Source organism: Allobosea sp. LjRoot9, from assembly GCF_964252745.1.
GTDB lineage: Bacteria > Pseudomonadota > Alphaproteobacteria > Rhizobiales > Beijerinckiaceae > Allobosea.
This window is the reverse complement of record NZ_CAXUPC020000004.1, coordinates 390887-501762: the sequence shown is the minus strand read 5'-3', so window position 1 is coordinate 501762 and position 110876 is coordinate 390887. Positions and strand designations below refer to the sequence as shown.

The window sequence follows — 110876 nt, the reverse complement described above, 5'->3', positions numbered from 1 at the left end:
GCTTGGGCAGCTCATCAACGACCTCGCCGAGCGCTACGACCTGCCCGGCATGTTCGCGACCATCATTTTCGTGGTGCTCGTCAGCGTGGGGATCTTCGTGGTGCTCGAGCGAATGGAGCGATGGTTCCGTCCGGCTCGATAGATCGCGATGAAGTATCCCTTTTGTCGTACGATTCGATATCTAAACCTTGCTGTGTGCCCGGCGGCACAGCATTATCGCACTCAATGAAAAAGGCGCCCGGGAGGCTGCGATCAATCTCCGGCAACTTCGCTATTTCGCCAAGATCGCCGAAGTCGGCAATATCACCCGGGCGGCGGAACAGCTAAACGTCGCGCAGCCCGCTCTCGGTCTCCAGATCCGTCAGCTCGAACAGGAGCTCGGCACGGAATTGCTTCTGCGCCACTCCCGTGGCGTCGTGCTGACGACGGCTGGTCGCCTCTTGCTGGATCGGGCGCACCGTATCCTGCAGGATGTCGAGGATACGAAGCGTGACATCCGGGCGATGTCCGGGTCCGATCAAGAGATCCTGTCTCTGGGTCTTACACCCAGCATCATGCTCCAGATCGGTCCTGACCTGCTGCTCGACGCGAAGACCTTCATACCGAGCGTCTCACTCAGCCTTGTCGAGGAGCTGAGCAATGGTCTCGTCCTGGCGCTTGAGCGGGGCGAGGTGCATGCCGCTTTTGCGTATGGCGTCGACGAACCGCGCCCAGGCATAGATCGGCAGGCGCTCTTCGAGGAAGAGCTGCTTTTCGTCAGGCCAGTGGCGGAAGAAGAGCTCCCAGCCACGATCACCTTGGCGGAGGCTCTCAGCCACGATCTCGTGCAGGCAGGCGAGCGGGATATGGTTCAAAAGCTTTTGAAAACCGCGGCGGAGAAGTTTTCGATGCCATTGCGCGTTGTTTATGAAGCGCAGTCGATCCCTGCCATGCGAACGCTGGTCGTTCGTGGTGCTGCCGCGAGTTTTATGCCGTACGGCACGGCAATTGAAGCGCTTCAAGCCGGGGAGTTGGTCTCTCAGAGGATCTCGGATTTGCCGCTGAAGCGCACCCTCTATCTCATAAAGCCAAGCAATTTTCCTGCGTTTAGGCAGCAGGATGCGATCGACCGGTTTCTCGCTACGGTGACAGAGCGCCTCCTTGAATCGCTGGGGTCACTCGCGCACCGCATCGGCTCATGAGCGCGTCGCCATACAGCTCCTGTCTCACTCTCATTTCGTGGAAGTCTTTGTCCTAGCAGTCAGAGGGCGTCATCATTCCGGAAAATCGCATGGCGCTCATCGTCGCCAGCCGGGAGGATCGATTGTCCAATCTGCGCCTTTCCATCGCCATCGGCGACTATGATCGCAATCGACCGCTCATCGACGGTACCGTCCAGATCGACGGCGTTGATCCGGTCTTCATGAAGCTTGTCCCGGAAGAGATTTTCTTCCGGGCCTTCCGTCATGCCGAATTCGACGTCTGCGAAGCGTCACTGTCGAGCTTCACCGTCAAGACGGCGCAAGGCACGAACCCCTATGTCGGCGTTCCAGCGTTCTTGTCGCGCGCTTTCCGGCACACCGGCATCTTCATCCGCAACGACCGCGGTATCGCACGGCCGGAGGATTTGAAGGGCAAGCGCATCGGCTGCCCCGAGTACCAGCTCACGGCCTGCGTCTGGATCCGTGCGATGCTCGAGGACGATTACGGCGTGAAGCCCTCAGACGTGACCTGGGTGCGGGGCGGCATCGAGCAAGCTGGACGCGCCGAGAAGATCAGCGTGGCGCTCCCGGCGGAGATTCGCGTGGAGCAGGCGCCAGCCGATCGCTCACTCAATCAGATGCTGGCCGATGGCGACATCGATGGCTTTATCGGGCCCCGCTCCCCGTCCTCGTTCGACGCCGGGCACCCAAAAGTCGCGAGACTGTTCCCGGAGCCCACAGCCGCTGCATCGGACTACTATCAGCGCACCAAAATTTTCCCGATCATGCACGTGCTCGGTGTTCGTCAGTCCATTGTCGAACAGCAGCCTTGGCTGCCGGCGGCTTTGCTGAAGGCATTTGAGCAGTCGAAGGCGTTGGCTCTCGCCAAGCTCGGCGATACCTCGGCGACCAAGGTTACGCTTCCCTTCATAGAAGAGCAGCTTCAAGCGGCTCGCGCGTTGATGGGCTCCGACTTCTGGTCTTATGGCGTGGGGCCCAATCGGCATGTGCTCGACGCGTTCTTGAAGGCTCACCACCGCCAGGGCCTGTCCTCGCGGCAGCTCAAGGTCGAGGAGCTGTTCCACTCGTCGACACTGGAGGCGTTCAAGATTTAGCTTCCAGAGAAAGACATGGAGTCGCCGGAAGAAGCGAGCCAGCCGCCACAATAAGAACCCGCCTGAACGGCGCGCTACGGGAGGACACGATGACAAAATCGAGGACTATTGGATTGGCCTTGGTGGCAGTGGGCCTCGCCCTGACCCTGGCGCAGGCAGCGCTGGCGCAAGACAAGCTCAAGCTGGCCGTCGGGCAGCGAGGAAACTGGGATACGTCGGTAGCGGAAATCGGCACCCGTCTTGGCATCTTCAAGAAGCACAATCTCGAACTCGAGATGCTCTACACCCAGGGCGGCGGCGAGACGCAACAGGCCGTCCTCTCCAATAGCGTCGACATCGGCGTTGCCGGCGGCATCATGGGCGCGATGTCGGCGTTCTCGAAAGGCGCGCCCGTTCGCATCATGGGCGCGGAGACGACCGGCGGTCAGGACCTCTTCTGGTACGTGAAGGCGGAATCGCCGATTAAAGCGCTGAAGGATTTTGACGGCAAAACGGTGGCATATTCGACGAACGGCTCCTCGACCCATGGCGTTGTCAACGCCTTCGTCAAGGAGAACGGCTTGAAGGCGAAGCTCACTGCGACCGGAGGCCCGGCGCAAACATTGACGCAGGTGATGTCCGGTCAGATCGATGTAGGCTGGGCCGCGCCGCCATTCGGGCTTGATCAACTCGATCGCAATGAGATTCGCATCATCGCCACGGGCAATGACACGCAGGCGTTCAAGAGTCAGACCGTTCGCCTCTTGATCACGAACACCAGCGTTCTTCAGAACAAGAAGCCTCTGATCGAGCGCTTCATGCAGGCATACCGCGAAACCGTCGATGCGATGTATTCCAGCGACGAGGCGATCAAAGCCTATGCGTCATTCGTCGGGATTTCCGAGAGAATCGCGAGGCGGACACGGGACGACTTCTTCCCGAAGGCAGCACTGGATCCAGATAAGGTTGTCGGCTTGGAGACGATCGTCCCGGACGCCGTGACCTTGAAATATACCGCGCAGCCTCTGACCAAAGAACAGCTCGCTGAACTGATCCAGATCCCGCCGCGCAAATGAGCGCGATAAGCTGAACCGGTTTCGTTGGTGTCTTAACCCATCGACGCGCGATTGATCGACGGGTCGGATGGAAGCGGTTCGCAATTCCATCCGAAGGCATCCGTGCCGAGCAGGAGTGTTGTTTCGATGACGACGACCGCCGTAGCGGGTCGGGCGCGAGTTCGCCCTGCCAAGAAGGATGAAGATCGCGCTGTGCTACTGACGCGGCTCGGGATCATTGCAGCAATCCTGCTGTGCTGGGAACTGCTGGCCCGCTCGGGGCTGCTCTACCGGGACGTCGTTCCATCCCTTGTGCTGATTGTCGGCGAACTCGGCCACCTTCTGGTCGACCGGACTTTCTATGCCAATCTCGGCGTTACGGCCGGCGAAGTGCTCCTGGCAATCGCGATCGGCGGCGGGGCGGGCATCGGCGTCGGGATCATTCTGGGCCGCAACAAGTTCCTGCAACGCGCCTATGAGCCGCTGCTGCACTATCTCGGGCCGACGCCGAAGATCATTTTCTTCCCGATCATGATCATGTGGTTCGGAGTGGGGCCCGGCTCGAAGGTCGCGATGGGAGCGCTGTCGTCGTTTTTCCCGGTGGCCATCAGCATCGCTGCGGCGATGCGCGAGATCGACACCGTGCTGATCCGGGTCGGCTTGAGCTTCCGCCTGAACAACGCCCAGATGATCCGCAAGATCTACCTGCCGGCGATGCGGGCACCCGTCATCAATGGGATCCGGATCGGGCTCGGGGTCGCTATCATCGGCACGCTGCTCGCCGAGACCAAACTCGCCAATCAGGGTCTGGGCTATGCGGTGATCCAGACTTACGCGACCTTCAATATGCCTCGCATGTATGCCCTGTTAACGGTCGTCTTTCTACTCGCCGTCGGTGTCAACACGGTCCTGGGTCGCTATACGGAATTGCGCGCCACCCGCGCTTTCCGATAGACGATAGGCTTCAGAGCATGGCGGGCTCAGGATTTCGGCCGGATGCTCCGCCAGAGCAGTCTACGTCCTAGGCCCGAAACCGGCGCCGCACCCGCTGGTAAACGATCTCGCACGGTGGCAGGTCGTTCGGCATCCAGCGCCCGGGAGCGCTCGTCTTCGCCACATAGCACAGGCTGTTGATCACCTCGTGTAGCGAAGGGCTCCGCTGCGCGTGTTCTCCGGCAACAACGCCGGACACGGCGCGACCAGAGCCCATTCTTCATCCGAAACATCAGACGGATATGATTGGCGACGGCTTCATCGCACGAACCTCGGAAAACGGCCTCCAGGGTCGTCCTGTATTGCAAAGGACTGCGCCGCCGACCCTGCTCGAGACGGTCTGACACGATCGTGAAAGGCGAGACCTTCGAACTCTTCCAAAAAAGTGATTATCACCATTATCCCGCCTTGCGGGTTTGTTGCTCTCAAGCTGCGGCTGTGGGGCGGCAGACTGAAGACTGTGACAGGAGTCTCGCTTGGGTCGGGACGGGATAAAGCTGCGTCATGCGCAAAGCCCTACGGGTTTCGCCCTGCTGGGAGCCCTCGGCCTGCTTTTCGCAGTGGCGCCGGTCCAGGCGGCCGGGGATCGAGCATTGGGCGAATACCTCGCCTCTGAATGCACCTCGTGCCACCAGCTCTCGGGCCGCAGTCCCGGCGGCATTCCGCCGATCGTCGGCTGGCCGGAGGAGCAGTTCGTCGCCGTGCTCAACTCCTATGCTCGCAAGGAGCGGGACAACCAGACGATGCAGGCCATTGCAGCGCGCCTGAGCCGCGACGACGTGACAGCGCTTGCTACCTATTTCGCCTCGCTGACGCCCAAGCCCTGACCCTGCGGAGGATGCGCTGATGAAACTCACGCGACGTCATGTAACTGCCGGCCCGTTCGCGCTGCTGGCCGCGAGCTCGATCGGAGCACCCGCAGTCCTTGGTCAGGCCAAGGCGCGCGTCGTCGTTGTCGGTGGCGGTCCGGGAGGCGCCACGGCGGCAAAATACCTCGCCAGGGACAGCAACGGCGCGATCGCGGTGACGTTGGTCGAGGAGAACGAGACCTACCAGACCTGTTTCCACTCCAACCTCTATATCGGCGGTTTCAAGAGCTATGACGCGATCGTTCATCGCTACGACGCGTTGGCCTCGGCCTATGGCATCGCGCTCGCCCGCAGCCGCGCCATGCAGATCGACCGGAACCGCAAGGAGGTGGTGCTCGCCGATGGCCGGCAGCTTGCCTACGACCGGCTGGTGCTCTCGCCCGGTATCGACCTGAAATACGATTCCGTGCCCGGCTGGTCGAAGGCGGCCGAGGAGGTCATGCCACATGGCTGGAAGCCCGGCCGGCAGACGCAGTTGATCCGCGAGAGGCTCGACGCTGTACCCGACGGCGGCACCATCGTGATGATCGCACCGCCGAACCCTTATCGTTGCCCGCCCGGCCCCTATGAGCGCGCCTCGATGTTCGCGCATGTGCTGATGGGGACAGGCCGCAGCAAGGCCCGTATCGTCATCCTCGATCCCAAGGAGAGCTTCTCCAAGCAGGGCGTCTTCATGCCCGACTGGGAGAAACGCTATGGCGCAATGATCGAGTGGCTCGGGCCCAAGGTGCATGACGGCATCAAATCGGTCGACCCGAAGACCGGAACCGTCGTCACCGGCTTCGAGACCTACGAGAACTGCGCCTTCGTCAACGTCATTCCGGCCCAGATGGCCGGCGCGATCGCGCGCGATGCCGGGCTCGCCCCGGCTGGCGGCTATTGCGCCATCGATCCCGCGACGATGAAGTCCGTGGCGGACAGCGACATCGTCGTGCTCGGCGATGCCTGCAATGCCGGCGACATGCCGAAATCGGCCTTCTCCGCCAACAACCAGGCCAAGGTTGCGGCGATGATCCTGCGCGGCGAACTCGTTGGCGCCCCGACCTTTCCGGCGCGCTATCTCAACACCTGCTGGAGCCTCGTCGACACCGACGACGCCATCAAGGTCGGGGGCCGCTACGAGCCCAAGGACGGCCGCATCGCCGCGGTCGAGACCTTCATCTCGCAGCCGGGCGAAAGTACCGAGATCCGCCGGCAGACCCAGGCCGAGAACATCGCCTGGTACGACGCCATCTGCGCGGACATGTTCACGTGACGGCCGCCCTGCGAGGCCGGGCCCCCGCATTCAAAGCCGATCGACTGCCACGTCGCTTTTTGCGGCTCCATACCGCCGACAAGGAACAGATAATGAAAGCCATGCTTGCCAACGCCTCGATCCTTGCCGCAGCGCTGCTGCTCGTGACCTCCGCCCATGCCCAGGACGTCTCTGCCGGTGAGCGCTCGTTCAACAAGTGTCGCGCCTGCCACCAGCTCGGCGAAACCGCGAAGAACACGATCGGCCCGGTGCTGAATGGGTTGTTCGGCCGGCCTTCCGGCTCGGTCGAGGGCTACAGCTATTCCCCGGCCAATAAGGCGGCCGGCCTGACCTGGGACGATGCGGTCTTCGCCGACTACATCAAGGACCCGAAGGCGAAGATGCCCGGCACCAAGATGATCTTCGCCGGCATCAAGAACGAGCAGGAGATCAAGGACCTCGCCGCCTATCTCAAGCAGTTCGACAAGGACGGCAAGAAGCTCTGAGCTTCGGCTCATGCTCGCAATGACGGAAGACCAGATCGATTGTGGGTGGGATGGTCTTTAGCGCCGCATGCCCGGCGTCTCCACGGGCAGGCCCTTGGCCCGTCCGGCCAGGTAAAGCTCCAGCGCAAGGTATTCCGGCGAACCGTAGTCGAACTGCGTCGCGCGGACGCCGAGCGAGCAGGCGCGCAGGCGCCGGTGCAGCGAGCCGACATCGTTCCATTCGAGGCGATAGGCCGGGTAGCCCGTGCCCGCGCCATGGCTGACGGTGTCGCCGCGCAGCTTCTGGCCGACAAGGCCGTCATGGCATTGCTGGCAGGACAGGTTGAGCTGGCCCTGCCGGCGCTCGAAGAAAGCCTTGCCCGCCTCGTAATAGGGCTTGGCCGCGCCATCGGTCTTCACCTCGACCGGCAGGCCGCGTGAAAGCGAGCCGAGATAGGCGGTCATCGCCAGAAGTTCGGGGCTCTCGTAGCCGAAGGCCGGCTGCCCCTGCCGCTCGACGCGGCATTGCTCGATCCGGCCTTCGAGGTTGAGCAGCTTGGCCGTCGCCGCATCGACCTGCGGATAATGCGTCGCGGCGCCGCGCAGGCTCTGCTGCGGGTTGGCATGGCAGGAGACGCAGGCCTGGCCGTCGGGCGTCGGCTTGCGGCTGAACAGCTCGCGGCCCTGCTCGACCCAGAAGAAGGCCGGATTGCGGGTCTCGTCCGCCTGCTGCCGGCGCATGTCGGGCGAGAGGAACTCCGTGCCGGACTTGATCTCCGACAGGGCCGGGACGGCGGCAAACGCGGCCAGCACGAGCGTTACGGCTCCTTGGGTCAACCGTCGTCGCCCACTCACGTCACGGTCAGCTTTGCGGTTCGCGTGTAGGTCGCGCCGCCGTCCTCGCGCCATTCGAAGACGATGTCGCCGGTCGCGACCGCCCGTGTCGTGAAGGAGACGAAGGGATTGGCGGCGACGCCCGTATGCATGTCGAACCGGAAGATCGGCTCGCCGGCATAGGTCGCGGTCAGGCGGTTCAGGATCTTGCGCGGCACCGTGCCGCCCCGGCCGTCGGACTGGCCGCCGCGATCCATCGGATGGCGTGTCAGCACCCTGATCTCGACGATCTCGCCGACGCTGGCCGTGGGGGGCAAGGTGATGCGGGCGTTGAAGGTCATCTTGCTCTCCTCAGCCGCCGTCGATGCAGGCGCTCAGCGTCACGACGATGTCGGCATCCGCCAGGACGAAGCCGCCGCCGCTTAGTGCCGCGACCGCCGTGACCTTCTGCGATTGCGCGAGCCGCAAGGTGGTCGCGACCTCGGCGCGGCCGGCGCGAGGTCCGAGATGGAACCGCGCCATGTCGGGAAACGGGTTCTTTTCGGCGATCAGGTGGATCCAGCGGACATGCTCGGCGTCCGTCATCGGGCTTTCGACCACGATCCGCGTATCGACCGAATTGCCGTTCTCGACCAGAGCGGGGATGTCGAGCGTGATGCGGCCACGCTCGGGCACGATGCCCTCGGTGACGCGCGCGATCAGTTGCGCGAGCTCGGGCGAGATTTCCGCGGCCGCGCGGCCCGGCAAGGCCGCGAGCAGGAGGCCGGCCGCCGCGCCCGCGACGACACGGCGGCGGTCGAGGCCGGACTCAGAACGTCTTGAGCGAGGCGAGATAGCTGACGACATCCTCGATCTCCTGGGCCGAGAGGGCCGGCTTGCCCCGGTATTGCTGGGCGACATCATGCAGATTTTCCGTCCTGAAATAGGGCGGCATCACGGTCTGCGGGTTGAGCGTCGAGGCATCGACCAGCCGCAGACGAATCTGGCCCGCGTCGAGGCGCGCGCCCACACCGGCCAGCGGCGGGCCGATCGTACCCTGGAAGGGCTCGGAGGCGTCCGTGCCCTGGTGGCAGATCAGGCAGTTGCCGCGTTCGCGATCGCGCACCAGCGCCGCGCCGCGCGTCGCGTTCCCGGTAAGGCCGCCAAGCGGATGCGGGATCGCGTCGCCGACGACCGTATAAGGCTCGAGTGCCGCCACCGGCGTCACGCCGCCGGCGCCCAGAATGGCCCCGACAAGCGCCATGCGCCACAGCATTTCGGCTGCCTCACGCCTTCTTGAGATCGGCGTTCTTCAACGGCAGGTTACGGATGCGCTTGCCGGTGGCGGCGAAGATCGCGTTCAGCACGGCCGGCGCCGCAACCGCGATCGTCGGTTCGCCGACACCGCCCCAGAAGCCGCCGGACGGCACGATCACGGTCTCGACCGCCGGCATCGCCTCCAGCCGCATCACCTCATAGGTGTCGAAGTTCTCCTGCTCGACACGGCCGTCCTTGATGGTGATCTCGCCATAGAGCGAGGCCGACAGGCCATAGACGAAGGAGCCCTCGACCTGGCGCTCGATCTGCGCCGGGTTGACCGCATGGCCGGGGTCGGTCGCGGCGACGATGCGGTGGATCTTGAGCTGGCCAGCCGGGCTGACCGAAACCTCGGCGACCGCCGCGACATAGGAGCCGAAGCCCATGGTCTGGCAGATGCCGCGGAAGACGCCATCCGGCAAGGGCTTGCCCCAGCCGGCCTTCTCCGCGACGGCATTGAGCACCGCGAGGTGCTTGGGGTGGTTCTTCATCAGGCCGCGGCGGAACTCCAACGGGTCCTTGCCGACCGAATGGGCGAGCTCGTCCATGAAGGATTCGAGGTAGATCGTGTTCTGGTTCAGGTTGACGCCGCGCCAGAAGCCCGGCGGCACATGCGGATTGCGCATGGCGTGGTCGATCAGCAGGTTGGGCACGCCATAGCCGATCGAGGCCTCGGGACCGGGCGCGTTCAAGCCCTGGAAGACCGCCGGATCGCGGCCGTTCTGGATCGTCCCGGGAAACAGCCCGGCTACGATCGACTGGCCGGAGATGCGCATGTGCAATCCGGTCAGGTTGTTGTCCTTGTCGAAGGCTCCGACCATCTTGCACTGCGTGACCGGGTGGTAGCGGCCATGCGTCATATCCTCCTCGCGCGACCAGATCAGCTTTACCGGCGTGCCAGGAATCTGCTTGGCGATGGCCACGACCTGACGGACCCAGTCCTGCGAAGCTCCGCGCCGGCCAAAGCCGCCGCCCAGGTCGATCTTGTAGGCCTCGCATTTCGCCAATGGCAGGCCGGCGGCCTCCGCCGTGGCCGCCAGCGCTGCCTCGCCGTTCTGCGTCGGCGTCCAGACCTCACATTTCTCCGGCGTCCAGAGCGCCGTGGCGTTCATCGTCTCCATGGTGGCGTGGTTCTGGTAGGGGTAGCTGTAGACCGCCTCGACCGTCTTGGCGGCGGCTGCGATCGCAGCCTTCGCGTCGCCGTTCTGGTTGCCGACCACGGCGGTCGGCGCGTCGAGCCCTTCCTTGAGCCAAGCGGCGATGCTCGCGCTGGAGACCTTGGCGTTCTCGCCCTCGTCCCAGACGATCGGCAGCGCGTCGAGCGCCGACTTGGCCTGCCACCATGTGTCGGCCACGACGGAGACGGCGCTGTCGCCGACGGGGAGCACATGCCGGACACCGGGCATGGCCTTGATCGCAGCCGCGTCGAAACTCTTCACCTTGCCACCGAAGACCGGGCAGTCCTTGATCGCGGCGTTGAGCATGCCCGGCATCTTCAGATCCATGCCGTAGATCTTCTTGCCGTTGGTCTTGTCGACGGTGTCGAGCCGGGGCAACGGTTTGCCGGCTATGATCCAGTCCTTGGGATCCTTCAACGCGACGTCCTTGGGCGCTTCGAGCTTGGCGGCCGCTGCCGCCACCTGACCGTAGCGGATCGACTTGCCCGAGGCCTTGTGCGTGATCACGCTCTTTTCGGCACTACATTCGCCGGCCGGCACCTTCCACTCATTGGCGGCGGCTTGGATCAGCATCATGCGCGCCGCGGCGCCGCCCTTGCGGACATATTCGTTGGATTCGCGGATGCCGCGGCTGCCGCCGGTCGAGAAATTGCCCCAGACCCGGTTGCGCGCCACGCTCTGACCGGGTGTCGGATATTCGGTCGTGACCTTCGTCCAGTCGCAGTTCAGTTCCTCGGCGACGAGCTGGGCGAGCCCGGTCAGCGTGCCCTGGCCCATCTCCGACCGGACGATGCGGATCACCACCTTGTCATCGGGATGGATCACGACCCAGGCGTTGATCTCAGGCGTAGCGCCTTGCGCCTGAGCCTCGCTCCCGAACGGGATCGCGAAGCCGAAGCTGAAGGCGCCGGCCGCGGCGGCCGAGCCCGCGAGCAGGCCGCGACGGGACAGGCCAGTCTTCGACGAAGGGGTCTTGGAAGAAGCGGTTGAGGCGGATGTCATGTCGTCCTCCGAATCTGCATGGGCGCGAGGGATGCGGCAGCCCTTGGTGACCTGCCGCGTTCGACCCCGCGCTGGGGAATACGAAATTGGCGAAGGCTCAGCCGCGGCCGAGCGTGCCGCCGGCGACGACGTCGAGGATCGCGGTCTTGACCCGCGCATAGGTGCCGCAGCGGCAGATATTGGTGATCTCGCTGGCGATGTCGGCTTCGGTCGCCTTGGGGTTGGCCTGCAGCAGGGCTGCTGTCGCCATGATCATGCCGCTCTGGCAGAAGCCGCATTGCGGCACGTCGTGCTTGATCCAGGCCTGCTGGACCGGATGCGTGCCATCGGGCGAGAGGCCCTCGATCGTGACGATCTTCTGTTCCGCCGTCACCGCGCTGATTGGCATCGAGCAGCTGCGTGTCGCGACGCCATCGATATGGACGGTGCAGGCGCCGCATTGGGCGACGCCGCAGCCATATTTCGTGCCGGTCAGGCCGATCTGCTCGCGGATGACCCAGAGCAGCGGCGTATCGCCGGCCGCTTCGACATCGAGCATCTTGCCGTTCACATTAAGCTTCGCCACCGTAAACCTCCCGGTTTCGATCAAGAAGGACGGCGAGAGGGCCAACGCGCCTCGCCGCAAGGCCGGCACGCCGCGCGGCGTGCCGGTCAGAGTTGAATTGGAACTGATTGAAACTCAGTTGTGCCGATGAGCCAATGCCCGATGATCGGCTGATCACGCCGCGTGATGGGCCGCCGGGGACGAGGTTTCCTAGGCCAGAACAGCCGATTTGGCCGCCCAGCCGCTGTGTTCGAGCGCAGCGGTCCCCGATCATAGCGAGACGAGATGCAGGAAGGCTATCACGGCAACGTGATAAAACCTTGGCCGGAGCGACCCTTTCGGCTGCTTTTTGATGGCCGATGCCTTCGCTTGCCGGATCCTCTGCAACATTGCAGACAATCTCTCACGGCATCTCGACGAAGGCACCTCAATGAGGGCTTTGGTTTAACAGCCCTGGTTCCACTGCTGTGAGGGTTTCGGATGCCGGTCGGGACGCGCGGGTTCGGACGGGGCCGAAGGTCGGCTTTCGAAAACCTCCGGCGGAGGAAACCACGGCACCAGGGCCGTGCTACGGGAGGGCGCTTTCGGGCTAGCAGCCGATGACCGGATCCACGGTCCCCGCACAGGCTCCTTGCGCATCGCGCTGAGTTGGCTGCGGCCTATGAATCTGGTGCATTCTTGAGCGAAGTGGACACCAGTTCGCTCGAAAATGCTCTAAGGGTTGCACGATGAGCGATGCGAGCTTCACCCCGCTTCCGGCCGAGAGCTTCCGGCGCACGCCCTGGAAGAATGGCGGCGGTGTCACCATCGACATCGCCGACGCCTATCGCGAGGGTGCCGCGCCGGGCAGCTGGGAGGGCATGATCTGGCGCTTCGGCCGCACCGGCATCGTCGCGCCCGGGCCGTTCTCCGATCTCACCGGCTATGAGCGCCTGCAACTCGTCATCGCCGGGAGCGGCCTCGTCCTCGAAACCCCGGCAGGCGAGATCGACCTGCGCAGACCATTCCAGCCCGTCCGCTACGATGGCGGCACACCGATCGTCAGCCGCCTCGAGAACGGCCCGGTCGAAGTGGTGAACCTGATCGCCGACAGGGCGCTCTGCGAGATCGACCTCATCGTTGCAACGACGGGTCAGAACGCCGTGCTAAGCGCGGGAAACCATGTCATCTACGCGCCGGAAAATGCCTTCACGGGCTCCTGCGACGGAAAGCCTGTCCGGATCGAGCCAGGGCACGCAATCCTGATCGAAGCCAGGATTGCCGTATCGCTCAAGGCCGCGACAGGGCTCGCCGTCGTTGCGACCATCGCCCTACGATCTCCCGCGGCCTGACGACGCCTCAATGCGCGCGCTTCTTCGCGCCAGGCTTGGTCGCGGTCTGCGACGCGACGGGATCGCTCGCCGGGAATGTCCCCTTCAGCGCCTCGTGCAGCTCGGCATCCCGGCCCTTGCCGCGACTGGCCTGCCGCTGCTCCTGCTGTTCCTTGCGCAGGCTTTCCTTGGCCCGATTGACAGTCGCCATGTGAAATCTCCTCTTCTGAGGAGTGAACGCGCGGAACCTATGCACGTTCCGCGGCAGGCCGGCTCACCAGTGCCGTGGCCAGGCGATCCGCGCCACGAGCCCGCCGCCCGGCCGCTCGGACAGCGTCAGCCCACCGCGATGCGCCTCGGCGATGGCGCGCACGATGGCGAGCCCCAGACCGAAACCGCTGCTCTCGCGCAGGGTGCGGGCGAGATCGGCCCGGTAGAACGGCTCGAACACCTTCTCGCGATGCTCCGGGGCAATGCCCGGCCCATCATCCTCGACCACGATGGCGATAGTCTCGGCCTCACCATCCTCGAGCCGCACCACCGCCTTGCCGCCGAACTTGATCGCATTGTCGACGAGGTTGGTGACGGCGCGCGTCATCTGGTCGGCATCACACAAGGCCGAGGCGCGGATCGGCCCTTCATAGACGACGATATGCCCGAGATCGGCAAAATCATCGCAAACCGTCTGAAGCAAGGCCGGAACATCGGTCGCGACCATGCTGCCCGAGGCGCGTCCCTCGCGCAGATAGGACAAGGCCCCGCTAACCATACGCTCCATCAACGCCAGATCGGCAAGGATGGCGCGGCGCTTGCCGTCATCGCCGATCTCCTCGGCGCGCAAGCGCAGCCGCGTGATTGGCGTGCGCAGATCATGGCTGACGGCTGCCAGCATCCGCGTCCGCTCATCGACGAGCCGTCGGATACGCGCCGCCATCGCCCCGAAGGCGGCGGCGAGCCGCTTGACCTCGACAGGGCCATGCTCGAGCGAGACCGCCTCATCGCGATCGGGATCAAAGCGGTCGGCGGCCGTCGCCAATTGCGACAGCGGCGACACCACCGCCCGCGTCGCCCAGAGCGACAAAAGCCCGATCAGCATGGCAAGCGAAGCCAGCGTCGTGATCAGGTAAAAAATGAAGGCCGTGCCGCGCGGTGGCGGCGTCATGGCGGGCGGCTCGACCATCAACCCGGTTCCGTCGGTAAAGCGCAAGGCTGCGGCGGGCGGCAGCTCCCGCCTGGACTGCGCATCGGTCTCAAGCAGTTGCGCCTGCCCGAGGCCGGAAAGGTCCTGTTCGAGCAGCTCCAGCAAGGCCTCGTCATGCCTGTTCGGGTTGCGCAGGGGCGTGCCCTGCCCCGGCTTCAGCCGCGACAGTCGCGGATTTGCCCTGGTGGCGGCCTCGATGATGGCGGCCTTCAATTCCGGCGTCGTCGCCGCATTGTGCAATTGAGCCAGCGACACCAGCTCGGTCACATAGGAGAAGCGCGGAACCCGACGCAGCTCCGCGGGCAGAAGCGTCAGCAGCACGGCCACCGTGACGAGATTGGCGAGGATCAGCGAACCGACGACGATGACCGCGATCTGCGCGGCGGCCCGGGCCGGCAGTAGGCGCAGCAGGAAACGCTTCATCCCGCCTCGATCTCCGGCGAGAACATGTAACCGCCCGACCGGATGGTCTGGATCATCTCCGGTTCGCGCGGATTGCTCTCCATCTTCTGTCTGAGGCGGCTGACGAGCACGTCGATCGAGCGCTCGAACGGCGCAGCCGCGCGGCCTTGCGTGAGGTCGAGCAGCTGGTCGCGCGACAGCACCCGGCGCGGCCGCTCGCAGAAGGCGAGCAGCAGATCAAGCTCTGCTCCGGTCAGCGCCACGCGCTCCCCGGCGGGGTTGAACAGCCGCCGGACCGCCTTGTCGAGCTTCCAGCCGGCAAAGCTGAGGAAGACGCTCTCGCCGATCTCGGGTTGCCCCTGGGCAGAGGCCCGCCTGAGCACGGCGCGGATGCGGGCGAGCAATTCGCGCGGGTTGAACGGCTTCACGAGATAGTCGTCGGCCCCCATTTCGAGGCCGAGGATGCGGTCGATCTCCTCGGCCTTGGCCGTGAGCATGATGATCGGCATCGCGCCGTCCGACCGCAGCCGCCGGCACAGGCTCAGCCCGTCTTCGCCCGGGAGCATCAGGTCGAGCACGATCAGGTCGAAACGGCCGTCGCGTAGTGCGACATCCATCTCGCGCCCGTTCGCCACGGTCTTGACGCGGAAGTCATTGTTACGAAGGAAGCGCGAGACGAGCGTCGCGATCTCGCGGTCGTCCTCGACGATCAGGATATGTGCGGTTCGGTTCATCGGGCGGCCTTAAACCCAGCACGCGGCGCGGTCGCGACGGAATTGTTTCCAATTGTTTCTATACGAGCTCTTGGAAAAGCACCGATACCAGATACCCGAATCCCGGACGTCATTTCGCAAAATACAGCGCCGACACTCCGGCGCGAATGATGACCTCGACCCAAATCATATCAAATCCTGTCGGCGCTGACATCCTCCCCGGCAAGGTCCTGCCCGGCAAGATCCTGCCCGGCAAGATCCTGCCCGGCAAGCCGCATCAATGGCTTTGGCACGCCGCCATCCAGCTGCTGCTGCTCGCCGGCGTCTCGCTCTGGCTGACGATGCTGCCAGCCCTCATGGCCTATGACGGCTTGTCCTCGGGCGAGAACGGCTGCGGTCGGCGCGGCTTTCGCGATCCAGTGACCGGCCGACCGGTGCGGCTCTCCTCCGCACCGGCGGGGCCGGCCGATGCCGATGGCTGCCCGCTGCCGCCACGGGGACGCGCCCGATGATCCTTCGCCGCCTGTTGGACGGCGCCTTGCGTTCGCCACCCGTGCTCGAACGTCTCGGCAAGATCGTGCTGCGCCATCCCGTCACATTGGCGCTCATCGTCCTGCCCCTCGCCTTGCTGCTCGGCTCGCTCGCGGGCTACGGGTTCGGTCGTGCCGGCTCAGCGCCGCCCTATCGCGCCACCCGGCTTCAGGCCGTCACTGCCGATCTCGGCCGGATCGAGGGCGATTACCTGCTGGCCGCCGGCGATTCCCATATCGAGCGCTGGCCCACGCGCACGCTGTGCGGCCTGCCGCTCGTCAATGCCGGGGTTTCCGGAGCGACCGCCGGCGCCTATGCCGATTTCCTTGCGGGACTGCCGCTGCCGCATCCGCCGCGCGCCGTGATCCTGACCATCGGCACCAATGACGCCAACGCCAAGCGTTTCAGCAATGAATACGAGGCGGCGATGCGTTTCGAGGCGAGCTTCGAGCCGCTGCTCGGGACCTTGCAACGCGCATCCCACATCGTGCTCGTCACCGGCGTCCCGCCCATCGACACAGCCAGGGCCGAGGGCTTCTCGGCGGAGGCGGCCGAGCGCATCGGGTCGCTGGCGGAAAGCACCTGCAAGGCGACGAGCGGTTGCCTGGTCGCCAACCCCTTCACACCCGGCCTGCCCATGGTCGACGGCGTTCACTACAGGGATTACGCCGCCGTCTATCGCCGGATCGGCCCTGCGCTCTGCGCCGCGCTCGAACGGGAGCATGCCGTCGCAGCCAGCTCGAGATGAGCCGAGGCGGCGGGATCACAAAGACGGCGCGGTCGGCCACCGCGCCATGAAGCTGACGCAGACGCGTCATGACACGCAACGTCACGCATTGGATTGCCTGGCCGCCACACCCATCTGCATGGTCCTTTCAGGATTCGCGCCTCGGCCTGCGGCACAGCCATGGTTTCCCGCCGACGCGCCAGAGCAGAGGCCGCCATGGTCGCCATTTCCGTTCTCGACCTCGTTCCCGTCATCGAAGGCCAGGAGCCGGGTGACGCGCTCCGGAACTCGATCGAGCTCATCCGCCATGCCGAAGCCCTGGGCTATCGGCGCTACTGGGTCGCCGAGCACCACAACATGACCGGCATCGCCAGCGCTGCGACCGCCGTGGTGATCGGCGCGCTCGCCGGAGCGACCAGCACGATCCGCGTCGGGGCCGGTGGCGTGATGCTGCCCAACCACGCCCCGCTGGTCATCGCCGAACAGTTCGGCACGCTGGAAGCGCTCTTTCCCGGCCGCATCGATCTCGGCCTCGGCCGCGCGCCGGGGACCGATCAGCGTACATTGCGTGCGCTGCGGCGCGACCCGATGGCCTCGGACCAGTTTCCGCAGGATGTGCTCGAGGTGCAGGCCTTTTTCGAGCCGGCCGGGCCGAACCAGGCGGTCCAGGCCGTGCCGGGCGCGGGCCTGCGCGTGCCGCTCTGGATCCTCGGATCGAGCCTGTTCGGCGCGCAGCTCGCAGCAGAACTCGGCCTGCCCTACGCCTTCGCCTCGCATTTCGCTCCGGATGCGCTGATCCAGGCCCTGGCGATCTATCGCGAACGCTTCAAGCCGTCGGAGCAGGCGGCAAAGCCCTATGCCATGCCCGGCATCAACGTCGTCGCCGCCGAGACCGACGCCGAGGCGCGCTATCTCGCGACCTCCCTGCAGCAGCGCTTCGTCGGCATGGTCCGCGGCGCGCGCGGCAAGCTCCAGCCGCCGATCGCCGATATCGAGCAATACTGGTCGCCGGCCGAGAAGGCGCATGTCTCGCAGATGCTGCGCTACGCCTTCATCGGCTCGCCCGAGACGATCAAGCGGGAGCTCGGCGCCTTCATCGCAGCGACATCCGCCGATGAGATCATGGTCACCGCGCCGATTCACGACCAAGCGGCGCGCAAGCGGTCCTACGAGATCCTGGCGCAGATCGCGCCAGAGATCGGTCTGGCACGCTCGGCAGCCTGACGCCGCATCGGAACTTCAATCCCGGGGCGGCGTTTGACCGTCGCGTTCTCACACGCATGTCCCGGGGAATTTCATGAAGCTCTCGATCGCGGCGACGCTGACCTATGGTTTTGGCGGCGCGACACAAATCATCGCCGCGCTCGAAGCCGCCCGCTCGCCCGACCAGGTGATCCTTTCGGAAGAGCTCAGCGTCACGCCGGGAGCCGCATTGATCCGCGACGAGGACCCCACGACCGGCGAGAGGCGCTTTCGCGGGGCGCTCTCCGGCCAGGTCGAGATCCGGTACAACGCCATCGTCGATAACGGCTTGCGGGCGCCGCTCGCATCCAGTGCCCGCCAGCACGACTGGTCGGAACTGCCCCGCGACGTGTTGCCTTACCTGCTGCCCAGCCGCTTTTGCCCCTCCGACGAATTCATGCGCTTCGCCCAGCGCGAGTTCCGCATGGTCCAGGGTGGTGGTGCGCGCGTTCTCAGCGTCCTCGACTGGCTGCATACCCATCTCGACTATGTCCATGGCGTCAGCCACGCACTGACCACCGCCGAGCAGACCTTCATCGACCGGGCCGGCGTCTGCCGCGACTTCACCCATCTCGGCATCGCTTTGACGCGGGCCCTGAACATCCCGGCGCGCGCGGTCAGCGCCTATGCGCTCGACCTCGATCCACCGGATTTCCACGCCGTCTACGAGGTGTTTCTCGGCGGGCGCTGGTGGCTTGTCGACCCGACCCGGCTTGCTCCCGTCGAAGGGCTGGTCAGGATCGCGAGCGGGCGCGACGCCGCCGACATCGCTTTCCTGACCAGCGAGTACAACTGCCAATGCCTGAACCAGAGCATCACGGTGGTGCGCCTGCTGGACGAGGCCGACCAGCAGGCTGCATGACGGATCAGCCCGGTTGCTGAACCGCGCTCGCCCGCCGCGAGGCGCGCATCAGATTACCGGCGAGCGCCATCAGGAAGAACCCGGCCTGCACCACCACGATGCAAGGGCCGGTGGCGGCATCGAGGTGGAAGCTCAGGATGGTGCCGAATACGCTCGACAGCGTCGCAACGCCGACAGCGACCAGCAGCATCCGGTCGAACTGCCGTGTCGTCAGATAGCCGATGGCGCCGGGCGCGACCAACATCGCCACCACCAGGATGATACCGACCGCCTTCAACGCCGCGACGATGGTCAGCGCCAGCAGCATCAGCAGGCCGAAATGCAGCACCCGGACATTCAGGCCGATAGCGCGGGCGTGAGCCGGATCGAAGGCATGCAGCAGGAAATCTCGGCGCTTGGCCAGCATGATCGCGATGGTCGGAACCGCGATGAGGGCGGTCTCGGCGATGTCGGCCCAGCGTACGCCCAGCATGTTGCCGAACAGGATATGCATCAGGTGCTGGTCGCTATCGACCTTGACGAAGAGTACGAGACCGAGCGCGAACATGCCGGAGAACACGATGCCCATCACCGTGTCCTCCTTCACCCGGCTGTTCTCCTTGAGATAGCCGATGCCGAGCGCGCAGCTCAGGCCGGCGGCGAAAGCTCCCAGCGCCAATGGCAGCCCCGTCATAGCGGCGAGCACGATGCCGGGCAGCACCGCGTGCGAGACGGCGTCGCCCATCAGCGACCAGCCCTTCAGCACCAGGAAGCAGGACAGGACGGCGCAGACCACGCCGACGAGCGCCGCCACGATGAACCCGCGCAGCATGAACTCATGCGACAGGGGCGTGACCAGCCAGATGTCGATCAGACTCATGCCACCGGCTCCACGACACTGCGCGCGGCCCGGCGCGCCGCGAGCCGGCCATGCTTGGGCGCGAACAGGAAGGCAGCCAGGAACAGGATGGTCTGGAAGACGACGATCAGGCCGCCGGTCGAGCCGTCGAGGAAATAGCTCGCATAGGCTCCGACCGCGCTCGTCGTCACCCCCATCGCGACCGCGATGATGATGAGCCGCCCGAAACGATCGGTTAGAAGATAGGCGGTCGCGCCCGGGGTCACCACCATGGCGATGACGAGACAGGCGCCGACCGTCTGCAGCGCCGCGACCGTGCAGGCGCTGAGCAGGACGAAGAACAGGATCTTCAACCGCGTCGGCGAGAGACCGACGGCGCGCGCCTGATTCTCGTCGAAGAAGACCAGCATCAGATCCTTCCAGCGCGCGATCAGGATGGCGAGCGAGATCGCGGCGATGATCGCGACCTGGAGCACGTCCTCATCCGAGATGCCAAGGATGTTGCCGAGCACGATCGACTGGACATTGACCGAGGTCGGGTTGATCGAGACGATCAGCAGGCCCACCGCGAAGAAGGTGGTGAAGACGATGCCGATGACCGCGTCCTCGCGCAATTGCGTGCGCACCCTGACCAGCGCCATGGCCAGCGCGGCCAGGAGGCCCGAGAAGAAGGCGCCGGCCGCGTAGGGAACTTTCAGCAGATAGGCGAAGGCGACGCCCGGCACGATCGCATGCGCCAGCGCATCCCCCATCAGCGACCAGCCCTTCAGCATCAGATAACAGGACAGGAAGGCGCAGACGCCGCCCACGAGAGCCGAGACCCAGATGGCCTTGACCATGTATTGGTAGCCGAAGGGCTCCAGAAGCAATTCGATCACGACGAACGCCCCTCCTTGCCGGTCGCCCTCTCGCCGTTCTCCTTGCCGCGCGTGGTCTGGCCGCGAGTGGCCTTGCCGCCATCGGCCAGCTTCTCATGGTCGCGCTCGCCATAGAGCACGAGCGGCCGCTCATCGTCGCTGATGACGGTGACGCAGCGCGCATCCGCATCCTCATGCAAGGCGTGCCCTTCCAACCGGAAATGCCTGAGCGCACCACCGAAGGCCCGCTGCAGATTGGCATGGGTGAAGGTCGTGTCGGTCGGCCCGGCGGCCAGCACCGTCTTGTTGACCAGCACGACCTGATCGCAGAAATCGGGGATCGAACCGAGATTATGCGTCGAGACCAGCATGAGCCGGCCCTCAGCGCGCAACTCCCGCATCAGGTCGACGATCTGGTCCTCGGTCTTGACGTCGACGCCGGTGAAGGGCTCGTCGAGCAGGATGATCCGCCCGCCCTGCGCCAGGGCGCGAGCCAGGAAGACGCGCTTGCGCTGGCCGCCGCTGAGCTCGCCGATCTGCCTGCGGCGAAACTCCAGCATGTTGACCCGCGCCAGGGCGTCGTCGACGGCATCACGGTCGGCTTTACCGGCGATGCGCAGGAACCCCATATGCCCGTAGCGCCCCATCATCACGACATCGTCGACCAGTACGGGGAAGCTCCAATCGACCTCTTCCGCCTGCGGCACATAGGCGACGAGACCGCGCTTCAGCGCCTGGCGAACCTCCATTCCGGCGATCGAGACCATGCCCTTTGCCGGCTTTAGAAATCCCATCAAGGTCTTGAAGAGCGTCGATTTACCGGAGCCGTTGATGCCGACGAGTGCGCAGATCGTGCCCGGCCCGAGCGCGAACGAGGCGTCGTGCACCGCGGTGACGCCATTGCCGTAGCGAACCGTGACTCCGGCGACGACGATCGACGGGGTCGGGCCGGCGGCCATGCTCGAATTGATCGCGGAGGCCTTCACTGGCCGAACCCCTTGGCGATCGTCTCCACGGTCACCTCCAGCAATTTGGCGAAGGTCGGCACCGGCCCGTTTGCGGCAGAGAGCGAGTCGACATAGAGCACCCCGCCATATTTCGCGCCGGTCTCGCGCGCGACCTGCTTGGCCGGCTTGTCCGAGATCGTGCTTTCGCTGAACACGGCCGGAATCTTGCTCTTGCGCACGAGGTCGATCAGCTTGCGGACCTGCTGCGGCGTGCCCTGCTCGTCGGCGTTAATCGGCCAGAGATAGGCTTCGCGCCAGCCATAATCGCGGGTGAGATAGCTGAAGGCCCCCTCGCTGGAGACGAGCCAGCGCCTGTCCGCCGGCACCTTGTCGAGCCGGGCCCGCAAGGGCGCGTCCATCGCCTTGATCTCGTCGGCATAGGCGGCGGCATTCTTGGCGTAGGTCGCGGCGTTGGCGGGATCGGCCTTGGCCAGCGCCTTCCTGATGTTCTCGATATAGATCAGCGCGTTTTTGGTCGACATCCAGGCATGCGGATTCGGCTTGTCCTGATAGGGGCCTTCCTTGATGCCCATCGGCTCGATGCCGTCGGTCAGCACCGCGCTCGGCACATTCTTGACGTTCTCGAAGAATTTTTCGAACCAGCGCTCGAGGTTGAGCCCGTTCCACAGCACGAGATCGGCCGATTGCGCCTTCACCACGTCGAGCGGCGTCGGCTGGTAGTCATGGATCTCGGCGCCGGGCTTGGTGATCGACTCGACGATCGCGACATTGCCGGCGACGTTCTGCGCCATGTCCTGAATGATGGTGAAGGTCGTGACCACCCGCAGCGGCTTGCCCGGCGCCGGCTGTGCCAGCGCCGGGCAAGCCGCGGCGCAAAGGCCACCCATGACAGCAAGGGCCGACCACAGGCCCAAGAAATACAGACCCATGAAATGACGACGCGAACGCATGCTCTCTCCTGCTGGCTATCCAATCCCTTCAATAGCTATTGCAAACGAATTGCATCTGTCAATGCAATTGCAAATGATTTGCATTATCTCTGTTTTGCAAATGCGTCGCAGCCTTGCTATCTGCGAACAATGATCGGAACCGAGCAGCGCGTGGCCATTTTCGAGGGCCAGTTGAAGCAGGCGGGCTTGCGGATGACGCAGCAGCGCCGGCTGATCCTGCGCATTCTCGCCGAGGCCCATGACCACCCCGACGCCAAGGGCATCTTCACCCGCGCCTTTGAGCACGATCCGACCTTGTCGCTCTCGACGGTCTACCGGACCATGAAGCTGCTGGAATCGCAGGGCGCGATCGAGCGCCACGCCTTCGAGGACGGTGTCTCGCGCTACGAGCATGCCGACCAGCAGCATCACGACCATCTGATCGATGTCGAGACCGGGCAGGTGGTGGAGTTCTCATCGCCGGAGATCGAGGCGCTGCAGGCGAAGATCGCAGCCGAGCTGGGCTACGAAATCGTCCGCCACCGGCTCGAACTCTATGCGCGCAAGCTGCCCAAGGCCGGGCGAAAGCGCGTCAAAAAAGACGTTTGACGCGCGCCGCCATGGTCGCCCTTGTGGCGACCATCCACGTCTTCCTCAATGCGAGGCGGTGTCCAAGACGTGGATGCTCGGGACAAGCTCGAGCATGACGTCGAACCGTCCTTCTTGTCTCAGCCCGCCTTGCGCTTGTTCTGCCGGTTGGCGATCAGGTCGTCGACCACCGCCGGGTCGGCCAGGGTCGAGGTGTCGCCGAGCGCGCCGAACTCGTCCTCGGCGATCTTGCGCAGGATGCGGCGCATGATCTTGCCCGAGCGGGTCTTGGGCAGGCCGGGCGAGAACTGGATCAGGTCAGGCGAGGCGATCGGCCCGATCTCCTTGCGCACATAGGACACCAGGTCCTTGCGCAACTCCTCGCTCGGCGTCTCGCCGGCCATCAGCGTGACATAGGCGTAGATGCCCTGCCCCTTGATGTCGTGGGGATAGCCGACGACGGCGGCTTCCGAGACCTTGGGATGCGCCACCAGCGCCGATTCGACCTCGGCGGTGCCCATGCGGTGCCCGGAGACGTTGATCACGTCGTCGACACGCCCGGTAATCCAGTAATAGCCGTCGGCATCGCGCCGGCAGCCATCGCCGGTGAAATACTTGTTCGGATAGGTGGCGAAATAGGTTTCCTCGAAGCGCTTATGGTCGCCATAGACCGTACGCATCTGGCCGGGCCAGCTCTCGGCGATGACGAGGTTGCCCTCGCAGGCGCCTTCCAGGATCTTGCCTTCGGCATCGACGATCTCGGGCTTGACGCCGAAGAAGGGGCGCGTCGCCGAGCCGGGCTTGAGCTTGGTCGCGCCCGGCAGCGGCGTGATCAGGATGCCGCCGGTCTCGGTCTGCCACCAGGTATCGACGATCGGGCAACGGCGGTCGCCGACGACGCGGTGATACCACTCCCAGGCCTCCGGATTGATCGGCTCGCCGACCGAGCCGAGCAGACGCAGCGATTTGCGCTTGGTCTTCTTCACCGGTTCCTCGCCCGCCCCCATCAGCGAGCGGATCGCGGTCGGCGCGGTGTAGAAGGTGTTGACCTTGTGCTTGTCGATCACGTCCCAGAAGCGCGAGATCGTCGGATAGGTCGGGATACCCTCGAACATCAGCGTCGTCGCGCCGTTGGCGAGCGGGCCATAGAGGATGTAGCTGTGCCCGGTGACCCAGCCGACATCGGCCGTGCACCAGTAGATGTCGCCGTCATGGTAGTCGAAGACGTATTGATGCGTCATCGACGTATAGACGAGATAGCCTGCCGTCGTGTGCAGGACGCCCTTGGGCTTGCCGGTCGACCCGGAGGTGTAGAGCAGGAAGAGCGGGTCCTCCGCCTTCATTTCAACGGGCGGGCAATGGCCCGAAACCTTGGCGGCCTCGTCATGGTACCAAACGTCGCGGCCGTCGACCATATGAGCGTTGCCGCCGGTGCGCTTGACCACGATGACCTTGCCGATGCCGCCCTTGACCTTGGGGTCGGCAGCATCGACGTTCTTCTTGAGCGGCACGGGGCGGCCCCCGCGCAAACCCTCATCGGCCGTGATCACGATCTTGGAATCGCTGTCCTCGATCCGGCTCGCCAGTGAATCGGGCGAGAAGCCTCCGAACACCACGGAATGGATCGCGCCGATACGTGCGCAGGCGAGCATCGCATAGGCCGCCTCGGGGATCATCGGCAGGTAGATGGTGACGCGATCGCCCTTCTTGACCCCGTTGGCCTTCAGCACGTTCGCGAACTTGCAGACCTCGGTATAGAGCTGGCCGTAGCTGATCTTCTTGGATTCCGAAGGGTCATCGCCCTCCCAGATGATCGCGGTCTGCTTGGCCCGCGTCGCCAGATGCCGGTCGACGCAATTATAGGCGACATTGGTGGTGCCGTCCTCGTACCACTTGATCGAGACCTTGCCGGGCTTGTAGCTGGCGTTGCGGACTTTGCCGTAGGGCTTGAACCAGTCGATCCGCTGACCTTGCTCGCCCCAGAACTTGTCCGGATCCTTGATCGAAGCCGCATACATCCTCTTGTATTTGGCGTCGTTCAGATGCGCCTTCTTGGCCCAGGCGACGGGCACATCATAGATAGTCTCGGACATTATAGGCGTCTCCCCAGACCTGGGCCGTCTGAATTGCGGCTTCGGGGGCGCATCGCGGGATTCGCCTCGTCCGCTTGGTTTGAATGCGCTGCATCATAGTCCCGGCAGCCAAGGCGGCAAGCTGGGCGACCTCGCACTTTCGTTTCAAAGACTTTCGGCTGCTGCGCCGGAGTTCAAAGACCGCCCATCTTGCAGACCAGCGCCCATTCCTCGTCGGTCACCGGCTGCACCGAGAGGCGGAAAGAGGTGACGAGCGACATCTTGGCGAGCTTCGGCTCCGCCTTGACCTGCGCCAGCGTCACGGGCTTCGGCAATGGCTTTACCGCCTTGAAATCGACCAGCACCCAGGGCTCGCCCGGAATCCAGATATAGGCCTCCTTGATCACCTCGACGATGCCGACGACCTCGAGCCCCTCATTGGAGTGGTAGAAGAAGACCTGATCGCCCTGCTTCATCGCCATCAGGTTGAGCTTGGCGGTATGGTTCTTGACGCCGTCCCAATGCGTGCCCTTGGCGCCGGCCGCGACCTGCTGTTCCCAGGACCACTTCACCGGTTCGGATTTGATCAGCCAATGTGCCATCAGGCCTCTTCCTCTTTCATCGGGCTCGGCGGTTTCGAGGCCGCTTGCCCCTGCTCGTTCCAGAACCGCACCATCTCGCGCGTCAGGGCGGCATAATCCTGCGGATCGAGCTCGACCCGGACCTCACCCTCGCCAAAAGGCAGGATCAGCACGAAGCGATGCGTATCCTCGGCGCGGCGGCGGCGATGCTGGATCACCGGGCCGGCCGGCACACGGCCCGCCAATGCCACCGGCAGGCTCTCGGCGACAAGCTCGGAGCCCGTCGTCTTGCGGACTTCGGCGATGCCGCGCGCCACGCGCTTCGTCAGGTCGGACCAGTCATTGGCCATTGCCGCCTCCTTCGTCCCGACGCCTCATGGCCGGATCTCCACGCGCGCCCCGTCCGGAACACGCGACCAAATCTCGCGAATCTCGGCATTGGTGACCGCAATGCAGCCATCCGTCCAGTCGCGGTTGCGATGCAGCCCGGCGAGCCAACCGAGGCCATTGCGGATACCATGGATCATGATGTCGCCGCCGGGCGAAACGCCGGCCCGCAGCGCTGTCTCGCGCGCCTGCTGATCCGGATAAGAGATGCGCAAGGCCAGGTGATAGCGGCTGCGCGGATGCTTGAAGTCGACGGCATAGACACCTTCCGGAGTCCGGCCGTCACCTTCCCTCTGCTTTTGGCCAATGGGATCGGAGCCCAGCGCCACCGCATAGCGCGCCAGTACTTGGCCATCCCGCTCCAAGGTTAGCTGCCGCGCGCCCTTCTCGATCAGGATGCGCGTCGCCTGCTCGTTTTGAGCTGCAAGCACCGGGGTCGTCCGCAGGAGTTGAGAGAACTCCAAGCCCAAGGCAAGGACGAGCCCGGCCGAGAGCAAGATCGCAGCTCGCTTCAGCACGCTCCGGCCCGCCTCAATTCTCGGCGCGGATCGGTCGTGCCAGGAGCCCGGCCACCGCCTCGCGCACGCCGATCTCGCCTGCGATGATCGCCGCGACCGCATCCGCGATCGGCATCTCGAGCTTGTGCTCACGCGCGATCCGCGCCAGCACCGAAGCGGTGAACGCTCCCTCCGCCAGCTTGCCGCCCGAAGCCTCCGCAATCGGCCGCCCCTGCCCCAGCGCCAGGCCGAAGGCGAAGTTGCGCGATTGCGGCGAGGCACAGCTCAGCACGACATCGCCCAGCCCCGACAGCCCCATCAGCGTCTCGCCTTGCGCGCCGAAAACCTCCCCGAAGCGGCGTAATTCGGAGAAACCGCGCGCCACCAGCGCCGCCCGAGCGCTCTCGCCATAGCCGAGGCCAATTGTGATCCCTGCTGCGATGGCGAGCACGTTCTTGGCCGCCCCGCCGATCTCGACGCCGCGCGGATCGGCACTGTGATAGATGCGAAAGGCCGATGAACTCAGCGCCTCCGCCAGGGTCCGCGCCAGATTCGCGTCCTGCGCGGCCAGCGTCACCGCCGTGGGCAGGCCGCGTCCGATATCGGCGGCGAAGCTCGGTCCCGACAGGATCGCAGCCGGCGAGCCGGGCCAGGCCTGCGCGATCACTTGCGTGGTGAACAGGCCGGTCGCCTGCTCGATGCCCTTGGCAGCCGAGATCACCGGACGTCCGGCCGGCAGCGCCCGCGCCAGTCCCTCGCAGACCTGCCTCAGGCTCTGCGTCGGCACCGCGACCACGAAGGCGCCAACGCCGCTCAACGCCGCGAGCGATGATGTCGCGGAGATCGCCTCCGGCAGCATCACGCCCGGTAGGTGCGGCGTCTGGCGGGTCTCCCGGATCGCCGTGATTGTCGCCGCGTCGCGAGCCCAGAACAGGACCTCGCGCCCGGCGCGCGCCGCGGCCAGCGCCAAGGCCGTGCCATAGGCGCCGCCGCCGACAATGCCAATGACCGAAGAGGCCGTGAGCCCGCTCATTCCCCGGCCTTGAGGTCTTGCGGCGCAAGATCTCGCGGCCTGAGCTCGTCCAGCGGCCAGCGTGGACGGGCGACCGCGCTCATGTCGTCGATCAGCCCCAGGCGCAGCCGCTCCAACCCGGCCCAGGCGATCATCGCGCCATTATCCCCGCAGAGCGCGACCGGCGGCGCCACCATCGGGAGGCCGGCCTCGGTCGCAAGCCGCGTCAGCCCGCGCCGGATCGGCTGATTGGCGGCGACGCCGCCCGCCACGACCAACGCCGACGGCGTGATGTCGGCGGCGCGGCAGGCGCGCAAGCCAGCCCGTGTCCGGTCGACCATCACATCGACGACCGCCGCCTGGAAGGAGGCGCATAGATCGGCGACATCGCGATCCGACAAGGGCGCGATCCGCTCGGCGACGAGGCGCACTGCCGTCTTGAGGCCAGACAGTGAGAAATCCGGATTCGGCCGGCCGCTCATCGGGCGGGGAAAGTCGAAGCGCTCGGGATCGCCCTTCTCCGCCTCGCGCTCCACCGAAGGGCCGCCCGGATAGGCCAGGCCCAGCATCTTGGCGATCTTGTCGAAGGCCTCGCCGACAGCATCGTCGATCGTACCGCCAAGCTTGAGATAGTCGCCGACGCCGCGCACGGCGAGCAATTGCGTGTGCCCGCCCGAAACGAGCAGCAGCAGATAGGGAAAGGCGAGATCGTCGGTCAGTCGCGCCGTCAGCGCATGGGCCTCGAGATGGTTGATCGCGATGAAGGGTTTGCCCGTCACCAGCGCAATGGCTTTTCCCGTGGTCAGCCCGACCATGACGCCGCCGACCAGCCCTGGACCAGCGGCGGCCGCGACCGCATCGATATCGGCAGGCTTGAGCCCCGCTCTCTCGAAGGCGCTGCCGACGATGCGGTCGATCGCCTCGACATGGGCACGCGCCGCGATCTCCGGCACGACGCCGCCAAAGGCCGCATGTGCGGCGATCTGGCTCAGCACCTCGTTCGACAGGATTTTTGCCTCGCCGGAGCGCGTGACCTCGACGATTGCGGCCGCGGTCTCGTCACAAGTCGTCTCTATGCCCAAAACTCGCATGATCGGCCGGTTGGTCTCGCAGCAGCTGTGACGGAATAGGCGGGCGCAGGAATTCAGTCGTGAAGAACCGGCAGTTTCGCGCCGGGAATTCCCCCGTATAGTGCGCGAGCGAGCATAAGGCCAAGGGGCCGTTATGCGGCCGGGATGCCAAGCTTGGAATACCAAGTCTGGGATGCCGGTCTGGGACGACACATCCGGAGCCGCCGGCAGAGCGGCCATTTGAGGGGGGACCTAGGGCATGGCCGGAATCGCAACCCCGCTCCGCGACAAAACCCCGAGCTGCATCGTCATCAGTCCGAATGGCGGCCCAGCCGCGATCGCTAACCAATTCGACGGCGAAGGCGGGCGCGGACTGCGCGTTCATGCTTCAGATGGGAGTCCGGCCTGATGATACCCGGCGCGAGAGGAGACCGTATGCGCATACTCGTCCTGAGGCCGCAGGCCGATGCCGAGCGCAGCGCCCGCGCGGTTGCCGCGCGCGGCTGCGAGCCGTTGATCGCGCCGCTATTCACGGTCGTGCGCCTGCCTGAGCCGGCGCCGGCCGGAGATTTCTCCGCGCTCGTCCTGACCAGCGGCAATGCGGTAAGCGCGCTCACTGATGCGCCCCTGGGCTGGCGCGACCTGCCCGTCTTCAGCGTCGGCGCACGCACCGCCGGCAAGGCGCGTGAGGCCGGCTATGCCGATGCCCGCAGCGCCGACGGCAATCGCCATGACCTGATCGATCTGATCAGCCGCAATCTGCCGCCGCCGTCGCGGCTGCTCCTGATCGCCGGCCGGGACAACCATGAGGATGTGCCGCAGCGCTTGCGGGACGCCGGTTACGACGTGACGATCTGGACTGCCTATGCAGCCGAGGCCGTGGCCGCGCTCCCGGCGAATGCAACTGAAGCCCTGCGTGACGGCAAGGTCGATGCCGCCCTGCATTATTCCCCGCGCGGCGCCCGAACCTTCCTGGCGCTGGCGCGGCAGGCCGGCCTCGCCGAGCCTGCTTTGGCGCTGACCCATGTCGCGCTCTCGGCAGACGTCGCGGCGCCATTGATCACGGCCGGAGCCAGCACGGTGCTGGTCGCCGAACATCCGGAAGAGGCCGGTCTGCTCGCCGCCCTCGATCAAGTGTCCGCTCGCAATCGTCTGCGCGACGATGTTAGAGACGAACCGGCTGCGACGACAGGCGTCGAGACGGAGACAGGCCCGATGAGCGAGCCCGACGCTGAAGCGATGAAGCGTGGCCGCGCCCGCCGCACGCCGCCGACCATCGATCTGAAGGCACAGGACACGTCAAAGGCACAGGACACGTCAAAGGCGCAAAACACGTCAAAGGCGCAAGACGCCCAGCCATCCGTAGACACGGCGTCCGCAAGCGCAGCCGCGTCTGAGGCCGTGCTGCCGACCGAGGCGCTGCCCCAGGAATTCGTCGCGCCCGATTTCGCAGCGCCCGAGACCAAGCCCTCGGCCGCGCATGCCGGCTCGCACGATGAAGGATCGCACCGCGCGGGTGCTGCCGAAACATCGTCTCTCCCGGAGACGAAATCGCGCCTGCCCTGGCCGGCCCTGGCGCTCGCCGGCATCGTCGGCGGCGTGGTCGGCACCGGGCTCACCATGCTCGCCTGGAGCCGCGCGACGCCTGCCGTCGACGTTACGCAGATCGCCGAGCTCCGCGCCCGGCTCGACAGCCTGCAAGGCGCCACCACCGCGCTCGACCGCAAGGCTGATGCCGCCGTCAAGGCCGGGACGGAAGCGCAGGCCACCGCGACCCGGCTCGTTGAGCAGGCGAAGGCGCAAGGCCCCCAGAGCGCCGATGCCGGTGCCATCGCAAGTTTGACTGCCCAGGCCCAGCGCGCCGAAGCCGCCGCCAACGCGCTCGGCCAGCGGCTCGGCACAGTCGAAACCCTCGCCAAGACAGCCTCCGCCCCCAGCCCGCAGGCCCTTGCCGCCGCACGCATCGTCCTGGCCGAGCGCATCCAGAGCGCCATCGCCTCGGGCCAGCCCTTCGCCAGCGATGTCGCCGCGCTCGTCAAGGGCGGCGGCGCGCCCGAGCAGATCGCGGCGCTGAGCGCGGTCGCGACGACCGGCGCCCCGACCCGTGACACGCTGCTTACGCAATTCCGCACGCATCGAGCGATGTTCGCCAGGGAAATGACGCCGGCGACCGCCAACTGGCAGGACCGCCTGCTCGGGCTCGCCAGCCGCATCGTCACGATCCGGCCTGTGGGCGACACCGGCTCCAATGATCCCGCCACATTGCTGATCCGGCTGGAGAACGCGCTGGCGAGCGGGAATATCGTTGTGGCGGCCGGCCTCTGGAACCAGCTGCCCGAGCCGGCGCGGCGCGGCAGCGCCGATTTCGGCACGGCTTTGCAAAAACGGGCCCAGGCAGATGCCGCGATTGCAAAAATCGCACAGGATGCCGTCGCCGCGCTCGGCGCGGCGGGCTGACGGAGGATAGAGTTCATGGTTCGGGTTCTGCTCTATCTCCTCGTCTTCGCCTGCCTCGCGGTCGGCGCCGTCTGGCTCGCCGATCGTCCCGGCGAGGTTTCGATTCTGTGGCAGGGCTACCGCATCGAGACCAGCGTCGCGATCGCCGCCATCGGCGTCGTCGTGCTGGCGATGCTGGCGATGCTGGCCTGGGCGCTTGCGCGCTTCGTGCTCGGCCTGCCCTCGGCCTTCAGCTTCGCCTCGCGGGCCCGCCGCCGCGCTCGCGGCTTTGAAGCCGTCTCGCGCGGCATGGTCGCGATCGGCGCAGGCGACCCCATCGCCGCCGGCCGCCACGCCGTCGATGCCCGCCGCTTCTCCGGCAACGAGCCCCTGACCCTGCTGCTGGAGGCGCAGGCCGCCCAGCTCTCCGGCGATCGCGGCCGGGCCGAGGCCGCCTTCAAGACCATGCTCGACAAGCCCGAGACCCGCGTGCTCGGCCTGCGCGGCCTCTTCGTCGAGGCCAGGCGTCGCGGCGACATGACCGCCGCGCGCGCCTTCGCCGACGACGCCGTGCGCCGTTCGCCCTCGCTCGCCTGGGCCAATGACGCTTTGCTCGACTTCCACACCAGCGCCGGCGACTGGCAGGCGGCGCGCACCGCCGTCGAGCGCCGCGCCGCCCTGAGGCTGGCCGAGAAGGCCGAGGCCAAGCGCCAGCGCGCCGTGCTACTCGCAGCCGAGGCCCTGCAGGCCCGCGACGGAGAGCCGGAAAAGGCGCTCGCCGCCGCGCTGGAGGCGACCAAGCTCGCGCCCAGCCTGACGCCGGCCGCGGTGCTGGCCGGCCGCATGCTGGCCGAGCGCGGCGACATCCGCAAAGCCTCCAAGATCCTGGAGGCCGCCTGGAAGGAGGTCTCCCATCCCGACATCGCCGCCGCCTATCTCGATGTCCGCTCCGGCGACAGCGCCCAGGACCGGCTCAACCGCGCCACCACGCTGGCGAAGCTGCGCCCGGCCGATCCCGAAGGCGTGCTGGCGCTCGCCGGCGCCGCCATCCACGCCCGCGATTTCGCCAAGGCCCGCACGGCCTTGAAGCCGCTGCTCGCCGGCGGCGCCTCGGTGCGCGCCTGCCTGCTGATGGCGGAGCTCGAGGAAGCCGAGCACGGCGCGGCCGGCAAGGTGCGCGAATGGCTCGCGCGGGCAACGCGCGCACCGCGTGACGCCGCCTGGGTCGCCGACGGGCTAGTCTCCGATCAATGGCTGCCGGTTTCGCCGATCTCGGGGCGGCTCGACGCCTTCGTCTGGACGGTACCGCCCGCCACGCTCGGCAGCCATGCCCCGGCGCTCGACGATGTCCTGGCCGATCTCGACGATTCCACGCCTCTGATCGAGGCCCGCGCCGAAACCGTGACGACCGCGCCCGCAAGCATCCCGGCCATGCCGCCGCCGGCAACCATCGTCGAGCCTGCGCCCAAGCCGCCCGAGGAGGCCAAATCTGCCGCGGAGCCAAAGCCTGTCGCGGAGCCCAAACCTGCCGTGGAACCAGCGCCGGCCGCAGCCAAACCTGAGGCCGCGCCAGCGAAGGGCGACGCCCGCGCCACGCCCGTGATCTTCCCCGTCTCGCATGCGCCCGACGATCCGGGACCGGAAGAGGCCCAGATCGTCGAGGAGAAGAAGGCGAAGTTCCGCATCTTTGGCTGAGGCAAGATTTTGGGCTGAGGCAAGATTTTGGGCTGAGGCAAGATCTCCGGCTGAGGCAAGATCGGTCGCAAGCGAGGCAGGCGCGTGCGAAAAGAAGTGCGGCTTTCGGCCCGGGCGCTTATAGCGTCGGTCATGACATCACAGCCAAGCCAATTTGAGACCGCGCCGCCTGCGGGCGTGACCTTGCATGTGACGGCCGAACAGGCCGGCGCGCGCCTCGACAAGGCGCTCGCTTTGTTGGCCGGCGAGATCTCGCGCGCCCGTCTGCAGCAGATCGTCAAGGATGGCGGCGTCAGCCTGAACGGCACGGTCACGACCGATGGCAGCCGCAAGGTCGTCGAGGGCGACGCATTGACGCTGATCATGCCCGAGGCCAAGCCCCCGGCCCCGGCGGGGCAGGACATCCCGCTCACCGTGGTGTTCGAGGACGAGCACCTGATCGTCATCGACAAGCCCGCCGGCCTCGTCGTCCATCCTGCCGGCGGCCATGAGGACGGCACGCTGGTCAACGCCCTGATCGCCCATTGCGGCGAAAGCCTCTCGGGCATTGGCGGCGTCAGGCGACCGGGCATCGTGCACCGGCTCGACAAGGACACCAGCGGGCTGCTCGTCGTCGCCAAGAACGACAAGGCGCATCAGGGCCTGGCAAAGCAGTTCGCCGACCATGGCCGCACCGGCCCCCTCCAACGCGCCTATCTCGCCATTGTCTGGGGCTTTCCACGCCGGGCGCACGGCACCATCGAGGCCAATATCGAGCGCTCGAACAAGAACCGCGAAAAGATGATGGTCGTGGGCGAGGAGCGCGGACGCGAGGCCATCACCCATTTCACGGTCATGGAACGCTACCCCGCTTTGCTCAAGGGCAGGGAGGAGACCGAGGCGCTCGCCAGCCTGGTCGAGTGCCGGCTCGAGACCGGGCGCACCCATCAGATCCGCGTCCATATGAGCCATCTCGGCCATCCGCTGCTCGGCGACCAGCTCTACGGCTCCGGATTCGCGACCAAGGCGAGCCGCCTGCCCGAGCCCGCCCGTCTGGCGCTGGCGCAATTGGGGCGGCAGGCGCTGCACGCGGCACTGCTGGGTTTCGCTCATCCCGCCACGGGCGAAGAGCTGTTTTTCGAATCCGAGCCGCCGCCTGAGTTTGCAAAATTGCAAGAAGAACTCGCGAGGCTGTGAGGCAATCTCGCCATCCTGCCCATTTTCCGCCAAGCTGTCTTGGCATAGAGTGGGTGTTGGATGCGGATGGCTAAGGGGCGCCGCACGTGGCTTGAAACAGCGCCGAACCGTTAGTCGGTTCCGGCGTTATATCTTTCACGACATCCAAAGCCTGCGCGAAGGTTGATCGCGCGGTTGGTTTGCCGCGAAGCGGGGGCCAAGAAGGAGAACGAGCATGGCGATTGCGTCGCTGCCCGTCATGTCCGCGGAAGGCGGACTGTCACGTTACCTCGACGAGATTCGTAAGTTCCCGATGCTGGAACCGAACGAGGAATTCATGCTGGCGAAACGCTGGCGCGAGCATGGCGACCGCGATGCGGCGCACCGGCTCGTCACATCCCATCTGCGGCTCGTGGCCAAGATCGCCATGGGTTATCGCGGCTATGGCCTGCCGATCGGCGAGGTCGTGTCCGAGGGCAATGTCGGCCTGATGCAGGCGGTCAAGCGCTTCGAGCCCGATAAGGGCTTCCGGCTCGCGACCTATGCAATGTGGTGGATCAAGGCCTCGATCCAGGAATACATCCTGCGTTCCTGGTCGTTGGTGAAGATGGGCACCACCGCCAACCAGAAGAAACTGTTCTTCAATCTGCGCAAGGCCAAGAGCAAGATCTCGGCGCTTGGCGAGGGCGATCTGCGTCCCGAGCAGGTCAAGACCATCGCTACCAAGCTCGGCGTCAACGAGCAGGACGTCATCGACATGAACCGCCGCCTCGGCGGCGACGCGTCGCTGAACACGCCGCTGCGCGAGGATGGTGACGGTGAATGGCAGGACTGGCTGGTCGACGACAGCGAGAGCCAGGAACGCCGCTATGCGGACTCGCAGGAAAGTGACAACCGCCACTCGGCCCTGCGCGAAGCGCTCGATGTCCTGAACCCGCGCGAGCGGCGCATCTTCGAGGCGCGCCGGCTGGCCGAGGACCCGATCACGCTGGAGGAGCTCTCCGAGGAGTTCAACGTCTCGCGCGAACGCGTCCGGCAGATCGAGGTGCGCGCTTTCGAGAAGGTGCAGGATGCGGTCAAGAAGGCCCTGACCCGCATCGAGGCGCCGCGCGCGGCGCTGCCGGCGACGTGATCTGCGGCCGTTCATGAGCAAGAGCAGGATGCGAGAAAGTGGGCACCGGTTTTTCGCAGCGATCCTGCTCTCACTTTTAGATGAGAGACGGATTCAGATTTCAGACGGGATCACTCTGTGACCCCGTCTGAAGTCATCCGGCTCTAGGAAAAGGGGCGCGTCGCGCCCCTTTTTCATGTGGCATCAGTACAAGGGCAGGATCAGTACAAGGGTAGGAGCGGCTGAACCGGCAGGCGGATCGGCCCGAGATAGACGCGGCCCTCGCGCAGCACCACCGGCGGCAACGCCGTCAGGCCGGGCGCCGCACCCGGCGCCTGCGCGCTGGCCCGGCCGCCGAGCAGGCCCCCAAGGCCACCGAGCACCCCCCCGACCGGAACGCCGGCGATCTGCTTGATGCCCGCGAGCGAGGCCTGGATCTGCCCGGAAACGCGATGCGTCTGGTCGAGCAGCAGCAGGCCGCTCGCCTCGATGCGGGCGGGGCCCTTGACCGAGACCAGCTTCGTCAACTCGATTTGCCCGCCAGCGCTGCGCCAGCGCTCCAGCGCATCGGGATTGAAGCCGAGCTTGAAGGCCTCGGCCTGCGTCAGGGTCGCCTGGATGTCGACATCGCCGGCCTCGCTCGTGCCGAGCAGAGCATCGAGCGCAGGCAGGACGGAGCCCTTGGCGCTGATGGCGAGATCGGTGGCCTGATCGCTTGCCGGGCGCGTCGGATTGCGGCGCAGATGGACCTCCAGGCTGGCCGCGCGCCAGCCTTCATTGGCCTGGCCCGGCGTGGCGAGGGTCGCATTCGGCTCGGTCATGACCAGCGAAACCTGCTGCGCCGCCGTGCCGTTATGCGTCAGGCTGGCCTCGAGCCGAGCCCAGGCCAGATCGAGCTTGCGGCCCTCGGGCAGGCTGGCCTGCAGCGGGCCGGTAATCTGCACGATGACGAGCCCGGGCGAATAGATCTGCCCGAGCGCGAGGCTTGGCCCGGTCTGCAGCTTCACCGCATCGCCCCAGCGCGTCGAGGTCAATTCCAGCGACGCGCAACGCAGTTCGACGCGAAACGGAAAACCGCTGATCGAGCGGTCCAGGCAGGTCCAGCTGCGGCCGAGCCCGGCCTCGCGCGCCAGCGCCGTATCGACCGCATCGGCGACGCGCCCGCGGACCACGAACCAGAAGCCGCTCCAGGCGGCGGCCAACAATGCGAGCAGTACGAAGGGCGCATAGAGCCAGAACCGGCTGCGGCGACGCGTGGGAGTAAGATCGGTCATACGGCAGCAGTCCATTGCGAAAAAGCGAGCGGATTGTTAGCTGCCGCCGAGCAAGGACGCCAGTGCGCCCATCAAGCAGGCGGCCACGGCTAAATTATGGGATGACGATGACAGCTGATCTCAGTCCGAGCGATCTCTGGGTCTTCGGCTATGGCTCGCTGATCTGGCGGCCGGGCTTTCCCTTTGAGGAAAGCGTCGTCGCGCGGCTACACGGCTACCACCGCTCGCTTTGCATCTTCTCGCATGTCCATCGCGGCACGCCCGAACGTCCCGGCCTCGTGCTGGGGCTCGATCGCGGCGGCATCTGCCGCGGCCTTGCCTTCCGGGTCGCAGCCGGCGAGGCGGCCGAGACCGTGACCTATCTGCGCGCCCGCGAACAGGCGACTTCGGTCTATCTCGAGCGCCACATGCCGGTGCGGCTTGATGACGGGCGCAACGTCAAGGCGCTGGTCTATGTCGCCGACCGCAAGCACCTGCAATATGCCGGGCGGCTGCCGCCGGACAAGGTGCTGGAGCTGGTGCGCAACGGGCGCGGCGGCTCGGGCGAGAACCCGGACTATGTGCTGCAGACCCATGAGCATCTGCGCAAGATGGGCGTCTTCGATCCTGTCCTCGCCGATCTCGCGCAAAAACTCGCCCCCGGCCTCGGCCAGCCGCGCCCGCCGCTCTAGAGCAGGATGCGAAAAAGTGGGAACCGGTTTTTCGCATTGATCCTGCTCTAACTTTTGATGAGAGACGGATTCAGATTTCAGATGGGATCACTTGGTGATCCCATCTGAAATCATCCGGCTCTGGAGCGTTTTCGAGCGAAGTGGATACCGGTTCCCTCGCGACAAACGCGAAGCGTTTGCGCGGAGAAAACGCGCCAAAACAAAATGCTCTGATATCGGCTCAGACCTCCGGCATCAGGTCGAGCAGCGCCGCGCGGCGGCTCATGCCGTCCTCCGCAAGCAGATGGACATGGATTTCACGCGCGCCGGCTTGCGTCACCGCCTGCCGCCAGCGCGTCAGCGCCGCCTCGACCCCGAACGGCCCGCTGTCGCGCGCGGCGAGGATCTCGCGATCCGGCGAGACCGCCAGCAGCACCGCATCGGTGAAGCCGAGCGCATGATCGTCCGAGACCGTGAAAACCGAGGCCACGTAGCGTCGGCCCGAACGTCCGCGCCAGGCGGTGAAGCGACGCTCGGACAGGCCCGCCGTGCTGCGCAGCGGCATTTCGCGCGCCGAGACCACAGGCTCGTCAGCGAAAAGATCGGCGTGGGAATAGGCGAGAGCGGCCATCCGTTCCTCCTTTTGTTCAAGAACAAAATGAGAACGAACAAGCTATCTGTCAAGGGCCGCAGGCCCGGTCGGCCGGCCTTGCTGACAGTTGCTGTCAGGAGTGTTTCGCCAGCGGGTCGAGACCGAGCTTGGCCAGTTCGCTACGCCCCAGCGCCAGCAGCCGGTCGCTTTCCGTCTCGATCCTGTCTTGCAGCAGCGTCTGGAACTCCGTCTTGCTCAACCCCGGCGGGATCGCCGGCAGGAATGTCAGGCGGATCGTGCCCGGCGGGCGCAGGAACTTGCGGCGCGGCCAGTACAGACCTGAATTCAGCGCGACCGGCACGCAAGGCACCTTGAGATCGGCATAGAGATGCGCGACGCCGTATTTGTAGTCCGGCGGAGCCCCGGCCGGCCGGCGCGTGCCTTCCGGGAAGATCAGGAGCTGGCGCCCGTTCTCGCGCATCTCGATCCGCGAGCGCCGTGTGACCTGGGCCAGGGCCCGCGCCCGCCCACCGCGATCCACCGGGATCATCCTGAGCTTCAGCAGGCACCAGCCGAAGAACGGAATCCAGGTCAGTTCGCGCTTCAGGATGAAGACCGGATCGGGAAACAGCCCGATCAGGACAAAGGTCTCCCAGAGAGACTGGTGCTTTGACGCAACGATCAGCCCGCCGCTCGGGACGTTCTCGAGCCCCTTGATCTCAAAGCCCGTGCCCGACGTCACCCGCATCAGGAAGAGCGCGCTGCGGGACCAGCCGCCAGCAACCTTCATCAGGTAGCGTCGGGGCAGCAGCAAAGCGGGAAATGCCGCGAACACCAGCCAGAGCGACAGGTTGACGTAGAACACGACATTGGCGAGCAGGGAGCGCAGGATGAGCATGGCGCGCAAAGACCTCGTCAGCTCGCCGCCGTCAAGCGTGCGAACGCGGATCAGGCGTTGTTGCGATGGTCATGCAGGCGCGTGCGCTTCTCATAATCTGGCCCGAGCAACCCTGCAGGCTTCGGCGAAACCGGCTTGCGGCCGCCGATGATGACCGAGAGGCGCGACGTCTCGGGATCCCCCTCGAAGGCGCTGCGCAGGCGCGCTACAAGATATTTGCCGTATTCGGGCCCGAGCAGCCGGACTGCGTTCCAACTCCGCCACCAGCCGGTGGTGTCGATCTGGTCGGTCACGACCGGATGCGGCACGAGGCGCACGCCCGGCATCGCATGGGCGAATTCGGCCAGCACGCGCGGCATGTGGTAGTTCGAGGTCACGACCAAAAGCGAGTGGAACTCATGCTGGCGTACCCAGCGGCGGGTCTCGATGGCGTTGCCGATGGTGTTGCGGGCGCGATAGTCGAGATCGACGCAGCAGGCGAGAAGCTCGCGCGCCGAGGGGTTGAGCTTGGCCAGCTCCTCGCGACTCGTCTTCTCGTTGACGCCGCTGATCAGCAGGCGCGAACCGCGCTCGGCGCCGAGCAGGCCGATGGCGTCGCCGATACGCTGCGAGCCACCGGTGACGACGACGATCGCGTCCGTACGCGGCACGGCGACAGGCTCCCGCGGCTCGATTCCGGAGGCGAATTCGGCATAGCCCAGCCCGAGCGCCACGGAGGCGGCAACCAGCATGCAGCCTAGGAGCCATCCCAGACGCCTTGGCCAGCTCCAGCCGGCCGCATGCATGCGAGGCTGCCCGGGCGTCATGGATCGCTCGTTTCGTCCTGCCAGCAGATGCTCGTGACTGCTTCCGATCATCACCATGTCTTGGTTAGGTTAAACCGCCAATCGGGCATAACGGCGGCAGGTTCGGCATTCCTGTCGCCACAAGGGTTAAGCGTTTTTAAGCTAACGCGCGTAAATAATGTCGCACCGTGAAGCGTGAGACGAGCCCCGCGATCGCCGCCACCACCGCGGCCACCATGATCACCGCGACATAACCCGACCAGCCGATCTCGAAAGCCCCGAATAAAGCCTGCAATTGTTCTGCCTCGGGCGCCGCGCCCAAGCGCGATGCCACGAAACCGAGCAGGGCGATCACGACAATCGCGCCCGCTCCACCGATCGCGCCGCCCCTCAGGCCCAGCCTGACGAAGCGGCTCTGGAATTCACGCGCGATGAAGGCGTCGTCGGCTCCCACGAGATGCAGCACCTCGACGCTGTCGCGGCTGCCGGCCATGGCACCGCGCGTGGCGAAGGCGACGGCGAGCGCAGCCGCCGTCAGCACCAGCAGCACGACGGCGGCACCCGACAGGATGATGGTGCTCGCCATGGTCGAAAGCCGGCGCACCCAGAGGCGGTGATCGTCGAGGATCGCGCTCGGGACCTCGTGGCGCAAAGCAGCGCTGAAAGCCGAGAGATCCGGCCCGACATTCGATCTCAGCTTGATCACGATCAATCGGGGCACCGGCAATTCGACGAGATCGAGCCCCGTGCCGAGCCAGGGCTCGAGCAGCTTGTCCGATTCCGCCTTCGGCACCACGCGAACCGTCTCGATGCTGGCGACGCCCGCCGCCATCGCCACCGCACGCGAAAGATCAGCCTCCATGTCGCGGCGCGAATCCGGCCTGATCTGGATCGTCATCTCATTGGCTACCGCGCCGCGCCATTGCTCCGAGGCGCGCGCCGCCAGCACGGCGGCGCCGGCGCTCAACGCCGCCAGGAAGGTGAGGATAGCGATGACCGCCATCAGCGCCCGCCCCGCCACCGAATCGAGCGGCACCAGAGGTTGGTCACGCCGCAGGTTCGGCGGCAAGGCTAGCCCCTCATGCTCGGCTTCATCGCTGTCGGCTTCATGCATCGACATGCAGATGCCCGTCGACGAGGACAAGACGCGGCGCGTCGTAGAGCTCCATCAGCGCAAGATCATGCGTCGCGATCACCACCGCCGTGCCCAGCGACTGCAATTCCATGAACAGCCGGAGCAGGCGCCGGCCCAGGCCGGGATCAACATTGCCCGTGGGCTCGTCGGCCAGCAGCAATTCAGGCCGGCTGATCAGCGCGCGAGCGATCGCAGCGCGCTGCTTCTCGCCGCCCGACAGGACCGGCGGCACCGCATGCATGCGCTCGCCCAGCCCAACCCAGCGGAGCAGTTCGACGACCTCGGCGCGGTAGCTCGTCTCTTCCTTGCCAAGCACCCGCAGGGGCAACGCCACATTCTCATAAAGCGTGAGATGATCGAGCAGGCGGAAATCCTGGAACACCACGCCCATGCGGCGGCGAAAACCGGTCAGCGTCGTCGCGTCCAGGCGCGAGACGTCCTGCCCGAACAGGTTGACCAGCCCCCGCGTCGGCTTCAGCGCCATCAGGACGAGACGGATCAGCGTGGTCTTGCCGGCGCCCGAAGGGCCGGTGAGATACTGGAACGAACGCGGCGCGATGCTGAAGTTGATGTCCTTCAGCACCTCCGGGCCCATGCCATATCGCAGGCCGACATTCTCGAACCGAACCAAACCGCCATCCCTTCGAGCCGCATTGCGAATCTCGCTTGCGATCCTACACCTCAAGCGCGCCGCCCCGGAATGCGACGTGAGCGACAGGCACCTTGGCGCACAGGTTCTTCACGAGGCGTTAACCATAAATCAGCCCAATGGAGAGGGTGGCCCGCAATCGCGGGCAACGGAGCTTGAACCGCGATGACGCAGGGTGAAGGCTCCCTGGCGACGCCGGCCACGATTGTTCAACCGAGGCAAGGAGCCGAGCCTGGCAAGCCCATGCTGATCGTCTGTCCATCCTGCTCCAGCCGGTATGAGCTCGACGCGGCCAAGCTCGGCCCGACGGGACGCAAGGTCCGCTGCGCCTCCTGCCAGACCTTGTGGCATGTCGACCCGGCGCAGGATTTTCCGGAGCCTCCCAGCGCTGTGGAGACGCAGGCCCTCCTGAACGAGGAGCTCGAGCGCGCAAGCGAAATCGACGCGCAGATCAGCGCCGTCGCCTCCGAACCCACGGACACGGCCGAGGCCATCCCAGCGCAATCGCGCAAGCGCGGCAAAGGCAAGCGCTCCCCGGCGAAGGATGCCGAGACCGGCCAACTCCGCCCGCGCCACGCTGCGGCCTTCGTCGCGCTCGGCCTTGGCGGCGCAGCGCTGCTCGGCCTCCTCGTCTGGCAACGCAATCTCGCCCTGCGCGGCGCGCCGCAGCTCGCCATCGTCTTCGAGAAGCTCGGCCTTCCCATCAATGTCCGCGGCCTCAGCTTGAGCGCCGTCGAAAGCGGGCTGGTCGAAGACGGGCAGAATCGCTTCCTCGTCGTCGAGGGCGACGTGACCAATATCAGCAAAGGCAGAGCGCCGATGCCGCCGATCGAGGTCGCGGTCAAGGATGCCGCCGGCCAGACGCTCTACACATGGACGACGGAGCCGCCGCGGCCGAACCTGGAGCCCGCCGAACTCGTCCGCTTCCGCGCCAGGCTCGCCTCCCCGCCCGAGACCGGGAAATCCGTACTGGTGCGCTTCACCTCAGCCAAGGCGACAGGCCTCGCCAACGCGCATTAAAGCACTGCTCCTGAAAGCACTGCTCTTGCGAAAAACCGGCGCCCACTTTTCTTATGCAGTTCGCCAGGCGAATAGAGCCTCTGGCCGATCCAGGTGGATGCTATAAACCTGCCTGAAAGACCAAGCGCGCGACATTCTGCGCCGAAAGGCTGGCCGGTTCCCGGCCAGCCGCGAAAGGACGACGAGACGATGACTGAAGCCCGGCGCATCAGGGTGCTCTACGATGAAGGCGAGATCGCGCATCGCAATGAGGAAATGGCGCGGATGATCGCGGCGAACTCGCCGCCGGATCTGCTCGTGGTGGCGGTGCTGAAGGGCAGCTTCATGTTCGTCGCCGACCTGATCCGTGCCATGCATCGCGCCGGCATGACCCCGCAGGTCGAATTCGTGCATCTCTCCAGCTATCGCAACGCCGCGATCTCGTCCGGCCAGGTCGAGATCCTGCGCGACGTTCAAAGCGACGTGCGCGGCCGCGAGGTGCTGCTGGTCGACGATATTCTTGAATCCGGGCGCACGCTCGCCTTCGCCAAGGATCTGTTGTCGGCGCGCGGAGCCGCCAAGGTCTCGAGCGCCGTATTGCTGGAAAAGCCGGGCAAGCGCGCCGTCAACATCAAGGCGGATTATATCGGCTTCGAATGCCCGGACTATTTCGTCGTCGGCTATGGCATGGACGTTGCTCACGCCTATCGGCAATTGCCCTATGTCGGCGTCATCGAGACGGCCGATCAGGCTGGCCTGCCCGGGATCTGAACGATGTCGAGAATTCTGGTCGTCGATGACGAGGAACCCCTGCGCACGCTCGTGGCGCGCGGCCTCACCATGGATGGGCACACCTGCCTGATGGCGGCAGACGGCGCCGAGGCGCTCGATATCCTGATCGCCGAGAAGGGCCGCTTCGACCTGCTGCTCACCGATATCCGCATGCCGCTGATGGACGGGATCGCGCTTGCCCTCGCCGCGAAGCAGGAATTCCCCGAACTGACCATCATGCTGATGACGGGGTATGCCGAGCAGCGCGAGCGGGCGAAGAGCCTGGAGGCGATTATCTCCGAGGTCATGGTAAAGCCGTTCACCATCGCCGATCTGCGCGCGACCGTGATGAAGGTCATCGAGCGCTCGATCGGCTAAAACCTATTTGTTTAGCCACCAGATCGAGACGTTGAGCAGCGTCGCGAACGAAACCCAGGCCGCATAGGGCCAGAGCAGATCGGCCGAAAATCGGTCGAGCGGCCGGAATTGCGCGATCGTCGTCAGGATCAGCGCCAGCAGTGGCAGGATCACCAGAATTCCGCCGACCGGGCTATTGAGCCCAAAGAAAACGCAGGACCACAGCAGGTTCAGCGCGAGCTGGGCATGATAGACGGCGAGCGCCCGCGCCTTGCCCGGCGTCACCGCCGGCAGACGCAGGATGCGATAGACGGCATAGGCCATCATCGCAAAGAGCAGGGTCCAGACCGGCCCGAACATCCAGTTCGGTGGATTGAAGACCGGTTTAGCGAGGCCCGCATACCAACCGGGGATCTGCGGCACGGTCACTGCGCTGCCGACAATCGAGGCGAGGACGACAGGGACGATCGCGATCAGCGCATTGCGCCAGAACGGGCCGGAGGTGTGGGTGCGGGGTGCGGATGGGGCGCTCATGCGTACGAGATGGGGCAGGCGCGCAGCCCCGGCAAGGCCGCGCACTTGCGTCACCTGCCTGCCCTGCTCCAGATGGCCATTCTCGTCACTCATGGAACCATTCGGGATCGCCTCATGTCCAAGCGCTCGCTCCATCCCCGCTCTCTCGCCGCGCAGGCCATGGGCAAGATCGACCCGCTGACCAAGGGCGTGGTCACCCCGATCCATATCGCCACGACCTATATCCGCGACGAGGACAACGCTTATTCCTCGGGCTTCGTCTATGGTCGCCCCGACAACGAGACGATCCGCGAGGCCGAGAGCGTGCTCGCCATGCTGGAGGAAGCCAAGGCCGGCGCGCTGCTGTTCGGCTCCGGCATGGCGGCGGCAACTGCCGTCTTCCAGGCACTCTCGCCGGGCGATCATGTCATCGCCTCCAAGGTGATGTACTGGGCGCTGCGCGCCTGGCTGCAGACCGAGGCGACGCGCTGGGGGCTGGTCATCGACTTCGTCGAGACGGACGATCTCGCCGCCCTGCAGGCGGCCGTGAAGCCCGGCGTCACCAAGCTGATCTGGGCCGAGACGCCCTCGAACCCGCTCTGGACCATTACCGACATTGCCGGCGTGGCCGAGATCGCGCGCAAGGCCGGCGCCAAGCTCGCGGTCGATTCGACTTGCGCCTCGCCGGTGCATACGCGGCCGCTGACGCTAGGCGCCGACATCGTCATGCATGCCGCCACCAAGGTGCTGAACGGCCATTCCGACGTCGTGGCCGGTGCGCTCTGCGCCCGACAGGATGACGAATTCTGGAATCGCATCAAGACCGTACGCAAGGGGCAAGGCGGGATTCTGGGCCCCTTCGAGGCCTATCTGCTGATGCGCGGCCTGCGCACGCTGCATGTTCGGCAGGAGCGCCAGAGCGCTTCCGCCATGGCACTGGCGCAAAGGCTCTCAGCCCATCCGCTCGTGGCCCGCGTGCTCTATCCCGGCCTGCCGCAGCACCCCGGCCACGACATCGCCGCCCGCCAGATGGAAGGCGGCTTCGGCTTCATGCTCTCGGTGCAGGTGACGGGCGGCGAGGCTGCGGCGATCAAGGCTGCGGCGCATGTCGAGCTCTACAAGCGCGCCACCTCGCTCGGCGGCGTCGAGAGCCTGATCGAGCATCGCGCCTCGATCGAGGGCGCGGGCTCGCCCTGCCCCACCGACCTGCTCAGATTGTCGACCGGCATCGAGGATGTCGAGGACCTCTACGCCGATATCGATCAGGCCCTGAAGGCCGGGCACGGCTGAGCACGACGCCTCGTTCTTGATCGCGGATCTTCCCCGAAGGCGCGAGGCACTGCTGTTTCGCGGCCAGCCGGCCGGTCGATGTCGCCGCTGCGGCAACCACTTCGCGTGTACCTATCTCATCGACGATATTGGCTCCCCTACGGACAAGGGAGCCAATGTCGTCATGTGAACAGGGGGGCAGGGATAACCTGCCCTCCCCGCAGAGTCAGAACTTGTAGGTGATGCCGGCGCCGAACAGCCAGGGATCGATCTTGACCTTGCCGGTCACGAGACCGGCATTCACCTTGACCTTCGGCTCGAGGAAGATCTTCTTCACGTCGAGATTCAGACCCCAATGCTGGTCCAGCATGATGTCGATACCGCCCTGCAGGGCGAGGCCGAACGTGTCTTGCAGGTTAAAGCTGGTGAAGCCGCCTTTGGCCTTCTCGTTGAAGAACACGGTGTAGTTCACGCCGACGCCGACATAAGGTTTGAACGCGCCGAAATCAGTGAAATGATACTGCAGCATCAGCGTCGGCGGCAGCAGCCAGGCCGAACCGATGCGAGCCCCCGCAAGCGCACCGGCGCCCTTCACATTATGTGGGGTGACGCCGAGGACCAGCTCGACGGCGATGTTCTTCGTGAAGAAATAGCTGATGTCGAGTTCCGGCACGACCGAAGTCGAGATGCTGACATCGGCTCCGGGCACCCTGACGCCGCCGATGCTGAGCTTTGCGCTTTCCTGCGGCATGACCACAAGAGCCCGCCCGCGGATCATCCAGGGGTTCCACATCGTCATAGTCGGAGCCAGCGGTGCGCTCTTGGCGGACGGCAGATCGGAGGCTTGAACGCCACAGATCGCGCTGGAGCCAAGCAGGAATGCAGACAGGCAAGTGCGTAACACGACAGACTTCATGACGGGCCCCCAGGCGAGACGGCCCGCGATCGCAAGGAGTTCGTCGCCAGGCACATGACCCATCAGCGCCAAATCGCTCCTGCGGGAATTGATCCGGATCAAAATCAAGCCGCGCCTACAGCCGATCGAACCTCGCTGTTGCATGTCGGGCACACGCCCATGTGGCGGCGGGGCCCGCGCCAGACCTCGGAGCACCGTCACAGGCCTGAAACAGGACAGCGCTAGCCCAGCCCGAACATCGCAAGGAGATCGACCATGTCGGGCCAGAAGCTTGAAACCAGCCGCCGCGCGCTCTTGCTGAGCCTGGGGGCCGCAGCCCTGGCCCTGCCGGCCACCGCTCGCAACCTGCCGGCACTTCCCGCAAGCGATCTCGGCAGCGACGCCGGCTACTGGAGCGCGGTGCGCGGCCTCTACAGCGTCACCCCCGACATGGTGAACCTCGAGAACGGCTATTGGGGCATCATGGCCGAGCCGGTGAAGACCGAGTACAAACGCCTGACCGACTTCGTGAATTTCGAGAACACGGTCTATGCCCGCACCAAGATCGGGCAGGATCTCGACGATGTCCGCGCGCCGCTCTCCGCCTTCCTGGGCGTCGCGCGGGACGAAATCGCTCTGACGCGCGGCGCGACCGAAGCGCTCCAGGCGCTGATCTCGGGCTACAACAAGCTGAAACCCGGCGACACCGTGCTTTATGCCGATCTCGACTATGATTCGATGCAATACGCCATGAACTGGCTGAAGGACCGGCGCGGGGTCGCGGTCGCCAAATTCGACATCCCCGAGCCCGCCACCCGTCAGGCCGTGCTCGACGCCTATGACGCCGCGCTGAAGGCCAATCCGAAGACCAGGCTGCTCCTGCTGACCCATATCAGCCACCGCACCGGGCTGATGATGCCGGTCAAGGAACTCGCCGCCATGGCCAAGGCGCGTGGCGTCGACGTCATCCTCGACGCCGCCCATAGCTGGGGCCAGATCGACTTCCAGGCCAAGGATCTCGGCATCGATTTCATCGGCTTCAACCTGCATAAATGGATCGGCGCGCCGCTCGGCGTCGGCATGCTCTACATCGCCCGAGACCGGCTGGCCGATATCGATCCCTATATGGCCGATGAGGACTTCAAGGCCGACGATGTCCGCTCGCGCGTCCACACCGGCACGCCGAACTTCGCCGCCCAGCTCACCGTCCCCACCGCGCTGGCCTTGCATCGCGAGATCGACCCCCAGGCCAAGGAGGCGCGCTATCGCCACCTGCGCAATTACTGGGTCAACAAGGCGCGCGAGCTGAAGGGTGTCGAGATCCAGACGCCCGACGATTCCACCATGGTCGCCGGCATCACCTCCTTCGCGCTGACCGGCAAGCGCTCGCCGGCCGAGACGAACGCGATCGTCGCGGCGCTGCGCGACCAGCACAAGGTGATGACGGTGCGGCGCGGCGGCGTCGCCAAGGGCAACACCATCCGGATCTCGCCGGCTCCCTACATCATGGAAGCCGATCTCGACCGCTTCGTTGCGGCGCTGGCGGTGGTCTCGGGCAATCGCGCCGGCTGAGACGCCGCGACTGCCAGGCTCGCCGTCGGGTGCGCTCAGCCGCCGACGGCGGTGTATTCGGTCTCGATTGAGGAGGCGTGGGCCTCGTGATCGAAGCCGTAGATGTGGATCGAGATGACGTCGCCAGCGCCGAGATTGCGCATGCGGTGGATATTGGGACCCGAGGGCAGCATGCAGCCGACATAACCAGCCTGGCGCTCCTGCTCCTCGGTCGGCACGGCACGGGCCGCGTCGATGGCGCGATACCAAGTCTCGGTGATCGTACCGGCGACGACGCCAAAGCAGCAGGAGCAGTGATGGTCGTGGATGCAGGTGGTCGCGCCTTGCGCCCAAACGATCGCCCAGACGCTGACCGCTTCGTTGCCGGCCAGCAGGTTTCGGGTGTAGCCACCGGCTTTGCGTTCGAGCGGCAGGCGCTGGACAAGATCGGGCATCGCGACGAGTTCGCGCAGGACAGTGCGGGCGGCGGCGAGATAGTCGCGCGAGAGCGTGCCTTCGTCCGTCCGCAGGCTGCGCAAGACGGCGCCGCGCCGCTCCTCGTTCAGAAACCCCTGCATGCCGCGAATCCCCTCGACCAATCTCCAGACAAGGATAGCGGAGCGGCGTGAAACGGGTTTGCAAACTTGCGGCGAGACCGGCGATTCGTGAAAATCGTTGCCAAGTCTAGCGATAAAGTTAGAAAATTATCGCGCTCGTATGATTCCGGGCGATCTTTATATTCCGTATCGCATTGGGAGTTCCATGGCCAAGTTGGACGCCTTCGACCTTCGCATCCTGGCGCGGCTGCAGGAGGATGCGAGCCTGCCGCTGGCGGAACTCGCGGAAGCAGTCGGGTTGTCGTCGACGCCATGCTGGCGGCGCGTGCAGAAGCTGGAAGCGGCGGGCTATATCCGCAAGCGGGTGGCGTTGCTCGACCGGGCCAAGCTCCAGGCCGGCGTGACCGTCTTCATCGCGGTCAAGACGGCACGTCACTCGATGGAATGGCTGGAGCGCTTCCACGCCGCCGTGCTCGATTTGCCCGAGATCGTCGATTTCTACCGGATGAGCGGCGAGATCGACTATCTGCTCAAGGCCTGTGTGTCGGACATCGCCGCCTATGACGCGCTCTACAAGAAGCTGATCTCGCGGATCGATCTCAACGACGTGACCTCGATGTTCGCTATGGAGGAGCTCAAGTCAACGACCGCGATTCCGCTGGGATTTGTGGAGCGGGCGTCGTGAGCACGGCTAGTCGCGGAATGTCCGCAATAGGAAAGCAGCTCCTCATTTATGAGTTTGCTACCTAGCCCTTCGCCACCTTCTGATAGTCCTTCACATCGGAAAAGCTCACCTCCGGGGCGCGCTCGGCGTCGTATTTCAAGGTGAACTGGCTGGAGGCCATGAAGACCGGGTCTCCGTCGAGATCGTCGGCCATCGAGGACGGCTTCAGCGCGACGAATTTCTGCAGCGCCGCCTTGTCGTCGGACGAGACCCAGCGCGCGATCGAGAACTGGCAGGGCTCGAAATCGACCGGCAGTGAATATTCGACATCCATGCGCTCCTTGAGCACGTCGAGCTGCAATGCGCCGACCACGCCGACGATCGCCGGCGCGCCATCATGCGGCAGGAAGAGCTGGACGACGCCTTCTTCGGCCATCTGCTGCAGCGCCTCGCGCAGCTTCTTGGCCTTCATCGCGTCCTTCAGCTTGACGCGGCGCAGGATTTCCGGCGCGAAGCTCGGCACGCCCTTGAAGACGATGTCCTCGCCCTCGGTCAGCGTGTCGCCGATGCGCAAGGTGCCGTGATTGGGCAGGCCGACGATGTCACCGGCATAGGCTTCCTCCGCGATCGAACGGTCGCGGGCGAAGAAGAATTGCGGCGCGTTCAGCGGCATCGGCTTGGCGGTGCGCACCAGCTTCGCCTTCATGCCACGTGAGAGCTTGCCCGAGCAGACGCGCATGAAAGCGATGCGGTCGCGGTGGTTGGGATCCATGTTCGCCTGGATCTTGAAGACGAAGCCGGTCATCTTCGGCTCGTCTGCCTCGATCGCGCGCTTGTCGGCGATCTGCGCGCGCGGGCTCGGCGCATAGGCCCCCAGCGCATCGATCAGGTCGCGCACGCCGTAGTCGCGCAGCGCCGCGCCGAAATAGACCGGCGTCAGATGGCCCTCGCGGAACGACTCCAGATCGAACGGCTTGAGCCCCTCTGCAGCGAGGAAGACCTCTTCGCGCCAGATCTCGGCCGCGCCGTTGGGCAGCAAGGTGTCGAAAAGCGGATCGTCGGGACCCGAGACCGCCAGGTCCTGCGTGGTCTCGTCGCCCTTCTGGTTGCGGCGGAAGGTATTGGCCTTGAGATCATAGGTGCCGACGAATTCGCGCCCGCGCCCGACCGGCCAGGTCATCGGCGCGACATCGAGCGCCAAAGTGGTCTCGATCTCTGCGATCAGATCGAACAGGTCGCGGGTCTCGCGATCGACCTTGTTGATGAAGGTGACGATCGGGATGTCGCGCAGCCGGCAGACCTCGAACAGCTTCTTGGTGCGCGCCTCGATGCCCTTGGCCGCGTCGATCACCATCACCGCGGAATCGACCGCGGTCAGGGTGCGGTAGGTGTCCTCGGAGAAGTCCTCGTGGCCCGGCGTGTCGAGCAGGTTGAAGACATGCCCGCCATATTCGAACGTCATCACCGAGGTCACGACCGAGATGCCGCGCTGGCGCTCGATCTTCATCCAATCGGAGGAGGTCTGGCGGCGGCCGGCCTTGGCGCGCACCTCGCCGGCGAGTTGGATCGCGCCGCCGAAATAGAGCAGCTTTTCGGTCAGCGTGGTCTTGCCCGCGTCCGGATGCGAGATGATGGCGAAGGTGCGCCGGCGCGCATGAGGGGCGGTCGTCGCGGCCGCCTCGATGGTCTGAATGTCGGTCATGGCCGTGTGAGAACAGGATGAGGCCGGGGAAGTCAATCAGCCGGGCTCAAAGCGGCCGGCAATTACGTCGGCTTAGAGCCCCCTCCAGGTTCTGTTAGAGGCTCTTAATCATTCCTCGTCACTATGTGAGGCTCCCGGGTCAGGCTTTGCGCACCGGCCCGATGAACGGGAGACAGCGCCTATGGATGGTCGCCTTGCGCAAGATCGCCAACCAGATTTTCGCAAGCGTGGCCTTGCTGGCGCTGGCGGCGGCGCTCACCATCTTCATCGGCGTCCAAACGCTCAGCCGCTATGCCGCGATGACGGACGAGATGCAGGCGGCCTCGCTCAGGGTCCTGATGGCCGAACGCATGAACGGTCTCGTCAATGCCGTCGTCATGGAAACGCGCGGCATCATCATGAGCCGCGACGCGCAGGACGCCGAGCAATTCGCGCAACCCCTCCTAGCCGAGCTCGCCGATATCCGCCGACTGCTCGCGGACTGGCGCCAGCAGGTGAAACCGGAGGACGAGGCCGCCTTCCGCGAGGTCGCGGTCCAGGTCGAGGCCTTCGTGCTCTTCCGTGAGGAAGCCGTGCGACGGGGCCGCGCATCCGGCCCGGCCGCGGTCAACGAACTCACCAACAACGAAAGCAACCGGGCCAATCGACAGGCCTTGAACGCCGCTCTCAAGCGCCTCGCGGCGCTCAGCGGCGCCGACAGCGCCGCAATCGACAGCAAACTAAACGAGCTCCAGAAGGGCAGCATCCGCACCCAGATCCTGATCGGTACGCTCGTCATCTCGCTTGGCCTTGCCCTCACCCTCATCGTCGTGCGCTGGCGGGTGGCAAAACCGCTGCGCCTCCTCGCCAAGACGATGCAGCGCCTGGCCTGGTCCGAACCCGTCGACACCATTCCCTCGACCGCGCGGCCCGACGAGATCGGCAGCATGGCGCGCGCCGTCGTCGTGTTTCGCGATAATGCCCTGGCGCGAGGTTCGCTCGAAGCCGATGCACGCGCCTCCGAGGCCGCCAGAGCGGGCCGGCAAGCCAGGCGCGAGCAATTGATCGCCGATTTCGACGTCAGGATCGAAGCCGTGCTCGACACGGTGCGCGCCAGCTCCCGTGAGATGGAGGCGACGGCGCGCACGCTCTCGACGGTCGCCACGGACGCAACCGCACAAGCCGGCGGCGCCCGCAGCGCCTCGCTCGATGCTTCCGACAGCGTCCGCGCCGTCGCCGCGGCCTCAGAGGAGCTCTCGGCCTCGATCGCGGAAATCGCCGAGCGCGTCGGCAAGGCCAACAGCGTCGTTACCAACGCGGCGCAGGACGCTGAAGCCGCGAGCACCAATGTCGCCAATTTGGCGCAGGCAGCGAGCAACATCGCCAAGGTGGTCGGGCTGATCCGCGACATCGCCGCCCAGACCAATCTGCTCGCACTCAACGCCACCATCGAGGCCGCCCGCGCCGGCGAAGCGGGACGCGGCTTCAGCGTCGTGGCCGGAGAGGTCAAGCTGCTGGCGAGCCGGACCGCGCAGGCGACGGATGAGATCGCGGCCCAGATCGGCGCCTTCGAGCGCGAGACGCAGGACGCTGTCGTCAGCATCGAGACGATCGCGGCCGTCATGAGCGAAGTCGCGCAGCATACCATCGCCATCGCCGGCGCCACCGCCCAGCAGCGGATCGCGACCTCCGAGATCGCCAATAGCGCCCAGGCCACGGCCGGCAGTACGGCGAACGTCGCCAACCAGATGGAGCATGTCACCGCGGCGTCCGAATCGGCGACGGCTTCGGCGAGCCAGGTTCTGGTCACGGCCGAGAAGCTGGCTCGCGAGGCGCAGGATCTGCGCGGCGCGGTCGAGACCTTCTTCAGGGATGTGCGGGCGGCCTGATGCTGGAGAGGCCTCAGTTCTTCAGGCGATAGCCGGTGCGGAAGATCCAGCCGACGACGGCGATACAGGCCGCGAGGAAGACCAGCGTCATCCCCAGGCTGACGCCGAGGCCGACATCGGCAACGCCATAGAAGCTCCAGCGGAAGCCGCTGATCAGGTAGACGACCGGGTTGAACAGCGCGACCGTGCGCCAGAAGCCCGGCAGCATGTCGATCGAATAGAACGAGCCGCCGAGGAATGTCAGCGGCGTCACGATCAGAAGCGGCACCACCTGCAAGCGTTCGAAACCATCGGCCCAGATGCCGATGATGAAGCCGAACAGGCTGAAAGTGGTCGCAGTCAGCGCCAGGAAAAGCAGCATGAAGAACGGATGCTCAATCCTGATCTCGGGCACGAAGAAAGAGGCCGTCAGCAGGATGATCAGCCCGAGCAGGATCGACTTCGTCGCGGCTGCTCCGACATAGGCGATCACGGCTTCCCACCAGGCGACCGGGGCCGAGAGCAGTTCGTAGATCGTGCCGGTGAATTTCGGGAAATAGATCGCGAAAGAGGCGTTGGCGATGCTCTGCGTCAGCAGCGAGAGCATGATCAGCCCAGGCACGATGAAGGCGCCGTAAGGCACGCCGCCGATCACCGGCATATGCGAGCCGATCGCTCCACCGAAGACGATGAAATAGAGCGAGGTCGAGATCACCGGCGAGACGATGCTCTGCAGCGGCGTGCGCCAGGTCCGCGCCATCTCGAACAGATAGATCGCGCGGATGGCATGCCAGTTGACGATTGCCGCGGTCATCGACGGTCCCTCACCAGGCTGACGAAGATGTCTTCGAGCGAACTCTGGCTGGTGCGCAGGTCCTTGAAGCGGATGCTCGCCTGGCTGAGGTCCTGCAGCAGCGCTGTGATTCCCGTGCGCTCGGCCTTGGTGTCGTAGGTGTAGACGAGCTCGTTGCCCTCAGCCTCCAGCGCCAGGTCGTAGCTCGCCAGCGCAGGCGGCACGGCAGCCAGCGGCTCCTGTAGGGACAGGGTCAATTGCTTGCGCCCGAGCTTGCGCATCAGCTCGGCTTTTTCCTCGACGAGGATGATCTCGCCCTTGCTGATGACGCCGATCCGGTCGGCCATCTCCTCGGCCTCTTCGATGTAATGCGTCGTCAGGATGATGGTGACGCCGCGCTCCTGGAGCCCGCGCACGAGCTTCCACATATCCTGGCGCAGCTCGACATCGACGCCCGCCGTCGGTTCGTCCAAGAACAGGATCTGCGGCTCATGCGCGAGCGCCTTGGCGATCAGCACGCGCCGCTTCATCCCGCCTGACAGCATCCGGATCTGCGTGTCGCGCTTGTCCCAGAGCGTGAGGTCCTTCAGCACCTGCTCGACCAAAGCCGGATCCCTGCGCTTGCCGAACAGGCCCCGGCTGAAGTTGACTGTGCTCCAGACGGTCTCGAAAGCGTCCGTCGTCAGCTCCTGCGGCACGAGGCCGATCTTGGCGCGCGCGGCGCGATAATCGGTGACGATGTCGTGCCCGTCGGCCAGCACCTGCCCGCTGCTGGGGTTGACCAGCCCGCAGATGATGCTGATCAGCGTGGTCTTGCCGGCGCCGTTGGGCCCGAGCAACGCGAAGATCTCGCCGCGCCGGATCGACAGGTCGACGCCCTTGAGCGCGCTGAAGCCCGATTTGTAGGTCTTCGACAGGTTGGTAACGGAAATGATCGGCTGCATGGGCGGCATATAAGCGAGATCACGGCATGTTGCGATGCTGCGGGCATGCGCGCCGCGCGTAACCGGGAAAGCATGTGCGCCTGACGGGCTCTGTCAGCAGCCCGGCATGGCAATGGCCGGAACGAGGCCCGGCCATTGCCAATGTTAAGCGAAGCGGTCTCGCGCCTCAGCGCATGAAGAACCAGAGCAGGATGATCAGCGGAATCGGCACCCCAAGGAGCCACAAAGCAATCGAACGCATTGAAAAACCTCATTCGAACAAACCATGCTGGGGCAACGCCCCCATGGCGCGAAAGGTTCCTCAATCGCGGGAAAGGCCCTCGGAAGGGTCCGCTATTTGAAGCTGATGCCCTCGATCAGCTTCGACATGGCAGCGTCATGGGTCTTGTCGCCTTCCGGTGAGGCCCAATAGGTCATCAGGATGATCTTGCCGCTCGCCACATTCGGATTGATCGCGACATAGCGGATGATCGAGGGGCCGTCCTTGTTGGTTGCAGCGAGTTCGCTAAAGGACCACGCTCGGCCGTTGATCTCGGACTTCTTGGTCTCGGACGCGCCGGTGACCGTGACGCCCTCCTTCTGGAAATAGCGGTCATGCTCCTTTTGAACGCTGTCCATCTCGCCGGGTGCGATCAGCTCGAACCAGAGATAGACCTCCTCGTCGGGCGTCTTGATCTCGAGCCCGCGCGCGATCGTCTTGCCCGACCATTCCTCGGGGATCGTCACGGTCGCGACGGGGTCGGCCGCGGTAAGGGTGAGCTGACCCGCCAGGGCCGGCATGGCGGCCATCACAGCGGCCACGGTGAAAGCCCGGATCATGTTCAACAACATCGCTATCTCCCCAGCGCCTAGAGCCGGCCGATCTTGGCAGGCTGAAATCGGCAAGCCGTTCAGGCTCGGCCACGGCACGTTGCCCTTGGGACAGGAGACTGGCAATCGGCCTGACACAGTTTCAGGCGAACGCAGTGACGCTGGGATGCCAGCTCGGTTGATAGCCGTTCATCAGCGCGCTCAGCGTCGCAGGCGGCGTCAAGACAGAGACCGCGCCAGTTGGACGAGGCCAGCGCGCGATATAGCCCGCCGGTGACCAGAGCAGTCCGGCATCGCCTCGGAGAGCCAGAAATCCCGCTTCACTCGCGAGCATTGCACCATCGGGTAATGCGCCTGCCTCCAGCTGGTGCAGGCGCTTCACACGGCCGATGCGCCGCTCCGCATCGAGCCTGCGGTCGATAGCCGGAAAGAGCGGCGTTTCGCTCAAGCCGAGCCCGCTCACCAATGCCGCGCGATAGTGCAGCGCATCCGCGCGACGGCATTCCATGCAGGGCCGATGGCCGGCGGCGAGCGCCGTCACCTCGTCGCAGAAGAACAGCTCGGTATAGCCCTGCCCCCAGACCTTCCGGCTGCGGCCCTTGAAGGAGAGTACGCAGCAGAGCCATTGGCGGTTGGCATAAAGCCGCGTCGGCACGGCGTACGACCGCGGGTCATGGAAACGCCCGCCGCGATTGCCATAAAACAGGCCACGCGCCGGATCGGCGAAGAGGCTGCCATCGGGGCTGACGCGATTGGGGAGAGGCATGCTGCGCACCAGGCTCGGGTTCGGTGCGAGCTTAGGCGCCTCAATGTCAGATCGCGACAGCAGCGTATGGGCAAACCAGCTCAGTCTCGCAAACCGGCGACCGCCGGAGCGCGATAGGACATCAGCGCCGGCACCAGCGTGATCGCGCTGCCGACGAGAAGCAGCGCCGCGACGAAGGCGATCTCCTGGCTCTCGATCGCGAAGACGAGCCGCAGCCCGGTCTGCCCGGCGATGACGCCCGACAGCGCTGTCGTCAGCACCGCGCCGGCCAGCAGGCCCGCGACGCAGCCCGCGCCGATCAGCCCGGCCATGCCCAGCCAGACGACCAGCAGGACATAGCCGCGCGGCGCCCCCAGCGCCCTCAGGATCGCATAGCGCCGCCGCCGCAGGCCCGCGACCGCGACCAGCAACAGCAGGACCGCCGCCAGGATCAGCAGCGCATTGAGGAAGGAGGCGGCGACCAGGACGCTGCGGACATCACCGAGCGCGCGGTAGAGCGTGACCAGCACCTCGGCGGGAAAGAACGCCATCGTGCCGCCCTGGCGATATTGCGCCCGCAAGGCATAGGCGCCGGCGACGCTGCGCGGCTTGACGACAAGGGCCGGCACGCCGGGGATCCGCGGCCCGTCGAAGGGCAGCCCGATCCGCCCGTCATCCACGGCGTGGCCATTGGCAAGGCCGTGGATCTCCCAGACGCTCTCGACCGGCACCAGGATCGCCCTGTCCCAGGGCGAGCCGAGGCGCGGCAAGCGCCCGACCGCGACATAGTCATGACCGGCATGGCGATGCCCGGCCTCGTCCTCATGCGCCACGCCCGGACGCGCGGTTGCGCCGAAGACGCCATGCGACGGCGCGATCCTGTCGCCGAGGCCATAGCTGACATCGGCCCCCAGCACCGCCTCGCCCTCCCTCGCGAAGAGCCGGCCCTGCGACGGCGCGAGCCGCCCCCAGCGGCCGGCAAAGGCCGCCGTGGTGCCCACGATCACATAGCCCTTGCTGACGTCACCGAAGGCGATGGGCGCGACGGCGGCGACACGCTCATCCTGTGCCAGCGCGTTGAGCAAGCGCCCGTCCATCAGCGGCACCGCGTCCGGCTGGAGATAGACCGCCGACATCAGCAATTGCGTCTGGCTACCCGGCGCGCCGATCAGCAGGTCGAAATCCTCGGCCGCGGCAGCCGAACTGCGTCGCAAGGCCCGCTCCTGCGCCCCGATCGCCACCCCGACAGCGACCGCAAGCGCCACCAGAACGATGATCGCCAGCGCCGTCCAGCGCAGGGCCCGGATATCGGCCCAGACCATCGGAAACGGGTTCATGCCGCGCTCTCGACCGGCACGATGGGCGCTGCCGCAAGCTCGATGCACCGGTCCATCCGCGCCAGCAGCGCCGTGTCATGCGAGGCGCAGATCAGGGTGGCGCCGGTTTCGGTCGCGACCTCAACCAGGAGCGCTCCGACCTCGGCGGCATGGGCAGCGTCGAGGCTGGCCGTTGGCTCGTCAGCGAGGATCAACGCGGGCTGCAGCAAAACCGCGCGCGCGATCGCCACGCGCTGCTGTTCGCCGCGCGACAGCACGCCCGCCTTGCGCCGAAGATCGGTCAGCCCCATCCGGGCGGCGAGCATCGCTGCCCGCTCATGCTCGGCCGGTCCGATCCGCCACTGCGAGAAGGTCAGTGGCAAGGTGATGTTCGCCGCGACGTCGAGCTCGGGGATCAGGTGAAAATCCTGGAAGACGAAGCCCAGCGTCGCCTGGCGCCAACGGTCGCGGGCGCCGACCGGCAGGTCCGAGACGACCATATCGCCCCAGCTGACCGAACCGGCATCGGGCCGGATCAGCCCGGCAACGAGATGCAGGAGCGAGGTCTTGCCCGAGCCCGAGGCGCCGCGCAGCCCCACCCGCGCGCCGGCTGGAATCGTCAGACCCGCGAGATCGAGCACTCGGAACGGCCGGCCATCGCCGCCGCGATGGTCGAGTCTGACCCCGGTCAGCTGCAGCACCCGCGCCGCAGCCGCGGGCCGCCGGTCAAGCGACGTGAAAGCTGGCATCGACGAGCCTGATCTGGCTGACGAAGCCGGTCTCGGCATCGATCGCGGAACCGATTTCGAGACGGCCGGAAACCGCGACCTTCTGCCCGGCGCTGACCATCGGCGTCACCGCCTTCATGAAGACCACGACGATATCGACCGGCCAGTCGGCATCGGACTGGCAGAACGGGCAGATCGCCAGGGGCTCCCGCGTCAGCACGAAGAAATGGCTTTCGGGCTTCAGCGGCGGCGCCATGTAACCGAGCATGCGCACCTCCTGCCCGCGCAGGCTCGTGGCGCGATCCGAGAACTGGAAGCCGAGCACGCCGAAGGATTTGTAGAGCCCGTCGAAGCTGATCGTCGCCGCCGCGTCCGCGAAAGCGGCTTCGCAAAACGCGAGCGCCGCGAGCCCCTGCAGGAGCCCGCGACGGGATAGTCTTGCGAGGAGGATCGGTTGCTGCACGGACCATTCGCCTCGGATCAGGACAGGTTCACTCGCCGCCCAGCGCCAGCGCCTCCGCCATCACGCGGAAGACATAGGTGTTGGGCTTGTGGCCGCGGAATTTCTCGGCGCCCGGGCCCATCGCGGTCAAGATGCCGTCATCGCCCGAATGCACGCCCGAATTCGCGTCGAAGGGCAGGTTGCCGGCTTTGCGCGTCGCCAGCGGTCCGGTGCAATCGGCTTCGTTGGCGACATTGGTCTTGCCGTCGGCGCTCTTCACCGCCGGAACGCGCTCGCCATCCATGAAGGGGCGACCGGTATCGCAGGTGTCGGGATAGGTGCCGAAGACCACAGCGAGACGGCGCGAGGTGTTGACGTTGGTCGGATAGCCATCGGCGTCGAGCGGACCGTAATTCGGCGCCTTGGAGTCGGCATAGGTGCCAAGCTTGTCGCGCAGGAGCTGTCCCGGACGCTCGTCGTCATAGGTGCCGACGAGCGAGACCGCATGGGTATGATCCGGCACGACGATGATCAGCGTGTCGTTGCGCTCACCGGCAAAATCCTTGGCGATCTTGACGGCATTATCGAGCATGATCGTGTCGAACACGGCCCGCTCCCAATCCAGCGAGTGGCTGTACTTGTCGATGCGGCCGGACTCGACCATCAGGAAGAAGCCGTCCTCATTGCCCTTCAGCATGTCGATCGCGGCCTTGGTCTGCTCGGCGACGTCGGGCTGGTCGGGGAACTTGGCGGTGCTGCCCTTCTTGGCGAGGCGCAGATCGAAGGCGCCGTCGACATTGCTGGTGTTGTAGAGGCCGAGCAGCTTCTTGGTGCCGGCAGCGGCTGCCGCATTCATCTCGGTCTTGGTCGTGGCGATCGTGTAGCCGGCCGCCTTGAACTGGGCGATGAAGTCGAGATCGTCGGTGCGCTTGGAGCCCGGCGTCGTCTTGGGCAGGAAGTTCGGCGATCCGCCGCCCATGATCACGTCGGGCTTCACATCGTAGAACATCTTGACGATGTCGTTGTAATCCGAGCGTCGGCGGGTATGGGCGACCATGGCGGCGGGCGTCGCATCCTCGATCTCGGCATTGGTGACGACGCCAATCGTCATCTTGTTGCGGCGCTTGATCACTTCCGAGATGGTCTCGACCTTGGGATGGTCCAGCGTCAGCGCGTTCTTGGCGCAGTAGACGCCGAGCGCGTTGACGCAGGACTTGTGGCCGGTGGTGTAGGCATGGGCGCTGTTGGCGCTGTCGGTGACGATGGAATCGCTGCCCGAGGTCGAGATCAGCGCCATGTTCGGCATGTCGTCGATGGCGAGCTCGCCATTGAAGCGGCCCTCTTCCCAGCCCTTGGACATGATCCGCGCGGCGGTGCGATGCGCCACCGACATGCCGTCGCCGATGAACAGGATGACGTTCTTGGCCCGGCGCGGCTGGGCCGTCGCGAAGACCTCCCATTTCACCGTCGCCTTGTTCGCCCCTTGCGTCGCCTCGACGACGTAGTTGCCGGCCGGCAGCGTCGCGCCACGCAGCCACAGCGCCGAATGCTTCTGGCCTTCCTCGTTCTGGACGAAGCTCGTCGGCTTGCCGAAGATATCGGCGGCGGGCTTGCCGTTGATCGTGACCTTCACATCGGCCGAGGTCGGCGCGTTCGGGAACTCGACCTTGAAATCGAAGCGCGAGCCCTCGAGGATCTCAGCCCGGTTGATCGGATAGATCGTCTGAGACAGCGCGGGAGTGGCCCCGGCAAGCCCTGTCGCCAGGATCGTCATCAGCCATTTTTGCGCGCGCATGCCCGTCTCCGCTCGAACCCGTTCGATATCTGCCGGCGACCGTTAGGAAGTGCATGTGACAATACGATTACTACATGCGCTTTCATGATGTTAGATATGTTATACTATAACAATATTCGCACACTCCCAAACGCCATCCCCTGCTGCGCCTAACCAGCCACGACACTGTCGAACCGGCTATAGCGACGTCGCGCACCAGTCGAAGAAATCGCGACGCACAGCTTGCGACCCGAGCAACACTCTTTGCGGCTGCCCGACGCCATGGACCGGCAGGCTACGCTTCCTTGAAACCGTAATCGGGAATGCCCTGCTCGTTGCCGTAATATTTATACGGCAGGAACTTGCCCGACATCGCGATCTTGACGCGGTCGCCTTTCGGGTTCGGCTCACGCTCGAACTCGATGTTGAAGTCGATCGCCGACATGATGCCGTCGCCGAACTCCTCTTCGATCAGCGCCTTCCAGGCCGGGCCGTTGACCATCACCATCTCGTAGAAGCGATAGATCAGCGGGTCGGTCGGTGGCATCGGCGTGCCGGTGCCGCGATAGGGCACCTCGTTGAGCATCCGCTTCTCGTTCTCGGTGAGGCCGAACAGGGTCGCAGCCCTCTCCGCCAAGGGCTTGACCAGCTTCATCTGGCCTAGGAGCGCGCCGACGATCAGCACCTCCGACATGCCGCCGATTTCCCCGGTAATGTATTTCCAGCTCCAGCCCTTCTCGCGCTTGATGTCGAGGATCTTCTCGGTGAGTTCTTCGCGCTTCATGGTCTGGATTCTCCTTGGAGATGTCATCGTTGAAATGTCGATCGAGCCAGCTTCAGGCGGTCTTGGTCATGCGGCGAGCGGCGTCGAACGGATCGACGAACCGAGGCCTGGGTAGCAAGCCGCGGGCCAAGAGCCTGCACTCGCCCGAGTACCGGCTGCGGCACGAAGTGAAGTCGTTCCGACTTTATGAGATTCCGGCAGGATCATCTTAACGTTACGCGGAAGTAAGGACCGCAACGTAAGGTATTTGAAGTAATTTCCGTATCATCCAGAGGTCCACCGACCACGCGGAAAACCTGATCGCCCGATGAACTCTTATATTCCCCTGATCCTGTTCACGGTGCTGACCAACGCCGCCGCCCAGCTCATGCTCAAGCGTGGCATGACCGGCCTGGGCCAGCTCGACCCCGGCCATGACGGGCTGATCGCCACGGTCCTGCGCGTCGTCTTCAACCCTTTCGTCTTCTTCGGCCTATGCACCTTCGTGGTCAGCATGGCCTCGCATCTCGTCGTGCTGTCGAAGGTTCAGATCAGCTACGCCTATCCGTTCCTGAGCCTCGCTTACGTCGTGGTCGCGGTTTACGCCCATTTCTTCTTCCAGGAGGATCTGAGCCCTGTCCGCATCGCCGGCATCGGACTGATCATGCTGGGCACCATCTTCATCGCACAGAGCTGAGGGACCGACATGGATCTGATCGTACGCCTCTTCCTTCGTCTCGGCATGCTGCTGGAGCCGAAACCCGTGCTCCGGCCGGTCCCGGTGCCGGTCCGCACCCCGCCGCGCCTGCCGCGCCTGCCGCGCTGACCTTAGAGCGATTTTCGATCCAGCTGGATCGCTCAATTTCTCTAAGCCATTGTTTTAACGAATTTTCTCTACGCGAACCGGTATCAGCTTCGCTCGAAAATGCTTTAGGCCGGAAGACCTGAACCCATGAAACATATCATCATCGGCGGAGACGGTTTCGTCGGCTCGCATCTGGCGGCGGATCTCGCGGCCATGGGCGAGGAGGTGCTGGTCGCCGACATCGTCAAGAGCGGCCATGCGCACTACGCCAAGGTGCCGTTCCAGCAGATCGATGTGACCAGCGCCGAGAGCGTGAACGCCATCCCGCTCGCCAAGGACGACCTCGTCTACAACCTCTCGGCCAAGATGCTTTCGCCAATCGTGACCCGCAAGGAGCGTCACGATTTCTTCTGGCCGGTGAACTATCATGGCACCGCCAATATCCTGGCCTGGATGGAGAAGAACGGCGCCAACAAGCTCGTCCACTTCACCACGGATATGATCTACGGCCATTCCGTCACCGTGCCGCAGGACGAGACCCATCCCGCCAAGCCACTCGGCGAATATGGCGAGAGCAAGCTCGCCACCGAGACGCTGGCACAGAGCTATCGCGAAAAAGGCTTCCAGATCCCGATCTTCCGGCCGCGCCTGATCATCGGGCCGGGCCGGCTCGGCATCCTGGTCAAGCTGTTTACGCTGATCGACATGAACCTGCCGGTGCCGATGATCGGCTCGGGTAAAAACGCCTATCAGTTCATCTCGGTGTTCGACTGCGCCAGCGCTTGCGTCGCCGCCTGGAAGGCCGGCTTCCCCAACAGCGCCTATAATCTCGGCTCGGACGATCCGCCGCCGGTGAAGAAGCTGCTCGGCGATCTGATCACGCATGCCGGCTCGAAATCGATCCTGCTGCCGACGCCGGCGCGGTTGGTCAAGCTGACGCTGAACACGCTCGACTGGATCAACCTGCCGATCATGGACCCGGAGCAGTACATGATCGCCGACGAGATCTGCATCCTCGACACCTCCAAGGCCAAGCGCGAGCTCGGCTGGATGCCCAAACACCGCGACGAGGATATGCTGCTCGCCGCCTATACCGAATACCGCAAGAGCAAAGACATCCGGAATCAGGCGCAGAGGAGCTTCGCAGCATGAGCATGCCCGCTTTCAAGACCGACGCTGCGCCTGCTCGCCCGAAGCTCTACAGCGTCGAGGAGGCCAAGCAACTCGACGCCACGACCGTGCGCGAACTCTTCACCGCCCATGTCAATCCCGGTCAGGTGCATTTCCTGAAACTGCTCGGCTTCGACAAGATCATCGTCGATCGCGCCCAGGGCATGCATTACATCACCCGCGACGGCCGCAAGATCCTCGATTTCTTCGGCGGCTTCTGCTCGGTCGCCTTCGGCCACAATCATCCGCGCATCGTCGCGGCGCGGCAGAAATTCCAGGACGAGAACCGCCATGAGATCTGCATGGCCTTCATGTCGCAATACGCCTCGGCACTCGCTGCCAACCTCGCCACGATCGCACCCGGCGACCTCGACATGGTCTTCCTCGGCTCGACCGGCTCGGAGGCGATGGAGGCCGCGCTGAAAGTCGCCGAACAGGCGCAGGGACCGGCGCGCTCGAAAATCCTGCACGCGGCGAACTCCTTCCACGGCAAGACCAAGGGCGTGCTCTCGGTCACGGATTCCACGCTGTACCAGTCGCAGTTCAAGCTGGTCGAGAACCGGGTCAAGGTGCCCTTCGGCGATATCGAAGCCGTGCGCCAGGCCCTGGAAAGCGATCCCGCGATCGGCATCGTCGTGATGGAGACGATCCAGGGCGGCGGCGGCATCGTCGAGGCGCCGGAGGGTTTCTGGCGCGAATTGCGTGCGCTCTGCGACAAGCATGGCGTGCTCTGGGTCGCCGACGAGGTCCAGTGCGGTCTCGGCCGCACCGGCCAGTTCTTCGCCTTCGAGCGCGACGGCGTGATGCCGGACGTGACCGCACTCGCCAAGGCGCTTGGCGGCTCCAAGGCGGCGATGGGCGCGATGATCGCCCGCCGCGAGATCTACATGAAGGCCTATGGCAAACCCAAGACCGCGCTGATCCATGCCCAGGCGACGTTCGGCGGCATGGGCGAGGCCTGCATCTCGGCGATCGAGGCGCTGAACGTGCTCTATGAGGAAGACCTCATGGGCAACGCCCAGCGCCAGGGCGACTATCTCATCGAGAAGCTCAACGGCCTGCGCGCGAAACATCCGAGCCTGCTCAAGGAGATCCGCGGGCGCGGCCTGATGATCGGCATCGAGTTCAACGACATCAGCGAGACCATGCCGTTTGGCCTCAAGCACATGGTCGCATTGCTCGACGACAAGCTGAAAGGCTCGCTCTGCGGCTTCATCGGCGCACTGCTGCTGAAGGACTACGATATGCTCGTCGCCTTCACCGAGTACAACCGCAACGTCATCCGCCTGGAGCCGCCGCTGATCGTCACCCGCGAGCAATGCGACGAATTCATCGCGGCGCTCGACGATTTGCTCTCGCGCGGCATCACCAAGATCGTCACCGACTATCTGCGCAAGGTCGCGGTGGCGAAGGGCTGAGGCCAGCCGTCACGCAATGTCTGAAAGGGCCGGTTCGCCGGCCCTTTTCTTTTCGCCGGGAAACCACTGACATGCGCTGACGGAAGCTTGAGGCAAGGACTACCGAAACCAAGGATTACCGAAACAGGGAGCGCTTCATGCTCGGCCATCTCTCCTTCGGCGTCCGCGATCTCAGCACCGCCATCGCCTTCTATGATGCGGCGCTTGGGCCGCTCGGGCTTATCCGCGTCTGGACAGCTCCGGATGGCGCCGGTTATGGCCCGCCGGGCGGCGGCGACCTGCTGGCGCTGAAACTGCGGCCGCAAGCCTTCCCGCCCGGGCCGGGTTTCCACCTCGCCTTCAATGCGCCAACGCGCATCGCAGTGGATGCCTTCCACGCTGCGGCGCTTTCGGCTGGCGGGCGCGACAATGGCGCGCCCGGCCTGCGCCTGCATTATGGGCCAAGCTACTACGCCGCCTTCGTCATCGCTCCTGAAGGCTGGAATCTCGAGGCTGTCTGTCAGGCGACGAGCTGAGGCCGGGATCGTGTCCCGAAGGCCCCATCTGCGGAGATCTTGGAGCATCGGCCCGAAAAGCGGGAACCGATTTCCGGGACGAGCCGATGCGAGGTCAAAGCCCTACGGCATCAGGGTATTTGCGGTGCGGCCAATGCGCTCCTAACCTTCGGACTTCGACCGATCCGGCTGAACCAGGATCGGCATCCCGGAGGAAGTCGAGATGAACCGTCGCTCTATCGCGGCAGCCATGCTGGTTGCCTGCACGCTTTCAGCCCCGCAACCGGCAAAGGCCAAGATAACCCGCATCGAGATCGCCAAGACCGAACCTGCCTTCGGTGGCCAATCCTTCGGCGCCGTCGGCACCTATGAGCGCATCACCGGCAAAGCCTTCGGCGAGGTCGATCCGAAGAACCCGGCCAATGCCCGCATCCAGGACCTCGCGCTTGCCCCGCGCAATGCCCGTGGCATGGTCGAATACACGACCGACATCGACATCCTCAGGCCGAAGGACGAGAGCAAGGGCAACAACATCCTGCTCTTCAACATCCTAAACCGCGGCAATAAGGGCCTGCTCCAGCCTTTCAATCTCGACACCGGCACGGTCGCCGAGATGAACGCGCTCGCCAAGCCCGGCGACGGCTACCTCCAGCGACAGGGCTACAGCATGGTCTGGTTCGGCTGGCAGGCCGATCTGCTGCCCGGCAACAACCGCCTGACCATGCAGGTGCCTGCAGCGAGGAACCCGGACGGCTCGCCCATCACTGGCCTCGTCCGCGCCGAATTCGTGGTGATGGAGGCTGCCAAGACCCAGAACCTGTCGAGCGGCTGGTTCACCGGAATGACGCATGATTCCTATCCGGCGGTCAGCACCGACAACCGCACGCCCTTGCCCGACGGCTTCCTGCCGACGCTGACGGTGCGCGCCCGCGAGAATGCACCGCGCGTGCCCCTGCCCAACAGCGAATGGAGCTTCGGCAGTTGCGCCGCGGACGGAACGGTCAAGCCCGACGCCAAGGCTATCTGCCTGCCCGCCGGTTTCCAGCCCGGGCGTCTCTACGAGCTGATCTACCGCGCCAAGGATCCGACCGTGCTCGGCCTCGGCTACGCTGCCGCACGCGACCTCGCCGTCTTCCTGCGCGATGCCAGGGCCGACGAGGCCGGCACGCTCAACCCGATCAGCCGGCGCGGCCAGAAGGCGATGGTGATGGGCACCTCGCAATCGGGCCGCTTCATCCGCTCCTTCCTGCAGCTCGGCTTCAACCGGGACGAGGCCGGCCGGAAGGCCTATGATGCGGCGCTGCCGCATATCGGCGGCGGGCTGATGCCGCTCTCGCTACGCTTCGCCCAACCGGGCCGCGCCTGGGGCCAGCAGATCGACCATCTCTATCCGGCCTATGATTTCCCGTTCAACTACGCCCGCGTGCAGGATCCGCTGACCGGGCGGCGGCAGGGCATTCTCGACCGCTGCCGCAGGGACGGCACCTGCCCGCTGATCTTCCATGCCGCGACGGCGCTGGAGATATGGGAGGCGCGCCAGTCGCTCGGCCTGACCGATCCGCTGGGCCTGCGCGACATTCCCGATCCGGCCAATGTCCGCACCTACATCATGGCCTCGACCCAGCACAGCCCGACGCCCCTGCCACTGCCGACGGCTGCGCCGTTCGGCCAATGCCAGCAGCAGGCCAACCCCAACCCGCATAACTGGACGATGCGCGCCTTGCTCACCGCGCTGACAGGCTGGGTCCGGGATGGCACCGCTCCACCGCCTTCCGCCGTGCCGCGCATCGCCGACGGCACGCTGGTGACGCCGGATCTCGTCCGCTTCCCGGCGATCCCCGCCAACAGCTATGGCAATGTCGTGCGCCCGGCCCTGCGCTATCTCGGCGCGACCAACCCGCTGCATCCGCTCGATTTCGGCAAGGGCTACAACGCCGCCGACGGCATGGGCGTCATCAGCGTGGAACCACCGCGAACGAAGGCCGGCAGCTATGGCGTGCTGGTGCCGCAGGTCGACGCCGATGGCATCGATCTCGCCGGCATCAACAATGTCGTCACCGCCGTGCCAATCGGCACCTATACCGGCTGGAACCTGTTCCGGAAGGACCGCTTCGAGGACGGCTTCTGCATCTTCCAGGGCAGCTTCGTGCCCTTCGCCCGCACCAGGCAGGAGCGCCTCGATACCGGCGACCCGCGCCTCTCGATCGAAGAGCGCTACCCGACACCGCAGGCCTATGCCGAAACGGTGAAGGCGGCAGCCGATGCGCTGGTGGCGAAGCGTTATCTCCTGCCGGAGGACGCAGCCTTGCTGACGGAAAAGGCGCGCAGCGAAGGCATCCGGCTCGCCCCGTAGAGCAGGATGCGAAAAAGTGGGCACCGGTTTTTCGCATTGATCCTGCTCTCACTCTTGGATGAGAGACGGATTCAGATTTCAGATCGGATCACTCTGTGATCCGATCTGAAATCATCCGGCTCTCGAGCAGGATGCGAAAAAGTGGGCACCGGTTTTTCGTATCCGGCTCTAGCAGCGCATCTTGTCCCTCCAAACGCCGTCCGGCCCCTCGGGGGAACCGAGGGGCCGGATCGATGCGGGCCATGCTTGCCACTCAGTAGAGCGAGCAGACCTTGCGGTAGCCGACGACCTCGCCGAAGCGGTTGACGCGCTCGACCATCTCGCAGCGACGCACCGGAGCATCCTCTTCATAGACGGGCTCGGCATAGGCGCGGTTGGCGGAGGCCGCGAGCAGGCCGCCGACGGCGAGCGCTCCGACGATGCCGGCGCCGACGCCCCAGCCATGGCCGCGATGGCGCGGATAGGCTTCGGCGCTGCCCGCGCCGGCCAGAATGGCGGTGGAGAGGGTGAGAGCGGCCAGAGCGGCGGTCGCGGTCTTCTTGAAGCTGGTCATGATGGTATCTCCCGAGGTCCAGTCGGGGGCGAACCATTCGCCCTCCATGAGCATTGGTCGCGGCGGACGCCCGGAAGGTTCAAAGGGAGACGATTATTTTTTCCGAGGCTCGATCCGCCCGAACAACCTCACCGTCATCCCGGACAAGTCGCACAGCGACGCGGAGATCCGGGATCCATCGGAAGCCACCGAACTCTACGATGGATCCCGGATCTCCGCTTCGCTGCGTCCGGGATGACGGCGCGGATGTGCGAGCCAGTTGCGCCTCAAGGCCGCGACGCCGAGACCATCAACCCGCCGTCACCCGCCGCCAGAAGCTCGACGAGAACCCTGGATCGATATGGCGCGCAAAATCCCGCCAATCCGGGAAGGAGGCCTCGAATGTCGCCGGCGACATGCGCGCATCCTTATAGGGATTCACGCGTCCGCCGGCTTCGATCGTGATCCGGTCGAGCTCCGCCAGCAGCGCCTCCGTGCGCGCCCCGCGATTGGGAAAGTCGAGCGTCAGGGTCGCCCCTGTGATCGGGAACGACATCAGGCCGGGCGACGGCAGATCGCCGAAGAGCTTGAGCACGGTCAGGAACGAAGCCTCGCCCGCCGCCAGCGTGCGCCTCAGCATCTCCTCCACGGTCGTACGGGCATGGGCCGTCGGCACCGCGCATTGGAACTGGCGCAGGCCCTTGGGTCCATAGGCGCGGTTCCAGTTGGCGACACGGTCGAGCGGATAGAAGAATGGCCGATAGGGAATGCGTCGCGGCTCAGGTGACGAGGGTTGCGCCGCCCGGTAGAGCGCATTGAACGCGCGCAGGGTCATCCCGTTGATCAGCGGGATCGGTGGCTTGATCGGAAACGGCAGCGGGCGCTTCGAGCGCGCGAGAGGCGCATCACCCCCCATTGCATGATTGGCCCGGAAGAAGACGCCGCGACCGAGCCGCGCGCCGCTCGCCAGCGAGTCGATCCAGGCGACGGTGTAGTCATGGCTCGCATCGGATTCAGCCGCGATCGCGAAGAAGCGGTCGAGCCCGTCGAAATGCAGCACCTCCTGCTGCATCTCGGCGGAGGTGACCGGCATCAATTGCAGCGTCACCTGCGTGATCAGGCCGGTCAAGCCAAAGCCGCCGATGGTCGCGGCGAAGAGTTCGCCGTTCAGGTCGGGCGCGCAAGTCAGGCGGCTGCCATCGGAGCGGATCAGTTCGAAGGCGCGCACATGCCTGCCGAAGGTACCGGCGCGATGGTGGTTCTTGCCATGGACGTCATTGGCCAGCGCACCGGCGATCGTGACGAATGCGGTGCCAGGCGTCACCGGCGGAAACCAGCCGGCCTGAACGGTAAGCTTCAGCACATCGTCGAGCAGCACGCCCGCCTCACAGGTGAGGAGGCCGCTCACGCGGTCGAAGGCGAGGATCCGGTCGAGGCTGCGGCCCAGGATGAGCGTGCCGCCATCGTTCAGGCAGGAATCGCCATAGGAGCGGCCATTGCCGTAGGCCAGGGCCGGCGTCCGATGCTGAGACGGCGCGGCGATCCAGGGCTCGGCCGCGACGATCTCGGCATTTCGGGCGACGAGCCCGCCCCAGGAGCGGCACTCCGGCAGGATCTCGCTCATAGCAGGATCTCGCTCACGGCAGGATCGTCGCCGCGACCATGATCAGCAGGACCAGCGAGCCCGTCACCTGGCTGCGCCAGTCGCGGATCATGAAGACGAGCGGATCATCCGGCATCAGGCCGCGTCTGGCCAGGAACCAGACCCGCGACATCTGGTAGAGGACGATCGGGCAGACCAGCCAGATCAGCTCCGGGTGACGGTAAAGCTGCTTCACCGCGGCGCTGTCGACATAGAGCGCAAGGATCAGGGCGCAGGTGCAGCCCGACGCCATGCCGAGCTGGGAAAGAGCCTCGATATCCTCGGCATGATAACCGCGCCCGGCCTTTTTCAGCCCCGACTGGTCCTGCGTGATCCTGAGCTCGGCATAGCGCTTCACCAGCGCCAGGCTCAGGAACAGGAACATCGAAAAGGCGAGCAGCCATGACGAGAGCGGGATCGCGGCGGCGGCATTGCCGGCGAGGATGCGCAAGGTGTGCAGCGCGGCCAGCCCCAGCACATCGACCAGGAGCTTGCGCTTGAGCACGAAGAGATAGGCCAAGGCGAGGCCGAGATAGGCCGTCAACGCCAGCACGAAGAGCTTGGGCTCCGGCAGCAGCAGGGACAGGGCGAAAGCGGCGGCCAGCAGGACGGGAACCACCGTATAGGCCTGACGCTCGGTGATCTCGCCGGCGGCCAGCGGGCGCTTGCACTTCGTCGGATGCCGGCGGTCGGCTTCGACATCGACGATGTCGTTGAGAAGATAGATCGACGAGGCCATCAGGCTGAAGGAGATGAAGGCAACGAGCCCATGCCCGAGCGACTCCGGATCGAAGACTTCATGATTCAGCAGGATCGGGATGAAGACGAGCCCGTTCTTCAGCCAATGATGCGGCCTCATCGCCCTGATCATCGCCTTGAGAGCCATGTCACCCTTCTCTTCCGTCAAGAGTCCGCCCGACGGCAAGCGAAAGACGCGCAGCCACGAGGCCCAGCCAGATTTCCACTATTCGGGCGAGGGCTTTCTTCTGCGAGAAACCCTAAATCCCAGTGCAGAAACACAACGCAACACAGCGCTATTGCTTGCCATGATTAATATCTGCCTGCCGGCACCCGCGAATATCCGCATGTTGCGCTCTCCGGAAACCTGTCTCCTCCCTGCAAGATGTCTCCCTTTCGTGAACCGGCGTTCACGCCGCCCGCGCGCATCGCCTTGCAAAGCCCGTCGGACAGTTGGATCGTGCAAGTGCGTCGGGGGGCTCGGCGTATGCAGCCGGCGCTTCAGGCCGGATCTGATCTGACGGGTGCGCTTCGGGCATGAACGCGACGAGCGAAACTGCGGCGGCAAACCGCGAACGTCTCGTCATCGTCGAGGACGACCCTGTAACGCGCGCCATGATCTCGGGCTATTTCGCCGACCAAGGCTTCAGGGTCGAGGAGGCCGAGAGCGTGGCCGAGGCGCGCAGGGTGGTGCGGCGGGTCAAGCCCGAACTGATCTTCCTCGATGTCGTCCTGCCCGATGGCGACGGTTTCGAGCTCGCCAAGGAGCTCCAGGGCTTTTCCGACGCAGGCATCATCTTCGTCACGCGCCGCGACACCGACATCGATAGAATCGTCGGACTCGAGCTCGCAGGCGACCACTACGTCACCAAGCCGGTCAATCTGCGCGATCTGCTGGCGCGGACGCGCTCGCTATTGCGCCGTCGCAAGATCGAGCGCGATACGGCGCGGCGCAGCACCACGATCACCTTCGGCCCCTTCATGATCGACCTGCTGCGGCGCGAGCTGGCGACGGTCAACGGCGATCCAATCCGCCTGACGCGGGGCGAGTTCGACCTGCTTGCCGCGCTCGTCGACAGCAATGGCCGGCCGCTCAGCCGCGACTACCTGATCGAGGTCGTCAGCAACCGCCATGGCGAGGTCGACGCCCGCACCGTCGACGCGCTGGTGGCGCGGCTGCGACGCAAGCTGACGGGAGCCGGCGACCCGGGGGTGATCGCAACGGTCAGCGGCATCGGCTACAAGCTCGGCATCTTCGCCGACCGTAACGCCTGATCGTCCGGCACGCCCTTCGCAACCGTCCCGCCCCGCAATGCGAGCGCCGCCAGCGCTTCGCCGCGCGCCTGCGCCAGATCAGCCACCGCCTGCGCCATGACCTGCAAGGATGCGATACGGGCCTCAGCCTCGATCGTCGATGCGATGGTCACCGCCTGTCCGAGGCCCAGCGCGCTGGCCGAGCTCGCGAACTGATGCGCCGCCCGCTCCAGCGCCTTGCGGTCGCCCTGATCGATCGCTCGGCCAAGCTGCTCCAGAATATCCCCCGAGACCGTCTGGAACAGCGCAACCAGACGCCCCATGCGTTCGGCTCCGACCAGCAGCGCCTGCTCGTCGAGGAAGGTGTCGTCGACGGGATGGTCCGGCGACAGGTTCGCATTCGCCAGGCGCCCCGACCCGCGCGTGTTGCGCGTCAGCACCTGCCGCAACGCCGCGGACGTCGCGGGCTTGGGCACGATCGTGGTCAGGCCCGCCGCGAGAAGCCGGCGCATCGTCTCCGGCGACACATCGGCGGTCAGCGCCACGATCGTCGGGCAGGCGATCTCCGGGATGGCACGGATCGCGGCCGCGGTCTCGATGCCGTCCATGCCGGTCATGTGCATGTCGAGCAGCACGAGATCGACGCGCTTCGACGCCAGCAGCGCCAGCGCAGCCTCGCCGGAACTGGCGGTCAGCACGCGGTGCCCGGCCTTGGCGATCATGATCCGCGCCACCTCCCGCGTGACGGGCTCGTCGTCGACGACGAGCACCACAAGCGGCGTCTCGGCCGTCTCGGCATGCGAGGAATGCGCAACGCTCGTCGCCGCTGCAGCCGGCAACCTGACCCAGAAGGTGCTGCCGACCCCGACTTCACTGAAGACCGAAATCGAGCCGCCCATCAGGTTTGCAAGCTTGGTGCAGATCGCCAGGCCCAGACCGACCCCGCCGGAACGCCGCCCGGTTTCGGGATCGACCTGCACGAAATCCTGGAAGATGCGGCGTTGCATGGCGGGATCGATGCCGATGCCGGTATCGTGCACCGCGATCACCAGCATCGGCCCGGACGCGCCGTCAGCCGGCTCCAGGGCGGCGCCGATCTCGATCTCACCGGCATCGGTGAAGCTGATCGCATTGCGCAGAAGATTCTGGACGATCCGGTTGATCTTGCCGGGATCGCCGTTGAGCCTCGCCATGGCAACGGGCTCGATATCGAGACGCAGCGCGAGACCCTTGCGCTCGGCTGCCGGCCGCATCAGCGCAACGGCCGCCGCGAGCAGGGCGCCCGGCTCGTAATCACGCATCTCCAGGCTCTCTGTGCCCGCCTCCAGCCGCGAAAGGTCGAGCGTCGCATTGGCGAGGTCGATCAGCGTCTCGCCGGAGGTCGCTGCCATTTCGACCAGCCGCCGGTCGCGCTGGCTCATGCGCTTGCGGTCGAGGATTTCGAGCACGCCGAGCACACCCGACAAGGGCGTGCGGATGTCATGCCCCACCACCGCGAGGAAGCGGGATTTGGCTTTCGTCGCCTCCTCGGCCAATTCGCGCGCCTGTTCGGCGGCGCGCTGCCCGCTCGATGCCTGGTCGAGCGCCTTGGCAAGCGCAGCCGTGCGCTGGGACACCTTGTCCTCCAGGATGCTCCGGCTCTCCTGCAGACGCGCAGCCATCAGGTTGAACTGGTCGCCGAGTTCCTGGAGCTCATCGCCGGTGCGAATGTCGATGCGCTCGTCGAGCTGGCCCTCGCCGATTCGAGCGGCGCCTTCGGTCAGCGCCCGGACGGGCGCGACCAGGCGCCCGCTGAGCAGGATGCTGGTTATCACGGTGATGAGCAGCGCCCCGGCGAGGATGATCAGCGAACGCAGGATCGAAGCGTAGATCGGCGCATAAGCCTCGCTTTGCGGCAGGTCGACGATGACGCTCCAATCAAGATTCGGCACGGGTGCGACGACTGACAGGACGGCCCGCCCCTCGATATCGCGGGTCGACAGGCTATTGCCGGGCAGCATCGCGCCTTCAACGTCCGGCCGCGGATAGGCCTGCAGGAGCGGCAGCAGATTCGTGCCTCTCAGGACGAAGCGGAGATCGGGATGCGCGATCAGCCGGCCGGAACGGTCGACGACATAGGCCCGGCCTTCCACGCCGACCTTCATCTGCGAGACGAGTTCTTTGATGAAGGTCAGATTGACCGTCGCCAGGACCACGCCGCCTTTCGTTTCGGTCACCCGCTTTCCCAGCAGCAGATAAGGCTCGGAGCCGCGCCGGAATTCGACACCGCTCCGGAAAGTGCCTTGAGCCAATGCCGCCTGGACGATCGGATCACTGGACAGATCCGTCCCTGCGCCGATGCGGTCGCGGTCAGTGCGCGACAGGGCCAGCAATTCGCGCCCTTCGGCGTCCGTTCGCCTGAGATCGAGGATCGCCGGGGCCAGCCGCAGCAGGCGCAGCCCATCGAGATGAAGCTCTTCGAGGGCAAGGGCGCCCGAGCTGCTCAGCGAAACCCAATCGAGCTGCCGCGCGATATCGCCGACAAATCCGCTGATGCGCTGCGCCGCCGCCTGCGCCTGCTCCTGCTGGACACGCGCCACCAGCGCCCGCTGATCGGAGAAGGCGAAGATCGTGCCCACGATGCCGTTGATGCCCAAAGCGAGGCTGATCGCGAAGCCGACGAACAGCGCGTATTTGCGGGCGAGTGCACCGCGCGGCCCGTGCCCGGCCGCGTCGATGATCCCGCTCATGACACGATCCGCGAGGCGCGCACGCGCAGCGAAAGCGGGATCGTCAACCCCAGCGCCATGACCGCCTTCTCATTGATCACCAGTTCGAAGCTGCGCGAGAACTGGACGGGGAGCTCCGCAACGTTCGCGCCACGAAAGATCAGGTCGATATAGCTCGCCATGACCAGATCGGATTCATCGCGACCGCCGGTATAGGACATCAGCCCGCCTGCCTCGACGAAGGTCTCGTAGGGATACATCGTCGGCATCCGGTATTTCGCCACCAGCGGCGCGATCGCCCGGGCATTCCGGAAGGTGAAGCTGTCCGGCGGGAAAAACAGTCCCGTGCCCGGTTGCGCGGCGAGTTCGACAAGAGCGGGCTCGATCTCGCTCAGAGTCGAGACCGGAGCGCTGACCAGCGACATCCCGAGCTCTTTTGCGCTCCAGCGCAGATGCTCGACATAGGTCACGCCTCCAGCCGCAGCGGACACCGGATTGTAGATGACGCCGATCCGCACGGTCGCGGGTGCAATCTCGCGCAGCAGATCGACCCATTTCGCCGCCATTGACGGCTCATTGTTGCTGAAGCCGGTCGCGTTGCCTTCCGGGCGCTCGAGCGAACGCACGAAACCGCTCCCGACCGGATCGGACGCCGTCGAGAACAACACCGGGATCGCGCGCGTCGCGGCCAGGATGGCGGCCGTCTCGGTGCTGGAGCCGGCGACGATGACGTCGGGCGTTTCGCCGACCAGATCCCTCGCCGTCGTCGCCAGGGTCTGCGGATCGGAGTTGGAGGAGCGGACGAGGTAGCGGATATTCTGCCCTTCGATCCAGCCCCGCTGCACCATCAGGCGCTTGAGGATGCCCAGGCGCGCCAGCACGATCGGATGATCGAGCGGCAAGCCCACCATGAAAGCGGCAAGCCGCACGCGCTCGGCCGCCGCAGTGGAGGACGACGCGAAGCCCGCAGTGAGGGAGGCCAACGCACAGAGAAAGGACCGACGCTGCATCCGTACCGCCAGGATCGTCATGCGCCGCGCTCACCGCAGCGATGGATACGAACGGTGCCATGTCCCGCCGCGCAGGTCGAGCGTCAGAACGTTAGAGCGTTTTCGAGCGAAGTGAACACCGGTTTTTCGCAGGAGCAATGCTCTCAACTCCTGGAATCGATCACGTTTCTCGCATTCGGACGATGCTGTCCGAATGCGACGTGATCGAGGGAAATAGGCTGCCTATTTGCGCCAGCGCGGCGCACTGTGTCGCCCGTAACGGACGTCGACCCGCGCCTCGGGGATCGGCCACTCATAGACCGGTGCGAAGATCCAGCATTGCAGCCGATTCCATTCGGCTGCGTCCCGCGCCCCGTTACAGGCTCCGATATGAGAGCGCTGCCAAAAGGCAGTGGCCGGCACGGGCCACGCGAACAGCGCAAGCGCGAGGACGAAGATCGATCTGCTCAAGCAGCGACGCCTCATTGGCGGCCCCGGTCGACCGGGGCCGCTTAAACACCAAGCTCATGAGGAACGCATGGATCTCCTACCAAACGCTAAACGGCTACCTCGCCGAGAGCCGGCCGTCAGGCGAAGCGGGTCTTCAGCGCCTCGAACAATGTGACCTGCTCGGCGATCAGCGCCCGGCTCGCATCGCGCCGGACGAAGACCTTGAACATCGCCTCGCCCGCGCCGTTGAAGAACTGCACCGAGCAGGACCGGCGCCCGTGGAAGAGCCGGTCGACCAGATAGATCGCGCGGCAATTCTCGGCCTTGATATGGCCGCCGATCGGGCTGTCGCCATGGATGTTGTAATAGCCATGGCCGAAGGAGCCGACCGGCAGCGCACCTTCGCATTCCAGCACGATATCGGGCGTGTGGACGATGAAGAGCACGCTCCCCCAGTTCGCGAGTTCCTGCCAGAGCGCCTCGAAGCGCTCGGGCGCGATCGCCGTCCGCTGCTGCGGCGGCGTCTCCTCCAGCACGGCGAGCGTCGGCACGCCGACCTCGCGGGCGATCGCCTCGATGACGCCGTCGGGCTTGGCCGCCAGCATCTGCCTGACACGCGCCATCGGGTCGGTTGCCGGCGGTTCCTGGCCGGCCAGCGGGATCACCTGCGAGATCGACATGCCGCCTCCCCTCACTCGGCCGCCTGGCGAGGCCGATGCGGATTGCTTTCGCTCAGCACCGTCTCGAAGCCCTCGAACTCGGGATGACCGAGATACATCGGCGTCTCGCGCGGCTGGCCGGCATTGCGATGGGATTCGCGGAACTGCTCGGATTTGGTCCAGGCCGTGAAATCCTCCTTCGAGGCCCAGCTGGTATGCGAGGAATAGAGGGTGTGATCCTCCTTCTCCGGGCCCTTCAGCAGATGGAAGCCGAGGAAGCCCGTCATCTCGTCGAGGCGCGTCTTGCGCGACGACCAGACCGTCTCGAAGGCAGCCTCCTCTCCCTTGACGACCTTGAAGCGGTTCATGGCGATGAACATCGGATTTATCCTGACTTGGCTGACGGACGAACTGGTTTGGGTGGTTCTGGTAGAGCGTTTTCGAGCGAAGTGGCCACCGGTTCGCGTGAAGAAAACGCGTTAAAACAAAATGCTCTAGCGTGCCGAACTGGACGAGATTGCTGTCCGGATCGACAAGAATTGTCGGTTTCCAAGGAGCCCCGGAAACGCGCCTGATCGTGGCGGAAGAATACACGGCGCAGCCTTGGCCCAGGAATACAGCTCGCTGGCTGACGCCGGATGCGCCTCGCCGACAAACGTTCAGCGGTCACCGTGCCCGGCGCGCCACTCTTGACCCTCTGTAGTAAAACCGAATATCTCCGTCAACAACGCCGAAACATAAGCTAAATTAGACGAATTAAAAAGAATGAATACTTGCCTCGAATGCTAACCTGAGGCAATCAACACCAGACGGAGACAATCTCATGGCCGGCCGCAACGCCCTGCTCGCCCCGGCGGCTCGCCGCCTCAATCGGCGCGAACTCGGTGCCGCTCTCGCCTTGACGCTGATCGCCGCCGTCGATCTGGCGAGCCCCGCCTCCTTCGTCACGCGCAGCTTCGCGCAGACGCCCGAGCGCATCGTCGCCGCCGGTGGCGTGATCACTGAGGTGCTTTATGCGCTGGGCCTGCAGGACAGGCTTGTGGGCGTCGACTCGACCAGCCAGTTCCCGGCCGAAGCACTGAAGGACAAGCCCAATATCGGCTATGTCCGGGCCCTTTCGGCGGAAGGCGTGCTTTCGCTCAGGCCCTCGCTCGTCATGGCGATCACCAGCGCCGGCCCGCCGGATGCGATCTCGCTGCTGAACGAGGCGGGCGTACGCCTCGCGCGGATTCCCGACGACATGAGCGCCGAGGGTGTCGTGACCAAGATCGAGGCGATCGGCGCGGTCGCCGGCGCGGCCGAGCCCGCGCGCCGGCTCGCGGCGCAGACCAAGGCGCGCTTCGACGAACTGGCGGCGCTGCGCACGGCTTTGCCAGCTAAGCGCCGTGTGCTCTTCGTGCTCTCATTGCAGAATGGCCGCACCATGGTCGGCGGGCGCAACAGCTCGGCGGACGCGATCATCGATCTCGCCGGCGGCATCAATGCAGCGGCTGCGGTCGAGGGCTACAAGACGATGACCGACGAGGCGATCATCGCCGCTGCGCCCGACGCCATCCTGATGATGCGCAACAGCGGCAATCACGACACGGCAACCGAGGCGCTGTTCGCCTTGCCCGCCTTCTCCCAGACGCCGGCGGCGGCGCAGCGCGCCCATATCGTCATGGACGGCCTCTATCTGCTCGGCTTCGGCCCGCGCACGCCGGCGGCCGCCCGCGACCTCATGGCCGCGCTCTATCCCGGCGCCGCGATTCCGCCGCTGAAGACGGCGGCTGCACCATGACGCTTGCCGCCCGCCCCGGCGAGCTCGCCGCCTTGTCGTCGCTTGCAGCCTTCGCGGCCGGCCGCAGGCGACAGGCGGTGCTTGCGGTCGTCGGCGTGACCTTGCTCTGCCTCGTGCTCGCCATCGTCGCGACAGGCCAGGGTGCGGTCCAGATCGCCCCGGCCCGCGTCGCCGAGATCCTGATGGCAAAGCTCTCCGGCCAGGACGAATTGCTCACCGGGCGCGACGCGCTGGTCGTGCTCAACATCCGCCTGCCCCGCGTGCTGCTCGCCATGCTGATCGGCGCGGCGCTCGCCATCTCGGGCGCGCTGATGCAGGGCCTGTTTCGCAATCCGCTCGCCGACCCCGGCCTCGTTGGCGTCTCGGCCGGGGCGGGGCTCGCCGCCGCGACGACCATCGTCCTGGGTGACCGCCTCCTCGCCGGCACAGGCTTCAAATTGCCCTTCGCCGCCCTGCCCGTCGGCGCCTTCTGCGGCGGCCTGGTCTCGACATTGGCGCTCTATCTGATCGCGACGCGCCAGGGCCGCACCTCGGTCGCGACCATGCTGCTCGCCGGCGTCGCGCTCGGCGCGCTCGCAGGCTCGCTCACGGGCCTGCTCGCCTTCATCTCGGACGACCGGCAATTGCGCGACCTGACCTTCTGGTCGCTCGGCAGTCTCGGCGGCGCGAGCTGGGCCAAGCTCGTCATCGTCGCACCGATCATGCTGCCCCTGCTCTTGGCCGTGCCATTGCTCGCGCGCGGGCTCAACGCCCTGATGCTGGGCGAGGCGGAGGCCTACCATCTCGGCCTGCCGGTGCAGCGCATCAAAGGGCTTGCCATCCTGCTCGTCGCGCTCGCCGTCGGTGCAAGCGTCGCCACAGCCGGCGTCATCGGCTTCGTCGGCATCGTCGTGCCGCATCTGATCCGGCTCGCCATCGGTCCCGACCACCGCCTGCTATTGCCGCTTTCAGCGCTCGGCGGCGCAACCCTGCTGGTCGGGGCAGACATCGCCGCGCGCCTGATCGTGGCTCCGGCGGAACTACCCATCGGCATCGTCACCGCAGCGGTCGGTGCGCCGTTCTTCCTCTGGCTTCTCCTGCGCCGGGCAAACCATGTCGATCTCTGACGTGCACGGCCCCGCGCTCATCGCCTGCGAGGGCGTGAGCTTCGCGATCGGCCGGCGCAAGCTCGTCGATCAGGCCTCGCTTGAGCTGCGCCCGGGCCGCACGACCATTCTGGTCGGCCCCAATGGCGCGGGGAAATCGACGCTGCTGAAACTCCTGACCGGCGAATTACATCCAAGCGCCGGCAGAATATCCTTCGATGGCGAGGCGCTCGGTGCGGTGCCGGGCTGGCGGCTCGCCTCGCGGCGCGCCGTGATGGCGCAGCAGACCAGGCTCGCCTTTCCCTTCACCGTCTACGAGGTCGCGCGGCTGGGCGTCGACGGCGTCGGCCGCCGCCTGCCGCGTGGCCAGCGCGAAGCCCTGATCGGTCAGGCCCTGAGCGCCGCCGGCGTGCTCGACCTCGCCGCCCGCAGCTACCAGACCCTCTCGGGCGGCGAACAGCAGCGGGTGCAGTTCGCCCGCGCGCTCTGCCAGCTCGAGGCCGGGCGCGGCGCCGGGCCATCCCAGGCGCTCTTCCTCGACGAGCCGATCGCGAGCCTCGACCTCTGCCATCAGCTCGCTCTTCTGGACATGGCCCGCAGCCTCGCCAGCCGCGGCGTCGCCGTGCTGATCGTGCTGCACGACCTCAACCTCGCCGTGACCTATGCCGACGAGCTCGTCATCATGGACCAGGGCCGCATCGTCGCCCGCGGCGCCCCTGCCGCGACCCTGGACGACGCGCTGCTGCGCCAGGTCTTCAAGGTCGATCTCTCGCTCAGCCGCGCGCCGGCGCCGGGCCTGCCTTTCCTGCTGCCGCAACAGCACCGGGCCCAAACCGCCGCCTGATGGCGAAGGCCCAGCGGCACAAACCGCGCCCTGATCGGAATGTCGCGACAGCCTGCCGTCACGCTCGCGCAGCGAGCGAGTTCCGGGCCCCCGCTTTGCCCTCACCCGGCTTTTGGAACATAAGGAGCCCTGCGGCCCCGGGCAGCGATGGCAGATGCGCATTTTACTGGTCGAGGATAATCGCGAGCTTTCGGACTGGCTCGGCCGGTTGCTGCGCAAGAGCCGCTATGTCGTCGATTGCGTCCATGACGGCGCGGATGCCGATGCGGCGCTGTCGACGCAGCACTATGACGTGATCATCCTCGATATGGGCCTGCCGCACATGACCGGGCTCGAAGTGCTGCAGCGTTTCAGGAGCCGTCGCGGCCTGACGCCCGTCATCATCCTGACCGCCAACGATGCCGTCACCAGCCGCATCGCCGGGCTCGACGCCGGCGCTGACGACTACCTCGTCAAGCCGTTCGACCCCGACGAGCTGGAGGCGCGCATTCGCGCGCAATTGCGGCGCCGGCAAAACGACAAGACCCTGCGCGTCATCTTCGGCGCGCTCGAACTGGAGACGAATACGCGCCAGTTCCTGCTGGCCGGCGAAGCCCTGTCCTTGACGCAGCGCGAGCATGCGGTGCTGGAAACGCTCATCCTGGCTTCCGGCCGCGTCGTGTCGAAAGCGGCCCTGAGCGAAACCGTGTTCGGCCTCGACGACGATGCCAGCTCGAACGCGATTGAGATCTATGTCCACCGCGTGCGCAAGAAACTGGAGGGCCAGGGCGTCGCGATCGGCACCTTGCGGGGTCTCGGCTATGCGCTGAGGAAGCAGGATGCCTAGGAGCCTGCGCGGCGAATTGCTCGGCTGGCTGCTAATTCCGCTGGCCGGCGTGGTCGCGTTCAATGCCTGGACGACCCATCGCAGCGCGGTCGCCACCGCCAATCTGATCACCGATCGCACCTTGCTGGCCTCGGCCCGCGTCATCGCCGAGCAGGTGAAGGACAATGAGGGCAGCGTCGAGGCGCTGATCCCGCCCTCCGCGCTGGAGATGTTCGCCTCGCCCGACCGGGACCACGTGATCTACCGCGTCATGGCGCCCTCCGGAGAACTGATCGCCGGCTTCCCGGACGTGGCGATACCGCCGCGCCCGCCGGTCGATCTCCAGCCGGTCCATTTCGAGGCACGGTTCCGTGTCGAGGACATCCGGGCGGTGGCGATCTCCCAGCCTGTCGTCTCGAAGTCAGCGGGTGGGAATGCGCTCGTCGTGGTCGGCACCAGCTTGCACGGCCGCGACCGGCTCGTCACCGAACTCTGGCTGAGATCGCTGCGCGATCAGACGCTTCTCGTCGGGATCGCGGCGCTTCTGGCGCTGTTTGGCCTTCACAGGGGTCTGGCGCCGCTGCTGCGCTTGCGCAGCGAGCTCGTCGCCCGCGATCCCGGTTCGCTTCAGCCCCTGGCCGGCGAGAACCTCCAGACCGAATTGAAGCCGCTGATCGACGCGCTGAACCACGCTTTCGCGCGCATCCAAACCTATATCACGCTGCAACGGCGCTTCGTCGCCGACGCCTCGCATCAGTTGCGCACCCCGCTCGCCGTGCTGAAGACGCAAGCCACTGTCGGGCTGCGCGACAGCGAGGCGGCGGCCAAGACCGAGGCCCTGGCCGCGATCGATGGCGGGCTCGACGCCATGGCACGCGTCGTCAATCAGCTTCTGGTGCTGGCGCGGGCGGAGCCCGGCGGTGCGGCGATGCGCAAGGAGGCGGTCGACTTCGCCGCAATCACCCGGGCCGCGCTCGAAAGCCGCGCCATGCTCGCCTTCGACCGGCGCATAGACCTCTCATTCGAAGGAGATCAGGCCGGCCTGGAGCTGCAGGGCCATGTCACGCTGCTGCGGGAGATGGTGGCCAATCTGGTCGAGAACGCCTTGCGCTACACGCCCGAGGGCGGAGCTGTCAGCGTGCGCCTGACGCGGCAACCCGACGAGATCCATCTCAGCATCGAGGATAATGGTCCGGGCATCCCGGAGGCCGAACGCGAACGGGTGTTCGAGCGCTTCTATCGCCTGGCCTCGGGCTCGGAAGGGACAGGCTTGGGGCTTGCGATCGTGCGGGAGATCGTCAGCGCCCATGGCGGCCGCATCACCTTGTCGCAACGCACGCCGCCGCCCGGCCTGCACGCCCAAATTATCTTGCCGGCGAGCTTCATCTTGCCGGCGAGCTGAGGACAGGCCCGCCGGCAATACACATTGACTGGTTGTCTTGTTCTACTGATTGTCCTGCAGCGGCGCCGGACGCCAGGTCGCGAGGCTGTTCTCGACCCAGCTCATCAGATATTCGGCGGCGAGCGCCACGACCATGATGATGACGATCGCCGCATACATGCCGGCCGCGTCGAAGGAGCCCTTGGCGATGTTGATCAGGAGGCCGACACCGTAGCGCGCCCCGACGAACTCACCGACGATGGCGCCGACGATGGCGAAGCCGAAGCTGACATGGAGCGAAGCGAAGATCCAGCTCATCGCCGAGGGGATCACCACCGAGCGCGTCAATTGCCAGCCCTTGGCACCCAGGATCTGCGCATTGGCCATCAGGTTCCGGTCGGCCTCGCGCACGCCCTGGAAGGCGTTGGCGAAGACGACGAAGAACACCATCACGAAGGAGAGCGCGACCTTGGAGGCGAGGCCGAGGCCGAAGATCATGATGAAGATCGGCGCCAGCACGACGCGCGGGATCGAATTGATCACCTTGATGTAGATCGAGAAGATGTCGGCGAGCATGCGGTTGCGGCCGAGCGCGATGCCGACCACGATGCCGGCGATCGAGCCGGTCGCAAAGCCGATCAGCGATTCCTCCATCGTCACCCAGAGATGGAACCAGAGGGGGCCTTCCGAGGTACCCTCCGTGATCCATTCGACCAGGCGCTCATAGATCGCGCTCGGGCTCGAGAAGAAGAATTCGTCGATGATGGCGGTGCGGGAGGCAATCTCCCAGCCGCCGAGGATGGCGGCAAGAATGGCCCAGCGCCAGAACAGCACCATGTGCTTGCGATGGCGGGCGGCCTTGGCGGCGGCGGCTTCGATCTCGGCGTCCGAGGTGCCGGCGCGGAAGAGGACGCCAGAGGCGATGGCTGTGTCGGTCATGTCCTTATCTCCTCAGGCCGCACGGGCTTCGTCGCGGGCGGCGCCACGCGTGACCTCGTCGCGGAGGTCGTCCCAGATCGTCTTGGACAGGGCGATGAAATCCTCCTGGTAGCGGATCTCGCTGACGATGCGCGGGCGCGGCAGGTGAACGGGATAGACCGATTTCACCGTGGCCGGTCCCGAGGTCAGCACATAGACCTTGTCGGCGAGCGCGATCGCCTCCTCGAGATCATGCGTGACGAAGACGACCGAGGCCTTGGCCTCCGACCAGAGATCGAGCAGCACGTCGTGCATGACCACGCGCGTCTGTACGTCGAGCGCGGAGAAGGGTTCGTCCATCAGCAGGATCTGCGGCTCGTTGATGAAGGTCTGCGCCAGCGAGACACGCTTGCGCATGCCGCCGGAGAGCTGGTGCGGATATTTGGTTTCGTGGCCGGTGAGGTGAACGCGGGCCAGCCATTCGCGTGCCTTGGCATAGGCCTCCTCGCGCGGCTTGCCGCGGAACAGCGGGCCGGCGACGACATTGTCGATGACGCTGCGCCAGGGAAAGAGCGCATCGGTCTGGAAGGCGAAGCCGATGCGCGGGTCGATGCCGCTGACCGGCCCGCCGAACAGGCGGACCTCGCCGCTCGACGGGCTGGCCAGGCCCGTGACGAGGTTGAGCGTTGTCGACTTGCCGCAGCCGGTGGGGCCGACGACCGCGACGAACTCGCCGCGCGCCACGCTCATGTTGAAATCGCGGATCGCCGTCATCGACTTGCCGTCGGGGGTGATGAAGCGCCGGCTGACATTGATCAGCTCGATCGCCGGGCTCTCATTCGGGTCCGTCGCGGACATGCATCCTCCTTCGCCGGCTTCGCGGCGTTCTTCGGTTTCAAGACGGGAGAGTTGGGGGCGGCGCGGGACCGCCCCTGGAGCGCGAGCGGGCGCTACTTGGCGTTCTTCACGAACTCGGTCGTGTAGGTCTTGGACAGGTCGATCTGCTTGCCCTTGATGTTCTTGGAGAAGCCCGCGAGCACGGCAAGCACCGTCTCGGGCCCGCCCTGGGGCATCACGCCGTCCCTGGTGAACATCGCCTTCCCGTCAGCGAGCGCCTTGACGTAGGATTCCTTGTTGCCGGCGTAATAGTCCTTCGGCATCTTGTCGGCGATGTCGGCGGCGCTGTGCGTGTCGATGTATTTCAGCGTCTTGACGAAGGCATTGGCGAGCTTCTGGACGAGGGGCTTGTTCTTCTCGATCCAGGCCGTCTGCATGTAGAGCGAGGCCGCCGGATAGGTGCCGCCAAGCGCCTCCGTGGTCTTCTCGACGGTGCGCATATCGACCAGCACACGAGCCTCCCCCGTCGCCAGCAGGCGCGAGATCGTCGGCTCCGTGGTCATGCCGGCCTGGATCTTGTCCTGCTGCATGGCGGCGATGAAGGTCGTGCCCGCGCCGACGGGAAGCGTGGTGTAGTCGCCGGGCTTCACCCCGGATTTCAGCATCAGGTACTGGCTCAGGAAGTTGGTGGAGGAACCGAGCCCGGTGACGCCGAGATTCTTGCTCTTGAGATCGGCCATCGACTTCACGTCCGGGTATTTGCTCGAGATCAGCTCGACCTCGCCCGGCGCCTGGCTGAACTGGACGACCGACATCACGAACTTGCCCTTGGCCTGCAGGTCGACACAATGATCGTAGAAGCCGACGACGCCCTGGACGGCGCCGGCGAGCATCTCGTTTTCCGCATCGACGCCGGCGGCCTCGTTCAGCAATTCGACCTCGAGCCCTTCATCCTTGAAGTAGCCGAGGCTCTCGGCGAGCTTGGCGGGCAGATAGATCTGCTTCTCATAGCCGCCCACCATGATGGTGACCTTGTCGGCCGCGAGCACGGCGCTGGCCCCGGCGAGCAGGGCTGCGAAAGCAAGCGAGGTCGTGAGAATACGGGCGCGCATGGGCCAGGCTCCTGGGTTCGTTTTCCTCGCGCGCCTCAACTCCTCTCTGTCGTCGAGAGGATTGCCTGAAGCGCGACTGACCGACCGTTAACTCGCCAAGCTTTCACCAGACTTTCAATGTTCGGCGGTGGATCGGTTTTGCAACAGGGCAAAATCAGGCTGCGGGAGCCAGGTCAGGCGGCTTTCGCACCATATCCGCCGCAGCCTCGGCCGTCCGCAGGGCCGCCTTGCGTTCGTCGATATAGTCGCGCGTCAAGGGAACGGCCTCCTGATGGCGCACGATCTGGAGCTGGAAGACGACGACATCCTGATGCTCAAAAGCGGCCTGGCTCATCGCCAGATAGAACTCCCACATCAGGCAGAAGCGTTCGTCATAGAGCGCCAGCGCCTCCTCGCGGCGCGCCACGAAGCGCTCGCGCCAGGCCTGCAATGTCTTGGCGTAGTGCAGCCGCAGCACCTCGACATCGGTGACGATGAGCCCCGCCTTCTCGGCAGCGGGCAGGATTTCCGACAAGGCCGGCAGATAGCCGCCGGGAAAGACGTAGCGGTTCAGCCAGGGGTTGGGATGATTGGGCCCGTCCGAACAGCCGATCGTGTGGAGCAGCATCACGCCGTCTTCGCTCAGCAGGCGCCGGCAGGTCTCGAAGAAGGCCGGGTAGAAGCGCGGGCCGATATGCTCGAACATGCCGACCGAGACGATGCGCTCGAAGACGCCGACGACATCGCGATAATCCTGCAATGCGAAGCGCGCCCGCTCGCCGGCCCCGGAACGCTGCGCCCGCTCCTTGGCGACCGCGAGCTGCTCGCGCGACAGCGTCACGCCCAAGGCCTCGCGGGCGCCGGCGGTTTCAGTCAGATACAGGCACATGCCGCCCCAGCCGCAACCGATGTCGAGGACGCGGTGCTCAGGCTCGACCAGGAGCTTGGCCGCGATATGCCGCTTCTTCGCCAGTTGAGCGTCGTCGAGGCTCTGCTCCGGGTTCTCGAAATAGGCACAGGAATATTGCCAGTCGGCATCGAGGAAGAGCGCGTAAAGCCGGTCGTCGAGATCATAGTGGTGCGCGACGTTCTCGCGCGAGCGACCGCGTGTATTGCGCGTGGTGAGGTGGCGCAGCAGGAAGCGGCCATGATCAAGCACTCGCTCCAGGAGGCTGGAAGGCTGTCCGCGCGCCCCCGACAGGATCAGGGCGAGGAAACCATGGATCGAGCCCTGCTCGACCAGGAGCCGCCGATCCATGAAGAGCTCGCCGAGCTTCATCTCGGGATCGAGCAGGAAGGCCCATAACGCCATCCTGTCGGCAAAGCGGATCTGCACCGGCGCGCCAGAACCGTCGCCGCAGCTGAACCGGCGCCCGTCGGGCAGGACGACATGCAATGTGCCGTGGACAACAAGTTGCGACAGGACCGCTTGGAGAATTCGGAGCATCGGCGATCCCTTGGAGCTGTGGAGCAGCTCTCGCACAAGCTGGATTTGGCGCAGGCTGAATTGAGCGCATGAGCCGGCCCCTGGCGCAGGAAACGTGCCAGACTTGCCCGGCGAGCCTGCAGGGGTGATGAGCAGGAGGTTTTTGCCAGGTCAGCACCCGAGATTGCCGGCATATCCCGCGCTTTTAGGCCAGAATGGCGCATTCTCGGCTCGAAACCGCCGGGCAAGCCGTACTGCCACGCCTGCAGGTCAACGCTGCCCGATACGTCAAACCGGGCGAAAAGAAGCTCCATTTTTTGATGGAAACTCCAGAACAGGGAGATCAAAACATTCAGAAAGTCAGAAAATATCTAATTAAATCAACATATTGATTGCTGGCACACCCCTTGCGCTGACGCCGCCGTCAACAATTTGGATCGGGCGTCAGCAATGGAATGGCAGGCCATCGTCGATTTCGACGGTACGATCTCGTGTCAGGACACGACGGATCAGATCCTCGGGCGCTTCGCGGAGCCCGCCTGGCAGGAGATCGAACAGGACTGGATCGACGGCAAAATCGGGTCCCGCGAATGCATGAAGCGGCAGGTCGAGATGCTGCGGGTTTCGCCGGGCATGCTCGACAGCTTCATCGCGGATATCGAGATCGACTGGGATTTCCCCGCTTTCGTGCGGCTCTGCATGCGCCATGACATTCCCGTCACCGTCGTCTCCGACGGGCTCGACCGGACGATCCGGGCGGTGCTGAACCGCGCCGGGCTGGGCTTCCTGCCTATCGTCGCCAACCGTCTCGACTATGCCGGCGAAGGTCGCTGGCAGCTGACCTCGCCTTACGCCTCCACGACCGGCGGCTGCGACAGCGGCACCTGCAAATGCGCCGTCACCGACGGCCTGCACCGGCCGCTGACCCTGCTCGTCGGCGACGGCAAGTCCGACCACTGCGTCGCCGGCCAGGCCGATCTCGTTTTCGCGAAGAAGGGCTTGATCGCCCATTGCCGCGACCAGGGGCTTCCCCACCACCCGTTCACCGACTTCTCCCAGGCCGTCGGCCTGCTCGAGGAGCTGCTATGCGCCACCGCCGCGAGCGGCCAGGCGCGCGAATTGACGAAGGATACGATCCATGGCTGACGGCTACGCTTTGCTCGACACGCCCGCCCCTCAGGCGGCAACTCCGGCGCCCCTCTCGCATAGGGATGAGCAGGCCCGGCTGCTCGCGCTCGAGGCGCAGTACTGCTCCCATGGCGACACGGTTCACTACACGCAGTTCCCCAAGATCTTCTCGGGCTGCGAAGGCTCCTTCATGTTCGACGATGAGGGCAACCGCTTCCTCGACCTGCAGATGTGGTATTCGGCCGTCAATTTCGGCTACGCCAATCCCCGCCTGAACAACGCGCTGAAGCGCCAGATCGACACCCTGCCGCAGGTCGCCAGCCAGTATCTGCATCGCGAGAAGATCGAGCTCGCCGCGCTGATCGCCAGGGATGCGGAAGCCAAATTCGGCGAGAAGGGCCGCGTCCACTTCAATGTCGGCGGCGCCCAGGCTGTCGAGGATTCGCTCAAGCTCGTGCGCAATGCCTCGAACGGCAAGAGCCTGATGTTTGCCTTCGAGGGCGGCTATCACGGCCGCACGCTCGGCGCCTCGGCGATCACCTCGTCCTACCGCTATCGCCGCCGCTTCGGCCATTTCGGCGAGCGCGCGCATTTCATCCCGTTCCCCTACCATTTCCGGGGACCCAAGGGCATGAGCAAGGAGGAGTATGGCGAGCATTGCGTGCAGCAGTTCGCTCGTCTCTTCGAAAGCGAATACAACGGCGTCTGGGATCCCAAGACCGGCCAGGCCGAATACGCCGCCTTCTATGTCGAGCCGCTGCAGGGCACCGGCGGCTATGTCATCCCGCCGAAGAACTTCTTCATCGGGCTGAAGAAGGTGCTCGACGACCACGGCATCCTGATGGTCGTCGATGAGATTCAGATGGGCTTCTACCGGACCGGAAAATTGTGGTCGATCGAGCATTTCGGCGTGACGCCGGACGTGATCGTCTTCGGCAAGGCCGTCACCAACGGGCTGAACCCGCTCTCGGGCATCTGGGCCAAGGAAAAGCTGATCAACCCGACGATCTTCCCGCCGGGCTCGACGCATTCGACCTTCAACGCCAATCCGCTGGGCACCGCGGTCGCGCTCGAGGCCATGAAGATGATGGCCGAGGACGATTACGAGACCATGGTCATGGAGAAGGGGGCCTATTTCCTCCGGGGCCTGGAAGAGCTCAAGCGCCACCACAAGATCGTCGGCGACGTCGACGGGCTCGGCATGGCGCTGCGCATCGAGATCTGCGAGCCGCATGACAGCTACACCCCGTCGAAACGGCTGGTCGACCTGATGTGCGACGAGGGCATGAAGGCGGATCTGGAGACGGATGGGAAACGCTACGGCCTCGTTCTCGACATCGGCGGCTACCACAAGAACGTCATTACGCTGGCTCCCGCCCTCACCATGAGCCACGCCGAGATCGATCTGGCGATCAAGCTGCTCGACCAGCTGTTCACCCGCGTCGCAAACGCCTGATATCCCAGGAGGCGGCCTTGCGATTGCGCGTGATCGATCTCGACGGCAGCGTGGCGGCTCAGGAGCCGCTGCGCCGGCGCATCGATGCGGGAGCCGCCACCCGCATCGATGCCGCCGATCTTGCCTCCTCGCTGCGGATTCTCGCCAGCCGCGCCGCGATGGACAAATTCACCGGGCGCCTGCGCGACAGCGCCGCGCCCGGTGACGATGCTTCCGTGACCTTTTACGGCTCCGGCGATTTCCACCACCTGACGGCAGGCCTGCTTGCCGAGGTCAGGCGCGATCTCAGCGTGATCCATTTCGACAACCACCCCGACTGGGTGCGGTTTCCGCCGACCTTCAATTGCGGCGCCTGGGTCAACCGGGCGCTGGAGCTGCCTCATGTCAGGCGTGTGGTGACGCTGGGCCCTTGCAGCGGCGACCTCGTCCGCCCCGAATTGCAGTTCGCCAACCTGCCGGCTCTCTCACAGGGGCGCATCGAGCTTTATCCCTGGCGCCATGCACCCTCCCGCATCTGGGGCCGCTATCGCGACGGGCCGTCCCATCGCCAGGATCGTGGCCACCTGCATTGGCGCAATCTCGCCGATGAGCGCTGGGACGGCTTTCTCGACGAGCTGATCGACGGGCTGCCGACGCAGGCCATCTGGATCACCATCGACAAGGATGTGCTGGGCCGCAGCGACGCCGTGACCAACTGGGATCAAGGCGACATGCCGCTCGCCCGGCTGCTCCAGGCTGTCGAGCGGCTGGCCACGCAGTGCGAGGTGCTCGGGATCGATGTCTGCGGCGACTATTCGGCCGCGATCTTTTCCGATCCGCTGCGGGCGACGCTGGCCTATTTCGACCATCCGCCGCGCTTTACGCCATCGGCCGATGATCTGGCGATCAATGCGCAGGTCAACGCCGCCCTGCTGGGTTGTTTCGAGCGGGTGCTGTCATGACGCTATCCCTGATCCTCTGGTTCGCCATCTCCGTGATCTGCGACGTCGCCGGGCAGCTTTGCCTCAAGCGCGGCGCCGACAACCTGCCCGAGGTCCAGGGCCGCGAACTGGCCATGGCGCTGCTCTGCTCGGCCTGGGTCGCGGGCGGCGTCCTGATCTACATCGTCGAGATCTTCGTCTGGCTGCGCATCCTGGCGGAAGTCCCGCTCTCCATCGCCTTCCCGATCGCCAGCCTGAATTTCCTCGGCGTGACGCTCGCCAGCCATGTCTTCCTCAAGGAATCCGTCGGCCGCCTGCAATGGCTCGGCGCAATCCTGATCACCCTGGGCGTCGTCGTCGTCGCCCGCACAGCCTGACGGAACGACCGTGCCGCTCGCCGATCACAGCCTCCGCTTCGCCGGCAACCGCACCGGTTTCCTGCTCATCCATGGCCTGGGCGGAACGCCGGTGGAACTGCGCCTCGTCGCCCGGGCCCTGCACCGGATCGGCGGCCATACCGTGCATTGTCCGCAGCTCGCCGGCCATTGCGGCAGCGAGGCCGATCTGCTCGCGACGAACTGGCAGGACTGGATCGCCAGCGTCGAGACCGAGCTCGACCGCATGAAGACGCAATGCGACACGATCATCATCGGCGGCCTGTCGATGGGTGCGGTGATGGCGATGTACATCGCCGCCAAGCGCCAGCAGGATATCGACGGCCTGGCGCTCTATGCGCCGACGCTCTGGTATGATGGCTGGTCGATCCCCTGGTACAGCTTCCTGCTCAAACTGCTGATCGACACGCCGATGGGTCGCCGCTTCCGCTTCGTCGAGCGTGAACCCTACGGCATCAAGGATCCGCGCATTCGCGCCATGATCGTGCATGCGATGGGGCGCGGCGACAGCGCCGTCGCCGGCCTGCTCGGCACGCCCTCGGGCGCGGTCAAGCAGATGTGGGGGCTGATCAAGGAAACCCGCCGCAGCATGAGCACGATCAAGCAACCGGCTCTCATCGTGCATGCGCGCGAGGATGACGTCGCAAGCCTGGCCAACGCAGTCCATATCCAGCGCCATCTCGGCGGGCTCGTCGATACGGTGGTGCTCGACGATTGCTACCATCTCGTCACGATCGACCGGCAGAACGACGTCGTCATCGAGCGAAGCCTGGGCCTCGCGCAGCGTCTCACGGCGACCTTCGCCGCCAGGGACAACGCAGGCCCCTGCGCTGTCGCCGCCGAATGACCGCGCTGCGCGCACATATCGCCGGTCGCGTCGCCGAGATCGACGCCACCGCCTGGGACGCCTGCTTCCCGGGCGAGGCGGAAAACCATGCCTATTACAGCGCCTGCGAAACCGCCGCCCTAGTGAGCGGCGCGGAACTCGTCACCTCCGCGGCCTCTGTCGAACGTGATGGCGAGACGATCGCCGTCGCGCCGTTCTTCCTGATCGACTACCGGCTGGACACGCCATTGCAGGGGCCTCTGCGCGCGCTCGGCGATTACCTGTTCCGGCATGCACGGAGGCTCGTTTCGCTACGCGTCCTGTGCATCGGCTCGCCCTATGCGGAGCGCTGCCATGTCGGCTTGTCCCCGCAATTGGATGAACAGGCGCGGCAACAGGCCCGGCTTGCCTTGCGGGAGGCGATCGACGCCCATGGCCGCGATGAGGGCGTCCACATCATCGCCTGGAAGGATCTCGCGCCGGACGATGCCGAGGCCTTCCAGGACATCCTCGGGGATGACGGCTTCATCCGCCTCGGCAGCCTGCCGGTCGCGGTGCTCGATCTGCCTGCCAGCGAGGCCGATTATCTCGCCACGCTCTCGGCCGCGACGCGCAAGGATATTCGCCGCAAGCTCGCCAAGGCCGGGAATGTCAGGATCGAGATGCGCCACTCGATCGCCGACGTCGAAGCCGAGATCGTCGCGCTCTACGAATCGACACGGGCGCAAAGCGGTCTCGACTATGGCGATCTCGAAAAGCTGCCGCCGGGCTACTTTTCCGGGATCACGGCAGCGCTAGGCGAACGGGCGCTGTTCGTCCTCTACTGGGTCGGGACGACGCTCGTGGCCTTCAACCTGCTGCTGATCGAGCGCGAGCGCGTCATCGATAAGTTTCTCGGCATGCGCTACCCGCTGGCGCGCGAGCACAACCTCTACGCCCTGAGCTGGATGACCAATGTCCGATACTGCCTCGCCCATGGCATCAGCCGGCTGCAGAGCGGGCAGACCGCCTATGCCTCGAAACTGCGCTTCGGCAGCCGGCTCGTGCCGTCGGTGATCTTCTTCCGGCACCGGCAAGGCGTGCTCAACTGGGCCCTGCGCTCGATCAGCCCCTATATCGCCTTCGACAGGCTCGACCCTGATCTGAAGGCCCATCGCCTCCAACAGCACGCGCAGGTGTCACCATGAGCGCGACTGAAATGCCGTCGACCGGTGTGCCCTGGCGCATGATCGTGATCTGGACCCTGTTCATCGCGCTCGACACCGGCACGCAGCTCGCCTTCAAATGGGGGGCGGACGGGCTCGCCGATCTCGATTTCGGGCTGGCGATGATCTCTCGGGCCCTGACCCTGCCAGGCGTCTGGCTGGCGACGCTCGGCTATGGCGGCACCTTCGTCGTCTGGATGATCATCCTGCGAACCACGCCACTGAGCCGGGCCTTCCCGATGACCGGTCTTGCCTATGTCACCGTGCCGCTGCTCGCCTGGGCGGTGCTCGGCGAGCGCATCAACCTCGTGCAGGCCGGCGGAATCGCCACGATCATCGCGGGCGTTCTTCTGCTGGGATCGGGAGAAACGGATGAGGACCATGCGTAGAGCTCTCTCCCTCGCCTTGGGCATCGTCGCCACCCTGCTCTTCGCGCAGATCGTCATGGCGGACTCGCTGACCGACATCATCGGCCGCTGGCGCGATTCCGATGGTGAATCCGAGATCGAGATCGCCCGCTGCGGCGCAGCCCTGTGCGGCACGATCGTCTGGCTCAAGCAGCCGCGCATCGATTCCGCCAACCCCACGCCTGCGAACCGGGGGCGCTCGCTTCTGGGCCTGCGCGTGCTCAGCGGCTTCAAGCCCGACCCCGCTGCTGCCACATTCAGCGGAGACGGCTATAACCCCGAGGACGGCCGCAGCTACAAGACCACGCTGGAGCTGAAATCGAAGACCACGCTCTCGATCAAAGGCTGCGTGATGGGCGGGTTCATCTGCGACGACGACATCTGGACGAGGCGTCCATGAGGTCGCGCGCCCTGCCGCTTTTCCAGCGCGCGGCCAGCGCCGCCAGTGCGGCTAGCGCGGGATGATCGTCTCATGATACCGGGCCGCATGACGACACTGAGACTGCGGCTGGTGATCGGCTTTCTGCTGGTCAGCGTGCCGGCGATGCTGGCTTCGGCCTATGTCGCCGCACGGCTGATCTCGAACGCGTTCGAAAGCAATGTCGAGCAATGGCTGGGTGAAACGTCGCGCTACTTCAAACTGCAGGTGCGCGAGGCGACGCTTGAGGCGCAGCGCGTCGCAAGCGTGATCGCGACGCGTCTCGAAACCGTGACCGAAGATGAGTTGCGGCATCCCACGATCATCGAAAACGACCTCGCCGTCCTGAACTCGGTTGGCTACGATCTGATCGCGATCTACACCGACGAGCATGAGATGCTCTACGCCTCGCGCAGCATCGTGGGCGCGGATGCGTTGCCGAGGCGGACCGTGCAGGGCATCTTCAAGATCGAGACCGACGGCAAGCACTACATCATGGCCGGCGCCGTCCAGACGGTGAAGCTGCTCGGCAAGACGGCGCATGTGATTGTCGGCACCTGGCTCGACGACCAGTATCTTGGCGGCATCAAGGTCGTGACCTCGCTCGATGTCAGGCTCTTCGCCGATACGGGCGCGGGCTTCGAGCCGATCCTGTTGACCCATCCTGCCGGCGCAGCCCGACCGGTTCCCCAGGCGATCCGTGACAAGCTCGAATCCGGCGCCAGGACGATCTTCGACAACGAGGCCGATGAAGGCGCCTATCGCGCGATCTATACCGGCTTTCGCGGCATTGACGGCAAGCTCGTCGCCGTCGCCTTCATCGGACTGACGAGCCGAGCCGGCTTCTTCGAGCAGATCGGCCGCTGGCGGCTTTTCGTCGGCATCTTCCTGTTCGGCTCCGCGCTCGCCATCATCGTCGGCGTCGCGATGTCGGGCATCCTGGTCAAGCCGCTGCGAGCGCTGACGCGCGGCGTCAGATCGATCACCGCGGGCGACTACAAGCAGCGCGTGCCGGCCCAGGGGGGCCGCGAGATCGCCGAACTGGCGACCGGGTTCAACATCATGGCCGAGCAGCTCGGCAAGGTTCAGGCCCTGGAGGCCGAATTGCGTCGGCGCGACCGCTTCTCGGCGCTGGGACAGGCGGCGATGGTGATCGCCCATGAGGTGCGCAATCCGCTCGGCATCATCAAGACCTCGACCGAGGTCGTGCGCAACCGCGCCAAGCTCGGCCCCTCCGAGGATCGCATGCTCGGCTACATCATCGACGAGGTCCGCCGCATCGAGACGCTGGTGCGCGATTTCCTCGATTTCGCCCAGCCTAAGGAACCGAGCAAATCGGTGTTCCTGCTGCGCTCCGTGATCGACCGGGTCGCATCCTTCGCCGCGCCGGAGCTGGCCAAGCGCAATATCGCCCTCGATATCCAGGATGAGAGCAATGGCGCGCTGATCTCGGGCGATCCCGATCAGCTCCACCAAGCCTGTCTCAACCTCGTGCTCAACGCCATGGATGCGATGTCCTCGGGCGGCACGATCACCGCAAGCCTCACCGTCGACGACATGCAGGCATCGCTGACGATTTCCGACAGCGGGCCAGGCATTCCCCCCGCCATCATCGGCCAGATCTTCAACCCGTTCTTCACCACCAAGGCCAAGGGCACGGGCCTGGGCCTCGCCAAGGTGCAGTCCGTCGCCGCCGCCCATGGCGGCACGGCGCATTGCACGAGTAGGGAAGGACAAGGCGCCTCTTTCACCATCGCCTTGCCTGTCGCCCCGCCCAATGCCCTGCCGGGCAGCCCGCCCAAGACCGATGCGGGGAAGACCGATGCGAGGCTGCCCTCATGACGCATACGATCCTGGTCGTCGATGACGAGACCCGCCTCGCCGACGTGCTGACCGCCGCGCTGGAGGATTTCGGCTATCGCGCCATCGCGGCCGAAAGCGCTACGGAGGCGCTCGCGATCCTCGACCGGGAGCGGATCGACCTCGTTCTCACGGATCTGCGCCTGCCGGGCATGGACGGCCGGACCCTGATGCGCGAGGTGCGCCGGCGCTGGCCCGACATCCCGGTGGTGATGATCACGGCTTTCGCCGCCGTCCGCGACGCTGTCGAGCTCGTCAAAGAGGGCGCTTTCGACTACATCGCAAAGCCCTTCGAGATCGACGACGTCGCGGCGACGATCGGCCGGGCGCTGCGCCTGAGCGAGGTCGTGCGCGACAATGAACGCCTGCGCACCGAGCTAGAGGGCCGCTACAGCTTCGAGAACCTGATCGGCAACAGCCCGCCCTTTCGCAGGGTGATCGAGCAGGTCACCGAGGTCTGCGAGACGCGCGCCACAGTGATGCTCAATGGCGAGAGCGGGACCGGCAAGGAGGTCGTGGCGCGTGCCATCCACTTCAACAGCCCCAGGCGCAAACGCCCTTTCGTCGCGGTCAATTGCGCGGCGATCCCCGAGGCTTTGCTGGAAAGCGAGCTGTTCGGCCACGTCAAGGGCGCCTTCACCGGCGCGCTCGCCAACCGGGTCGGGCGTTTCGCCGCCGCCGATGGCGGCACGCTGTTTCTCGACGAGATCGGCGATATGCCGATCGCGATCCAGGCCAAGCTGCTGCGCGTCATCCAGGAGCGCAGCTTCGAGCCCGTCGGCGGCAATCAGAGCCAGACCGTCGATGTCCGCATCATCGCAGCGACCCATAAGGATCTGCGCCAGGCGGTGGCGGGAAACCAGTTTCGCGAGGATCTCTATTATCGCCTCAACGTCTTCCCGATCCAGCTGCCGGCCCTGCGCGAGCGGCGCGAGGACATCGCGATCCTGGCCGCGCATTTCCTGCGCCTGCTCGCCGAAAGCGTCGGCAAGCGCGTCATCGGCTTCACGCCCGGCGCGCTCTCGGCAATGAGCGGCTATGCCTGGCCCGGCAACATCCGGGAGTTGCAGAACTGCGTCGAGCGGGCCGTCATCGTTGCGAAATCGCCGACGATCGATGCGCCCGATCTGCCGCGCGACCTGTTCGACGCACCCGCGCGCCAGCGCGAGCCCGACGATCCGCCCACTGATCTCGACGCCGAGCTCGAGCACATCGAACGGCGCTTCATCATCGAGGCCTTGCGCCGCACCGACGGCAAGCAGGTCCTGGCGGCGCAACTGCTGGGAATTGCCGAGCGCAGCCTCTGGCATCGCATCAAGAAGCTCGACATCAAGGTCAATCGCCGCGTCGCCGAATGAGGCCCATGCAGGGGAAGGCGTTGGCCTGAGGGCGCCGATGTGTCATGCCCCAGAGCAGGATGCGAAAAAGTGGGAACCGGTTTTTCGCGTCGATCCTGCTCTAATTCTTAGGTGAGAGACGGATTCAGATTTCAGATGGGACCACTGTGTGATCCCATCTGAAATCATCCGGCTCTAGCGAAGTGTTTCGGGAGTTTTCCGCTTGGCTCGTTTACCATTGCCGATGGCCCTGCTGGCTGGCCTCTGCGCCACGATGAGCAGCGCGCAAGCGGCCGATCCCGTGGCCCCGGTCCTCAATCCCGAGCCCGCCTCCGGCTGGATCGTCTCGCTCGGCGGCTCCGGCCAGATCGGCCCGAAATATGACGGCGCAAGCAAGGCCGGCTTGTCCGGCATGCCCTCGATCAGCTGGCGCCGCGCCGGCGAGGCCGCCAGTTTCAGCAGCCCCGATGACGGGCTCGACTATGCGCTTTATGAGACCAAGACCTTCAGCTTCGGCCCTGTGGCCAGCTTTCGCTCCGGCCGCTACAGCGGCACCGACGTCAAGCTGAACGGCCTGAGGGACGTGCCCTGGACGATCGAGGCCGGCGCCTTCGCCGAGTTCTGGCCGATCCAGGACCGCCTGCGCACGCGCATCGAGATCCGCCAGGGCTTCCACGGCCATCACGGCGTCGTCGCCGATCTCTCGGCGGATTGGGTCGAGAAATTCGGCGCCTTCACGCTTTCGGGCGGGCCGCGGCTTTCGCTCGGCGACAAGGCCTTCATGCGCAAGAATTTCGGTGTCAGCGCAGGAGAGGCCGCAGCGAATGGCTGGCTGACGGCGTACCGCCCCCAAGGTGGCCTCAAATCGGCTGGCGTCGGCGCGGCGCTCGACTATGACTGGTCCCCGGCCTGGAGGACGACCACCTTCGTCAAATATGAGCGGCTTCTCGATTCCGCCGACACCTCGCCGATCGTGCGCGTGCTGGGGCAGCGCGACCAGGTGACCTTCGGCCTGGGCGCGACCTATTCGTTCAAGGTCGGCGGCTGACAGAGCATTTCGCGAAAAACTGGGTACCGGCTTTTCGCTTAAGCAATGCTCTAAAACTCTAGGAATCGATCACGTTGCAGCCGCTCAGCCCTGAGGGATGAAATCGGCGTCGCTGATCGTGAAGCTGCCGTGATCGCCGTCGCGCGGATTGATCGTGAACTCCAGCGCGCCACGGCATTCGCCACGATCCTGGCCCGTGTGGGCACCGCTGCAATACCGCTCGAGATGGCTGATCGTCCGCGAGGGCATGCCAATGTCATCGAAGCGAACACTGCCCGTGGCGTCGCTCGCCACGCCGCCCTTGGACGTCGAGAACCGCACGATCGTGACATTCTCGACCCGGATGAACTCTCCGGCGGCCCTGTGGTCCCTGATCTTCGCGAGAGTAACGATGCGGGCCCCGTCCTGAGCGCTTGCCGCGCCGGCCAAGGCCATCATGCCCGCAACAACCCACACCCGCATAACCGCCTCCGCGTTCGAGCGGCGGGGGATGCCGCAGCAAGGCCTGAGTCGTCAAGCGTCATGCCCGTCAACACAGGCGCGACATGACCGAAGCTGGGGAAATGGCGTCCCGGAAGGGAAGACGGTGGATCGGATCGGCTTGACGGGGTGTCCTGAGAACCGGCGGCAGACCAATCAATACCCGCTTCGCGCATGCGGCCCGGTGTTGACGGCGACGACTGTCGGCGAGGAGACATCGACCGGCTTGGTCCAGCTGCCGCCGAGCGCCTTGTTGAGGGCGATGAAGTCCGTGGAGACGGCGACCCGGCTCTGCAGCAGCGTGTCCTCGGCGCTGTAGAGCGAGCGCTCGGCGTCGAGCACGTCGAGGAAGCTCGACGAGCCGGACTGGTAGAGCGTGCGGGAGAGCCGCGACGCGTCGCGATAGGAGGCTGCGGCGGAGGACAGCTTGCCCGCGCGCAGGCGCTCCTGCGCCAGCGAGACCAGCGCGTTCTCGACATCCTGCATCGCGGTCAGCACCGAGAGCTTGAAGGCGGAATCATACTGATCGCGCTGGGCCTGGGCGACCTCGACGGCGGCTCGAAGCTCGCCGCCATTGAAGATCGGCACGCTCAGCGTCGGTCCGAAGGACCAGCCGATCGAGGAGTTCTTGGCCAGGTCGCCGGTCTTCAGGGCTGAGGTCGCGATGCTGCCGGTGAGGCTGACCGACGGATAGAGCGCCGCTTCCGCCTGGCCGATCTTGGCCGTGTACTGGGCGAGCTGGCGCTCGGCCTTGCGGACGTCGGGGCGGTTGCGCAGGACGTCGGCTGGCAGGCCCGCGGGCGGCGTGCTGCGCGCGGCCGGGATCGGGCCGCCACGCGCCAGCCGGCCGGCGAGCGCGGTGGGCGCCTGCCCTGTCAGGATGCCGAGCTGATGCAGGCTCTGGGCATAGGCGGCCTCCAGGCTCGGAATCGCCGCCTCGGTCGAGCTCGCCTGCGCGGCGGCCTTGGCGACGTCGACGGCCGAGGCCGAGCCGGCCTGGAACTTGGTCCGCGTCAAACCTTCGGTCTCGCGCTGGGAGGCCGCGGTGCGCCTGGCCAGCGCGATGCGGGCCTGGTAGCCGCGCGCCTCGACATAGTTCGAGGTCACGTCGCCGACCAGCGTCAGCAGGGTCGCGCGCAGATCCTCGTCGGCGGCGTCAGTGCCATAGGTCGCCGCCTCGACGCCGCGATAATTCGCGCCGAACAGGTCGAGCTCCCAGCTCGCATCGAAGCCGGCCTGGTACAGGCTGGAGGTGGCGTTGCCGCCCGTGCTGGAGGTGGCAGCGCTGGTCCGCGACCGCGTGGCCGAGCCGGTGCCGTCGAGCGACGGAAACAGCGCGCCGATGGCCTGGCGCCTGGTCGCCCGCGCCTCGCGGATACGCGCCTTCGCCGAGGCGACGTCGAGATTGCCGGCGACAGCTTCCTCGACGATGCCATTCAGCGTCTTGTCGCCGAGACGCTTCCACCATTGCGACAGCTGCTTCAGCTGCAGCGACTTGGCCGTCTTCGGTGCGTTGCCCCACTGGCCCGGCAGCGACAGGGAGGGCGCCTGATAATCCGGCCCGACGGCGCAGGCTGCCAGCACCGGCAGCATGAGGCAGAGCCAGGCGATCATTGCGCGGCGATGCGAGCGTGCGGCGGCTGGAGTGGCCAAGGGCAAGGGGAGGTCTCGCGGAGGAATCAAGGACGCGGCTGTCAGGGTAGCCGCAGGCGCCGGCAGGCAGCCCCCAATGTCGCCGCGATGAGCCCCTTGCCATCGAGGCAGGGGCCGCCATCTGCATGGCTCGTCATCGACGCCTGTCATACCTTCGCCTCATCGTCGCAGTGTTGTTCACGCATACGCTCTGCCGAGATGGGGTCGCCCTTGGCCACGCCCTTGCCTTGCAGGCTGCGTTCAAAGGCGTCTCCCTCTCGCCTGCTGGAGGCCTGTGCCCGCTGGTCCGTGGTCTCGCGGCGTGGCCCGGTTCCAAGCACGAGCCGCTTGAGCGCCTGGAGCAGGTCATCGACGAATGTGAAGATGACCGGAATGACGAGAAGGCTGAGGAAGGTCGAGGTGATCACGCCGCCAATGACCACGATGGCCATTGGCTGGCGGAAGCTGGAATCGCCGCCCGTCAGGCTGAAAGCGACCGGCAGCATCCCCGCCCCCATGGCGATGGTGGTCATGACGATGGGGCGCGCGCGCTTGTGGCAGGCATCGATAAGGGCCTCGAACCTGGCCATGCCCTGCCTGCGCGACATGATGGCGTATTCGATCAGGAGGATCGAATTCTTCGTCACCACGCCCATGAGCATGAGCAGCCCGATGACGACCGACATCGAGAAGCTGGTTCCGGTCAGCACCAGCGGCAGCAGCGCGCCTCCGAGCGAAAGCGGAAGAGCCATCAGCAGGGTGAGCGGCTGCAGGAAGTCATGGAAGAGCAGGACGAGGACCGCATAGATGCAGAACACGCCGATCGCCATGGCCAGGCTGAAGCTCTGGAACAGCTCAGAGCTGCGCTGAAGTTCGCCCTGCTCGACGAGGGTTACCCCCGCCGGCAACTGCCGGAGCGCCGGCAACGCCTGCGCCTCGCCGTTGACATCCCCCAGAATGCGGCCGTTGAGCTCGACGGACAGGGTGACGTTGCGCATGCGGTCGATGCGGTCGATCTGGGACGGGCTACCGCCGATCCGGATCTCGGCGATCGATCCGAGATCGACATTGCCATTCGTCCCCGCCACTCTGACATTCCTGATGTCGTCGAGCTTCGTGCGTGTCTCCGAGGAGAAACGCACGACGATAGGGATCTGCCGCTGCGGCAGGTTGAGCTTCGGCAGAGCGGAGGAATACGCGCCATTCGTCGCCACGCGCACGGCCTCGGCGATGGCGCTGGACGTCACCCCGAGCGCGGCAGCCCGCGCGAAATCGGGGGTGATCTGAATCTCCGGAGCCTGTCTCGCCGCGCTCGACGTCACCGCGCCGATCCCGCGCAGCGTACGCAATTGCTCCTCGAGCGCTGTGCCGGTTCCATCCAGGGAGACGGCGTCGTCGCTGGCGAGAGTGATGTCGAGCTTCGTTCCGTTGGCTCCGCCGCCAACCGCAATCCGCACGCCTGCGAGCGTGGAGAGAGCCAGGCGGATCTCGTTTTCGATGTCCGACTGCTTGCGGTTGCGCTCGTTGATGGCGCTCAAGCTGACGACGAGCGTGGCGGTCCCGACGTCCTTGGTGGTGCTGACATCCGGGCCGCCGCCCGCTGAGGCTGAACCGACCGAGGCGAAGACATGCGTCACGTCGCGAAGCTTGGTGACAATGTCGACGGCCTTCCGGGTCGTTGCATCCATCTGTTCGATGGTGGCGCCCGGCTGCAGGGTCAGCGTGACCTGGGTCCGCGCGTCGTCGGCAGCAGGCAGAAAGCCTGATTTCAGGAAAGGAATGGTGGACAGCGAGAGCGCAATGACGACTGCGGTTATGAGAACAGTCGTCTTCCTGTGGTTCAGGGCAGCCTTTGCGGTTGCCATGTAGAGACGCATGATGCGCCCATCTTTCTGCTCGATCGGATGGGCTTTCATGAAATACGCCGCCATCATCGGCGTCAGCAGGCGCGCGACGACGAGCGAGACGAGGACGGCGACAGCCGCAGTGACGCCGAACTGACGAAAGAGAAGCCCCGGTATGCCGCTCATGAACGCCGTCGGGAGAAAGACCGCGACCAGTGTGAAGGTGGTGGCGATGACGGCCAGTCCAATCTCGTCAGCGGCTTCGAGCGCGGCATCCATCGGCCGCTTACCCATCTGAAGATGGCGGGCGATGTTCTCGATCTCGACGATGGCGTCGTCGACGAGGATGCCGACGACGAGCGACAGCGCCAGCAGCGTGACGATGTTGAGGCTGAAGCCGGCCAGGTACATGACGAGGAAAGTCGGTATGACCGACAGCGGCAAGGCCACGGCCGACAGGATCGTGGCGCGCCAGTCCCGCAGGAAGAGCCAGACGACGATGACCGCGAGGATCGCTCCCTCGAACAGCATATGCATCGAGCTGTTATAGTTATCGAGGATCGGTCCGACCGTGCTGTAGGCCTCATTGATCTGCACATTGGGATGCGCAGCCGCGAAGCGCTCCATTGCCGTCCTGACATCGGCAGCGACGCTGGTGTCCGAGAAGCCGTTCGAGCGCTTGATCTCGACCCCGATCACCGGCTGGCCATCGAGATAGGCCAGCGAAGATCGATCCGCGAAACTGTCCTTGACGGTGGCCACGTCGTCGAGGCGAATCTGCTGGCCGTTGGCCAAGGGAATTCGGAGCCCCTTCAGGGCCTCGATCGAGACCGCGGCGCCAAGCGTGCGCAGGGTCTGGCGGGTGCCGCCGATCTCGCCAAGCCCCCCCGAGGTGTCCGCCTGGACGGACTTCAACTGAGACGTAACCGTCGCTGCCGTGACCCCGAGCGACGCCATCGTCGCGGGATCGAGGTCGATATGGACCTCGCGGTCGATCCCGCCCACGCGGCCGACCTGCCCCACCCCCTGCACCGACAGGAGTGCCTTGGCCATGTCGTTGTCGACGAACCAAGACAGCTCGGTCTCGTTGAGCCGGGCCGAGCGCAGCGCATAAGTGACCAGCGCGGAGCTTTGGACGGTGACCTTGGTGACGCTCGGCGTCTCCATCTGCGCCGGCAGATCGGCCTTTGCGCTGTCCACGGCGTTGCGGACCTCGTTCAAGGCGTCGCTGCTGTCTTTCTCCAGCTTGAAGGAGACCTTGATCGAGACGGATCCGGTCTTGATCGTCGTCGTGATGTGGTCGAGGCGGCTCAACGAGGCGAGCTTGTCCTCGATGATGCGGGCAACCTCCGTCTCCAGCTGCGCCGGCGCCGCGCCATCGAGCGTGGCGGCGATGCTGATGGTTGGCAGGTCCATATCCGGGAAATTCTGGACGGCGAGATGCTTGAACGCCAGAAGGCCGACAAAGGTGAGCATCACGAACAGCAATATCGCCGGTACGGGGCTGCGGATCGACCATGCGGAGAAATTCATCATTCGGCTCCGACAATCTTGACGAGCGCGTTGTCGGACAGGAATGGGCCCCCCGATGTCACGACCCGTGACGACGGGTCCAGGCTGGAGATGATCTCGACTTCACCATTGCTGCGGCGCCCCGTTTCCACTCGGACCCTGCGCGCGCGCCTGTCCTGATCGGCCGTGAAGACGTAATTGATCCCGTCACGGAAGATGATCGCGGTCTCGGGAACCGTGAGGGCCGAGGTGGTTTGAAGCTCGATGCTGCCCGTGACGTAAAGGCCGACGCGCGGACGCAGATTGGCGGGAAGCGCGACATAGACGATCGTTCGGCCGGTATTGGTGCTGACCGAAGGTCCCACGAGCCTGACCCGACCTTGAATGGGGCGGTCATCCGCCCGATTGATCGTGACGCTCAATCCTTCCGAAATGCGCGGGAGGTAGTGCGCCGAAACCTCCGCCTGCCACTCGACCCGCTGCTGGCGAACCAGACGGAACAGTTCAGTGCCGGTGGAGATGACCGCGCCGAGCTCTGCCGAACGCGAGGTCACGAGGCCGTCATCGGCGGCCGTGATGATCGTCTGCTCGAGCTTGATCTTTTCGCTGTCGAGCGCCGCCTCCTCGGATTCGACGCTCGCTGCCGCCGTCTGCTCGTCGGCCATGTATTCGGCGATCTTCTCATCGGACAGGGCGCCCGAAGAGCGCAGCTTCCGGGCCCGGTCGGCATTTGCCTTGGCCTTTGCCAGGGTCGCCTGAGCCGTCTTGACGGCCGCCTCCTGCTTTCGCAGGCTCACCAGCACGCTATCCTGGGAAAGTCGGGCGAGGACCTGCCCTTTTTTCACGACGGATCCGACCTCGACCAGCACGTCGATGATGCGAAGGCCGCTCGTCTCGGAGGCGATGATCGCCTCCTGCCATGGCTTCAGCCAGCCACTCGCCGGAACGGTCTCCGGCCAATCGCGATGCGCCGGCATCGCGAGGGAGACGGTGAGAGCAGGCGCCTCGGGCTGGCCTGCCGCGGCAATGCGCAAGGACAGGAGAAGCGCCGCCCCGACGAGGGCGGCGACGAGCAGGTCGGCCGACATTCTCAACTCTTCGTTCCTCGCGGTTCCGGTCACCGGCGCGCTCGCCTCGACCCACGCCGGCGCGACGGAGGTTTCGCTCGGCCGATCATGCGAGGGCTGGGGCCCTGCGGCCGATGCTGTCGTTTCTGCGAGTAGCCGAATGAATGTTAAACGCGGTCAAGTCCGTGTTAATTTAGGTAAAACTCGGTCACGCGCTCGGATTTTTGCGGTATGGCTCGCCGAAATGAACGGTGGACTCGGTAAATGAGCAAAGTTCTCCTCGTCGACGACGATGTCGAGTTGACGATGCTTCTGCAGGAATACCTGACTGAAGAAGGTTATGATGTTGCAACGGACACGGATGGCCGGGCAGCCATTGCCGCTGCCGCCGGGAACGCGGTCGACATCATCGTGCTCGACATCATGATGCCCCGCATGAACGGGATCGAAGTTCTGCAGAGGATCAGAAAACTCAGCCAGATCCCCGTCTTGATGCTGACGGCGCGCGGCGACGACATCGATCGGATATCGGGCCTGAATCTCGGCGCCGACGACTATGTGGCCAAGCCCTGTTCACCGGGCGAGCTCGCAGCCAGGTTGCGGGCGATCCTGCGTCGCGCGGGCCAATCTGCGGGCGGCGCATCAACCGACACGCTCAAGGCGGGGCTGCTCGTGATTCACCCGGGCAATAGAACGGTCGAATGGCGTGGACAGCCTTTGGATCTCACCGGGACGGAGTTCAGCCTGCTCGAAGTGCTCGCCCGCAGCGCTGGCCAGCTCGTGCAAAAGCAGGACATCTCGAAACGAGCCTTTGGCAAGCCATTGACTCCGTTCGACCGTCGCATCGACGTCCATATCAGCAGCGTACGCCAGAAGCTCGGGCTGAGAGAGGATGGACAATCCTGGATCCAGTCCGTTCGTGGCCAGGGCTATCAACTGCTCGTGGATTGACCATGCCCCGGCTCTTCTGGAAATTTTTCACGATCATCTGGCTGACGCTGGCGACATCCGTCGCGGTCATAATCCTGATCGTCAACCTCTTTCAGGCGGCCCCTTTTTCTCGTGAACTGGAGCGTCGGCAGCAGGAGTTGGTTCTGAGCCTGGCTGCGAACGTGCTTGAGCGGAATGGCGAGGATGCCGCCCAGCGCTTTACCCGGACAAGCGAGGACACGGCATCGCTCGGCCTCACGATTTCAAAGACCATGAGCTCCAGGGCCTGCGCGGACGAGCACAGGGCAGAGACCCGCTTAATCCTGAAGGACGGAATCTGCTACCGCATCTCCGTGTCGGGCAAAGCCAATGTCGTTCTCGATTACCTTGCCCTGATGATGCCGTGGATCACCATACTCGTCTCAAGCACGATATCGGCGGCGGCGCTCGCCCGGTATCTCATTCGCCCGGTCGTGCACCTTCGTGACGGCCTGAGCGCGCTCGCCCATGGCCGCTTCGATGTCCGCATCGGGGACAAGATGGCGGGTCGAAGAGATGAGGTCACCGCGCTCGCGCATGATTTCGATGCCAGCGCCGCACGGCTGCAAGAACTTCAGGATGCGCAGCAGCGGCTCTTCCATGACGTATCGCATGAACTGCGCTCGCCCTTGTCGCGTCTGCAGGCCGCGGTGGGCGTCCTGCGGCAGAGTCCGACGAAACTCGACGCCATGCTGGGCCGGATGGACCGGGAAGTCGAACGGCTGGACACGCTGGTGGGCGAAGTGCTGACCCTGGCGCGGCTGACTGGCAGATCAGACCTTCTCCTGAAGGCGCAGACGCTGGATGTCATCGACCTCTTGAACGACATCCTGAGCGATGCGGCGTTCGAGGCCCAGGCCCGGGAGGTCTCGATCACACCGAGCGTCGACGGCATCTTCAACGCCGAAGTGGAAGGAGAATTGATCTACAGGGCACTCGAGAACGTCGTCCGCAACGCGATCAAGTACACGGCCGAGCAAACGCACATAGCCGTGCTGTGCGAGACCACGACCGACCGCCTCAAGGTCTGGGTCACGGATCAGGGACCGGGCGTCAGGCGAGACGAACTCGAGCGCATCTTCCAGCCGTTCTCCTGCGGGGACGACGCGATATCGAGAGGCGGGTACGGTCTGGGCCTTGCCATCGCCAGGCAAGCCATCGAGCGCCATGGCGGACGCGTCTACGCGTCGTTGCCGGACGCGGGCGGCCTCACCGTCACCCTTGAGCTGCCCCGCAAGCCAACGGCATACAGTCCGGCGGATGATCAAGCCTGATCCGGGTCGATCTCGAAGGCGCATGGCGCAGAGGCCGCCCCGAAGGCAGGGCTCACAGATGAGCCGTAATTTTGGCGAGCGATCGATTCCGAGCCGAAGGTTTTACCCAACTTTACACTGCCTTTACTGCCATTAACGCCGGAATCGCTAAGCCGTGAGCTCACGATCACGGTTCAGAAGATTCGCCAGATGGCCTTTAGGTTCCAGCTCCTTGACATGCACCGGCAGGCAGTGCGCCGCTTGGTCCTGTCCTTGCGGATTTCCTCCCGCCTGGCCGCGCTGCTGGCGCCCATCGCGATCGCGACGCCGATCCTCGCTCAGGAATTCCTTCCGGTGGAGCAGGCGGCAAAGCTTCTCTCCGATGGAAGTCCCTGGGCTGCCGTGAAGGATGGGCGCAACGCTCGCCTCACCTTCGCTCCGGACGGCACGGGCTCCTTCGAGGGCCCCGTGACGATGCCGATCAACTGGTCCGTGAAAGGCCAGGAGATTTGCATGGAGCTGCGCTTCGCAGGCGCCCCTTGCCTTCGCTTCCGCAGGATCGCCGGTGGCTTGCTGGGCTATAGCGGGAAGGCGGAAGACCTGCGGTTGACACGCTGATGAGCACGATCATGCGCAAGTCGACAACCGCACGCGTGATGCTTGGCGCAGCGCTTCTGATCGGGGGCTGCGCCGATTCCTCGCTGACACGCAGCGGCCTGCTCTCGAGCTATGACGGCCAGCAACGCAGCGACGGCATGCTGACCCATGCGAGCTTCCGGGTCGACAAGCCACGCGTGCGGGCGGCGAAGACGGTTGCGATCATGCCCGCCAGCTTTGCCGACGGCGCGCAACTGGCCGGATTCTCCCCAGAGCAGCAACGCCTGGTGAGCAACAGCATCGACCGCTCGCTCTGCGCGGGGCTCAGCGAACGGTTTCGGATCGTGCCCTCTCTACGCGAGGCCGATCTCGTCGTTCAGGCTCATGTCACGGCGGTCGCGCCGACCAATGTCACGATGGCCGGCATTTCGAGCGCTGCCAGCATCGGCGGCTCGGTTGCCGGTGCGGCGACCGGCTTGCCGATCAGCGTGCCGCGCATCCCGATCGGGCTCGGCAGCCTCGCGGTCGAAGCCGAGGCGATGGCCCAAGGCTCTCAGCAGGCCGCCCTGACCTGGGCGCGCGGCGCCGACTCGATGACCACGCGCCCGCGCGCCTCGAACGAGGCGGACGCCTATGCGCTGGCGAGCGAGTTCGGCGCCGACTTCGCGCGCCTTCTCGTGACCGGGGACGATCCGATCAAGCTTTCGCTGTCCGTGCCGAGCGTGCGCGGTGTCGGTGAATTCCTGGGAGCATCTCCGAAGGAGGTCGCTTGCGCCCGCTACGGCCGCAACCCGGGCGTCGGTGGCCTTGTCGGTGGGATGGTGGGGCTGCCGCCCAACTGGACCGATTCCGGCGCGGCGCGACCGTGATGGACGTCAGGCAGGAGAAAGCGATGCGCTGGCGGCGTATACCGATCTCGGCCCTGGTGCAGTTGGTGGCGATGGTCCTCATCGCGCTAATCTTCGCTTTCGCGCTCATGACCTCGGCCGTCTTTTTCGAGATGCTCGACCGGTATTCGCGTAGCCCCGCCAGCGGCTCGGCACGCCAGATTGCGGCGCCTGTCGGTGTGCTCCGTTTTTCGGAAGCCGTTTGGCGTGAGCCGCACCTTCGGGGCCACTCGCCAGCGAGTTCCGAGCACGACCTGGCACGCTCGAATTCTCCGACACGAAGCCGCGTGGCCTGACTGTGACGATAGCTTGGCCTTGCGAGAGCCCCCGCAGGCGCTCCGTTTTACGTTTTCCGGTTCGCGAAACCGAACGTCGAGGCCGTGACTGGGGCGGGACGTCCCGGCCAGAATCCCATCCCTGGAGATGATATGATTGTTTTGCAGATGTCGAAGGCACGGCCGCTAATGCGCGCCGCACTCGGCTTGACACTGCTGGCGCTGGCCGGCTGCGCCTCGGCGCCGCGCACCTCCTTCACCTCGCAGGAGCAGGCAATCGCCCAGGTGCCGGGCTTTCCCAATGTCCGCGTCTGGGGAGACGGCAGCATCGAAGATTTCGCCCGCTTGGGACTAGGCCCTCCCCCTCGGAAGACAAGCTCACTCAAATATCTGGCGCTATCGGGCGGCGGCTCCGGCGGCGCTTTCGGGGCGGGCGTGCTGGCCGGGTGGACAGCGTCGGGAAAGCGCCCGCGTTTCGACCTGGTCAGCGGGGTCAGCACGGGGGCGTTGATCGCGCCCTTTGCCTTTCTAGGGCCCGACTATGACGAGACCCTCACCCACATCTACACGAGCGGCATCACCAGCAAGCTCTACCAGATGAAGTGGCTGCCGTCGGGCTTGTTGGGCTCGGGCCTGCTGGAAGCCGAGCCATTGCGCCACATGGTCGAGCAATACGCCACGAGCGAGCTGATCGCGGCTGTCGCCGCCGAGCACAAAAAAGGGCGCCAGCTGATCGTGATCACCACGAATATGGACGCACAAAGGCCCGTCGCCTGGGATATGGGGCGTATTGCCAGCAGCGGGCAGCCCGGCGCGCTGAAGCTGTTCCAGGACGTGCTGGTCGCGTCAGCGAGCATTCCCGCGGCCTTCCCGCCGGTTCTGCTCGATGTCCAGGCAGGCTCTCAGAGCTTCCAGGAGCTGCATTCGGACGGCGCGACGGCGAACCAGGTCTTCACGATCCCCGACAGCGTGCTCCTCTCGGCCAGTCCAGGCAGAATGCCTGGAGTGGGCAAGGCCGACCTGTACGTCATCATCAACAACGCGCTGATCCCGGAGTTCGACGTCGTCTCGAACTCTACATTTTCCGTAGGCAGCCGCGCCCTGTCGACCATGATCAAGGCGCAGACGCGAAGCTCCATCAACGCGACCTATGGCTTCGCCAAACGCGCGGGCATCCGCTTTCACCTCGCCGCGATCGACAAGGCAATTCCCTATAACCCCACCGACGCATTCAACAAGGACTACATGCAGACGATCTTCAAGCTCGGCTACGAGGAGAGCCTGTCCGGAAAGCTTTGGAAAAGCACGCCCACCTTTGGCGGGTCGTGACACAGCGATTCAGCTGATCGGTTCGCACGCCGAATCGAGACAAATTATTGATTTCATATGCATCTTTTAAAGCTTATATCCAAATTTCCGAAAGCGCATTTGTATAACAATATTCACTACACGTTATCAGCAACAATATATTACGTTATGGAAAAGAATTAGTACAAAATATTAATAGAATATTATCCATAATAATGGCTACTCATCAAAAGATGAGCCCCCATATAATGGAGCTGTAGATGCCTAATCTCAAATCTCCATGGCACCGCAACTTGACCATCAATTGCGCGATCGAAGGACGGCGCACCTTACTGCGTCGTCTCAGTGCGCCCGGGGCCGGTCGGAAGCACGCATGGCCGAGATGCGCATGGCCAAGACAGTGGCTGAGCGCGGCGCTCATCTGCCTGGCCGCAGCGCCTGCATTCGCGCAGACGACGGTCCCCTCCCCGGTCATCACGGTGGGCGGGAGTGAGCATGCGGTGTCTCGCAAGGTGCCTTTGTCTGTCGGCCGATCGATCATCGTCGAGCTGCCGCGCGATGCGAGAGAGGTCTTCGTCGCCGATCCCAAAGTGGCCAATGCGGTGGTCCGGTCATCGCGCCGGATATTCGTGATCGGCATCAGCGCCGGCGCGACGTCGATCTTTGCGAGCGATGCCGATGGCAAACAGATTTCCGGGCTGGAGATCGAAGTGGGGCGTGATCTCGACGAGCTGCGCCAGACCTTGCGGACCGTCCTGCCAAAGGCACGTATCGAGGTGAAATCCACCGGAACGTCGATCCTGCTGGTCGGCGAAGTTGCAAACGCGTCCGAGGCTACGCAAGCGGCCGACATTGCCACGACCTTCGTAGGCGCCGCGGCGGGCGACAAGTCGAAGGGCACGGTAATCAACTCATTGTCGATCCGCGGTCGCGATCAGGTGATGGTGCGTGTCGTCGTCGCAGAGGTCTCGCGCAAGGCGATCAAGCAGCTGGGGGTCAATCTCAGCGGCCAATGGAAGATCGGCAATGTCTCCGTCTCCCCCTCGATCGACAACCCGTTTTCGCAAACGCCACAACAGCTGTCGAGCACAGCCATTTCGGCCGGCATCGGCAATTCGACGAATGTGACCATGCGCGCGCTCGAACGCGCCGGCCTTTCGCGGGTCCTCGCCGAACCGACAGTGACGGCGATCTCGGGCGAAAGCGCGAAATTCACCGCCGGCGGCGAGGTCCCGATCCCGACCGGTTACACCTGCGACAGCGGCAAGTGCACGCTGGGCGTGAGCTACAAGGCGATCGGCGTCGCGCTCAATTTCACGCCGATCGTCCTGTCCGGCAACAAGATCAGCATGCGGATCGCCACGGAGGTTACCGAACTCGACTACGAGAATCAGCTCCGTCTCAGCAATACGAGCAGCTCCGACAGCGAATCCGTCAATGCACCGGCTTTCCGCGTGCGCAAGTCAGACACCACCGTCGAATTGCCATCGGGAGGCACGATCGCGACGGCAGGCCTGCTCCAGCGCGTCACCAAACAGACCATCAACGGATTTCCCGGCCTGATGAACGTACCGATCATCGGGGCGCTGTTCCGTTCCCGCGACTATCAGCGCGAGGAGACCGAGCTGATGATCACAGCCACGCCCTATATCGCCAAGGCGATGGATCCTGATCAGGTGCAGCGGCCCGATGATGGTTTCGTCGAAGCTCACGACGCCCAGGCCATATTGCTGGGACGATTGAACAAGCTCTACGGGGGATCAGGCGCGCCGCAGCCACAGAGCTATAAGGGCCGGGTCGGCTTCATCCTCGATTGAGCCGTGGCCGTCAGAATCCGCCGAACGGCTCAACACAGCGCCGAGAGACCCGACGCTTGTCGTAGTTCTGGTTGGTCAATGAGGTCCGAGCGCGAGAGAGGCACCCACCGGCATCTCAGGGCATGGGAAACTGATGGGTTGGGGCAACTGTTGGGATAGTCTCGGGGAATCCAAGATAATCCTGTTTTAGTATCATTCACTTAAACAGAGATAATGGCGTCCCGGAAGGGATTCGAACCCCTGACCTACGGTTTAGGAAACCGTTGCTCTATCCTGCTGAGCTACCGGGACGCACGCGAAACCGTGTAGCATAATCGCCATGCCGGTGAAGCCTCTTCTCGTCGTTTTTGTCGTTGTGATGGCGCCTTTCAGCGCGGCCAGAGCTGCCGGGCCCTGCACGGAGCTGCCGGCGGACGCGCCGATCGTGCGGCTGGCCGGCGTCGATGCGGCCGGCGACCCCGTCCTGGCGGATGGCCGCAGCCTG

At 65.3% G+C, this 110876-nt stretch carries 108 protein-coding genes, 1 tRNA gene and 3 pseudogenes (2 of these 112 running past the window's edge); 57 read left to right on the top strand and 55 right to left on the bottom strand.

The window, feature by feature from the left end; translation table 11 throughout:
- The 5 genes from ACSQ3P_RS19695 to ACSQ3P_RS19675 form a co-directional block, all read left to right on the top strand.
- Positions 1-142, top strand: the 3' portion of a protein-coding gene (locus ACSQ3P_RS19695; RefSeq protein ID WP_436167173.1) for an ABC transporter permease. It extends 614 nt beyond the left edge of the window; the window shows 142 of its 756 coding nt (coding positions 615-756); its start codon lies beyond the left edge, outside the window; the stop codon is at positions 140-142.
- 46 nt (positions 143-188) lie between these two features.
- A complete protein-coding gene (locus ACSQ3P_RS19690) occupies positions 189-1181 on the top strand; it encodes a LysR family transcriptional regulator (protein ID WP_436167172.1) in 993 nt (330 codons plus the stop codon).
- An 89-nt stretch (positions 1182-1270) separates the two neighbouring features.
- Complete coding sequence (locus ACSQ3P_RS19685) at positions 1271-2296, top strand: ABC transporter substrate-binding protein (RefSeq protein WP_436167171.1); 1026 nt, start codon at positions 1271-1273, stop codon at positions 2294-2296.
- Between the two features lie 89 nt (positions 2297-2385).
- Positions 2386-3351, top strand: a complete 966-nt coding sequence (locus ACSQ3P_RS19680; RefSeq protein ID WP_436167170.1) for an ABC transporter substrate-binding protein — start codon at positions 2386-2388, stop codon at positions 3349-3351.
- 126 nt (positions 3352-3477) lie between these two features.
- Positions 3478-4284, top strand: coding sequence for an ABC transporter permease (locus tag ACSQ3P_RS19675; RefSeq protein WP_436167169.1), 807 nt, complete (start codon positions 3478-3480; stop codon positions 4282-4284).
- A gap of 82 nt (positions 4285-4366) precedes the next feature.
- Here ACSQ3P_RS19675 and ACSQ3P_RS19670 read toward each other — a convergent pair.
- A pseudogene (locus tag ACSQ3P_RS19670) lies at positions 4367-4533 on the bottom strand (IS5/IS1182 family transposase); the annotation flags it as partial.
- Positions 4534-4799: 266 nt separating this feature from the next.
- On the opposite strand from ACSQ3P_RS19670, the gene ACSQ3P_RS19665 reads away from it, so the two are divergent.
- From ACSQ3P_RS19665 to ACSQ3P_RS19655, 3 genes are all read left to right on the top strand, one after another.
- Positions 4800-5150, top strand: a complete 351-nt coding sequence (locus tag ACSQ3P_RS19665; RefSeq protein WP_436167168.1) for a c-type cytochrome — start codon at positions 4800-4802, stop codon at positions 5148-5150.
- Positions 5151-5169: 19 nt separating this feature from the next.
- Entirely contained in the window at positions 5170-6447 is a 1278-nt protein-coding gene (locus ACSQ3P_RS19660; RefSeq protein ID WP_436167167.1) for an FCSD flavin-binding domain-containing protein, read from the top strand.
- 101 nt (positions 6448-6548) lie between these two features.
- Positions 6549-6932 (top strand): c-type cytochrome, encoded by a 384-nt coding sequence (locus ACSQ3P_RS19655; protein WP_436167196.1) that lies wholly within the window; start codon positions 6549-6551, stop codon positions 6930-6932.
- Positions 6933-6989: 57 nt separating this feature from the next.
- Here ACSQ3P_RS19655 and soxA read toward each other — a convergent pair whose 3' ends face one another.
- The 6 genes from soxA to ACSQ3P_RS19625 form a co-directional block, all read right to left on the bottom strand.
- The gene (gene soxA, locus ACSQ3P_RS19650) at positions 6990-7748 is read right to left on the bottom strand and encodes a sulfur oxidation c-type cytochrome SoxA (RefSeq protein ID WP_436167166.1); all 759 of its coding nucleotides are present in this window, start codon (positions 7746-7748) and stop codon (positions 6990-6992) included.
- A gap of 14 nt (positions 7749-7762) precedes the next feature.
- Positions 7763-8086: a thiosulfate oxidation carrier complex protein SoxZ gene (locus ACSQ3P_RS19645; RefSeq protein WP_436167165.1), complete on the bottom strand. Its 324-nt coding sequence runs from the start codon at positions 8084-8086 to the stop codon at positions 7763-7765.
- Positions 8087-8096: 10 nt separating this feature from the next.
- Positions 8097-8591, bottom strand: a complete 495-nt coding sequence (locus ACSQ3P_RS19640; protein WP_436167164.1) for a thiosulfate oxidation carrier protein SoxY — start codon at positions 8589-8591, stop codon at positions 8097-8099.
- Complete coding sequence (gene soxX, locus ACSQ3P_RS19635) at positions 8554-9000, bottom strand: sulfur oxidation c-type cytochrome SoxX (RefSeq protein ID WP_436167163.1); 447 nt, start codon at positions 8998-9000, stop codon at positions 8554-8556. Before soxX ends, ACSQ3P_RS19640 begins: the two co-directional genes overlap by 38 nt.
- Positions 9001-9010: 10 nt before the next feature.
- Positions 9011-11221 (bottom strand): molybdopterin cofactor-binding domain-containing protein, encoded by a 2211-nt coding sequence (locus ACSQ3P_RS19630; RefSeq protein ID WP_436167162.1) that lies wholly within the window; start codon positions 11219-11221, stop codon positions 9011-9013.
- 97 nt (positions 11222-11318) lie between these two features.
- Positions 11319-11786: a (2Fe-2S)-binding protein gene (locus ACSQ3P_RS19625; protein ID WP_436167161.1), complete on the bottom strand. Its 468-nt coding sequence runs from the start codon at positions 11784-11786 to the stop codon at positions 11319-11321.
- Between the two features lie 707 nt (positions 11787-12493).
- On the opposite strand from ACSQ3P_RS19625, the gene ACSQ3P_RS19620 reads away from it, so the two are divergent.
- Positions 12494-13096 (top strand): HutD/Ves family protein, encoded by a 603-nt coding sequence (locus ACSQ3P_RS19620; RefSeq protein ID WP_436167160.1) that lies wholly within the window; start codon positions 12494-12496, stop codon positions 13094-13096.
- A 7-nt stretch (positions 13097-13103) separates the two neighbouring features.
- Here ACSQ3P_RS19620 and ACSQ3P_RS19615 read toward each other — a convergent pair whose 3' ends face one another.
- The 3 genes from ACSQ3P_RS19615 to ACSQ3P_RS19605 form a co-directional block, all read right to left on the bottom strand.
- Positions 13104-13286: a hypothetical protein gene (locus ACSQ3P_RS19615; protein ID WP_436167159.1), complete on the bottom strand. Its 183-nt coding sequence runs from the start codon at positions 13284-13286 to the stop codon at positions 13104-13106.
- Between the two features lie 63 nt (positions 13287-13349).
- Positions 13350-14699 carry a sensor histidine kinase gene (locus ACSQ3P_RS19610; RefSeq protein WP_436167158.1) on the bottom strand — a complete coding sequence of 450 codons (1350 nt, stop codon included), beginning with the start codon at positions 14697-14699 and terminating at the stop codon, positions 13350-13352.
- Positions 14696-15412, bottom strand: a complete 717-nt coding sequence (locus ACSQ3P_RS19605; RefSeq protein WP_069688646.1) for a response regulator — start codon at positions 15410-15412, stop codon at positions 14696-14698. The genes ACSQ3P_RS19610 and ACSQ3P_RS19605 overlap by 4 nt, the downstream gene beginning before the upstream one ends.
- A gap of 149 nt (positions 15413-15561) precedes the next feature.
- On the opposite strand from ACSQ3P_RS19605, the gene ACSQ3P_RS19600 reads away from it, so the two are divergent.
- The 4 genes from ACSQ3P_RS19600 (at position 15562) to ACSQ3P_RS19585 (ending at position 18753) form a co-directional block, all read left to right on the top strand.
- On the top strand, positions 15562-15903 hold the full coding sequence (locus ACSQ3P_RS19600; protein WP_436167157.1) for a hypothetical protein: 342 nt from the start codon (positions 15562-15564) through the stop codon (positions 15901-15903).
- Positions 15900-16670 (top strand): SGNH/GDSL hydrolase family protein, encoded by a 771-nt coding sequence (locus ACSQ3P_RS19595; RefSeq protein WP_436167156.1) that lies wholly within the window; start codon positions 15900-15902, stop codon positions 16668-16670. The genes ACSQ3P_RS19600 and ACSQ3P_RS19595 overlap by 4 nt, the downstream gene beginning before the upstream one ends.
- 195 nt (positions 16671-16865) lie before the next feature.
- The gene (locus tag ACSQ3P_RS19590) at positions 16866-17873 is read left to right on the top strand and encodes an LLM class flavin-dependent oxidoreductase (RefSeq protein ID WP_310159959.1); all 1008 of its coding nucleotides are present in this window, start codon (positions 16866-16868) and stop codon (positions 17871-17873) included.
- Positions 17874-17946: 73 nt separating this feature from the next.
- Positions 17947-18753 (top strand): transglutaminase-like domain-containing protein, encoded by an 807-nt coding sequence (locus ACSQ3P_RS19585; RefSeq protein ID WP_436167155.1) that lies wholly within the window; start codon positions 17947-17949, stop codon positions 18751-18753.
- Positions 18754-18757: 4 nt separating this feature from the next.
- On the opposite strand, the gene ACSQ3P_RS19580 is transcribed toward ACSQ3P_RS19585, so the two are convergent.
- Genes ACSQ3P_RS19580 through ACSQ3P_RS19565 form a run of 4 tightly spaced genes read right to left on the bottom strand, consistent with a single transcriptional unit; the run spans position 18758 to position 22303 of the window.
- Positions 18758-19612 carry a metal ABC transporter permease gene (locus ACSQ3P_RS19580; RefSeq protein WP_436167154.1) on the bottom strand — a complete coding sequence of 285 codons (855 nt, stop codon included), beginning with the start codon at positions 19610-19612 and terminating at the stop codon, positions 18758-18760.
- Positions 19609-20469, bottom strand: coding sequence for a metal ABC transporter permease (locus ACSQ3P_RS19575; RefSeq protein ID WP_436167153.1), 861 nt, complete (start codon positions 20467-20469; stop codon positions 19609-19611). Before ACSQ3P_RS19575 ends, ACSQ3P_RS19580 begins: the two co-directional genes overlap by 4 nt.
- Positions 20466-21407: a manganese/iron ABC transporter ATP-binding protein gene (locus ACSQ3P_RS19570; protein WP_436167195.1), complete on the bottom strand. Its 942-nt coding sequence runs from the start codon at positions 21405-21407 to the stop codon at positions 20466-20468. The genes ACSQ3P_RS19575 and ACSQ3P_RS19570 overlap by 4 nt, the downstream gene beginning before the upstream one ends.
- A 23-nt stretch (positions 21408-21430) precedes the next feature.
- Positions 21431-22303 (bottom strand): metal ABC transporter substrate-binding protein, encoded by an 873-nt coding sequence (locus ACSQ3P_RS19565; protein WP_436167194.1) that lies wholly within the window; start codon positions 22301-22303, stop codon positions 21431-21433.
- 192 nt (positions 22304-22495) lie between these two features.
- On the opposite strand from ACSQ3P_RS19565, the gene ACSQ3P_RS19560 reads away from it, so the two are divergent.
- Positions 22496-22954 (top strand): Fur family transcriptional regulator, encoded by a 459-nt coding sequence (locus ACSQ3P_RS19560; protein WP_069688653.1) that lies wholly within the window; start codon positions 22496-22498, stop codon positions 22952-22954.
- Between the two features lie 119 nt (positions 22955-23073).
- On the opposite strand, the gene acs is transcribed toward ACSQ3P_RS19560, so the two are convergent.
- The 6 genes from acs to tsaD form a co-directional block, all read right to left on the bottom strand.
- Complete coding sequence (gene acs, locus ACSQ3P_RS19555) at positions 23074-25026, bottom strand: acetate--CoA ligase (RefSeq protein ID WP_436167152.1); 1953 nt, start codon at positions 25024-25026, stop codon at positions 23074-23076.
- 173 nt (positions 25027-25199) lie between these two features.
- Positions 25200-25607, bottom strand: a complete 408-nt coding sequence (locus ACSQ3P_RS19550; protein WP_436167151.1) for an EVE domain-containing protein — start codon at positions 25605-25607, stop codon at positions 25200-25202.
- Positions 25607-25936 carry a hypothetical protein gene (locus tag ACSQ3P_RS19545; RefSeq protein ID WP_092174829.1) on the bottom strand — a complete coding sequence of 110 codons (330 nt, stop codon included), beginning with the start codon at positions 25934-25936 and terminating at the stop codon, positions 25607-25609. The genes ACSQ3P_RS19550 and ACSQ3P_RS19545 overlap by 1 nt, the downstream gene beginning before the upstream one ends.
- 24 nt (positions 25937-25960) lie before the next feature.
- Positions 25961-26470: a L,D-transpeptidase family protein gene (locus ACSQ3P_RS19540; RefSeq protein ID WP_436167150.1), complete on the bottom strand. Its 510-nt coding sequence runs from the start codon at positions 26468-26470 to the stop codon at positions 25961-25963.
- A gap of 34 nt (positions 26471-26504) precedes the next feature.
- Positions 26505-27503, bottom strand: coding sequence for an NAD(P)H-dependent glycerol-3-phosphate dehydrogenase (locus tag ACSQ3P_RS19535; protein ID WP_436167149.1), 999 nt, complete (start codon positions 27501-27503; stop codon positions 26505-26507).
- Positions 27500-28573 (bottom strand): tRNA (adenosine(37)-N6)-threonylcarbamoyltransferase complex transferase subunit TsaD, encoded by a 1074-nt coding sequence (gene tsaD, locus ACSQ3P_RS19530; protein ID WP_436167148.1) that lies wholly within the window; start codon positions 28571-28573, stop codon positions 27500-27502. Before tsaD ends, ACSQ3P_RS19535 begins: the two co-directional genes overlap by 4 nt.
- Before the next feature lie 414 nt (positions 28574-28987).
- On the opposite strand from tsaD, the gene ACSQ3P_RS19525 reads away from it, so the two are divergent.
- The 4 genes from ACSQ3P_RS19525 (at position 28988) to rpoH (ending at position 34970) form a co-directional block, all read left to right on the top strand.
- The gene (locus tag ACSQ3P_RS19525) at positions 28988-31009 is read left to right on the top strand and encodes a uroporphyrinogen-III synthase (protein ID WP_436167147.1); all 2022 of its coding nucleotides are present in this window, start codon (positions 28988-28990) and stop codon (positions 31007-31009) included.
- A gap of 15 nt (positions 31010-31024) precedes the next feature.
- On the top strand, positions 31025-32683 hold the full coding sequence (locus ACSQ3P_RS19520) for a heme biosynthesis protein HemY (protein WP_436167146.1): 1659 nt from the start codon (positions 31025-31027) through the stop codon (positions 32681-32683).
- Positions 32684-32815: 132 nt separating this feature from the next.
- Positions 32816-33859: an RluA family pseudouridine synthase gene (locus tag ACSQ3P_RS19515; protein WP_436167145.1), complete on the top strand. Its 1044-nt coding sequence runs from the start codon at positions 32816-32818 to the stop codon at positions 33857-33859.
- A gap of 214 nt (positions 33860-34073) precedes the next feature.
- Positions 34074-34970 carry an RNA polymerase sigma factor RpoH gene (rpoH, locus tag ACSQ3P_RS19510; RefSeq protein ID WP_436167144.1) on the top strand — a complete coding sequence of 299 codons (897 nt, stop codon included), beginning with the start codon at positions 34074-34076 and terminating at the stop codon, positions 34968-34970.
- A 200-nt stretch (positions 34971-35170) separates the two neighbouring features.
- Here rpoH and ACSQ3P_RS19505 read toward each other — a convergent pair whose 3' ends face one another.
- Positions 35171-36223, bottom strand: a complete 1053-nt coding sequence (locus ACSQ3P_RS19505; protein ID WP_436167143.1) for a DUF2125 domain-containing protein — start codon at positions 36221-36223, stop codon at positions 35171-35173.
- A gap of 101 nt (positions 36224-36324) precedes the next feature.
- On the opposite strand from ACSQ3P_RS19505, the gene ACSQ3P_RS19500 reads away from it, so the two are divergent.
- Positions 36325-36894: a gamma-glutamylcyclotransferase gene (locus tag ACSQ3P_RS19500; RefSeq protein ID WP_436167142.1), complete on the top strand. Its 570-nt coding sequence runs from the start codon at positions 36325-36327 to the stop codon at positions 36892-36894.
- 220 nt (positions 36895-37114) lie between these two features.
- Here ACSQ3P_RS19500 and ACSQ3P_RS19495 read toward each other — a convergent pair whose 3' ends face one another.
- The 5 genes from ACSQ3P_RS19495 to ACSQ3P_RS19475 form a co-directional block, all read right to left on the bottom strand.
- Positions 37115-37504 carry a hypothetical protein gene (locus ACSQ3P_RS19495; RefSeq protein WP_436167141.1) on the bottom strand — a complete coding sequence of 130 codons (390 nt, stop codon included), beginning with the start codon at positions 37502-37504 and terminating at the stop codon, positions 37115-37117.
- Between the two features lie 94 nt (positions 37505-37598).
- Complete coding sequence (locus ACSQ3P_RS19490) at positions 37599-38363, bottom strand: lysophospholipid acyltransferase family protein (protein ID WP_436167140.1); 765 nt, start codon at positions 38361-38363, stop codon at positions 37599-37601.
- A 50-nt stretch (positions 38364-38413) separates the two neighbouring features.
- A complete protein-coding gene (locus tag ACSQ3P_RS19485) occupies positions 38414-39094 on the bottom strand; it encodes a YdcF family protein (protein WP_436167139.1) in 681 nt (226 codons plus the stop codon).
- Between the two features lie 211 nt (positions 39095-39305).
- Positions 39306-40268, bottom strand: coding sequence for a cell division protein FtsX (locus ACSQ3P_RS19480; protein ID WP_436167138.1), 963 nt, complete (start codon positions 40266-40268; stop codon positions 39306-39308).
- Positions 40255-40878, bottom strand: a complete 624-nt coding sequence (locus ACSQ3P_RS19475; RefSeq protein ID WP_244546561.1) for a cell division ATP-binding protein FtsE — start codon at positions 40876-40878, stop codon at positions 40255-40257. Before ACSQ3P_RS19475 ends, ACSQ3P_RS19480 begins: the two co-directional genes overlap by 14 nt.
- Positions 40879-41097: 219 nt before the next feature.
- Here ACSQ3P_RS19475 and ACSQ3P_RS19470 point away from each other — a divergent pair, with 219 nt between their 5' ends.
- The 3 genes from ACSQ3P_RS19470 (at position 41098) to ACSQ3P_RS19460 (ending at position 43080) form a co-directional block, all read left to right on the top strand.
- Positions 41098-41952: a zinc-ribbon domain-containing protein gene (locus ACSQ3P_RS19470; protein ID WP_436167137.1), complete on the top strand. Its 855-nt coding sequence runs from the start codon at positions 41098-41100 to the stop codon at positions 41950-41952.
- Between the two features lie 189 nt (positions 41953-42141).
- On the top strand, positions 42142-42702 hold the full coding sequence (gene hpt / locus ACSQ3P_RS19465) for a hypoxanthine phosphoribosyltransferase (protein WP_436167136.1): 561 nt from the start codon (positions 42142-42144) through the stop codon (positions 42700-42702).
- Between the two features lie 3 nt (positions 42703-42705).
- Positions 42706-43080 (top strand): response regulator, encoded by a 375-nt coding sequence (locus ACSQ3P_RS19460; protein ID WP_069688669.1) that lies wholly within the window; start codon positions 42706-42708, stop codon positions 43078-43080.
- Positions 43081-43083: 3 nt separating this feature from the next.
- Here the strand turns inward: ACSQ3P_RS19460 and ACSQ3P_RS19455 are convergent, their stop codons facing one another.
- Complete coding sequence (locus ACSQ3P_RS19455; RefSeq protein ID WP_436167135.1) at positions 43084-43686, bottom strand: TspO/MBR family protein; 603 nt, start codon at positions 43684-43686, stop codon at positions 43084-43086.
- 21 nt (positions 43687-43707) lie between these two features.
- On the opposite strand from ACSQ3P_RS19455, the gene ACSQ3P_RS19450 reads away from it, so the two are divergent.
- Positions 43708-44862 carry a trans-sulfuration enzyme family protein gene (locus ACSQ3P_RS19450; RefSeq protein ID WP_436167134.1) on the top strand — a complete coding sequence of 385 codons (1155 nt, stop codon included), beginning with the start codon at positions 43708-43710 and terminating at the stop codon, positions 44860-44862.
- Between the two features lie 205 nt (positions 44863-45067).
- Here ACSQ3P_RS19450 and ACSQ3P_RS19445 read toward each other — a convergent pair whose 3' ends face one another.
- Positions 45068-45757, bottom strand: coding sequence for an OmpW/AlkL family protein (locus tag ACSQ3P_RS19445; RefSeq protein WP_436167193.1), 690 nt, complete (start codon positions 45755-45757; stop codon positions 45068-45070).
- A gap of 255 nt (positions 45758-46012) precedes the next feature.
- Here ACSQ3P_RS19445 and ACSQ3P_RS19440 point away from each other — a divergent pair, with 255 nt between their 5' ends.
- A complete protein-coding gene (locus ACSQ3P_RS19440; RefSeq protein ID WP_436167133.1) occupies positions 46013-47308 on the top strand; it encodes an aminotransferase class V-fold PLP-dependent enzyme in 1296 nt (431 codons plus the stop codon).
- A gap of 35 nt (positions 47309-47343) precedes the next feature.
- Here the strand turns inward: ACSQ3P_RS19440 and ACSQ3P_RS19435 are convergent, their stop codons facing one another.
- Positions 47344-47865 (bottom strand): cysteine dioxygenase, encoded by a 522-nt coding sequence (locus ACSQ3P_RS19435; protein WP_436167132.1) that lies wholly within the window; start codon positions 47863-47865, stop codon positions 47344-47346.
- A gap of 193 nt (positions 47866-48058) precedes the next feature.
- On the opposite strand from ACSQ3P_RS19435, the gene ACSQ3P_RS19430 reads away from it, so the two are divergent.
- The gene (locus ACSQ3P_RS19430; protein WP_436167192.1) at positions 48059-48529 is read left to right on the top strand and encodes an Lrp/AsnC family transcriptional regulator; all 471 of its coding nucleotides are present in this window, start codon (positions 48059-48061) and stop codon (positions 48527-48529) included.
- Positions 48530-48590: 61 nt separating this feature from the next.
- On the opposite strand, the gene ACSQ3P_RS19425 is transcribed toward ACSQ3P_RS19430, so the two are convergent.
- Positions 48591-50210, bottom strand: a complete 1620-nt coding sequence (locus ACSQ3P_RS19425; protein WP_436167131.1) for a peptide chain release factor 3 — start codon at positions 50208-50210, stop codon at positions 48591-48593.
- 185 nt (positions 50211-50395) lie between these two features.
- Between ACSQ3P_RS19425 and ACSQ3P_RS19420 the strand changes: the two genes are divergently transcribed.
- Entirely contained in the window at positions 50396-52078 is a 1683-nt protein-coding gene (locus tag ACSQ3P_RS19420; protein ID WP_436167130.1) for a methyl-accepting chemotaxis protein, read from the top strand.
- Between the two features lie 13 nt (positions 52079-52091).
- Here the strand turns inward: ACSQ3P_RS19420 and ACSQ3P_RS19415 are convergent, their stop codons facing one another.
- The 9 genes from ACSQ3P_RS19415 to cynS form a co-directional block, all read right to left on the bottom strand.
- On the bottom strand, positions 52092-52871 hold the full coding sequence (locus ACSQ3P_RS19415) for an ABC transporter permease (protein ID WP_436167129.1): 780 nt from the start codon (positions 52869-52871) through the stop codon (positions 52092-52094).
- Positions 52868-53794: an ABC transporter ATP-binding protein gene (locus ACSQ3P_RS19410; RefSeq protein WP_436167128.1), complete on the bottom strand. Its 927-nt coding sequence runs from the start codon at positions 53792-53794 to the stop codon at positions 52868-52870. The genes ACSQ3P_RS19415 and ACSQ3P_RS19410 overlap by 4 nt, the downstream gene beginning before the upstream one ends.
- Before the next feature lie 333 nt (positions 53795-54127).
- A complete protein-coding gene (locus ACSQ3P_RS19405) occupies positions 54128-54625 on the bottom strand; it encodes a hypothetical protein (RefSeq protein WP_436167127.1) in 498 nt (165 codons plus the stop codon).
- A 121-nt stretch (positions 54626-54746) separates the two neighbouring features.
- Positions 54747-55370 (bottom strand): hypothetical protein, encoded by a 624-nt coding sequence (locus ACSQ3P_RS19400; protein WP_436167126.1) that lies wholly within the window; start codon positions 55368-55370, stop codon positions 54747-54749.
- Positions 55371-55450: 80 nt separating this feature from the next.
- Complete coding sequence (locus ACSQ3P_RS19395; protein ID WP_436167125.1) at positions 55451-56686, bottom strand: FtsX-like permease family protein; 1236 nt, start codon at positions 56684-56686, stop codon at positions 55451-55453.
- The gene (locus tag ACSQ3P_RS19390; RefSeq protein ID WP_436167124.1) at positions 56683-57414 is read right to left on the bottom strand and encodes an ABC transporter ATP-binding protein; all 732 of its coding nucleotides are present in this window, start codon (positions 57412-57414) and stop codon (positions 56683-56685) included. Before ACSQ3P_RS19390 ends, ACSQ3P_RS19395 begins: the two co-directional genes overlap by 4 nt.
- Positions 57392-57856 (bottom strand): hypothetical protein, encoded by a 465-nt coding sequence (locus ACSQ3P_RS19385; RefSeq protein WP_436167123.1) that lies wholly within the window; start codon positions 57854-57856, stop codon positions 57392-57394. The genes ACSQ3P_RS19390 and ACSQ3P_RS19385 overlap by 23 nt, the downstream gene beginning before the upstream one ends.
- A 28-nt stretch (positions 57857-57884) precedes the next feature.
- The gene (locus ACSQ3P_RS19380) at positions 57885-59630 is read right to left on the bottom strand and encodes an alkaline phosphatase (RefSeq protein ID WP_436167122.1); all 1746 of its coding nucleotides are present in this window, start codon (positions 59628-59630) and stop codon (positions 57885-57887) included.
- Positions 59631-59904: 274 nt separating this feature from the next.
- Positions 59905-60393 (bottom strand): cyanase, encoded by a 489-nt coding sequence (gene cynS, locus ACSQ3P_RS19375; protein WP_436167121.1) that lies wholly within the window; start codon positions 60391-60393, stop codon positions 59905-59907.
- Between the two features lie 307 nt (positions 60394-60700).
- On the opposite strand from cynS, the pseudogene ACSQ3P_RS19370 reads away from it, so the two are divergent.
- From ACSQ3P_RS19370 to ACSQ3P_RS19350, 5 genes and pseudogenes are all read left to right on the top strand, one after another.
- Positions 60701-61066: pseudogene (locus tag ACSQ3P_RS19370) on the top strand (EamA family transporter); the annotation flags it as partial.
- 258 nt (positions 61067-61324) lie between these two features.
- The gene (locus ACSQ3P_RS19365) at positions 61325-62329 is read left to right on the top strand and encodes an NAD-dependent epimerase/dehydratase family protein (RefSeq protein ID WP_436167120.1); all 1005 of its coding nucleotides are present in this window, start codon (positions 61325-61327) and stop codon (positions 62327-62329) included.
- Complete coding sequence (locus ACSQ3P_RS19360; protein ID WP_436167119.1) at positions 62326-63765, top strand: aspartate aminotransferase family protein; 1440 nt, start codon at positions 62326-62328, stop codon at positions 63763-63765. The genes ACSQ3P_RS19365 and ACSQ3P_RS19360 overlap by 4 nt, the downstream gene beginning before the upstream one ends.
- Before the next feature lie 137 nt (positions 63766-63902).
- Positions 63903-64280, top strand: coding sequence for a VOC family protein (locus tag ACSQ3P_RS19355; protein WP_436167118.1), 378 nt, complete (start codon positions 63903-63905; stop codon positions 64278-64280).
- A gap of 202 nt (positions 64281-64482) precedes the next feature.
- On the top strand, positions 64483-66612 hold the full coding sequence (locus tag ACSQ3P_RS19350; protein WP_436167117.1) for an alpha/beta hydrolase domain-containing protein: 2130 nt from the start codon (positions 64483-64485) through the stop codon (positions 66610-66612).
- A 253-nt stretch (positions 66613-66865) separates the two neighbouring features.
- On the opposite strand, the gene ACSQ3P_RS19345 is transcribed toward ACSQ3P_RS19350, so the two are convergent.
- Positions 66866-67165, bottom strand: coding sequence for a hypothetical protein (locus ACSQ3P_RS19345; RefSeq protein WP_148663624.1), 300 nt, complete (start codon positions 67163-67165; stop codon positions 66866-66868).
- Between ACSQ3P_RS19345 and ACSQ3P_RS19340 the strand changes: the two genes are divergently transcribed.
- Positions 67164-67403 (top strand): hypothetical protein, encoded by a 240-nt coding sequence (locus ACSQ3P_RS19340; protein ID WP_436167116.1) that lies wholly within the window; start codon positions 67164-67166, stop codon positions 67401-67403. The two genes, ACSQ3P_RS19345 and ACSQ3P_RS19340, sit on opposite strands and share 2 nt — an antisense overlap.
- Positions 67404-67454: 51 nt before the next feature.
- On the opposite strand, the gene ACSQ3P_RS19335 is transcribed toward ACSQ3P_RS19340, so the two are convergent.
- Both ACSQ3P_RS19335 and ACSQ3P_RS19330 read right to left on the bottom strand, forming a co-directional pair.
- Positions 67455-68768: an FAD-binding oxidoreductase gene (locus ACSQ3P_RS19335; RefSeq protein ID WP_436167115.1), complete on the bottom strand. Its 1314-nt coding sequence runs from the start codon at positions 68766-68768 to the stop codon at positions 67455-67457.
- A gap of 13 nt (positions 68769-68781) precedes the next feature.
- Positions 68782-69672 (bottom strand): UbiA family prenyltransferase, encoded by an 891-nt coding sequence (locus tag ACSQ3P_RS19330; protein ID WP_436167114.1) that lies wholly within the window; start codon positions 69670-69672, stop codon positions 68782-68784.
- A 389-nt stretch (positions 69673-70061) separates the two neighbouring features.
- Between ACSQ3P_RS19330 and ACSQ3P_RS19325 the strand changes: the two genes are divergently transcribed.
- Positions 70062-70799: a response regulator gene (locus ACSQ3P_RS19325; RefSeq protein ID WP_069688688.1), complete on the top strand. Its 738-nt coding sequence runs from the start codon at positions 70062-70064 to the stop codon at positions 70797-70799.
- Here ACSQ3P_RS19325 and ACSQ3P_RS19320 read toward each other — a convergent pair.
- The 4 genes from ACSQ3P_RS19320 to ACSQ3P_RS19305 form a co-directional block, all read right to left on the bottom strand.
- Complete coding sequence (locus ACSQ3P_RS19320) at positions 70763-73507, bottom strand: ATP-binding protein (protein ID WP_436167113.1); 2745 nt, start codon at positions 73505-73507, stop codon at positions 70763-70765. The genes ACSQ3P_RS19325 and ACSQ3P_RS19320 overlap by 37 nt on opposite strands.
- Complete coding sequence (locus ACSQ3P_RS19315; protein WP_436167112.1) at positions 73504-74517, bottom strand: ABC transporter substrate-binding protein; 1014 nt, start codon at positions 74515-74517, stop codon at positions 73504-73506. Before ACSQ3P_RS19315 ends, ACSQ3P_RS19320 begins: the two co-directional genes overlap by 4 nt.
- Before the next feature lie 545 nt (positions 74518-75062).
- Complete coding sequence (gene hutX, locus ACSQ3P_RS19310) at positions 75063-75605, bottom strand: heme utilization cystosolic carrier protein HutX (RefSeq protein WP_436167111.1); 543 nt, start codon at positions 75603-75605, stop codon at positions 75063-75065.
- An 11-nt stretch (positions 75606-75616) separates the two neighbouring features.
- Positions 75617-75964 (bottom strand): antibiotic biosynthesis monooxygenase family protein, encoded by a 348-nt coding sequence (locus ACSQ3P_RS19305; RefSeq protein WP_436167110.1) that lies wholly within the window; start codon positions 75962-75964, stop codon positions 75617-75619.
- A gap of 443 nt (positions 75965-76407) precedes the next feature.
- Between ACSQ3P_RS19305 and ACSQ3P_RS19300 the strand changes: the two genes are divergently transcribed.
- The 5 genes from ACSQ3P_RS19300 (at position 76408) to ACSQ3P_RS19280 (ending at position 81500) form a co-directional block, all read left to right on the top strand.
- A complete protein-coding gene (locus ACSQ3P_RS19300) occupies positions 76408-77364 on the top strand; it encodes a heme/hemin ABC transporter substrate-binding protein (protein WP_436167109.1) in 957 nt (318 codons plus the stop codon).
- Positions 77361-78470: a FecCD family ABC transporter permease gene (locus ACSQ3P_RS19295; protein WP_436167108.1), complete on the top strand. Its 1110-nt coding sequence runs from the start codon at positions 77361-77363 to the stop codon at positions 78468-78470. Before ACSQ3P_RS19300 ends, ACSQ3P_RS19295 begins: the two co-directional genes overlap by 4 nt.
- The gene (locus ACSQ3P_RS19290; protein ID WP_436167107.1) at positions 78457-79293 is read left to right on the top strand and encodes a heme ABC transporter ATP-binding protein; all 837 of its coding nucleotides are present in this window, start codon (positions 78457-78459) and stop codon (positions 79291-79293) included. Before ACSQ3P_RS19295 ends, ACSQ3P_RS19290 begins: the two co-directional genes overlap by 14 nt.
- Before the next feature lie 154 nt (positions 79294-79447).
- Positions 79448-80119 carry a response regulator gene (locus ACSQ3P_RS19285; RefSeq protein ID WP_436167106.1) on the top strand — a complete coding sequence of 224 codons (672 nt, stop codon included), beginning with the start codon at positions 79448-79450 and terminating at the stop codon, positions 80117-80119.
- The gene (locus ACSQ3P_RS19280; protein WP_436167105.1) at positions 80112-81500 is read left to right on the top strand and encodes a sensor histidine kinase N-terminal domain-containing protein; all 1389 of its coding nucleotides are present in this window, start codon (positions 80112-80114) and stop codon (positions 81498-81500) included. The genes ACSQ3P_RS19285 and ACSQ3P_RS19280 overlap by 8 nt, the downstream gene beginning before the upstream one ends.
- 42 nt (positions 81501-81542) lie before the next feature.
- Here ACSQ3P_RS19280 and ACSQ3P_RS19275 read toward each other — a convergent pair whose 3' ends face one another.
- From ACSQ3P_RS19275 to ACSQ3P_RS19260, 4 genes are all read right to left on the bottom strand, one after another.
- Entirely contained in the window at positions 81543-82418 is an 876-nt protein-coding gene (locus ACSQ3P_RS19275; protein ID WP_436167104.1) for an ABC transporter permease, read from the bottom strand.
- A 12-nt stretch (positions 82419-82430) separates the two neighbouring features.
- Positions 82431-83255, bottom strand: coding sequence for an ABC transporter ATP-binding protein (locus ACSQ3P_RS19270; protein ID WP_436167103.1), 825 nt, complete (start codon positions 83253-83255; stop codon positions 82431-82433).
- Positions 83256-83347: 92 nt separating this feature from the next.
- Positions 83348-84346 (bottom strand): ABC transporter substrate-binding protein, encoded by a 999-nt coding sequence (locus tag ACSQ3P_RS19265; RefSeq protein WP_436167102.1) that lies wholly within the window; start codon positions 84344-84346, stop codon positions 83348-83350.
- A gap of 154 nt (positions 84347-84500) precedes the next feature.
- Complete coding sequence (locus tag ACSQ3P_RS19260) at positions 84501-85772, bottom strand: class I SAM-dependent methyltransferase (RefSeq protein ID WP_436167101.1); 1272 nt, start codon at positions 85770-85772, stop codon at positions 84501-84503.
- A 429-nt stretch (positions 85773-86201) separates the two neighbouring features.
- Here ACSQ3P_RS19260 and ACSQ3P_RS19255 point away from each other — a divergent pair, with 429 nt between their 5' ends.
- The 11 genes from ACSQ3P_RS19255 (at position 86202) to ACSQ3P_RS19205 (ending at position 96751) form a co-directional block, all read left to right on the top strand.
- Positions 86202-86897 (top strand): MtnX-like HAD-IB family phosphatase, encoded by a 696-nt coding sequence (locus ACSQ3P_RS19255; protein ID WP_436167100.1) that lies wholly within the window; start codon positions 86202-86204, stop codon positions 86895-86897.
- Positions 86890-88335, top strand: coding sequence for an aspartate aminotransferase family protein (locus tag ACSQ3P_RS19250; RefSeq protein WP_436167099.1), 1446 nt, complete (start codon positions 86890-86892; stop codon positions 88333-88335). The genes ACSQ3P_RS19255 and ACSQ3P_RS19250 overlap by 8 nt, the downstream gene beginning before the upstream one ends.
- A 17-nt stretch (positions 88336-88352) precedes the next feature.
- Positions 88353-89276 (top strand): arginase, encoded by a 924-nt coding sequence (locus tag ACSQ3P_RS19245; protein ID WP_436167098.1) that lies wholly within the window; start codon positions 88353-88355, stop codon positions 89274-89276.
- Positions 89273-89632: an EamA family transporter gene (locus tag ACSQ3P_RS19240; RefSeq protein ID WP_436167097.1), complete on the top strand. Its 360-nt coding sequence runs from the start codon at positions 89273-89275 to the stop codon at positions 89630-89632. Before ACSQ3P_RS19245 ends, ACSQ3P_RS19240 begins: the two co-directional genes overlap by 4 nt.
- 10 nt (positions 89633-89642) lie before the next feature.
- The gene (locus tag ACSQ3P_RS19235) at positions 89643-90497 is read left to right on the top strand and encodes an alpha/beta hydrolase (RefSeq protein ID WP_436167096.1); all 855 of its coding nucleotides are present in this window, start codon (positions 89643-89645) and stop codon (positions 90495-90497) included.
- Positions 90494-91663, top strand: a complete 1170-nt coding sequence (locus ACSQ3P_RS19230) for a GNAT family N-acetyltransferase (RefSeq protein ID WP_436167095.1) — start codon at positions 90494-90496, stop codon at positions 91661-91663. Before ACSQ3P_RS19235 ends, ACSQ3P_RS19230 begins: the two co-directional genes overlap by 4 nt.
- Entirely contained in the window at positions 91660-92070 is a 411-nt protein-coding gene (locus ACSQ3P_RS19225) for an EamA family transporter (RefSeq protein WP_436167094.1), read from the top strand. Before ACSQ3P_RS19230 ends, ACSQ3P_RS19225 begins: the two co-directional genes overlap by 4 nt.
- Entirely contained in the window at positions 92063-92488 is a 426-nt protein-coding gene (locus ACSQ3P_RS19220) for a DUF2147 domain-containing protein (RefSeq protein WP_436167093.1), read from the top strand. The genes ACSQ3P_RS19225 and ACSQ3P_RS19220 overlap by 8 nt, the downstream gene beginning before the upstream one ends.
- Positions 92489-92575: 87 nt before the next feature.
- Positions 92576-94348: an ATP-binding protein gene (locus ACSQ3P_RS19215; protein ID WP_436167092.1), complete on the top strand. Its 1773-nt coding sequence runs from the start codon at positions 92576-92578 to the stop codon at positions 94346-94348.
- Positions 94345-95724, top strand: coding sequence for a sigma-54-dependent transcriptional regulator (locus ACSQ3P_RS19210; protein WP_436167091.1), 1380 nt, complete (start codon positions 94345-94347; stop codon positions 95722-95724). Before ACSQ3P_RS19215 ends, ACSQ3P_RS19210 begins: the two co-directional genes overlap by 4 nt.
- A 202-nt stretch (positions 95725-95926) precedes the next feature.
- Positions 95927-96751, top strand: a complete 825-nt coding sequence (locus tag ACSQ3P_RS19205; RefSeq protein WP_436167090.1) for a MipA/OmpV family protein — start codon at positions 95927-95929, stop codon at positions 96749-96751.
- 84 nt (positions 96752-96835) lie between these two features.
- Here ACSQ3P_RS19205 and ACSQ3P_RS19200 read toward each other — a convergent pair whose 3' ends face one another.
- The 4 genes and pseudogenes from ACSQ3P_RS19200 to ACSQ3P_RS19185 form a co-directional block, all read right to left on the bottom strand.
- Positions 96836-97213 (bottom strand): hypothetical protein, encoded by a 378-nt coding sequence (locus ACSQ3P_RS19200; protein ID WP_436167089.1) that lies wholly within the window; start codon positions 97211-97213, stop codon positions 96836-96838.
- Between the two features lie 174 nt (positions 97214-97387).
- Complete coding sequence (locus ACSQ3P_RS19195) at positions 97388-98845, bottom strand: efflux transporter outer membrane subunit (RefSeq protein WP_436167191.1); 1458 nt, start codon at positions 98843-98845, stop codon at positions 97388-97390.
- A 257-nt stretch (positions 98846-99102) separates the two neighbouring features.
- Positions 99103-102240: pseudogene (locus ACSQ3P_RS19190) on the bottom strand (efflux RND transporter permease subunit); the annotation flags it as partial.
- A complete protein-coding gene (locus tag ACSQ3P_RS19185; RefSeq protein ID WP_436167088.1) occupies positions 102240-103307 on the bottom strand; it encodes an efflux RND transporter periplasmic adaptor subunit in 1068 nt (355 codons plus the stop codon). The pseudogene ACSQ3P_RS19190 and the gene ACSQ3P_RS19185, both read right to left, overlap by 1 nt.
- Before the next feature lie 243 nt (positions 103308-103550).
- Between ACSQ3P_RS19185 and ACSQ3P_RS19180 the strand changes: the two genes are divergently transcribed.
- The 7 genes from ACSQ3P_RS19180 (at position 103551) to ACSQ3P_RS19150 (ending at position 110392) form a co-directional block, all read left to right on the top strand.
- Positions 103551-104237 (top strand): response regulator, encoded by a 687-nt coding sequence (locus ACSQ3P_RS19180; protein WP_436167087.1) that lies wholly within the window; start codon positions 103551-103553, stop codon positions 104235-104237.
- 2 nt (positions 104238-104239) lie between these two features.
- Complete coding sequence (locus ACSQ3P_RS19175; RefSeq protein WP_436167086.1) at positions 104240-105529, top strand: HAMP domain-containing sensor histidine kinase; 1290 nt, start codon at positions 104240-104242, stop codon at positions 105527-105529.
- 189 nt (positions 105530-105718) lie between these two features.
- Positions 105719-106126: a hypothetical protein gene (locus ACSQ3P_RS19170; RefSeq protein WP_436167085.1), complete on the top strand. Its 408-nt coding sequence runs from the start codon at positions 105719-105721 to the stop codon at positions 106124-106126.
- Between the two features lie 11 nt (positions 106127-106137).
- Positions 106138-106974, top strand: coding sequence for a DUF3313 domain-containing protein (locus ACSQ3P_RS19165; protein WP_436167084.1), 837 nt, complete (start codon positions 106138-106140; stop codon positions 106972-106974).
- Positions 106974-107288, top strand: coding sequence for a hypothetical protein (locus ACSQ3P_RS19160; protein ID WP_436167083.1), 315 nt, complete (start codon positions 106974-106976; stop codon positions 107286-107288). The genes ACSQ3P_RS19165 and ACSQ3P_RS19160 overlap by 1 nt, the downstream gene beginning before the upstream one ends.
- A gap of 84 nt (positions 107289-107372) precedes the next feature.
- Positions 107373-108596, top strand: coding sequence for a patatin-like phospholipase family protein (locus tag ACSQ3P_RS19155; protein ID WP_436167082.1), 1224 nt, complete (start codon positions 107373-107375; stop codon positions 108594-108596).
- 491 nt (positions 108597-109087) lie between these two features.
- Positions 109088-110392 (top strand): type II and III secretion system protein family protein, encoded by a 1305-nt coding sequence (locus ACSQ3P_RS19150; protein ID WP_436167081.1) that lies wholly within the window; start codon positions 109088-109090, stop codon positions 110390-110392.
- A 214-nt stretch (positions 110393-110606) separates the two neighbouring features.
- On the opposite strand, the gene ACSQ3P_RS19145 is transcribed toward ACSQ3P_RS19150, so the two are convergent.
- Positions 110607-110683: transfer RNA gene (locus ACSQ3P_RS19145), tRNA-Arg, on the bottom strand.
- Positions 110684-110750: 67 nt separating this feature from the next.
- Between ACSQ3P_RS19145 and ACSQ3P_RS19140 the strand changes: the two genes are divergently transcribed.
- Positions 110751-110876, top strand: the beginning of a protein-coding gene (locus tag ACSQ3P_RS19140) for a hypothetical protein (RefSeq protein WP_436167080.1). Its footprint extends 618 nt past the window's final position; 126 of the gene's 744 nt are visible here — the first part of the coding sequence; it begins with the start codon at positions 110751-110753; the stop codon falls past the right edge of the window.

Bases quoted from the DNA above. Each gene is read 5' to 3' on its own strand.
- ACSQ3P_RS19685 (WP_436167171.1), top strand. From the start codon at position 1,271: ATGGCGCTCATCGTCGCCAGCCGGGAGGATCGATTGTCCAATCTGCGC.
- ACSQ3P_RS19680 (WP_436167170.1), top strand. From the start codon at position 2,386: ATGACAAAATCGAGGACTATTGGATTGGCCTTGGTGGCAGTGGGCCTC.
- ACSQ3P_RS19675 (WP_436167169.1), top strand. From the start codon at position 3,478: ATGACGACGACCGCCGTAGCGGGTCGGGCGCGAGTTCGCCCTGCCAAG.
- ACSQ3P_RS19660 (WP_436167167.1), top strand. From the start codon at position 5,170: ATGAAACTCACGCGACGTCATGTAACTGCCGGCCCGTTCGCGCTGCTG.
- ACSQ3P_RS19655 (WP_436167196.1), top strand. From the start codon at position 6,549: ATGCTTGCCAACGCCTCGATCCTTGCCGCAGCGCTGCTGCTCGTGACC.
- ACSQ3P_RS19645 (WP_436167165.1), bottom strand. From the start codon at position 8,086: ATGACCTTCAACGCCCGCATCACCTTGCCCCCCACGGCCAGCGTCGGC.
- ACSQ3P_RS19640 (WP_436167164.1), bottom strand. From the start codon at position 8,591: ATGTCGTCAGCTATCTCGCCTCGCTCAAGACGTTCTGAGTCCGGCCTC.
- soxX (WP_436167163.1), bottom strand. From the start codon at position 9,000: ATGCTGTGGCGCATGGCGCTTGTCGGGGCCATTCTGGGCGCCGGCGGC.
- ACSQ3P_RS19630 (WP_436167162.1), bottom strand. From the start codon at position 11,221: ATGACATCCGCCTCAACCGCTTCTTCCAAGACCCCTTCGTCGAAGACT.
- ACSQ3P_RS19620 (WP_436167160.1), top strand. From the start codon at position 12,494: ATGAGCGATGCGAGCTTCACCCCGCTTCCGGCCGAGAGCTTCCGGCGC.
- ACSQ3P_RS19615 (WP_436167159.1), bottom strand. From the start codon at position 13,286: ATGGCGACTGTCAATCGGGCCAAGGAAAGCCTGCGCAAGGAACAGCAG.
- ACSQ3P_RS19610 (WP_436167158.1), bottom strand. From the start codon at position 14,699: ATGAAGCGTTTCCTGCTGCGCCTACTGCCGGCCCGGGCCGCCGCGCAG.
- ACSQ3P_RS19605 (WP_069688646.1), bottom strand. From the start codon at position 15,412: ATGAACCGAACCGCACATATCCTGATCGTCGAGGACGACCGCGAGATC.
- ACSQ3P_RS19600 (WP_436167157.1), top strand. From the start codon at position 15,562: ATGACCTCGACCCAAATCATATCAAATCCTGTCGGCGCTGACATCCTC.
- ACSQ3P_RS19595 (WP_436167156.1), top strand. From the start codon at position 15,900: ATGATCCTTCGCCGCCTGTTGGACGGCGCCTTGCGTTCGCCACCCGTG.
- ACSQ3P_RS19590 (WP_310159959.1), top strand. From the start codon at position 16,866: ATGGTCGCCATTTCCGTTCTCGACCTCGTTCCCGTCATCGAAGGCCAG.
- ACSQ3P_RS19585 (WP_436167155.1), top strand. From the start codon at position 17,947: ATGAAGCTCTCGATCGCGGCGACGCTGACCTATGGTTTTGGCGGCGCG.
- ACSQ3P_RS19580 (WP_436167154.1), bottom strand. From the start codon at position 19,612: ATGAGTCTGATCGACATCTGGCTGGTCACGCCCCTGTCGCATGAGTTC.
- ACSQ3P_RS19570 (WP_436167195.1), bottom strand. From the start codon at position 21,407: ATGGCCGCCGGCCCGACCCCGTCGATCGTCGTCGCCGGAGTCACGGTT.
- ACSQ3P_RS19565 (WP_436167194.1), bottom strand. From the start codon at position 22,303: ATGGGTGGCCTTTGCGCCGCGGCTTGCCCGGCGCTGGCACAGCCGGCG.
- ACSQ3P_RS19560 (WP_069688653.1), top strand. From the start codon at position 22,496: ATGATCGGAACCGAGCAGCGCGTGGCCATTTTCGAGGGCCAGTTGAAG.
- acs (WP_436167152.1), bottom strand. From the start codon at position 25,026: ATGTCCGAGACTATCTATGATGTGCCCGTCGCCTGGGCCAAGAAGGCG.
- ACSQ3P_RS19550 (WP_436167151.1), bottom strand. From the start codon at position 25,607: ATGGCACATTGGCTGATCAAATCCGAACCGGTGAAGTGGTCCTGGGAA.
- ACSQ3P_RS19545 (WP_092174829.1), bottom strand. From the start codon at position 25,936: ATGGCCAATGACTGGTCCGACCTGACGAAGCGCGTGGCGCGCGGCATC.
- ACSQ3P_RS19535 (WP_436167149.1), bottom strand. From the start codon at position 27,503: ATGAGCGGGCTCACGGCCTCTTCGGTCATTGGCATTGTCGGCGGCGGC.
- tsaD (WP_436167148.1), bottom strand. From the start codon at position 28,573: ATGCGAGTTTTGGGCATAGAGACGACTTGTGACGAGACCGCGGCCGCA.
- ACSQ3P_RS19525 (WP_436167147.1), top strand. From the start codon at position 28,988: ATGCGCATACTCGTCCTGAGGCCGCAGGCCGATGCCGAGCGCAGCGCC.
- ACSQ3P_RS19520 (WP_436167146.1), top strand. From the start codon at position 31,025: ATGGTTCGGGTTCTGCTCTATCTCCTCGTCTTCGCCTGCCTCGCGGTC.
- ACSQ3P_RS19515 (WP_436167145.1), top strand. From the start codon at position 32,816: ATGACATCACAGCCAAGCCAATTTGAGACCGCGCCGCCTGCGGGCGTG.
- rpoH (WP_436167144.1), top strand. From the start codon at position 34,074: ATGGCGATTGCGTCGCTGCCCGTCATGTCCGCGGAAGGCGGACTGTCA.
- ACSQ3P_RS19505 (WP_436167143.1), bottom strand. From the start codon at position 36,223: ATGACCGATCTTACTCCCACGCGTCGCCGCAGCCGGTTCTGGCTCTAT.
- ACSQ3P_RS19500 (WP_436167142.1), top strand. From the start codon at position 36,325: ATGACGATGACAGCTGATCTCAGTCCGAGCGATCTCTGGGTCTTCGGC.
- ACSQ3P_RS19495 (WP_436167141.1), bottom strand. From the start codon at position 37,504: ATGGCCGCTCTCGCCTATTCCCACGCCGATCTTTTCGCTGACGAGCCT.
- ACSQ3P_RS19490 (WP_436167140.1), bottom strand. From the start codon at position 38,363: ATGCTCATCCTGCGCTCCCTGCTCGCCAATGTCGTGTTCTACGTCAAC.
- ACSQ3P_RS19485 (WP_436167139.1), bottom strand. From the start codon at position 39,094: ATGCTGGTTGCCGCCTCCGTGGCGCTCGGGCTGGGCTATGCCGAATTC.
- ACSQ3P_RS19480 (WP_436167138.1), bottom strand. From the start codon at position 40,268: ATGTCGATGCATGAAGCCGACAGCGATGAAGCCGAGCATGAGGGGCTA.
- ACSQ3P_RS19475 (WP_244546561.1), bottom strand. From the start codon at position 40,878: ATGGGCCCGGAGGTGCTGAAGGACATCAACTTCAGCATCGCGCCGCGT.
- ACSQ3P_RS19470 (WP_436167137.1), top strand. From the start codon at position 41,098: ATGACGCAGGGTGAAGGCTCCCTGGCGACGCCGGCCACGATTGTTCAA.
- hpt (WP_436167136.1), top strand. From the start codon at position 42,142: ATGACTGAAGCCCGGCGCATCAGGGTGCTCTACGATGAAGGCGAGATC.
- ACSQ3P_RS19460 (WP_069688669.1), top strand. From the start codon at position 42,706: ATGTCGAGAATTCTGGTCGTCGATGACGAGGAACCCCTGCGCACGCTC.
- ACSQ3P_RS19455 (WP_436167135.1), bottom strand. From the start codon at position 43,686: ATGAGTGACGAGAATGGCCATCTGGAGCAGGGCAGGCAGGTGACGCAA.
- ACSQ3P_RS19450 (WP_436167134.1), top strand. From the start codon at position 43,708: ATGTCCAAGCGCTCGCTCCATCCCCGCTCTCTCGCCGCGCAGGCCATG.
- ACSQ3P_RS19445 (WP_436167193.1), bottom strand. From the start codon at position 45,757: ATGAAGTCTGTCGTGTTACGCACTTGCCTGTCTGCATTCCTGCTTGGC.
- ACSQ3P_RS19440 (WP_436167133.1), top strand. From the start codon at position 46,013: ATGTCGGGCCAGAAGCTTGAAACCAGCCGCCGCGCGCTCTTGCTGAGC.
- ACSQ3P_RS19435 (WP_436167132.1), bottom strand. From the start codon at position 47,865: ATGCAGGGGTTTCTGAACGAGGAGCGGCGCGGCGCCGTCTTGCGCAGC.
- ACSQ3P_RS19425 (WP_436167131.1), bottom strand. From the start codon at position 50,210: ATGACCGACATTCAGACCATCGAGGCGGCCGCGACGACCGCCCCTCAT.
- ACSQ3P_RS19420 (WP_436167130.1), top strand. From the start codon at position 50,396: ATGGTCGCCTTGCGCAAGATCGCCAACCAGATTTTCGCAAGCGTGGCC.
- ACSQ3P_RS19415 (WP_436167129.1), bottom strand. From the start codon at position 52,871: ATGACCGCGGCAATCGTCAACTGGCATGCCATCCGCGCGATCTATCTG.
- ACSQ3P_RS19410 (WP_436167128.1), bottom strand. From the start codon at position 53,794: ATGCAGCCGATCATTTCCGTTACCAACCTGTCGAAGACCTACAAATCG.
- ACSQ3P_RS19405 (WP_436167127.1), bottom strand. From the start codon at position 54,625: ATGTTGTTGAACATGATCCGGGCTTTCACCGTGGCCGCTGTGATGGCC.
- ACSQ3P_RS19400 (WP_436167126.1), bottom strand. From the start codon at position 55,370: ATGCCTCTCCCCAATCGCGTCAGCCCCGATGGCAGCCTCTTCGCCGAT.
- ACSQ3P_RS19395 (WP_436167125.1), bottom strand. From the start codon at position 56,686: ATGAACCCGTTTCCGATGGTCTGGGCCGATATCCGGGCCCTGCGCTGG.
- ACSQ3P_RS19390 (WP_436167124.1), bottom strand. From the start codon at position 57,414: ATGCCAGCTTTCACGTCGCTTGACCGGCGGCCCGCGGCTGCGGCGCGG.
- ACSQ3P_RS19380 (WP_436167122.1), bottom strand. From the start codon at position 59,630: ATGCGCGCGCAAAAATGGCTGATGACGATCCTGGCGACAGGGCTTGCC.
- cynS (WP_436167121.1), bottom strand. From the start codon at position 60,393: ATGAAGCGCGAAGAACTCACCGAGAAGATCCTCGACATCAAGCGCGAG.
- ACSQ3P_RS19365 (WP_436167120.1), top strand. From the start codon at position 61,325: ATGAAACATATCATCATCGGCGGAGACGGTTTCGTCGGCTCGCATCTG.
- ACSQ3P_RS19360 (WP_436167119.1), top strand. From the start codon at position 62,326: ATGAGCATGCCCGCTTTCAAGACCGACGCTGCGCCTGCTCGCCCGAAG.
- ACSQ3P_RS19355 (WP_436167118.1), top strand. From the start codon at position 63,903: ATGCTCGGCCATCTCTCCTTCGGCGTCCGCGATCTCAGCACCGCCATC.
- ACSQ3P_RS19350 (WP_436167117.1), top strand. From the start codon at position 64,483: ATGAACCGTCGCTCTATCGCGGCAGCCATGCTGGTTGCCTGCACGCTT.
- ACSQ3P_RS19340 (WP_436167116.1), top strand. From the start codon at position 67,164: ATGATGGTATCTCCCGAGGTCCAGTCGGGGGCGAACCATTCGCCCTCC.
- ACSQ3P_RS19345 (WP_148663624.1), bottom strand. From the start codon at position 67,165: ATGACCAGCTTCAAGAAGACCGCGACCGCCGCTCTGGCCGCTCTCACC.
- ACSQ3P_RS19335 (WP_436167115.1), bottom strand. From the start codon at position 68,768: ATGAGCGAGATCCTGCCGGAGTGCCGCTCCTGGGGCGGGCTCGTCGCC.
- ACSQ3P_RS19330 (WP_436167114.1), bottom strand. From the start codon at position 69,672: ATGGCTCTCAAGGCGATGATCAGGGCGATGAGGCCGCATCATTGGCTG.
- ACSQ3P_RS19325 (WP_069688688.1), top strand. From the start codon at position 70,062: ATGAACGCGACGAGCGAAACTGCGGCGGCAAACCGCGAACGTCTCGTC.
- ACSQ3P_RS19320 (WP_436167113.1), bottom strand. From the start codon at position 73,507: ATGAGCGGGATCATCGACGCGGCCGGGCACGGGCCGCGCGGTGCACTC.
- ACSQ3P_RS19315 (WP_436167112.1), bottom strand. From the start codon at position 74,517: ATGACGATCCTGGCGGTACGGATGCAGCGTCGGTCCTTTCTCTGTGCG.
- hutX (WP_436167111.1), bottom strand. From the start codon at position 75,605: ATGTCGATCTCGCAGGTGATCCCGCTGGCCGGCCAGGAACCGCCGGCA.
- ACSQ3P_RS19305 (WP_436167110.1), bottom strand. From the start codon at position 75,964: ATGTTCATCGCCATGAACCGCTTCAAGGTCGTCAAGGGAGAGGAGGCT.
- ACSQ3P_RS19300 (WP_436167109.1), top strand. From the start codon at position 76,408: ATGGCCGGCCGCAACGCCCTGCTCGCCCCGGCGGCTCGCCGCCTCAAT.
- ACSQ3P_RS19295 (WP_436167108.1), top strand. From the start codon at position 77,361: ATGACGCTTGCCGCCCGCCCCGGCGAGCTCGCCGCCTTGTCGTCGCTT.
- ACSQ3P_RS19290 (WP_436167107.1), top strand. From the start codon at position 78,457: ATGTCGATCTCTGACGTGCACGGCCCCGCGCTCATCGCCTGCGAGGGC.
- ACSQ3P_RS19285 (WP_436167106.1), top strand. From the start codon at position 79,448: ATGCGCATTTTACTGGTCGAGGATAATCGCGAGCTTTCGGACTGGCTC.
- ACSQ3P_RS19280 (WP_436167105.1), top strand. From the start codon at position 80,112: ATGCCTAGGAGCCTGCGCGGCGAATTGCTCGGCTGGCTGCTAATTCCG.
- ACSQ3P_RS19275 (WP_436167104.1), bottom strand. From the start codon at position 82,418: ATGACCGACACAGCCATCGCCTCTGGCGTCCTCTTCCGCGCCGGCACC.
- ACSQ3P_RS19270 (WP_436167103.1), bottom strand. From the start codon at position 83,255: ATGTCCGCGACGGACCCGAATGAGAGCCCGGCGATCGAGCTGATCAAT.
- ACSQ3P_RS19265 (WP_436167102.1), bottom strand. From the start codon at position 84,346: ATGCGCGCCCGTATTCTCACGACCTCGCTTGCTTTCGCAGCCCTGCTC.
- ACSQ3P_RS19260 (WP_436167101.1), bottom strand. From the start codon at position 85,772: ATGCTCCGAATTCTCCAAGCGGTCCTGTCGCAACTTGTTGTCCACGGC.
- ACSQ3P_RS19255 (WP_436167100.1), top strand. From the start codon at position 86,202: ATGGAATGGCAGGCCATCGTCGATTTCGACGGTACGATCTCGTGTCAG.
- ACSQ3P_RS19250 (WP_436167099.1), top strand. From the start codon at position 86,890: ATGGCTGACGGCTACGCTTTGCTCGACACGCCCGCCCCTCAGGCGGCA.
- ACSQ3P_RS19240 (WP_436167097.1), top strand. From the start codon at position 89,273: ATGACGCTATCCCTGATCCTCTGGTTCGCCATCTCCGTGATCTGCGAC.
- ACSQ3P_RS19230 (WP_436167095.1), top strand. From the start codon at position 90,494: ATGACCGCGCTGCGCGCACATATCGCCGGTCGCGTCGCCGAGATCGAC.
- ACSQ3P_RS19225 (WP_436167094.1), top strand. From the start codon at position 91,660: ATGAGCGCGACTGAAATGCCGTCGACCGGTGTGCCCTGGCGCATGATC.
- ACSQ3P_RS19220 (WP_436167093.1), top strand. From the start codon at position 92,063: ATGCGTAGAGCTCTCTCCCTCGCCTTGGGCATCGTCGCCACCCTGCTC.
- ACSQ3P_RS19215 (WP_436167092.1), top strand. From the start codon at position 92,576: ATGACGACACTGAGACTGCGGCTGGTGATCGGCTTTCTGCTGGTCAGC.
- ACSQ3P_RS19210 (WP_436167091.1), top strand. From the start codon at position 94,345: ATGACGCATACGATCCTGGTCGTCGATGACGAGACCCGCCTCGCCGAC.
- ACSQ3P_RS19200 (WP_436167089.1), bottom strand. From the start codon at position 97,213: ATGCGGGTGTGGGTTGTTGCGGGCATGATGGCCTTGGCCGGCGCGGCA.
- ACSQ3P_RS19195 (WP_436167191.1), bottom strand. From the start codon at position 98,845: ATGATCGCCTGGCTCTGCCTCATGCTGCCGGTGCTGGCAGCCTGCGCC.
- ACSQ3P_RS19185 (WP_436167088.1), bottom strand. From the start codon at position 103,307: ATGTCGGCCGACCTGCTCGTCGCCGCCCTCGTCGGGGCGGCGCTTCTC.
- ACSQ3P_RS19180 (WP_436167087.1), top strand. From the start codon at position 103,551: ATGAGCAAAGTTCTCCTCGTCGACGACGATGTCGAGTTGACGATGCTT.
- ACSQ3P_RS19175 (WP_436167086.1), top strand. From the start codon at position 104,240: ATGCCCCGGCTCTTCTGGAAATTTTTCACGATCATCTGGCTGACGCTG.
- ACSQ3P_RS19170 (WP_436167085.1), top strand. From the start codon at position 105,719: ATGGCCTTTAGGTTCCAGCTCCTTGACATGCACCGGCAGGCAGTGCGC.
- ACSQ3P_RS19165 (WP_436167084.1), top strand. From the start codon at position 106,138: ATGCGCAAGTCGACAACCGCACGCGTGATGCTTGGCGCAGCGCTTCTG.
- ACSQ3P_RS19160 (WP_436167083.1), top strand. From the start codon at position 106,974: ATGGACGTCAGGCAGGAGAAAGCGATGCGCTGGCGGCGTATACCGATC.